Origin of the sequence: Streptomyces sp. NBC_00829, assembly GCF_045161795.1 — a bacterium.
In the GTDB taxonomy this organism is placed as follows: Bacteria; Actinomycetota; Actinomycetes; order Streptomycetales; family Streptomycetaceae; genus Streptomyces.
On the sequence record NZ_CP108867.1, the window covers coordinates 1,776,717 to 1,892,059 of the forward strand.

29 protein-coding genes and 2 pseudogenes (2 of these 31 cut by a window edge) are annotated in these 115,343 nt (G+C 70.6%); 6 read left to right on the forward strand and 25 right to left on the reverse strand.

The window, feature by feature from the left end; genetic code table 11:
- From OG293_RS07535 to OG293_RS07585, 11 genes and pseudogenes are all read right to left on the reverse strand, one after another.
- A protein-coding gene (locus OG293_RS07535) for a type I polyketide synthase (protein ID WP_405997991.1) crosses the window boundary here: on the reverse strand, nucleotides 1–4,004 show its start. It extends 12,256 nt beyond the left edge of the window; the window shows 4,004 of its 16,260 coding nt (coding positions 1–4,004); the start codon lies at nucleotides 4,002–4,004; the stop codon falls past the left edge of the window.
- A 133-nt stretch (nucleotides 4,005–4,137) separates the two neighbouring features.
- Nucleotides 4,138–19,794, reverse strand: a complete 15,657-nt coding sequence (locus OG293_RS07540) for a type I polyketide synthase (protein ID WP_405997992.1) — start codon at nucleotides 19,792–19,794, stop codon at nucleotides 4,138–4,140.
- A 358-nt stretch (nucleotides 19,795–20,152) separates the two neighbouring features.
- Nucleotides 20,153–25,084: pseudogene (locus OG293_RS07545) on the reverse strand (type I polyketide synthase); the annotation flags it as partial.
- A gap of 205 nt (nucleotides 25,085–25,289) precedes the next feature.
- Nucleotides 25,290–45,587, reverse strand: coding sequence for a type I polyketide synthase (locus tag OG293_RS07550; RefSeq protein WP_405997993.1), 20,298 nt, complete (start codon nucleotides 45,585–45,587; stop codon nucleotides 25,290–25,292).
- Between the two features lie 24 nt (nucleotides 45,588–45,611).
- Complete coding sequence (locus OG293_RS07555) at nucleotides 45,612–55,985, reverse strand: type I polyketide synthase (protein ID WP_405997994.1); 10,374 nt, start codon at nucleotides 55,983–55,985, stop codon at nucleotides 45,612–45,614.
- Between the two features lie 131 nt (nucleotides 55,986–56,116).
- Nucleotides 56,117–62,275, reverse strand: a complete 6,159-nt coding sequence (locus tag OG293_RS07560; RefSeq protein ID WP_405997995.1) for a type I polyketide synthase — start codon at nucleotides 62,273–62,275, stop codon at nucleotides 56,117–56,119.
- Between the two features lie 131 nt (nucleotides 62,276–62,406).
- Complete coding sequence (locus OG293_RS07565) at nucleotides 62,407–80,817, reverse strand: type I polyketide synthase (RefSeq protein WP_406003531.1); 18,411 nt, start codon at nucleotides 80,815–80,817, stop codon at nucleotides 62,407–62,409.
- A gap of 192 nt (nucleotides 80,818–81,009) precedes the next feature.
- Nucleotides 81,010–81,237 (reverse strand): hypothetical protein, encoded by a 228-nt coding sequence (locus OG293_RS07570; RefSeq protein ID WP_405997996.1) that lies wholly within the window; start codon nucleotides 81,235–81,237, stop codon nucleotides 81,010–81,012.
- Nucleotides 81,238–81,287: 50 nt separating this feature from the next.
- Nucleotides 81,288–82,841, reverse strand: a complete 1,554-nt coding sequence (locus tag OG293_RS07575) for a PH domain-containing protein (protein WP_405997997.1) — start codon at nucleotides 82,839–82,841, stop codon at nucleotides 81,288–81,290.
- Entirely contained in the window at nucleotides 82,838–83,338 is a 501-nt protein-coding gene (locus OG293_RS07580; RefSeq protein WP_405997998.1) for a PH domain-containing protein, read from the reverse strand. Before OG293_RS07580 ends, OG293_RS07575 begins: the two co-directional genes overlap by 4 nt.
- A gap of 58 nt (nucleotides 83,339–83,396) precedes the next feature.
- On the reverse strand, nucleotides 83,397–83,957 hold the full coding sequence (locus OG293_RS07585; RefSeq protein WP_405997999.1) for a hypothetical protein: 561 nt from the start codon (nucleotides 83,955–83,957) through the stop codon (nucleotides 83,397–83,399).
- Nucleotides 83,958–84,169: 212 nt separating this feature from the next.
- On the opposite strand from OG293_RS07585, the gene OG293_RS07590 reads away from it, so the two are divergent.
- Both OG293_RS07590 and OG293_RS07595 read left to right on the forward strand, forming a co-directional pair.
- A complete protein-coding gene (locus OG293_RS07590; RefSeq protein WP_405998000.1) occupies nucleotides 84,170–85,420 on the forward strand; it encodes a sensor histidine kinase in 1,251 nt (416 codons plus the stop codon).
- Entirely contained in the window at nucleotides 85,410–86,042 is a 633-nt protein-coding gene (locus OG293_RS07595) for a response regulator (RefSeq protein ID WP_405998001.1), read from the forward strand. The genes OG293_RS07590 and OG293_RS07595 overlap by 11 nt, the downstream gene beginning before the upstream one ends.
- Before the next feature lie 102 nt (nucleotides 86,043–86,144).
- On the opposite strand, the gene OG293_RS07600 is transcribed toward OG293_RS07595, so the two are convergent.
- From OG293_RS07600 to OG293_RS07650, 11 genes and pseudogenes are all read right to left on the reverse strand, one after another.
- Nucleotides 86,145–89,012 (reverse strand): AAA family ATPase, encoded by a 2,868-nt coding sequence (locus tag OG293_RS07600; RefSeq protein WP_405998002.1) that lies wholly within the window; start codon nucleotides 89,010–89,012, stop codon nucleotides 86,145–86,147.
- A gap of 261 nt (nucleotides 89,013–89,273) precedes the next feature.
- Nucleotides 89,274–90,038, reverse strand: a complete 765-nt coding sequence (locus OG293_RS07605) for a thioesterase II family protein (protein ID WP_405998003.1) — start codon at nucleotides 90,036–90,038, stop codon at nucleotides 89,274–89,276.
- Nucleotides 90,039–90,532: 494 nt separating this feature from the next.
- Entirely contained in the window at nucleotides 90,533–91,045 is a 513-nt protein-coding gene (locus OG293_RS07610; protein WP_405998004.1) for a hypothetical protein, read from the reverse strand.
- A 2-nt stretch (nucleotides 91,046–91,047) separates the two neighbouring features.
- Complete coding sequence (locus OG293_RS07615; RefSeq protein ID WP_406003532.1) at nucleotides 91,048–93,243, reverse strand: amidase domain-containing protein; 2,196 nt, start codon at nucleotides 93,241–93,243, stop codon at nucleotides 91,048–91,050.
- Between the two features lie 27 nt (nucleotides 93,244–93,270).
- Nucleotides 93,271–95,031 (reverse strand): annotated as a pseudogene (locus tag OG293_RS07620) (DNRLRE domain-containing protein); the annotation flags it as partial.
- A gap of 279 nt (nucleotides 95,032–95,310) precedes the next feature.
- Complete coding sequence (gene bla, locus OG293_RS07625) at nucleotides 95,311–96,216, reverse strand: class A beta-lactamase (RefSeq protein ID WP_405998005.1); 906 nt, start codon at nucleotides 96,214–96,216, stop codon at nucleotides 95,311–95,313.
- A 266-nt stretch (nucleotides 96,217–96,482) separates the two neighbouring features.
- Nucleotides 96,483–96,662, reverse strand: coding sequence for a hypothetical protein (locus OG293_RS07630; protein WP_405998006.1), 180 nt, complete (start codon nucleotides 96,660–96,662; stop codon nucleotides 96,483–96,485).
- Nucleotides 96,659–98,020, reverse strand: a complete 1,362-nt coding sequence (locus tag OG293_RS07635) for a TIGR02679 family protein (protein WP_405998007.1) — start codon at nucleotides 98,018–98,020, stop codon at nucleotides 96,659–96,661. Before OG293_RS07635 ends, OG293_RS07630 begins: the two co-directional genes overlap by 4 nt.
- Complete coding sequence (locus tag OG293_RS07640; protein ID WP_405998008.1) at nucleotides 98,011–102,231, reverse strand: TIGR02680 family protein; 4,221 nt, start codon at nucleotides 102,229–102,231, stop codon at nucleotides 98,011–98,013. The genes OG293_RS07635 and OG293_RS07640 overlap by 10 nt, the downstream gene beginning before the upstream one ends.
- On the reverse strand, nucleotides 102,228–103,556 hold the full coding sequence (locus OG293_RS07645) for a TIGR02678 family protein (protein WP_405998009.1): 1,329 nt from the start codon (nucleotides 103,554–103,556) through the stop codon (nucleotides 102,228–102,230). The genes OG293_RS07640 and OG293_RS07645 overlap by 4 nt, the downstream gene beginning before the upstream one ends.
- Nucleotides 103,553–105,259: a TIGR02677 family protein gene (locus OG293_RS07650; RefSeq protein ID WP_405998010.1), complete on the reverse strand. Its 1,707-nt coding sequence runs from the start codon at nucleotides 105,257–105,259 to the stop codon at nucleotides 103,553–103,555. Before OG293_RS07650 ends, OG293_RS07645 begins: the two co-directional genes overlap by 4 nt.
- A 220-nt stretch (nucleotides 105,260–105,479) precedes the next feature.
- On the opposite strand from OG293_RS07650, the gene OG293_RS07655 reads away from it, so the two are divergent.
- Nucleotides 105,480–106,196 (forward strand): class I SAM-dependent methyltransferase, encoded by a 717-nt coding sequence (locus OG293_RS07655; RefSeq protein WP_405998011.1) that lies wholly within the window; start codon nucleotides 105,480–105,482, stop codon nucleotides 106,194–106,196.
- A gap of 74 nt (nucleotides 106,197–106,270) precedes the next feature.
- Nucleotides 106,271–107,653: a DoxX family protein gene (locus tag OG293_RS07660; protein WP_406003850.1), complete on the forward strand. Its 1,383-nt coding sequence runs from the start codon at nucleotides 106,271–106,273 to the stop codon at nucleotides 107,651–107,653.
- Nucleotides 107,654–107,817: 164 nt separating this feature from the next.
- Here the strand turns inward: OG293_RS07660 and OG293_RS07665 are convergent, their stop codons facing one another.
- Both OG293_RS07665 and OG293_RS07670 read right to left on the reverse strand, forming a co-directional pair.
- Nucleotides 107,818–108,777 carry an NAD(P)/FAD-dependent oxidoreductase gene (locus tag OG293_RS07665; RefSeq protein ID WP_405998012.1) on the reverse strand — a complete coding sequence of 320 codons (960 nt, stop codon included), beginning with the start codon at nucleotides 108,775–108,777 and terminating at the stop codon, nucleotides 107,818–107,820.
- A gap of 504 nt (nucleotides 108,778–109,281) precedes the next feature.
- Nucleotides 109,282–111,660 (reverse strand): ATP-binding cassette domain-containing protein, encoded by a 2,379-nt coding sequence (locus OG293_RS07670; RefSeq protein ID WP_405998013.1) that lies wholly within the window; start codon nucleotides 111,658–111,660, stop codon nucleotides 109,282–109,284.
- Between the two features lie 158 nt (nucleotides 111,661–111,818).
- On the opposite strand from OG293_RS07670, the gene OG293_RS07675 reads away from it, so the two are divergent.
- The gene (locus tag OG293_RS07675) at nucleotides 111,819–112,580 is read left to right on the forward strand and encodes a TioE family transcriptional regulator (protein WP_405998014.1); all 762 of its coding nucleotides are present in this window, start codon (nucleotides 111,819–111,821) and stop codon (nucleotides 112,578–112,580) included.
- An 88-nt stretch (nucleotides 112,581–112,668) separates the two neighbouring features.
- A complete protein-coding gene (locus OG293_RS07680; protein WP_405998015.1) occupies nucleotides 112,669–114,417 on the forward strand; it encodes a non-ribosomal peptide synthetase in 1,749 nt (582 codons plus the stop codon).
- Nucleotides 114,418–114,519: 102 nt separating this feature from the next.
- Here the strand turns inward: OG293_RS07680 and OG293_RS07685 are convergent, their stop codons facing one another.
- Nucleotides 114,520–115,343, reverse strand: the 3' portion of a protein-coding gene (locus tag OG293_RS07685) for a cytochrome P450 (RefSeq protein ID WP_405998016.1). Its footprint extends 472 nt past the window's final position; the window shows 824 of its 1,296 coding nt (coding positions 473–1,296); the start codon falls outside the window, past its right edge; it ends in the stop codon at nucleotides 114,520–114,522.

Below are 115,343 nucleotides of genomic sequence, written 5' to 3' on the forward strand. Positions count from 1 at the left end.
TCGGTCACCTGGTCACCGGCTCCTGGGGCGACCGTCCCGTGGGTGAGCAGGACGAGACGGCTGTCGGCGAGCCGGTCGTCGGCGAGCCAGTGCCGCAGCAGGTGGAGGGTCCGGTGCGCTGCCTCGTGGACCGCCGCGGGGGTGAGGTCGGACGCGACGCAGTGGCGTACGAGTACGGCGTCCGGCACGGGAGCACCCGCGCCGAGGGCCGCGCTCAGAGCCTCCATGCCCCCGTAGCGGGCGACGGCGTCTCCCGACTCGTCGGCGGGGACCGGCTCTCCGAGCAAGGCCCAGCACTCGTCGGCCGCGCCGGGCAGGGCCATCGGTGTCCAGTCCACCTGGAACAGCGCGTCGTGGTGGGCACCCCGCCCGGAGTCGAGCTGCTCGGCCGGGACTGTGCGCAACGTGAGCGACGCGATGTCGGCGACGGGGCGTCCGGCGCCGTCGGCCAGGGCCAGGGACACCGCGTCCGGTCCGGCCTTCGTCAGCCGTACACGCAGTACCGAGGCGCCCACGGCGTAGAGGGACACCCCGGACCAGGCGAACGGCAGCCTGCCGCGGCCGGTGTTCTCGACGAGTCCGCAGACGCCGATGGTGTGCAGCGCCGAGTCGAGGAGTGCCGGGTGCAGCCCGAACAGGGAGGCATCGGACCGCAGTTCGTCGGAGGCCTCGATCTCGACGTAGGTCGCGTCGTCGCTCGCCCAGGCAGCGCGTACGCCCTGGAAGGCGGGGCCGTACTCGAGGCCGGCCTCGGCGAGCCCTGCGTACAACTCGTCGACAGGCAGGGGTGTGGCGTCGGCCGGAGGCCAGACCTCGGGGGCGAAGGACGGCTGCGGGGCACCCGTGGCGAGCACGCCGTCCGCGTGCCGGGTCCACGGCTCTCCCCCGTCGGGGTCCTGGCCGACGGTGTCCGAGTCGGGCTCGGGGCGGGAGTGCACACCGAGGGTGCGGCGGCCGGTGGCGTCCGGTGCTCCGACCCACAACTGGATCTGCACGCCTCCGCTTTGGGGCAGTACGAGCGGCGCGTGAAGGGTGAGTTCTTCGAGCATGTCGCAGCCGACCTGGTCGCCGGCGCGGATCGCGAGTTCGACGAAGGCGGTGCCGGGCAGCACGGCCGACCCCATGACGGTGTGGTCGGCGAGCCAGGGGTGGGTGTCGAGCGAGAGACGCCCGGTGTAGAGGAAGCCGTCGAGGTCGGCGAGTGCGACGGCGGCGCCGAGCAGCGGGTGACCGGCCGCTCCGAGACCGGCCGAGGAGACGTCTCCGACGGGCCGGCCGGCGTCGAGCCAGTACGCCTGGCGCTGGAAGGCGTAGGTGGGCAGATCGACGCGCCGGACGCCCGTACCGGAGTAGTACGCGTCCCAGTCGACGGCCACCCCGCGCACATGGAGCCGCGCGAGGGCGCCGGTCAGGGTCTCGGTCTCCGAACGGCCCTTGCGGAGTACGGGGACGAAGACCGCGTCCTCGCCCGTCACGCACTCCTGGGCGAGGGCGGAGAGGACACCGTCGGGGCCGAGTTCGACGAAGTGCGCGACATTGCGGTCGGTGAGGGCGCGGATGCCGTCGAGGAAACGCACGGTCTCGCGGACGTGCCGGACCCAGAAGTCGGCGGACGACATCTCGTCGGTGACGAGCGCGCCCGTCAGGTTCGACACCACCGGAATCCGCGGAGTCCCGTACGACAGCCCCTCCGCCACAGCACGGAAAGCGTCGAGCATGCCGTCCATGTGCGGCGAATGGAACGCATGACTGACGGTGAGGCGCTTGGACTTGCGGTCCGGGAACGCTTCCGCGACCGCGACCGCGTCGGCCTCGTCACCCGCGACGACAACCGACCGCGGGCCATTGACCGCCGCAATGCTCACCCGGTCCGTGAGCAGCGGCAGAACCTCAGCCTCCGACGCCTCAACGGCGATCATCACGCCAACGGACGGCAGCGCCTGCATCAGCCGGCCGCGGGCGGCGACCAGCGCGCACGCATCCTCCAGCGAGAACACCCCCGCCACATGCGCAGCCGCGATCTCACCAATGGAGTGACCGGCCAGGAAGTCCGGCCTCACACCCCACGACTCCACCAGCCGGAACAACGCCACCTCAACCGCGAACAACGCAGGCTGCGTGTACACGGTCTCGTTCAGCAGACCAGCATCAGCGCCGAACAGCACCTCTCTCAAGGGCAGTTCGAGGTCAAGCCGCTCACACACCGCATCCAACGCGTCCGCGAACACCGGATACGTCTCGTACAGCTCACGGCCCATCCCCGGCCGCTGACTCCCCTGCCCCGTGAACAGGAACGCCGTTTTTCCCGCCACCGGGCGGCCCTGTGTGATCCCCGTCGCCGTCTCCTCGCGCCCCAGGGCCGCGAGGGCTTCCAGCGCGCGGGTGAGTCCGGGTTCATCGGCGGCCGTGAGGACCGCACGGTGCTCGAAGTCGGTGCGTCCGGCGGCGAGTGAGTGGGCGACGTCCCCGGCACGCAGGCCGGGGTGCGCGGTCAGGTGCGCGTGCAGTTTCCCGGCCTGGGCGCGCAGCGCGGCCGGGGTCTTGGCGGAGAGGTTCCAGAGCGGCGGCACGGCCGGTGCGACGGCGGGCGGCTCGACCTCGACGGCGGCCTCGACGGGGTCCGGGGCCTGTTCGAGGATGGTGTGGGCGTTGGTGCCGCTGATACCGAACGACGAGACACCCGCGCGGCGGGGCGCGCCGGTCTCGGGCCAGGGCATCGGCTCGGTGAGCAGGGAGACCGCGCCTTCGGACCAGTCGACGTTCGGGGTCGGTTCGTCGACGTGCAGGGTCTGCGGGAGGACACCGTGGCGCATCGCCATGACCATTTTGATGATGCCCGCGACACCGGCGGCGGCCTGCGTGTGACCCATGTTCGACTTGATGGAGCCCAGCCACAGCGGCCGTCCGTCGGGGCGGTCCTGACCGTAGGTGGCGAGCAGGGCCAGCGCCTCGATCGGGTCGCCCAGCGTGGTACCGGTGCCGTGCGCCTCGACCGCGTCGATCTGGGTGGCCGACAGTCGCGCCCCGGCGAGCGCCTGGCGGATCACGCGCTGCTGGGACGGGCCGTTGGGGGCGGTCAGGCCGCTGCTGGCGCCGTCCTGGTTGACGGCGGAGCCCCGGATCAGCGCGAGGACGGGGTGGTTGTTCTTGCGGGCCTCGGAAAGCCGTTCCAGGACGAGCATGCCGGCGCCTTCGCCCCAGCCCGTACCGTCTGCCGCGGCGGCGAACGACTTGCAGCGGCCGTCGCCCGCCAGGCCGCGCTGGCGGCTGAACTCGGTGAAGGTACCGGGAGTCGACATGACGGTGACACCGCCGGCGAGGGCAAGCGCGCACTCGCCGTTGCGCAGTGCCTGGGCGGCGAGGTGTACGGCGACCAGCGAGGACGAGCACGCCGTGTCGACGGTGACGGCAGGGCCTTCGAGTCCGAGGGTGTAGGCGATACGGCCCGAAGCGATGCTGCCGGAGCTGCCGTTGCCGAGGAATCCTTCGATCTCCTCGGGCACGCTGAACAGCCGTGCGGCGTAGTCGTGGTACATCAGCCCGGCGAAGACGCCGGTACGGCTGCCGCGCAGCCTCGCCGGGTCGATGCCCGCCCGCTCGAAGGCTTCCCAGGACGTTTCGAGCAGCAGCCGCTGCTGGGGGTCCATGGCGAGCGCCTCGCGCGGCGAGATCCCGAAGAACGCGGGGTCGAAGTCGGCCGCGTCGTGCAGGAAGCCGCCGACCTGTTCGTACGCCTCGATCCCGGTCCCGGGGTCGGGGTCGAAGAGGACCTCGGCGTCCCACCCGCGGTCCGTGGGGTAGGCGGAGACGGCGTCCTGGCCGCGGGCCACGAGTTCCCACAGCCGCTCGGGGGTGTCGATGCCCCCGGGGTAGCGGCAGCTCATCGCCACGACGGCGATCGGCTCCTGCTCCCGCTCCTCCACCTCGCGCAGCCGTCGTCGGGCCTCGCGGAGGTCGGACGTCGCCCGCTTGAGGTAATCGAGGTACTTCTCCTCGTTCACCATTTACGCCATCCCCGTGGTCAGAGTCGGAAAGCTCGCGCGGAGCCGGTGGATCGGAAGGTGGGTGCCGGAGCGGAGAGCGATCGGAAGCCCGTGGGCAGCCGCCCGAACCGAGCGCCCGCCGGGCCGGAGCCGGTCAGGACAGCCCCAGTTCGTCGTCAAGGAGATCGAAGATCTCGTCGGCGGTCGCGGACTGGATTTCCCGCTCTTCGGCGGCGCTGTCCTGTGCACTGTGCGTTTCATTCCACTTCGCCAGAAGGTCTCGCAGCCGGGCGGTGATGCCCGCGCGTTCGACGTCGTCGGGGCCGACCGTCGAGAGGATCGATTCGAGCTTGTCGAGTTCCGCGTGGACGGGCCGGCGCGACGGGTCGCCCTGGCCGAGCCGCTCGCCGAGGTACGCGGCGAGCGCGGCGGGAGACGGGTAGTCGAAGATGAGCGTGACGGGCAGCCGGAGTCCGGAGCTCGACGTGAGCCGGTTGCGCAGATCGACCGCCGTCAGCGAGTCGAAGCCCAGGTCGAGGAAGCCCCGTCCGGCGTCGACGTCGTCGGGGCCCGCGTAGCCCAGCACCGCGGCCACCTGGGTGCGTACCAACTCCCTCAGCGCGTGGTCGCGTTCGGCGGCCGACAGGCCTGCGAGCCGCTCTTCGAGGGAGCCCGCCGGGTCGGTCCCGTGACGTGTGCCGGTTCGCGCTCCGGAGTCGGCGGCCCGGCGCGCCGGGGTGCGCACCAGTCCGCGCAGCAGAGGCGGCAGGGTGCCGTCCGCGGCCTGGGCGCGCAGCGCGCCGAGCTCGATCCGCATGGGTACGAGGACCGCGTCGTCCAGGGTGCGGGAGGTGTCGAACAGGGCCAGACCCTCCGCTGGGGCGAGCGCGGCCACGCCGGAGCGGGCCATCCGGGTCAGGTCGGCGTCGTCGAGGGCACCCGCCATGCCGTCCGTCGTCGCCCACAGGCCCCAGGCGAGTGAGCTGGCGGTGAGGCCACGGGCCCTGCGGTGCTGGGCGAGGGCGTCCAGGAAGGAGTTGGCCGCCGCGTAGTTGCCCTGGCCGGCGGCGCCGAAGCAGCCGGCGACCGAGGAGAAGAGCACGAACGCGGAGAGCTCGTGGCCCTCGGTCAGCTCGTGCAGGTTCCAGGCCGCGTCGACCTTGGGCCGCAGGACGGTGTCGAGGCGTTCGGGTGTGAGCGAGTCGATGATGCCGTCGTCGAGCACACCGGCCGTGTGGACGACCGCTGTCAGCGGCCGGCCCGCCGGGATTCCGGCGAGTACGGCGGCGAGGGCGTCCCGGTCGGCGGCGTCGCACGCCGCCCAGGTGACCTCCGCACCCGACCCGGTGAGTTCACGCGTCAGCTCCGCGGCGCCGGGGGCTTCGTCGCCTCGGCGGCTCAGGAGCAGCACGTGCCGTACGCCGTGTGCGGCAACCAGGTGGCGGGCGAAGAGTCCGCCGAGCGTGCCGCTCGCACCGGTGATCAGGACCGTGCCGCCGGTGTCGATCCTCGTGAGGTCGTCGTCCCGCGTGAGGTCGTCATCCTTCGTGAGGTCGTCACCGGCCGCTTGGGTCGCGGTACGGGTGATGCGGCGCAGGCGGAAGGCATGGGCCTCGCCCGACCGCAGGGCGAGCTGCGGCTCGTCGGTCGCGAGCGCGGCGGCCAGCGCCCCGAACGACGCGTCGGTGCCGTCGGTGTCGGCGAGCACGAACCGGCCCGGGTTCTCCGACTGCGCGGACCGCACCAGGCCCCACACGGGGGCATGGGCCAGATCGGTCACATGCTCGCCCGGCACGGCGGCCACCGCGCCCCGGGTCAGCAGCACCAGCCGAGAACCGTCGAGCCGCTCGTCGGCCAGCCACTCCTTGACCAGCGCGAGCGCGTGGTGCGCGGCGGCGCGGGCGGTCGACGCCCGTTCACTGCCAACGGCCGCGGAGGACAGGGGTACGACGACCGCGTCCGGCGCCGGGGTGCCCGCGGCGAGCTCCTCGCGCAGCGCGGTGAGGCCGGAGTACGTGTCGAGCCGTTCGCCGCCGATCCTGAGGTCCGGCTCGTCCTCGCCGAGCACGGCCCAGCGTTCGCCGGAGGGGATCGCGCCCGCGGGGACGGGCAGCTTGACCCACTCCACGCCGAACAGCGACTCGTGGTGGGCGGCCCGGTCCCCGCCCAACTGCCGCGCCGAGACCGGGCGCAGGATCAGGGAGTCGACCGAGGCCACCGGCGCGCCGGTGGAGTCGGCCACGTCCAGGGCGACGCCACCGGATGCGGCGGCGGTCAGCCGGACGCGGATACCCGCCGCGCCGGCCGCGTACAGCCGTACGCCGGTCCAGGCAAAGGGCAGCCGGGCTCCCTCGGCCGGGGCTTCGGTGGACGCGCCGGGCGCGCCGAGGCCGATCGCGTGCAGGGCCGCGTCGAGCAGGGCGGGGTGCACGCCATAGGCGGCGGCTTCGCCTTCGTACTCCTCGTCGAGTGTGACCTCGGCGAACAGTTCGTCGCCGCGCCGCCAGGCCGCCCGCAGTCCTTGGAAGGCCGGTCCGTAGCCGAGGCCGGCCGCGGCGGCGGCCGGGTAGAACCCGTCGGTGGGCACGGGCTCCGCGTCGGCCGGAGGCCACTGGGCCAGGTCGAAGGGGCGCGTGGGAGCGGCGGGCGCGAGAACTCCGGTGGCGTGGCGTGTCCACGGCTCCTCGGCCGGGGCATCCGCGCGGCGGGAGTGCAGGGTCAGTGTCCGCCGCCCGGCGTCGTCAGCGGCGTCCACGGCGAGCTGGAGCTGGACGGCTCCCTGCTCGGCGAGGGTGAGCGGGGCCTCGATGGCCAGCTCTTCGACGGTGTCGCAGCCGACCTGTTCACCGGCCCGCAGGGCGAGTTCGACGAATGCCGTGCCGGGCAGCAGGACGGTGTCCATGACCGTGTGGTCGCTCAGCCAGGGGTGTGTGGAGAGCGCGAGGCGTCCGGTGAGGACCAGCCCGTCGGACGCGGGCAGTTCCACGGTGGCGCCGAGCAGCGGGTGGTCGGCCGAGTCGAGACCCGCCGCCATGACGTCCTCGGCGGAGACGCCGACATCGAGCCAGTACCGCTTGCGCTGGAAGGCGTACGTGGGCAGTTCCACGCGCTGGGCGCCGGTGCCGGAGAAGTAGGCCCGCCAGTCCACGGGCACGCCCTGGACGTGGGCTCGGGCGAGGGCCTGGGTGACGGTCTCGGCCTCGGGGCGGCCGGCCCGCAGTGCGGGCACGAAGACCGCGTCCGCGCCGCTCACGCACTCCTGGGCCATCGCCGAGAGCACACCGTCGGGGCCGAGTTCGACATACGTCGTGACCCCGGCGGCCTCCAGGGCGCGGATGCCGTCGAGGAACCGTACGGCCTCGCGGACGTGCCGGACCCAGAAGTCCGCCGACCCCATCTCATCGGTGACGACGGCACCGGTGAGGTGGGAGACAACCGGGACGCGCGGGCTCTCGTAGACCAGGCCCTCGGCGACCTTGCGGAAGTCGGCGAGCATGCCGTCCATGTGCGGCGAATGGAACGCGTGGCTGACGGTGAGACGCTTGGACTTGCGGTCCGGGAACGCGTCCACGACCGCGACCGCAGCATCCTCGTCACCCGCGATGACCACCGACCGCGGGCCGTTGACCGCGGCAATACTCACCCGGTCGGTCAGCAGCGGCAGAACCTCAGCCTCCGACGCCTGAACGGCGATCATCACACCACCAGTGGGCAGTGCCTGCATCAACCGTCCGCGGGCGGCGACCAGTTCACTGGCGTCCTGGAGCGAGAGGACCCCGGCCACGTGAGCGGCGGCGATCTCACCGATCGAGTGCCCGGCGAGGAAGTCCGGCTGGAGACCCCGGCTCTCCACCAGACGGAACAACGCCACCTCGACGGCGAACAGCGCGGGCTGAGTGAAGACGGTCCGGTCCAGGGCCTCGCCGTCCGTTCCGAACAGCACCTCCTTCAGCGGTACTTCGAGGTGCCGGTCCAGCTCGGCGCAGATCTCGTCCAGCGCCTCAGCGAAGACGGGATACGTGGCGTACAGCTCGCGTCCCATGCCCAGGCGCTGGCTGCCCTGCCCGGTGAAGAGGAACGCCACCTGGCTCTCGCGGGCGGTGCCGCGCACGAGTCCTGCCGTGTCCTCGCCGCGAGCCAGGGCGTCCAGACCGCGCAGCAGTTCCGCGCGGTCTCCGGCCACGAGCGCGGCGCGCTGTTCCAGGGCCGAGCGGGTGGTCGCCAGGGAGAGGCCGAGGTCGACGGCGCGCAGATGGGGGTCGGCGTGGACGTGGGCGTGGAGCCGACGGGCCTGGGCGCGGAGCGCGTCCTCGCCACGGGCGGACACGACCAAGGGCACGGGCGACGGTTCGCGGGCGTCCGGCTCGGACTGCGGCTGCGCCTGCGACTGGGTGCCGTCCGGCTCCGGGGCCTGTTCGATGATGGCGTGCGCGTTGGTGCCGCTGATGCCGAACGAGGAGACACCCGCGCGGCGCGGACGGCCGGTCTCGGGCCACCGCGTCTGCTCGGTCAGGAGGGACACCGCGCCCGCCGACCAGTCCACGTGCGGGGTCGGCTCGTCGACGTGCAGGGTCTTCGGCAGCACACCGTGCCGCATCGACATGACCATCTTGATGACGCCGGCGACGCCCGAGGCGGCCTGCGTGTGACCGAGGTTGGACTTGACCGAGCCGAGCAGCAGCGGCCGGTCGTCGGTGTGCTCCTGGCCGTAGGTGGCAAGGAGCGCCTGGGCCTCGATGGGGTCGCCGAGAGTGGTGCCCGTGCCGTGGGCCTCGACCGCGTCGACGTGTCCGGCGGCGACGCCCGCGTTGGCCAGCGCCTGACGGATGACGCGCTGCTGCGAGGGGCCGTTGGGGGCGGTCAGGCCGTTGCTCGCACCGTCCTGGTTGACGGCCGAGCCGCGGACCACGGCCAGGACCTGGTGGCCGTTGCGACGGGCGTCGGAGAGCCGCTCCAGAAGGAGCATGCCCGCGCCCTCGCCCCAGCCCGTACCGTCCGCCGCGGCCGCGAAGGACTTGCAGCGTCCGTCGGCGGCCAGTCCGCGCTGGCGGCTGAACTCGATGAAGGTGCCGGGCGTGAACATCACGGTGACGCCGCCCGCGAGGGCGAGCGAGCACTCGCCGTTGCGCAGGGCCTGTGCCGCGAGGTGCAGGGCCACCAGCGACGAGGAGCAGGCCGTGTCGACGGTGACCGCCGGGCCCTCCAGTCCGAAGGTGTAGGCGACGCGGCCCGACACGATGCTGCTGGAGCTGCCGGTGCCGAGGTAGCCCTCGACGCCGTCGGGCACGGCGTGCAGTCGGGCGCCGTAGTCGTGGTACATGACGCCCGCGAAGACACCGGTGCGGCTGCCGCGCACCGAGGATGGCGCGATGCCGGCCCGTTCGAAGACCTCCCACGTCGTCTCCAGGAGCAGCCGCTGTTGCGGGTCCATGGCGAGCGCCTCGCGCGGCGAGATCCCGAAGAAGGAGGCGTCGAACTCGGCTGCGTCGTGCAGGAATCCGCCGTCCCGGGCGTAGGAGGTGCCCTGGCTCTCCGGATCGGGGTCGTACAGCCCCTCGGTGTCCCAGCCCCTGTTCTCGGGGAGCCGGGTGATGCCGTCGGCGCCCGCCGTCAGCAACTGCCACAGGTCCTCGGGGGTGCGTACGTCACCGGGGTAGCGGCAGCTCATGGCCACGATGGCGATGGGCTCGTCGTCGGCCATGGCTGTGACCGGCTCGGCCACGGCGGCGGCGGCGGTGTCGTCGCCGATCAGCTCGGCGCGCAGATGCCGGGCGAGGACGGTCGGGTCCGGGTAGTCGAAGATCAGGGTCGCGGGCAGGCGCAGAGCGGTGGCGGAGTTGAGGCGGTTGCGCAGCTCCACGGCGGTGAGCGAATCGAAGCCGAGCTCCTTGAAGGCCCGTCCCGACTCGACGGCCGCGGGCCCCGCGTGTCCGAGGACCGCGGCGACCTGCGTACGCACCAGGTCCAGCAGCGCACGGTCCTGCTCGGCGGTGGAGAGACCCGCCAGCCTGCCACGCAGCTCCGACTCGGCGGCTCCGGCGGCGGCCGACGCGTCGACGGACCGCCGGGCCACACCCCGTACGAGACCGCGCAGCAGCGGGGCGATCGTGCCTTCCGCGGCCTGGGCGCGCAGGGCTTCTGTGTCCACCCGCATAAGGGCCGGGGAGGCGTCGTCGAGGGAGACGGCGATGTCGAACAGCTCCAGGCCGTCGGCGGCCGTGAGCGGCGGCAGTCCGGCCCGGCGCATGCGGTTGACGTCGGCCGCGTCCAGGGCGCCTGCCATGCCGTCGGCCACGGACCACAGGCCCCAGGCCATCGAGACCGCCGGGAGTCCGTGAGCCCGGCGATGCTGGGCGAGGGCGTCCAGGAAGGAGTTGGCGGCGGCGTAGTTGCCCTGCCCCGGGCCGCCGAAGAGGCCGGAGGTGGAGGAGAACAGCACGAAGGCGGAGAGGTCCAGGCCCCGGGTCAGCTCGTGCAGGTTCCAGGCCGCGTCCACCTTGGGCCGCAGAACCGCGGAGATCCGGTCGGGGGTCAGCGAGGAGATGACGCCGTCGTCGAGTACTCCGGCCGTGTGGACGACGGCGGTGAGCGGGTGCTCGACGGGTAGGTCCGCGAGCAGGGCGGCGAGCGCGTCCCGGTCGGCCACGTCGCAGGCCGCCCAAGTCGCCCGGGTGCCCGATTCGGCGAGTTCGGCCGCGAGTTCGGCCGCGCCCGGGGCGTCGGACCCGCGCCTGCCGACGAGGAGCAGCCGCTCCACGCCGTGTTCGGCGGCGAGGTGCCGGGCGATCAGACCGCCCAGCGCGCCCGTGGCTCCGGTGATCAGCACCGTACCGCCGGGCTTGAAGGCCGGGGCTGGCCCGGGCTCGTCCTGCCGGGTCTCGACCCGGGCGAGCCGCGGAACGAGCACGGTTCCGGCGCGCAGCGCGAACCGCTCCTCGTCGGAGGTGAGCGCCGCCCGCAGGGCCTGGTCGGTCCGCTCGTGTCGGTCGGTGTCGGCGAGGGCGATCCTGCCGGGGTTCTCCGTCTGAGCGGACCGGAGCAGGCCCCACACGGCGGCGGCGGCGAGGTCGCTCACATCGTCGGCCGGGTCTGTGGCCACCGCGCCTCGGGTCACGAACACCAGGCGTGCGGCGGCGAACCGCTCGTCGGCCAGCCAGATCCGGGTGAGCGCCAGCGCGTCGTGGGCGGCGCTGTGCACGGCAGGCGCGGAGAGGGATCCGCGCACGGGTGCGAGCTCGACGAAGACCTCGTCCGGTACGGCCCCTCCGGCGTCGACGGCGGCGGCCAGCGCCGCCAGGTCCTGATACCGGGAAGTGTCCGGATAGCGGGCAGAAGCGTCGGTGTCTCCGCCGAGGAGTGCGTACCGGGCTGCGGGGGCCGCAGCCGGAGCGCCGAGGCCCGGCAGTTCCGTCCACTGCTGGCGGAAGACGGACTCGTGGTAGGTGGCACGGGCGGCACGGAGCTGATCGGCCGTCACCGGGCGCAGCCCGAGGGACTCGACGGCCGCCACCGGAGCGCCCGAGGCGTCCGCGATCTCCAGTCGGACCCCCTCGGCACCCGCAGGGGAGAGACGGACACGCAGGGCGGCGGCTCCGCCGGCGTGCAGGGACACCCCGGTCCAGGCGAAGGGCAGCCGCCCCTGGCCGTCGTCGGCACCGAGGCCGCCCAGCCCGATGGCGTGCAGGGCCGCGTCGAGCAGTGCCGGGTGCAGGCCGAAGCGGCCCGCCTCGTCCTCGGCGCCCTCGGGCAGCCTGACCTCGGCGTAGATGTCACCGTCGAGCTGCCAGGCCGTACGCATGCCCCGGAAGGTGGGACCGTAGGCGAATCCGATGCCGTCGAGCTCCTCGTACCGCCCGTCCAGCTCCACTTCGGTGGCACCGGCGGGGGGCCAGGCCGCCAGGTCGAAGGCGGCCGGGGGCCGCCCCCCTTCGGCGAGCACACCGCCGGCGTGCCGCGTCCACGGCTCTTCGGCCGCCAGCCCCTCGGCCCGGGAGTGCAGGGCGAGCGGGCGGCGCCCGGCCCCGTCGGCGGCACCGACCCACACCCGCAGCTGGACGCCGCCGTGCTCGGGCAGGACGAGCGGCGCTTCGAGGGTCAGTTCCTCGAGGTAGTCGCAGCCGAGCTGGTCACCGGCGCGGGTCGCGAGCTCCACAAAGGCCGTACCGGGCAGAAGGACACTGCCGAGGATGGAGTGGTCAGCGAGCCAGGGGTGGGTGGAGAGCGCGAGTCGCCCGGCAAACACCATGCCGTCGGACTCGGGCAGGGCGACACCGGCACTGAGCAGCGGGTGCGCGGTGTCGTCCAGCCCGATCGCCTCGACGTCGCCGAGGTAGACGGAGGAGACGGTCGGCCAGTAGCGCTTGCGCTGGAAGGGGTAGGTGGGCAGGTCGACGCGCTGGGCGCCGGTGCCGGAGAAGTACGCCTGCCAGTCCACGGCGATGCCGTGGGTGTGGGCCTGAGCGAGGGCGGTGGTGATGGTCTCGGGCTCGGGGCGACCGGAGCGCAGAACAGGCACGAAAGCCACGGTCTCGCTGCTCACACACTCCTGGGCGAGGGCCGAAAGGACACCGTCGGGGCCGAGTTCGATGTACTTGGTGACACCCGCGGCCTCCAGGGTGCGGATGCCGTCCAGGAAGCGGACCGCCTCACGGACATGCCGGACCCAGAAGTCGGCGGACGACATCTCGTCCGAGACCAGGGTCCCGGTGAGGTGGGAGACGACCGGGATGCGCGGAGCCTCGAACGACAAACCCTCCGCGACCTTACGGAAGTCGGCGAGCATGCCGTCCATGTGCGGCGAATGGAACGCATGACTGACGGTGAGACGCTTGGACTTGCGGTCCGGGAACGCGTCCACGACCGCGACCGCAGCATCCTCGTCACCCGCGATGACCACCGACTGGGGGCCGTTGACCGCGGCAATGCTCACCCGGTCGGTGAGCAGCGGCAGAACCTCATCCTCCGACGCCTCAACGGCGATCATCACACCACCGGACGGCAGCGCCTGCATCAGACGGCCGCGGGCGGCGACCAGCGCGCACGCATCATCAAGGCTCAGCACCCCGGCCACATGGGCTGCGGCGATCTCGCCGATCGAATGACCAGCGAGGAAGTCCGGCTTCAGACCCCAGCTCTCCACCAGCCGGAACAACGCCACCTCAACCGCGAACAACGCAGGCTGAGTGAAACCCGTCCGGTCCAGCACGTCCGCGTCCGACCCGAACAGCACATCCCTCAACGGCACTTCAAGATGCGCGTCCACATACGCGCACACCGCGTCCAACGCCTCCGCGAACACCGGATACGCCGCATACAGCTCACGGCCCATCCCCAGCCGCTGACTCCCCTGCCCCGTGAACAAGAACGCGAGCTTCCCGCCAACCGGCGAACCCTCCACCAGCCCTGCGGCCGAACCACCCTCCGCCAGCGCCGCAAGCCCCGCCAGCAGACCCTCACGGTCCCCGGCAACCACCGCCGCGCGCCGTTCGAATGCCGAGCGGCCGACCGCCAATGAGAATCCGAGGTCGGCGGGGCTCAGTTCCGGGTGCAGGTCCGCGTGGGTGTGCAGTCGGCTTGCCTGGTCGCGCAGAGCGTCCTGGCTCTTCGCCGAGAGGAGCCAGGGCAGCGGACTGTCGGCCCGCGCAGGCGGTGACGGGACGGGCGGGACGGAGGGTACGGCCTCCGGAGCCTGCTCGATGATCGTGTGCGCGTTGGTGCCGCTGATGCCGAACGACGAGACACCCGCCCGGCGAGGGCGACCGGTCTCGGGCCACTCCACGGCCTCGGCCAACAGCGCGACATCGCCTGCCGACCAGTCCACGTGCGGGGTCGGCTCGTCGACATGCAGGGTCCGGGGCAGCACGCCGTGCTGCATGGCCAGAACCATCTTCATCAGACCAGCGACACCGGCGGCGGCCTGTGTGTGCCCGAGGTTGGACTTGACCGAGCCGAGCAGCAGCGGGCGGTCCTCGGGGCGGCCCTGACCGTACGTGGCGAGGAGTGCCTGCGCCTCGATCGGGTCACCGAGCTTCGTACCCGTACCGTGGGCCTCAACCGCGTCCACGTCGGCGGCCGACAGACCGCCGCTTGCGAGGGCCTGGCGGATGACGCGCTGCTGCGAAGGTCCGTTCGGAGCGGTCAGACCGTTGCTCGCACCGTCCTGGTTGATCGCCGAGCCTCGCACGATCGCGAGGACCGGATGACCGTTGCGCTGGGCGTCCGACAGACGCTCGACCAGCAGCATGCCGGCGCCCTCGCCCCAGCCCGTACCGTCCGCAGCCGCCGCGAACGCCTTGATACGACCGTCCTCCGCCAGCCCACGCTGACGGCTGAAGTCGACGAAGGAGGCGGGCGTCGACATCACGGTCACACCGCCCGCAAGGGCCATGCTGCACTCGCCCTGACGCAGGGCCTGGATCGCCCAGTGGAGCGCGACCAGCGACGACGAGCAGGCGGTGTCGACGGTGACGGCCGGGCCCTCCAGGCCGAGAACGTAACTGACGCGGCCGGAGACGACACTCGCGGCGTTGCCGGTGCCGAGGAAGCCCTCGACACCGTCGGGGGCGGCCAGGATGACGTTGAGGTAGTCCTGGCCGTTGGTTCCGGTGAAGACGCCGATCTGCTCGCCGCGCACGGTGGCGGGGTCGATTCCGGCGCGTTCGAAGGCCTCCCACGAGGTTTCGAGCAGCAGTCGCTGCTGCGGATCCATGGCGAGGGCCTCGCGCGGCGAGATCCCGAAGAAGGCGGGGTCGAAGTCGGTGGCGTCGGAGAGGAAGCCGCCCTCGCGGACGTAACTGGTGTTCTCGGCGGCGGACTCGGGGTCGTACAGCCCGTCGAGGTCCCAGCCGCGGTCGGCGGGGAAGCCGGAGATCGCGTCGCGGCCGGTGACAAGCAGCTGCCAGAGGTCTTCCGGGGTCTGTACACCGCCGGGGAAACGGCAGCTCATCGAGACGATGGCGATGGGGTCGTCGTCGGTGGCGGGGCCGGAACCCGCGGGGGTACGGAATGCCGGGTCCGTCGCCTGCGAACCGAGCAGTTCGCCCTGTAGGAAGGAGGCCAGCGAGAGGGAGTTGGGGTAGTCGAAGATCAGCGTCGCGGGCAGACGCAGGCCGGTCCGGGACGTGAGGAGGTTGCGGATCTCCACAGCGGTGAGGGAGTCGAATCCGAGGTCCCGGAAGGCGCTGCCCGGGTCGACGGACTCGGGGCCGGCGTAGCCGAGTACGGCGGCGACCTGCGTGCGTACGAACTCCACCGCAAGCTGGTCGCGTTCGCCCGCCGGGGCGTCGGCCAGCTGCTGTGCGAAGGCACCGGCGGTGTCGCGGGCCGCGGTGGATCCCTCGGTGGTGGCGAGCGCGTGCGTGGCCTCGGGAAGGTCGGCGATCAGCGGGCAGGGGCGTACGGCGGTGAGGCCGGGCGCAAGCCGCTCCCAGTCGATGTCGGCGACGAGCGAGGCGGTCTCGTCCAGGGTGAGCGCCCTGTGCAGGGCCGACAGGGCCAGATCGGGCGCGAGGGCGGGCAGTCCGGCCAGCCGCAGGCGCTCGGCGACGAGTTCGTCCGTCGCCATGCCGCCTTCCGCCCAGGCACCCCAGGCGAGCACGGTGGCGGGCAGGCCGTCGGCACGGCGCTGCACGGCGAGGGCGTCCAAGGCGGCGTTCGCGGCAGCGTAGTTGGCCTGTCCCGCAGCGCCGAAGGAAGCGGCGACGGAGGAGAAGAGGACGAACGCGGAGAGGTCCAGGTCGCGGGTGACCTCGTGCAGGACGTGTGCCGCGTGGGCCTTGGGGCGTAGTACGGCCGCGAGGCGCTGCGGTGTCTGGGAATCCAGGACACCGTCGTCGAGCACCCCGGCGGCATGGACGACGGTGGTCAGCGGGTGCTCGGCCGGAATGGTCGCGAGGAGGGCCGAGACGGCGTCGCGGTCGGCGACGTCGCAGGCGGCGATGGTCACCTCGGCGCCCAGCTCACGCAGTTCGGCGGCGAGTTCGTCGGAACCCGCGGCGTCCGGGCCGCGCCGGCTGACCAGGAGCAGACGCTCGGCCCCGGTGCGGGCGAGCCAGCGGGCGACATGGCGGCCGAGTGCGCCGGTGCCGCCGGTGATCAGAGCCGTGCCCGTGGTGGTCCACTCGGTGGCGGGGCGCTCGTCCCGGGTGGCTCGGGTCAGCCTGCGGACGAAGACGCCGGTGGAGCGTACGGCGAGGTGGTCCTCGGTGCCGAGACCGCCGAGGACGTCCGCGAGCCTTCCCGCGGCACGCTCGTCGGGGGTCGGGGGCAGGTCGACGAGACCGCCCCAGCGGCCGGGCAGTTCAAGGGCGGCGGTGCGGCCGAGGCCCCAGACCTGGGCCTGGGCGACGCTGGTGAGGCGGTCGGAGCGGCCGGTGGAGACGGCGCCGCGGGTGGCCGCCCACAGCGGGGCGTCGACGCCCGCGTCACCGAGCGCCTGGACGAGGGCGACGGTGGCGGCCAGCCCGGCGGGCACCGCAGGGTCCTCGGAGTGCGGTCGCTCGTCCAGGGCAAGCAGGGACAGCACCCCGGCGGGCGTTTCGAGGGCCGCCGGGCCGGAGTCCGTAAGGGCGGAGTCCGTAAGGGGGGAGCTCGCGAGGGCTTCGCCGATCCGCTGGGCCGTGGCGGCACGGTCGTCGAGCGTCGCGTCGAGCGCGACGGTGCTCACGGTGACGCCTCGCGCGGTCAGGGCACGCTCGGCGGCGGCGGCCCATGGGGCGTCGGCGTGCCCGGTGGGTACGACCAGGAGCCAGTGCCCGGCGAGGGGGGCGGGCGTGGTGTCCGTGAGCGGCTTCCAGGTGACGCGGTAGCGCCAGCCGTCCACAGTGTCGCGGTCGCGGTGGCGGCGGTGCCATGCGGAGAGCGCGGGCAGGACGCTGCTGAGCGGCTCGTCGCCGTCCACCCCGAGGGTGTCGGCGAGCGCGGCCAGATCCTCGCTGTCGACGACTTCCCAGAACTTGGCGTCGGTGGCGCCGAGTTCGACGCCGTCGGCGGTCTCCGTGAGGTCGGTGAAGGGATCGCGGGGCCAGTACAGCTCGCGCTGGAAGGCGTAGGTGGGCAGCTCGACGCGGTGTGCTCCGGTCCCGGCGAAGCGGGCGGACCAGTCCGGGGAGATACCCCGCACGTGGGCACCGGCGACGGCGGCGGTCAGCGACCACACTTCGGGGCGGCCGGTGCGCAGCGTGGGCAGGAAGGCCGCCGCTCGGGGACCGGTCACGGTCTGGCAGTCCTGGCCGAGGGCGGACAGGACACCGCCGGGGCCGAGTTCGACATAGGTGGTGACCCCGCGGCTCTCCAGGGCGCGGATGCCGTCGAGGAAACGGACCGCCTCACGGACGTGCCGGACCCAGAAGTCGGCCGAGGCCATCTCGTGCGAGACCAGCGTCCCGGTGAGGTGGGAGACGACCGGGATGCGCGGGCTCTCGTACGAGAGTCCCTCGGCGATCTCGCGGAAGCCGGCGAGCATGCCGTCCATGTGGGGCGAGTGGAAGGCGTGGCTGACCGTCAGACTCTTGGCCTTGCGGCCCTGGGCTTCGAAACCTGCGGCGATCGTGACCGCATCGGCTTCGTCACCGGCGACGACGACCGACTGGGGGCCGTTGACGGCGGCGATGCTCACCCGGTCGGTGAGCAGCGGCAGGACCTCAGCCTCCGACGCCTCGACGGCGATCATCACACCGCCGGACGGCAGTGCCTGCATCAGACGCCCACGAGCCTCCACCAGCGTGCAGGCGTCCTCCAGCGAGAAGACACCGGCCACGTGGGCGGCGGCGATCTCACCGATCGAGTGCCCGGCGAGGAAGTCGGGCTTGAGACCCCAGCTCTCCACGAGCCGGAACAACGCCACCTCGACGGCGAACAGCGCGGGCTGCGTGTACGCGGTCTCGTTGAGGAGGGCGGTGTCGGATCCGAACAGCACATCCTTCAACGGCACTTCACGATGCGCGTCCATATGTGCGCACACCGCGTCCAGTGTGTGCGCGAAGACGGGATACGTCTCGTACAGCTCACGGCCCATCCCCAGCCGCTGGCTCCCCTGCCCGGTGAACAGGAACGCCAGCTTGCCTTCCGCGGCACTTCCCTCGACCACATCGGCGCAGGGTTGTCCTTCGGCGAGTGCCGCGAGTCCCGACAGCAGGCTGTCGCGGTCGTCGGTGACGACCGCCGCGCGACGGTCCAGGGCCGCGCGGGTGAGGGCCTGCGAGAAGGCGAGGTCGGCGATGCCGAGGCCCGGGTGGGCCGCGAGGTGGGCGTGCAGCGCGGCGGCCTGGGCGCGCAGGGCCGCCTCGGTCCTGCCGGACAGGACGACCGGCAGGACGCCGGGCTGGCTCGCGCCGTCGGCGGCCCGCTCGTTCCGCGGTGTGCCGGCGTCAGCCGGTCGGCCGTTGGGCGCCGGCTGGTCGGTGGGTGCCTGCTGGTCGGCCGGGGACTCCTGCGCGCTCTCCAGGATGATGTGGGCGTTGGTGCCGCTCATGCCGAACGACGAGACACCGATCCGGCGCGGCTGGTCGTTCCGCGGCCAGGGCCGCGCCTCGGTGAGCAGGGACACCTCGCCCGCCGACCAGTCGACATGCGGAGTCGGCTCGTCCACGTGCAGGGTGCGCGGCAGCACGCAGTGGCGCATGGCCATGACGCTCTTGATGACGCCCGCGACACCGGCAGCGGCCTGCGCGTGCCCGATGTTGGTCTTGAGGGAGCCCAGCCACAGTGGCCGTCCGGCGGGACGGTCCTGGCCGTACGTGGCGATGAGCGCCTGCGCCTCGATGGGGTCACCGAGGCCGGTGCCCGTGCCGTGGGCCTCGACGGCGTCGACCTGGTCGGGGGTGAGTCTGGCGTTGGACAGCGCCTGGAGGATGACGCGCTGCTGGGACGGGCCGTTGGGGGCGGTCAGGCCGTTGCTGGCGCCGTCCTGGTTGACGGCGGTGCCCCGGACGACGGCGAGGACGGGGTGGCCCTTGCGGCGCGCGTCGGAGAGCCGCTCGACGAGGAGGATGCCGACACCCTCGGCGAGGCTGAATCCGTCGGCGTCCGGCGAGAACGCCTTGCAGCGTCCGTCGGTGGCCAGTCCACGCTGCTTGCTGTAGTCGATGAACGTGCCGGGCGCTGACATCAGCGTGGCACCGCCCGCGAGGGCGAGCGAGCACTCGCCGTTGCGCAGGGCCTGCACGGCCAGGTGCAGGGCGACCGAGGAGGATGAACAGGCGGTGTCGACGGTGACGGCGGGGCCTTCGAGACCGAAGGTGTACGAGAGCCGGCCCGAGGCGACGCTCGCCGCGTTGCCGGTGCCGAGATAGCCCTCCACGTTCTCGGACGAGCTCAGCAGCGCCGTCAGATAGTCGTGGTTGCTGGTGCCGACGAAGACGCCGACCTGCTTGCCGCGCATCGACGTCGGGTCGATCCCGGCCCGCTCGAACGCCTCCCAGGAGGTTTCGAGCAGCAGCCGCTGCTGCGGGTCCATGGCGAGGGCCTCGCGCGGCGAGATCCCGAAGAGCGAGGGGTCGAAGCGGGCGAAGTCCCGGACGAAGCCGCCCTGGTCGGCGTAGCTGGTGCCGGGGTGCTCGGGGTCGGGGTGGTAGACCGTCTCCATGTCCCAGCCGCGGTCGGCGGGGAAGCCGGAGATGGCGTCGCCGCCGTCGGCGACGAGTTGCCACAGCTCCTCAGGCGAGGTCACTCCGCCGGGGTAGCGACAGCCCATGCCGACGATGGCGATGGGGTCCTGGTTCTTCGCCTCGACGTCGCGCAGCCGCTGACGCGTCTGATGCAGATCCGCTGTCACCAGCTTCAGGTAGTCCCGCAGCGTCTCTTCATTCGCCATTTAACGCAACCACCCATTTGCAGCAGACGGCATCGGAAAACTGTGTGCAAAAAGCCGAGAATTACATCGGGCATACAGCCGGTTCATTTCTTGACCGAATCGGCTGCTCAGCGGCAGGCTATTCGCCGCCCAATCTCCCCGACAACCCCTAACTGCCCCCTACGCACCCCTGGGTGGGAGAGTGCGTAGGGGGCAGTTGCCCTACCGGAATTACCAAGGGGGCTGACCATCCTGACCAATTACCGGCACGCCGTCAATAAGCGTATCCATTTGATTCCCGCTTACTCGGGTAACTGGATACTTGGTTGCTCGGAGGATGGTCCGCTGATCGCGCGACCTCCATGGGACCGGCTGTGGTTCAGGCGCGGCCGAGTCCCTTGTTGATGAAGGCGAACAGCTCTTCGTCGCTCGCCTCCTGGAACTGCTCGACGTCGTCCAGCACTCCGTCCGACGGTCCGGCACCGATGCCCGTCGCGGCGCCGTCGGCCGTTGCCGCGAGCGTCGCCGCGCCCGCCTGGTTCTCATTTTCGTTCCACTTCGCCAGGAGCGACTGGAGCCGCATGGTCACCCGGGCCCGTACGACGTTGTCGGCGGTGCCCCGCTCCAGTACGGTTTCGAGCTTGTCGAGCTCCTCCAGCAACGGTGCCCCGCCCGCTGCCGCGTCGGGCACGATCCCCGCGCGCAGGTAGGCGGCGACGGCAGCGGGGGTCGGGTGGTCGAAGACCAGGCTGGCGGGCAGCTTCAGGCCGCTCACCGCGCCGAGCCGGTTGCGCAGTTCGACCGAGGTGAGCGAATCGAAGCCGAGCTCCTTGAACGCCCGGCCGGCCTCGACAGCCGCCAGGTCGGCATGGCCGAGCACGGCGGCGACCGCCGTGCGGACCAGATCGAGGAGCAGCCGCTCCTGCTCGACGTCGGGCAGCCCGGCGAGCTGCTGCGTGAGCGGCACTCCCCCGGCCAGGTCGTCGGCGGACTCCCGCTCCGCGCTCTCGATGATGCGCCGGGCCTCGGGAATCTCATTGAGCAGCAGCCGGTCCCGGTCCGCGGTGAAGGCGAGGGTGAACCGCTTCCAGTCCATGTCGGCGACGGTCAGCGTCGTCTCGTCGCGGTCCAGGGCGTGCTGGAGCGCGGCGAGGGTCCGCTCGGGCGACATCGCGAGGATGCCGTGGCGGCGCATGCGGTCGCCCGCCGCGCTGGCGTCGCCGTCCGCACTGCCCCAGGGGCCCCAGGCGATGGAGGTGGCGGGCAGTCCGGCTGCCCGGCGGTACTCGGCGAAGGCGTCCAGGAAGGCGTTGCCCGGCGCGTAGTTGCCCTGACCGGGAGCGCCGAAGGTGGCAGCGAAGGAGGAGAAGAGGACGAACGCCGACAGGTCCAGATCGCGGGTCAGCTCGTGCAGATGCAGCGTCGCGTCGACCTTCACCCGTAGGACCCGCTCGATCTGGCCGGGGGTGAGCGTCTCGATGACCCCGTCGTCGAGGACGGCCGCCGTGTGCACCACGGCGGTGAGGGGCTGGTCGGCGGGGATGGCGGCGATGAGGGCGGCGACGGAGTCGCGGTCGGCCATGTCGCAGGCGGCGATGGTGACCTGTGCCCCGAGGGCGGTGAGTTCGTCGCGCAGTTCGGCCGCTCCGGGGGCGTCGGGGCCGCGGCGGCTGGTGAGGAGCAGGTGCTCGGCCCCGTTCCCGGCGAGCCAGCGGGCGACATGCGCGCCGAGCGCGCCCGTACCGCCGGTGACGAGAGTCGTGCCCCGCGGACGCCACTCCCGTACAGCGGTGGCGTCCGCGAGGGGCGCGTGGGCCAGGCGTCGGCCGAACAGACCCGAGGCGCGCACCGCCACCTGGTCCTCGGCCGCGTCACCCGCCAGCACACCCACCAGACGGGCGATCGCCCGGTCGTCGAGGTCGGCGGGAAGATCGAGCAGACCGCCCCAACGGCCGCCCTGCTCCATGGAGGCGACCCGTCCGAGACCCCAGATCAGTGCCTGCGCCGGGTCCGTCACGTGCTCGGAACGGCCGGTGGCGACAGCGCCGCGCGTGACGCACCACAGGGGCGCGGACACATCGGCGTCACCGAGTGCCTGGGACAGGGAGAGTTCGGCGGCGAAGGCGCCCTCACCGGCGAGGGCGAGGAGGGACAGAACACCGGTCGGTGCGGCCTCGCCCGCCTCGGCCTCCAGCCTCACGGCGAGACGTTCACGGTCAGCCGCGTCAGCGGAGACGATCACGGTACGGATGTCCGCGCCGCGCTCGGCGAGCATACGCAGAACAGCACCCGCCCACTCCCGGGCCGGGCCGGTCAGCACCTCGGGAACGACAACCAGCCACACGCCGGACAGACGATTCTGGACAGGCTCGGCAATCCGCCTCCAGACGACGCGGTAGCGCCAGCCATCCACCATGGACTGCTCACGACTCTGCCGCCGCCACGACGACAGCGCGGGCAGCAGCGCGGTCAGCGGCTGGTCGCCCTCAATGTCAAGTTCCGCGGTGAGCGCTTCAAGGTCTTCACGTTCGACGGCCTCCCAGAACCGGGCATCAATCGCACTCTCCGCAGACACCACCGCCGCCCCGACCCCAGCAGCCTCCGGCCAGAACCGCTGCGACTGGAAAGCGTAGGTGGGCAGATCCACCCGCCGCGCACCCGTGCCCGCGAAGACCGCGTCCCAGTCCACACCCACACCCCGGACATACGCCTCACCCAACGACAGCCAGAAACGCTCCAGCCCACCCTCATCACGGCGCAGCGAACCAACAACCGCGGCCTCACGGCCCGCATCCTCCACCGTCTCCTGCAACCCCACACTCAGCACCGGATGCGGACTCGACTCGATGAACACACCAAACCCCTGCTCCAGAAGCGTCCGGGCAGCCCCCTCCAACTCCACCGTCCGCCGCAGATTCCGGAACCAGTACCCACCATCCAGCTCCGGCCCCCGCACCCACTCCCCCGTCACCGTCGACAGGAACGGCACCTCCCCAACCCGAGGAACAATCGGAGCCAACAACTCCGCCAACTCCTCACGCAACAAATCCACCTGCGCCGAATGCGACGCATAATCCACCGCAATCCGCCTCGCCCGCACCCCATCCGCCTCACACAAAGCCAGGAACTCATCCAGAGCCCCCACCTCACCCGAAACCACCACCGACGACGGCCCATTCACCGCAGCAACCGAAATCCGCTCCTCACCCCACGGACCAATCAGCTCCCGCACATCCCCCGCAGGCAACGACACCGACACCATGCCACCCAGCCCCGCCAGCACCCGCCCAATCACCTGACTCCGCAACGCAACCACCCGCGCCGCATCCCCCAACGACAAAATCCCCGCCACACACGCAGCAGCAATCTCACCCTGCGAATGACCGATCACCGCACCCGGACACACACCCGCAGCCCGCCACACCTCCGCCAACGACACCATCACCGCAAACAACGCAGGCTGCACCACATCCACCCGCTCCAACGACGGCGCACCCTCCACACCCCGCAAAACATCCCGCAACGACCAACCAGTGAAAGGCTCCAACACCTCCGCACACTCATCCACCCGCGCAGCGAACACAGGCGAAGCATCCAACAGCGCCTCCGCCATACCCACCCACTGCGACCCCTGCCCCGGGAACACAAACACCGTCTTCCCACCCACAACCGACCCGGTCACCACACCCGCGGCAAGACCACCCGACGCCACCGCCGCCACACCCACCGCATGATCACCCAACACCACAGCCCGGTGATCCAAACCCGCACGCGACGACGCCAACGACCAGCCCACATCCACCGGATCCACAACCGACCCACCCGCAAGCCACCCCGACAACCGCCCCGCCTGCGCCCGCAACGCCCCCGCACTCCTGCCCGACAACACCCACGGCACCACCGGCAGACCCGAAACCCCACCAACCGCCACAGACTCCTCAACCACCGGAGCCTGCTCCACAATCACATGCGCATTCGTCCCACTGAACCCGAACGACGACACACCCGCACGACGCGGATGCGTCGTCTCGGGCCACGCCGTCTGCTCCGTGAGCAGCGAGACCGCGCCGGACTCCCAGTCCACATGCGGCGAGGGCTCGTCGATGTGGAGGCTCTGCGGCAGCACACCGTGCTGCATCGCCAGCACCATCTTGATCACGCCGGCTACACCGGCCGCGGCCTGCGTGTGACCGATGTTGGACTTGACGGACCCCAGCAGCAGCGGCTGATCGGCCGGCCGGTCCTGCCCGTACGTGGCGATCAGGGCCTGCGCCTCGATCGGGTCACCGAGGCTGGTACCGGTGCCGTGGGCCTCGACAACGTCGACCTGGTCCGTGGAGAGCCGGGCATTGGCAAGGGCCTGACGGATCACACGCTGCTGGGAAGGCCCGTTGGGGGCGGTCAGACCATTGCTCGCACCGTCCTGGTTGATCGCCGAACCACGGACCACCGCAAGCACCGGATGCCCATGACGCTGCGCGTCCGAGAGCCGCTCAAGCAGCAGGACGCCCACGCCCTCCGCCGGGCCGAATCCGTCGGCGTCGGCCGCGAACGCCTTGCAGCGGCCGTCCGTGGACAGACCGCGCTGCTTGCTGAACTCGACGAACAGTCCGGGCGTGGACATCACGTGCACACCACCCGCGACGGCGAGCGAGCACTCCCCCGCGCGCAACGCCTGAACGGCCAGGTGCAGGGCGACCAGCGACGCGGAGCAGGCGGTGTCGACCGTGACCGCCGGACCCTCCAGACCGAACGTGTAGGAGAGCCTGCCGGATATCACGCTGGAGGCGTTGCCGGTCCCGAGGTGTCCCGCGTAGTCCTCGGCAGCTTCCAGCAGCGGGGTGAGGTAGTCCGAGCCGTTGATCCCGACGAACACACCGGACTGGCTGCCGCGCAGGGTCTGCGGGTCGATACCGGCCCGTTCGAACGCCTCCCACGAGGTTTCCAGGAGCAGCCGCTGCTGCGGGTCCATCGCCATGGCCTCGCGCGGCGAGATCCCGAAGAACGCAGCGTCGAACGAGGACGCCTCACCGAGGAAACCGCCTTCGCGGGTGACCGACGTGCCCTGGTCGTCCGGATCGTCCGAGAACAGGTTGTCGAGGTCCCAGCCGCGGTCCGTGGGGAATTCGGTGAGCGCGTCCCCGCCGGTGCGCAGCAATTCCCACAGCTCTTCGGGAGACCGGACACCTCCTGGGAAGCGGCAGCTCATCGCCGTGATGGCAATGGGCTCATGGGCCTGGCTCTCGATTTCCCGCAGGCGTCCGTATGCCTCGTCGAGATCCGTCGTGACTTTCTTGAGGTACTCGCGGAGTTTTGCTTCGTTCGCCACTGGCGCTTCACCTATTCGCGTGGTCGAGATCGTGGAGGTATTCGCACGTACTCGGAATGTCTCGGGTCTCGGATCCGAGATGAGGTCTCAGGTCGGGTCTCAGGTCGGACTCAGGTCGGATCTCAGGGTTCATGGGGGTGGACGTACCGCCGGGGAGGCTCCCGGCAGTACGTCCGGTGGGCGTCGTTCAGCCCTGGCCGAACTTCTTGTCGATAAGAGCGAACAGCTCGTCGTCGCTCGCCTCTTCGATCGCGTTGGCTCCGGTCTCGTCCTCCGCCTGACGGGCGTCGTTCCACAGGGCAAGCAGAGTCTGGAGGCGTACCGCCACCCGCGCGTGGGCCGCTTCGTCACCGGCAGCCGCGGACAGCTCCGCCGGAGCCAGCGAGGAGAAGGTGCTCTCCAGCCGGTCGAGTTCCTCCAGTACGGAGAGCTTGCGCTCCGCCGCGTCCGGGGCCACCTCGCTCAGCAGGTGCTGGGCGAGGGCGGCCGGATTCGGATAGTCGTAGATCAGGGTGGCCGGAAGCAGCAGCCCGGTGGCCGCGCCGAGCCGGTTGCGCAGCTCGACCGCGGTCAGCGAGTCGAAGCCGAGCTCCTTGAACGCCTGCCCGCCACCGATGAGTTCGGCCGACTTGTACCCGAGTACCGCGGCCACCTGACCACGTACCAGGTCCAGTACGGTCCGCTCCCGCTCGGCGGCCGACAGCTCGGCCAGCCGCTGGGCGAGCGTCCGTTCCGCCGCGCCGTCCGTGGACCCGGCGTCCGCCGCGCGCCCGACGCTCCGCACCGACCTCCGCGCCGAAGTCCGTACCAGCCCGCGGAACATCGGCAGGATCCCCCCGTCCGCGGCTCGGGCCCGCAGGGTCGGGACGTCGATCCCGACCGGTACGAGTACGGCCTCGTCCGACGCGATGGCCGCGTCGAAGAGCGCCAGCCCCTCAGCCGCCGACAGCGGTGCGACACCGCCGCGCGCCGCCCTGCCCAGCTCCGCCTCGGTCAGGCGGCCCGCCATGCCCCGCTCCTCGGCCCACATGCCCCAGACCAGGGACAGCGCGGTGAGACCGCGGGCCGCGCGATGCCGGGCGAGGGCGTCGAGGAAGACGTTCGCGGCCGCGTAGTTGGCCTGCCCCGCGCCGCCGAGGGTGCCGGCCGCGGCGGAGAAGAGGATGAACGCCGACAGATCGAGATCGCGCGTCAATTCGTGCAGATGGAGCGCCGCCTCGGCCTTGGGCCGCAGTACCCGGTCCACCCGCTCGGGTGTGAGCAGATCCACGACTCCGTCGTCCAGGACTGCCGCCGTGTGCACGACGGCCGTCAGCGGACGCTCGGCCGGTACGGAGGCGAGAAGCGCGGCCAGCCCGTCCCGGTCGGCCACATCACACGCCGTCCAGGTGACCTGAGCGCCCAACTCGGCGATCTGCTCGGTGAGTTCGCCAGCGCCTTGGGCCTCGGCGCCACGCCGGCTGGTGAGCAGCAGGTGCCGCACACCGTGCTCCGCGACCAGATGACGGGCGAAGAGCCCGGCGAGCCCTCCGCTCGCCCCGGTGATCAGGACCGTGCCCTGCGGGTCGATACGGCGGACGGTGTCGCCCGTCGCCGCCTCCGTGCCCGCCCTGACCAGGCGGGGCACGTACAACGCACCACCGCGTACCGCCAGTTCGGGCTCCTCGGACGCCACGGCACCCGGCAGGGCGTGGTAGGAGGCGTCGGTCTCGTCGAGGTCGACGAGGACGAACCGGTCCGGGTGCTCGGTCTGTGCGGCGCGCAGCAGACCCCACACCGGGGCGTTGGCGAGGTCTTCGACCTCGGTGTCCACATCCGTGGCCACCGCTCCGCGGGTGACGACGACCAGACGAGCGCCGGCGAACCGGCCGTTGTCCAGCCAGCTCTGCACGGTCGCGAGCGCGTGGTGCGCCGCTCGGCGCACCTGCTGCGTGAGGTCCGCGCACTCCTCCGCCGAGTCGGCGGAAGCACCCGCATCCGTGGCCGCGACGAACGGCACCACCACCGTCTCGGGCATGGCCCGCCCGGCCGCGACGGTCGCGTCGATCGCCGCGAGATCGTCGTACGCCTCGGCGGAGAGGCCCACGCGCTTCAACGCGCCGAGAAGGGAGCCTTCGTCGCCGTCGGCGTCACTGCCCAAGGCACCAACGACGGCGAAGGATCCGGCCGTCGGCGGCCGTCCCTGAGCCGCGGTCCGCACCCAGTCGAGCCGGAAGAGGGACTGGTGGACCCCCTCCGGGACCACCGCGAACCGCTCGGCGTCGACCTCCTGCGTCACCAGTGCCTCGACCGTGGCGACCTGCGCGCCCTGCTCGTCGGCCAGTACGACGGCGACTGTGTCCTGAACGCCCGCAGTGATCCGCAGGCGCAGAGCGTCCGCTCCGACCGCGTGCAGCCGCACCCCGCGCCAGGCGAGGGGCGTCCTGCCCGTGCCGCCGATGCCGCGGTCAGCGGCCGAACCGGCCGCCAGGGCCTGCGAGGCGGCGTCGAGCAGCGCGGGATGCAAGGCGAACCGGCTCGCGGACGGGAGCAGTTCGTCGGAGAGCCGCGCCTCCGCGAACACCTCCTCGCCCCGTACCCACACCTGGGTCAGGGTCCGGAAGGTAGGCCCGTGGAAGAGCCCTGCGGCCGTGAGGCGTTCGCGTACAGCGTCCACGGAAACCTGCTCGGCCCCGGTGGGGGGCCACTCGCCGGTTCCCGTAACGGAGTCGACGCCGGTCCTGTCTCCGGTGGAGAGGAGCCCGCAGGCGTTGCGGGACCAGGCCCCGCCGGAGAGCGCGTCCCCACCGGCCGCCTCGACACGGCTGTGTACCTGCACAGGACGGCGCCCTCGGTCATCCGCCCCACCCACGGTGAGGCGGAGCTGCACAGCCCCCTTCTCAGGCAGGACGAGCGGCGCTTCGAGCGTCAGCTCCTCCACTTCCTCGCATCCGACCTCGTCCCCGGCCCGCACCGCCAGCTCGACGAAAGCCGCGCCGGGCACCACGACGTTGTCCCCAACCACGTGGTCGGCGAGCCAGGGGTGCGTACGGAGGGAGAGCCGACCGGTGAACAGGAACCCGTCCGAGTCCGGCAGCTCGACCGCCGCACCCAGCAACGGATGGCCGGCCGACCCGATGCCGACCGAGGCGACATCCTCGAACTCGGCGAAGGAATCGACCCAGTAGCGCTGCCGCTGGAAGGGGTAGGTGGGGAGGTCGACGCGCTGGGCGCCGGTGCCGGAGAAGTACGCCTGCCAGTCGACGGCGATGCCGTGGGTGTGGGCGGTCGCGAGGGCGGTGGTGATGCTCTCCGGCTCGGGGCGGCTCTTGCGGAGCACCGGGACGAAGACCGCGTCCTCGTTCGTCACACACTCCTGGGCGAGGGCCGAGAGAACGCCGTCGGGGCCGAGTTCGATGTACGTCGTGACACCCGCGGCCTCCAGGGCACGGATGCCGTCCAGGAAACGGACCGCCTCACGGACATGCCGGACCCAGAAGTCAGCGCACGACATCTCGTCCGAGACCAGGGTCCCGGTGAGCTGGGAGACAACCGGGATGCGCGGAGCCTCGAACGACAAACCCTCCGCGACCTTACGGAAGTCGGCGAGCATGCCGTCCATATGCGGCGAATGGAACGCATGACTGACGGTGAGACGCTTGAACTTGCGGTCCGGGAACGCGTCCACGACCGCGACCGCAGCATCCTCGTCACCCGCGACGACCACCGACTGGGGGCCGTTGACCGCGGCAATACTCACCCGGTCGGTCAGCAGCGGCAGAACCTCAGCCTCCGACGCCTGCACCGCGATCATCACACCACCGGACGGCAGCGCCTGCATCAGACGGCCACGGGCGGCGACCAGCGCACACGCATCATCAAGGCTCAGCACCCCGGCCACATGGGCTGCCGCGATCTCACCGATCGAATGACCGGCGAGGAAGTCCGGCCTGAGACCCCAGCTCTCCACCAGCCGGAACAACGCCACCTCAACCGCGAACAACGCAGGCTGCGTATAGGCGGTCCGGTCGAGGAGATCACCCTGGTCCGCAAACAGCACATCCTTCAGCGGCACTTCAAGATCCAGCCGGGCGCACACCGCGTCCAGCGTGTCCGCGAACACCGGATACGCCGCATACAGCTCACGGCCCATCCCCAGCCGCTGACTCCCCTGCCCCGTAAACAAGAACGCCACCTGCTGGTCCGGACGTGCCACGCCCCGCACCACCTGCGTGGCGGAGTCTCCCGCTGCCAGCGCAGTCAGCGCCTGTCGGAACTCCTCCCGTTCTCCCGCAACGATCACGGCACGGTGGTCCAGCGCCGCCCTGCCGGTCGCGAGCGAGTGCCCGACGTCCACCGGCCGGAGCTCGCCTCGCGTGTCGATGTGCACGAGCAGCCGTTCCGCCTGGTCACGCAGGGCGGCTTCGGTCCTGCCCGAGAGAGTCCACGCGGACGTGATGGGCCCGGTCTCCGGCCGCTCGGCGTCGGCTTCGACCGTCGCCGAGAGCGGCGGCGCCTGCTCCAGGATGGTGTGCGCGTTCGTACCACTCACACCGAACGACGAAATGCCGGCCCGTCGCGGACGGCCTGTCTCCGGCCACTCCCTCTGCTCGGTCAGCAGCGCGATGTCGCCTGCCGACCAGTCGACGTGCGGGGTCGGCTCGTCCACGTGCAGGGTCTGGGGCAGCACGCCGTGCTGCATGGCGAGAACCATCTTCATCAGACCAGCGACACCGGCGGCGGCCTGCGTGTGGCCGATGTTGGACTTGATGGAGCCCAGCCACAGCGGGCGATCTTCCTGGCGGTCCTGACCATACGTGGCGAGGAGAGCCTGCGCCTCGATCGGATCACCGAGTTTCGTCCCCGTGCCGTGGGCCTCGACCGCGTCCACGTCGGCGGCCGACAGACCCGCGCTCGCAAGAGCCGCCCGGATCACCCGCTGCTGGGACGGCCCGTTCGGAGCCGTCAGACCGTTGCTCGCACCGTCCTGATTGATCGCCGAGCCCCGGACCACGGCCAGGACCGGATGACCGTTGCGCTGAGCGTCCGACAGCCGCTCCACGAGAAGCATGCCGACGCCCTCGCCCCAGCCCGTACCGTCCGCAGCCGCCGCGAACGCCTTGATACGACCGTCCTCCGCCAGCCCACGCTGACGACTGAACTCGACGAAGGCGCCCGGCGTGGACATCACTGTCACACCGCCTGCCAGGGCCAGCGAGCACTCGCCGCCGCGCAGCGCCTGCACCGCGAGATGCAACGCCACCAGCGACGCCGAGCAGGCCGTGTCGACCGTGACCGCCGGGCCTTCGAGACCGAACACGTACGAGAGCCGGCCGGACACGACACTCGCCGAGTTTCCGGTGCTCATGAAGCCGTCGCCGCCGTCCGCGGAGTTCAGCACGAGAGAGAGGTAGTCCTGGCCGTTGGTGCCGACGAAGACACCGGCCTGGCTGCCACGCACCGATGACGGGTCGATACCGGCTCGCTCGAACGCCTCCCAGGACGTCTCCAGGAGGAGCCGCTGCTGCGGGTCCATGGCGAGGGCCTCGCGCGGCGAGATCCCGAAGAAGGCGGGGTCGAAGTCGGCCGCGTCGTAGAGGAACCCGCCCTCACGGGCGTACGAGGCATCCTGTTCGGACTGCGGCCCGAACAGCGACTCCGCGTCCCAGCCGCGGTCGGCCGGGAACTCACCGATGGCGTCGCCACCGGTCGACAGAAGCCGCCAGAGGTCCTCCGGATTCCGTACACCGCCGGGGAAACGGCAGCTCATCGCCACGATCGCAATCGGATCGTCGTCTGCGGCCTTGGACACTGGTTCACTGACCACGGCCCGCGTACCGAGCAGCTCGCCCCGCAGATAGTCCGCCAGGGCGGCAGACGTGGGGTAGTCGTAGATCAGTGTGGCCGGAAGCCGCAGTTCAGTGGCGGCGCCGAGGCGGTTGCGCAGCTCGACGGCCGTGAGCGAGTCGAACCCCAGCTCCTTGAACGCCCTCGCCGCACCGACACTTTCCACGCCGGCATGACCCAGTACCGCAGCCACGTCCTTGCGTACGAGATCGAGCAGCAGCCGGTCCCGCTCGACGGCGGGCAGCGCCGCCAGCTTCTGCGCAAGCGAGTGGCGGCCGTGTACGGCTGGACCGTTCTGGCCCTCGTTGCCCTCCTGCATGGCAAGAGCGCGCTGAGCCTCGGGCAGCTCCGCGAGGAGCTTGCTCGCCCGTGCGGCCGTGAAGCCAGGTGCGAACCGCTCCCAGTCCACGTCCACGACGGTGACGACCGTGTCGTTCGCGTCCATTGCCCGCTGGAGGGCGTTGACGGCCGCCTCGCCGTCCATGGGCGGTACTCCGTCCCGGCGCATGCGGGCTTCAAGTGCCTCGTCGGCGGCCATACCGTCCTCGGCCCACGGACCCCATGCAATGGACGTCGCCGCCAGACCATCGGCACGACGCTGCTCGGCCAGGGCATCCAGATAGGCATTGGCCGCCGCATAGTTGGCCTGACCAGCCGCACCCACCGTGCCACTCATCGAGGAGAAGAGGACGAAGGCGGAGAGCTCGATACCCAGCTCGGCCGTCAGCTCATGAAGGATGGCAGCGGACCTGGCCTTCGCGGACAGGACCCTGTCGATACGCTCCGGACTCAACCCCTCCAGAACACCATCGTCCAAAACCCCGGCCGTATGCACCACAGCCGTCAACGACCCAGCCTCCGCCGACAACAACGCCCGCACCGCATCACGGTCAGCGCCATCACACGCCACCACCGAAACCTCAACACCCAGCCCCGCCAGCTCACCAACAAGATCCACCGCACCCGGAGCATCCGGACCACGACGACTCATCAGCACAAGACGCTCAGCACCCGCCCCCGCCAGCCACCGAGCCACCCGGCCACCCAACGCACCCGTACCACCCGTGACCAGAACCGACCCACCCGGCAACCACGACACCGAGCCCCCACCACCAGAAACACCAGAAACACGAGGAGCACGAGGAGCACGGACCAGACGACGACCGAACACACCCGACGACCGAACCGCAACCTGATCCTCACCAGAACCCGCACCGGCACCCGCACCCGCACCCGCGAGGACACCCACCAGACGCGACACAGCACGCTCATCCAACACCCCAGGCAGATCAACCAGACCGCCCCAACGCTCCGGAACCTCCAGAGCAGCAACCCGCCCCAAACCCCACACCTGAGCCTGAACCGGCGACACCAACCGATCCGAACGACCCACCGACACCGCACCACGCGTCAGACACCACAACGGCGCCCCAACACCCACATCACCCAACGCCTGCACCAAAGCAGCCGAACCCAACAAACCCCCCGACTCATCCAAACCCAAGAACGACACCACACCCGCACACTCACCCACACCAGCCAACAACCCAGCCAGCACCCCCCGACCCGCACCCGCACCCGCACCCACCACAACCCGCCGAACCTCAGCACCACAACCCGACAACCCACCCACCACAGCCGCAACCCAGGCGTCATCCACACCCTCAGCCGGCACCACCACCAACCACAACCCCGACAACCGCGCCACCGAACCATCAACCAACGGCTTCCACAACACCCGATAACGCCAACCATCCACCTCCGACTCAGTACGACGCCGACGCCGCCACGCCGACAAGGCGGGCACGACCTCGCTGAGGGGTGTCTCGTCCACGTCCAGCTCGGCGACCAGCGACGTGAGATCCTCCCGCGCCACCGCATCCCAGAACCGGGCGTCCACCGCATCGACGCTCCCGTCGACCGAGGCACTTGTGGTCGACGACGCCTCCGGCCAGTACCGCTGGCGCTGGAAGGGGTACGTCGGCAGATCCACCCGCCGGACCCCGGTCCCATAGACCGCTTGCCAGTCGACGACCACGCCCCTGACGTGTGCCTGGGCAAGGGCTGCCAACGCCGTCTCGGCTTCAGGCCGACCGTTCCGCAGGACCGGAGCGAACGCTGCCCCGCCCTCGGTCACGCACTCCTGTGCCATCGCCGAGAGCACACCGTCCGGACCGAGCTCCACGAACATCGTGACACCCGCACCCTCCAACGCCCGGACACCATCCAGGAAACGGACAGCCTCCCGCACATGACGCACCCAGAAGTCCGCCGAACCCAACTCGTCCGAGACCAGCGCCCCGGTCACGTTCGACACCACCGGGATGCGCGGAGTCTCGTACGACAGACCCTCCGCGACCTTACGGAAGTCGGCGAGCATGCCGTCCATGTGCGGCGAATGGAACGCATGGCTCACCGTCAGTCGCTTGGACATGCGGCCTGTGAGGGACTCGACAAGCGCGACCGCGTCGGCCTCATCACCCGCGATGACCACCGACTGGGGGCCGTTGACCGCGGCAATGCTCACCCGGTCGGTCAGCAGCGGCAGAACCTCATCCTCCGACGCCTCAACGGCGATCATCACGCCACCGGACGGCAGCGCCTGCATCAGACGGCCGCGGGCGGCGACCAGCGCGCACGCATCCTCCAGCGAGAACACCCCCGCCACATGCGCAGCCGCGATCTCACCAATGGAGTGACCGGCCACGAAGTCCGGCCTCATACCCCACGACTCCACCAACCGGAACAACGCCACCTCAACCGCGAACAACGCAGGCTGAGTGAAACCCGTGCGGTCCAGCACGTCCGCGTCCGACCCGAACAGCACATCCTTCAACGGCACTTCAAGATGCGCGTCCACATACGCGCACACCGCGTCCAACGCCTCCGCGAACACCGGATACGCCGCATACAGCTCACGGCCCATCCCCAGCCGCTGACTCCCCTGCCCCGTAAACAAGAACGCCAGCTTCCCCCCAACCGGCGAACCCTCCACCAGCCCCGCACCCGAACCACCCTCCGCCAACGCCCCCAGCGCAGACAGCAGCCCATCCCTGTCCCCAGCAACCACCACCGCCCGGCGCTCGAAAGCCGAGCGCCCGGTCGTCAGCGTGCTGCCGACATCGGACAGGCGCAGTTCGGGGGCGGCGATCAGTCGCGCGCGCAGGCTCCCGGCCTGGGTACGGAGTGCGTTGTCGTCCTTCGCCGAGAGCACAAGAGGGAGGAAGGCCGGTTCCACCGAGCCGGTCTCGGCCTGGTCCGTCTCCGCCGGCACCGGGGCCTGCTCGATGATGGTGTGCGCGTTCGTGCCGCTGAAGCCGAACGACGAGACACCTGCGCGGCGGGGGCGCCCTGTCTCCGGCCACTGCCTCTGCTCGGTGAGAAGCGCGATGTCGCCTGCTTCCCAGTCGACCTGGGGGGACGGCGCGTCGATGTGGAGGCTCTGCGGGAGCACGCCGTGCTCCATCGCCAGCACCATCTTGATCAGACCAGCGACACCGGCGGCGGCCTGCGTGTGGCCGATGTTGGATTTGATGGAGCCCAGCAGCAGCGGGCGGTCTTCCTGGCGGCCCTGACCGTACGTGGCGAGGAGAGCCTGCGCCTCGATCGGATCACCGAGTTTCGTACCCGTGCCGTGGGCCTCGACCGCGTCCACGTCGGCGGCCGACAGACCCGCGCTCGCAAGGGCCGCCCGGATCACCCGCTGCTGGGACGGGCCGTTCGGAGCGGTCAGGCCGTTGCTCGCACCGTCCTGATTGACGGCCGAGCCCCGGACCAGCGCCAGGACCGGATGACCGTTGCGCTGAGCGTCCGACAGACGCTCGACCAGCAGCATGCCGACGCCCTCGCCCCAGCCCGTACCGTCCGCAGCCGCCGCGAACGCCTTGATACGACCGTCCTCCGCCAGCCCACGCTGACGACTGAACTCGATGAACGTGCCCGGCGTGGACATCACCGTCACACCGCCCGCGAGAGCGAGCGAGCACTCACCGTTGCGCAGCGCCTGCACCGCCCAGTGCAGGGCGACCAGCGACGACGAACAGGCTGTGTCGACCGTGACCGCCGGGCCTTCGAGACCGAACACGTACGAGAGCCGACCGGACACGACGCTCGCCGCGTTGCCCGTGCCCAAGTGGCCCTCAAGGCCACCGGGTTCTTCCAGAAGTACGGAGAGGTAGTCCTGGCCGTTGGTGCCGACGAAGACACCGGCCTGGCTGCCCCGGAGCGTCTCGGGGTCGATGCCCGCCCGCTCGAAGGCTTCCCAGGACGTTTCCAGCAGGAGCCGCTGCTGCGGGTCCATGGCGAGCGCCTCGCGCGGCGAGATCCCGAAGAAGGCGGGGTCGAAGTCGGCAGCGTCGTAGAGGAACCCGCCCTCGCGGGCGTAGAAGGTGCCCTGCGCACTGGGATCGGCGTCGTAGAGCGCATCGAGGTCCCAGCCACGGTCCAGAGGAAGGTCCGAGATGGCGTCGCCGCCGGTGGCCAAAAGCTCCCAGAGGTCTTCCGGAGTCCGTACACCGCCGGGGAAACGGCAGCTCATCGCCACGATCGCGATCGGATCGTCGTCGACGGTCTTGGACACCGGACCGGCCACCACGGGCTGCGCGCCGAGCAGTTCGACACGGAGGTGGGCGGCGAGTGCCATCGGGGTCGGGTAGTCGTAGACGAGCGTGGCCGGGAGCCGCAGCTCAGCGGCTGCCCCCAGACGGTTGCGCAGTTCGACGGCGGTCAGGGAGTCGAAGCCGATCTCCCGGAATGCCCGTCCCGCTTCGATCTCCTCGGCACCGGAGTGGCCCAGTACCTCGGCGACCTGGGCACACACGAGCTCCAGGAGGAACGGCTCGCGATCTGCCTCGGCCATTGCCTGAAGCCTCAGGGCGAGCGATGAACCGGTAAGTTCCGGGCGAGCGTCCGCACTCTCCGTACCGCGCATGACGGCTGCCGCCTCAGGCAGTTCGGCGAGGAGCTTGCTCGCCCGTGCGGCGGTGAAGCCCGGCGCGAACCGTGCCCAGTCGAAGTCCACGACGGTCAAAGCGGCATCGGCGGAACCGACGGCCTGCCGAAGCGCGGTGATGGCGAGTTCTGCGTCCATGGGCGGTACTCCGCCCCGGCGCATGCGGGCTTCAAGTGCCTCGTCGGCGGCCATGCCGCCCTCGGCCCAGGGACCCCACGCAATGGACGTCGCCGCCAGACCATCGGCACGACGCTGCTCGGCCAGGGCATCCAGATAAGCATTGGCCGCCGCGTAATTGGCCTGACCAGCCGCACCCACCGTGCCCGTGACCGAGGAGAAGAGGACGAAAGCGGAGAGCTCGATACCCAGCTCACCCGTCAGCTCATGAAGGATGGCAGCGGACCTGGCCTTCGCGGACAGGACCCTGTCGATACGCTCCGGACTCAGCCCCTCCAGAACACCATCGTCCAAAACCCCGGCCGTATGCACCACAGCCGTCAACGACCCGGCCTCCGCCGACAACAACGCCCGCACCGCATCACGGTCAGCGCCATCACACGCCACCACCGAAACCTCAACACCCAGCCCCGCCAGCTCACCAACAAGATCCACCGCACCCGGAGCATCCGGACCACGACGACTCATCAGCACAAGACGCTCAGCACCCGCCCCCGCCAGCCACCGAGCCACCCGGCCACCCAACGCACCCGTACCACCCGTGACCAGAACCGACCCACCCGGCAACCACGACACCGAGCCCCCACCACCAGAAACACCAGAAACACCAGAAACACGAGGAGCACGAGGAGCACGGACCAGACGACGACCGAACACACCCGACGACCGAACCGCAACCTGATCCTCACCAGAACCCGCACCCGCACCCGCACCCGCGAGGACACCCACCAGACGCGACACAGCACGCTCATCCAACACCCCAGGCAGATCAACCAGACCGCCCCAACGCTCCGGAACCTCCAGAGCAGCAACCCGCCCCAAACCCCACACCTGAGCCTGAACCGGCGACACCAACCGATCCGAACGACCCACCGACACCGCACCACGCGTCAGACACCACAACGGCGCCCCAACACCCACATCACCCAACGCCTGCACCAAAGCAGCCGAACCCAACAAACCCCCCGACTCATCCAAACCCAAGAACGACACCACACCCGCACACTCACCCACACCAGCCAACAACCCAGCCAGCACCCCCCGACCCGCACCCGCACCCACCACAACCCGCCGAACCTCAGCACCACAACCCGACAACCCACCCACCACAGCCGAAACCCAGGCGTCATCCACACCCTCAGCCGGCACCACCACCAACCACAACCCCGACAACCGCGCCACCGAACCATCAACCAACGGCTTCCACAACACCCGATAACGCCAACCATCCACCTCCGCCTGCTCCTGGCCCTGTCGGCGCCAGGCCAAGAGCGCAGGGGCCAGCTCGCTCAAAGGCGCGTCGTCGTCCACGTCCAGCTCGGCGACCAGCGACGTGAGATCCTCGCGCTCCACCGCATCCCAGAACCGGGCGTCCACCCCATCGACAGGCTCGACAACACGCGGGCCGCTCGTCGACAGGATGGTCTCGGGCCAGTAGCGCCGACGCTGGAAGGCGTACGTCGGCAGATCAACCCGCTGCGCGCCCGTACCGGAGAAGAACGCGGCCCAGTCGACCTCCACCCCTCGCACATGCGCCTGAGCGAGAGCGGTGACCAGGGTCTCGGCCTCGGGACGGCCGGAACGCAGGACCGGCACGAAAACCGCCGTCTCGTCCGTCAGACAGTCCTGGGCCATCGCTGAGAGGACACCGTCGGGGCCGAGTTCGACATACGTCGTGACACCTGCGGCCTCCAGGGCACGGACGCCGTCCAGGAAACGCACGGCCTCGCGGACGTGCCGAACCCAGAAGTCGGCGGACGACATCTCGTCCGAGACCAGCGCCCCGGTCACGTTCGACACCACCGGGATGCGCGGAGCCTCGAACATCAGACCCTCCGCCACAGCACGGAAGTCCTCCAACATGGCGTCCATGTGCGGCGAATGGAACGCATGACTCACCGTCAGTCGCTTGGACTTGCGGCCGGTGAGGGACTCGACAAGCGCGACCGCATCGGCCTCATCACCCGCGATCACCACCGACTGAGGACCATTGACCGCCGCAATACTCACCCGGTCGGTCAGCAGCGGCAGAACCTCAGCCTCCGACGCCTGCACCGCGATCATCACGCCACCGGACGGGAGCGCCTGCATCAGACGCCCACGAGCCTCCACCAGCGCGCACGCGTCATCGAGGGAGAGCACCCCGGCCACATGGGCTGCGGCGATCTCACCGATCGAATGACCCGCCACGAAGTCCGGCCTGAGACCCCACGACTCCACCAGCCGGAACAACGCCACCTCAACCGCGAACAACGCAGGCTGAGTGAAACCCGTCCGATCCAGCGCAGCGCCATCAGACCCGAACAGCACATCCTTCAACGGCACTTCAAGATCCAGCCGAGCGCACACCGCGTCCAACGCATCCGCAAACACCGGATACGCCTCATACAGCTCCCCGCCCATCCCCAGCCGCTGACTCCCCTGCCCCGTAAACAAGAACGCCAGACCGCCACCGGAAACCGTGCCCTGCACCAGCCCCGGAGCCTGCTCCCCCGCCGCCAAGGCGTCGAGCCGAGAGGTCAGCGACTCGCTGTCCGACGGCGCGCCGATCAGTACCGCTCGATGTTCCAGTGCCGCTCGGCTCGTGGCCAGGGAGTGGCCGAGGTCCAGTGCCCCGGGTGCTCCTGCGGCCATCACGATGCCGGTCGCGGCCGGACGCAGCCGTTCCGCCTGGGCCCGCAGGGCTGTCGCCGTACGGCCGGAGACGAGCCAGGGGAGCACCGGCAGGGTCCGTGCCGCAGGCGCGTGCTCCGCCGGGTTGTCGTCGTGCGGCGTCCGCTCGGTCGTGCTCTGGGGTGCTTGCTCGATGACAGCGTGCGCGTTGGTGCCGCTGTAGCCGAACGACGACACACCGGCACGGCGCGGACGGCCCGTCTCCGGCCACTCCTTCTGCTCGGTCAGCAGGGCGATGTCACCAGCCGACCAGTCCACGTACGGCGTCGGCTCGTCGATGTGCAGGGTCTTCGGCAGCACACCGTGCCGCATCGCCATGACCATTTTGATCACGCCGGCCGCTCCGGCCACGGCCTGGGTGTGGCCGATGTTCGACTTCACGGAGCCCAGCCACAGCGGGCGGGCCTCCGGGCGGCCCTGACCGTATGTCGCGAGGAGCGCCTGCGCCTCGATCGGGTCACCCAGGGTCGTACCGGTACCGTGCGCCTCCACCGCGTCCACCTCGGCGGCTGAGAGGCCGGCGTCGGCCAGGGCCTCGCGGATCACGCGCTGCTGGGACGGGCCGTTCGGAGCCGTCAGGCCGTTGCTCGCGCCGTCCTGGTTGACGGCGGTGCCCCGGACCACCGCGAGCACCGGGTGACCGTTGCGCTGTGCGTCGGAGAGCCGCTCGACGAGCAGCAGGCCGACGCCTTCTGACCAGCTCGTACCGTCGGCCGCGGCGGCGAACGCCTTGATGCGGCCGTCGGCGGCCAGTCCGCGCTGGCGGCTGAACTCGGTGAACGCGCCCGGTGTCGACATGATGGTCACCGCGCCCGCGAGCGCCATCGAGCACTCACCGCGTCGCAGGGCCTGGGCCGCCAGGTGCAGGGCGACCAGCGAAGACGAACAGGCTGTGTCGACCGTGACCGCCGGGCCTTCCAGGCCGAAGGTGTAGGAGAGGCGGCCGGAGACGACACTGGCCGCGTTGCCGGTACCGAGGTGTCCTTCGAGGCCGTCGGAGTCGTTCAGCCAGAGCTGGAGGTAGTCCTGGGCGTTGGAGCCGACGAACACGCCGGCGCGGCTGCCGCGCAGGCTGGTCGGGTCGATGCCGGCGCGCTCGAACGTCTCCCACGTGGTTTCGAGCAGCAGCCGCTGCTGCGGGTCCATCGCCAGCGCCTCACGCGGCGAGATCCCGAAGAAGGAGGCGTCGAACTCGGCGGCCTCGTGCAGGAATCCGCCTTCGCGGGCGTAGCTGGTGCCCTCGCGGTCGGGATCGTCGCTGTAGAGGGTGTCGAGGTCCCAGCCACGGTCCGCGGGGAAGCCGGTGATGCCGTCGCGGCCGGTGGCGAGGAGCTGCCACAGGTCCTCGGGCGATTCGATCCCGCCGGGGAGGCGGCAGCTCATCGCCACGATCGCAATCGGATCGTCGTCGGTCGCGTCCGCGGTGGCCGCGGATGGCGTGAGCGCCGGGACGGTGGTGTCGTCCGTCAGGTCGCCGATGATCTCCTCACGGAGGTATCCGGCGAGGGCGGTCGCCGTCGGGTAGTCGAAGACGAGGGTTGCGGGGAGGCGGCGGCCGGTGGCGTCGCCGAGCAGGTTGCGCAGTTCGACTGCGGTCAGCGAGTCGAAGCCGAGCTCCTTGAAGGACCGGCCGGGCTCGACGGCGGACGGTCCGGGGTAACCGAGGGCCGTGGCGACCTGCTTGCGGACGAGGTCGAGCAGCGTACGGTCCTGTTCGGCGGCCGAGAGCCCGGCGAGGCGCTGCCGCAGACCGGACTCGCCACCTGTTCCGGCGGCGCCGCTCACGGCGCGGCGCGCGGGGACCCGTACGAGTCCGCGCAGCAGCGGTGACATGGTGCCGGCCTGGGCCTGAGTGCGCAGGGCGGTCAGGTCGGCGCGCATCAGGACGGGCGCCGCTTCGTCGATGCGGTGGACGAGGTCGAAGAGTCCAAGGCCCTCCGCCGTGGTGAGCGGGGGCAGGCCGTTGCGCCGCATGCGGCTGATGTCGGCCTCGTCGAGGCTGCCTGCCATGCCCGTGCTGTCGGCCCACAGGGCCCAGGCCAGGGAGGTGGCGGCGAGCCCCTGGGACCGGCGGTGCTGGGCGAGCGCGTCGAGGAAGACGTTCGCCGCCGCGTAGTTGCCCTGTCCTGGGCCACCGAAGACGCCGCCGATGGAGGAGAAGAGCACAAAGGCTGAGAGGTCGAGGTCGCGGGTCAGCTCGTGGAGGTTGCAGGCCGCGTCGACCTTGGGACGCAGTACGGCCGAGAGCCGCTCGGGGGTGAGCGAGGCGATCACACCGTCGTCCAGCACACCGGCGGTGTGGACGACCGCGCCGAGCGGGTGTTCGGCGGATATGCCGTCCAGTACGGCCGCGAGGGAGTCCCGGTCGGCGACATCGCATGCCGCCCACGTCACCGAGGCGCCCGCCGCGGCCAGCTCGGCGCCGAGCCGCTCGGCCTCGGGGGTGGCGCCGCCGCGGCGTCCCACCAGCAGCAGATGCCGTACGCCGTGCTCGGCGACGAGGCGACGGGCGATCAGACCGCCGAGCATGCCGCCGGCGCCGGTGATCAGCACCGTCGAGCCGGGCGCGTACTGCGTCGGGGCCGCGTCGTCCTCGGTGACGGCCACTCGGGCGAGCCGGAGCGCATGTACGGAGCCTGCCCGCAGGGCGAGTTGCGGCTCACCGGCGGCGAGCGCGGCGGGCAGGGCGCGTACGGAGTCGTCGGCCCTGTCCGTGTCGATCAGCAGCAGCCGGTCGGGGTTCTCGGACTGCGCGGAGCGCAGCAGACCCCAGACGGCCGCGTGTACGGGATCGGTGACCGTGCCGTCGGCGCCCGCCGCGACCGCGCCCCAGGTGAGCACGACCAGGCGGGTGGCGGCGAACCGCTCACCGGCGAAGGGCTCGTCCCCGAACCATGTCTGGACGAGTGCGAGGGCGTGGTGAGTGGCTGAGTGCACGGCCTGGGCGCTCACGTCCGGCGCGTCGCACGAGTCGGTGTTCCGGGCGGAGGTCTGCCCGTATCCGGCGAACACGGCGTCGGGCGCGTCCGCTCCGGCCTCGACGGCCGCTGCCAGCTCGGCCAGGTCCGTGTAGACCGCGACCTCACCGGGCAGGGAGTTCCGCAGCTCGTCCACCAGTGTGTCGCGCAGGCAGTCGCCCGCGCCCGTGGCTGCCAGTACTGCCCAGCGGCCGTCTGTCGCGGCCGACTCGGTGGTCGTCGGCAGGGCCGTCCACTCCGCCCGGAACACCGACTCGTGGTAGGCGGTGCGTGCCGCCCGAACCTGCTCCGCCGATACGGTCCGCAGGACGAGCGAGTCGACGGTGGCGACGGGTGCGCCGGCCGAGTCGGCGATCTCCAGACGTACGCCGTTGGCACCCGCCGGGGCGAGGTGCACGCGCAGCGCGTCGGCTCCGGCCGCGTGCAGGGTCACACCGCTCCACGCGAACGGGAGCCGGCCCTCGCCCTCGGAGCCTCCCAGCACACCGAGACCGAGCGCGTGCAGTCCGGCGTCCAGCAGGGCGGGGTGCAGACCGAAGTCCCTTGCCGCGGAGGCGGATTCCTCGGGCAGTGCGACCTCGGCATAGACGCTGTCGCCGTGCCGCCACGCGGCCGTGAGGCCACGGAATGCCGGGCCGTATCCCATGCCGACCTCGGCGAGGTCCGCGTAGAGGGTCTCCGTCGGGATCGCCTCGGCACCCGCCGGGGGCCACTGGACCGGCGCGAAGTCCGGGCGCGCTGCGCCGTGGGCGAGTACGCCACCGGCGTGCCGCGTCCACGGCTCGTCGGCCGCGCCGTCCTGCGTACGGGAGGAGAGCGTGAACGTGCGCCGTCCCGTGCCGTCCGCGTCGGGTGCGCCCACGTGCATCTGCACCTGGACGCCACCGCGCTCGGGCAGTATCAGCGGCGCCTCCAGCGTCAGCTCCTCGACGACATCGCAGCCGACCTGGTCACCGGCGCGGACCGCGAGCTCGACGAACGCCGTGCCCGGAAGCAGGACGCTGCCCATGACGGCGTGGTCGGCCAGCCAGGGGTGCGAGTTGAGGCCGAGCCGCCCGGTGAAAAGAAAGCCCTCGGAGTCGGCGAGCGCCACGGCAGCGCCCAGCAGCGGATGCCCGGCCTCCTCCAGCCCGGCGGCGCTCACGTCTCCGGCGCGGGTGCCCGGCTCGATCCAGTAGCGCTGCCGCTGGAAAGCGTAGGTGGGCAGGTCGACGCGCTGGGCGCCGGTGCCGGAGAAGTACGCCTGCCAGTCGACGGCGATGCCGTGGGTGTGGGCGGTCGCGAGGGCGGTGGTGATGCTCTCCGGCTCGGGGCGGCGCTTGCGGAGTACGGGGACGAAGACCGCGTCCTCGTTCGTCACACAGTCCTGGGCGAGGGCCGAGAGGACACCGTCGGGGCCGAGTTCGATGTACGTCGTGACACCCGCGGCCTCCAGGGCACGGATGCCGTCCAGGAAACGGACCGCCTCGCGGACGTGCCGTACCCAGAAGTCGGCGGACGACATCTCGTCCGAGACCAGGGTCCCGGTGAGCTGGGAGACGACCGGGATGCGCGGAGCCTCGAACGACAGACCCTCCGCCACAGCACGGAAGTCCTCCAACATGCCGTCCATGTGCGGCGAATGGAACGCATGACTGACGGTGAGGCGCTTGGACTTGCGGTCTGCGAAAGACTCAACGATCGCGACGGCCACGTCCTCGTCACCCGCGATGACCACCGACTGGGGGCCGTTGACCGCGGCAATGCTCACCCGGTCGGTGAGCAGCGGCAGAACCTCATCCTCCGACGCCTCAACGGCGATCATCACGCCACCGGACGGCAGCGCCTGCATCAGACGGCCGCGGGCGGCGACCAGCGCGCACGCATCCTCCAGCGAGAACACCCCCGCCACATGCGCAGCCGCGATCTCACCAATGGAGTGACCGGCCACGAAGTCCGGCCTCACACCCCACGACTCCACCAGCCGGAACAACGCCACCTCAACCGCGAACAGCGCAGGCTGCGTATACACGGTCTGATCCAGCACGTCCGCGTCCGACCCGAACAGCACATCCTTCAACGGCACTTCAAGATGCGCGTCCACATACGCGCACACCGCATCCAGCGCCTCCGCGAACACCGGATACGCCGCATACAGCTCACGGCCCATCCCCAGCCGCTGACTCCCCTGCCCCGTAAACAAGAACGCGAGCTTCCCGCCAACCGGCGAACCCTTGACGATCCCCGCAGCCGGGCCTCCCTCCGCCAGCGCCGCAAGCCCCGCCAACAGCCCTTCACGGTCGGCCGCGACCACCGCGGCGCGATCGTCGAACGAGCCCCGGCCCACCGCCAGCGACCTGGCGATGTCGACCGGACGCAGTCCGGGGTGCTCTTCGGCGTAGGCGAGCAGGCGTGCGGCCTGGTCGCGCAGAGCGTCCCGGCCCTTCGCCGAGAGGAGCCACGGCAGCGCCTTCGGCGGCGCGGCGGCCTCCGGCTCCGGGGACTCCTCCGGCTCCGGGGCCTGCTCGATGATCGTGTGCACATTGGTGCCGCTGACGCCGAAGGCGGAGACGCCGACCCGGCGCGGGCGACCGGTCTGAGGCCATGCCACCGGCTCGGTCAGCAGGGTCACTCCGCCCGCCGACCAGTCCACGTGCGAGGTCGGCTCGTCGACATGCAGAGTCTGAGGCAGCACGCCGTGCCGCATCGCCATGACCATCTTGATGATGCCCGCGACACCGGCGGCGGCCTGCGTGTGGCCGATGTTCGACTTCAAGGAGCCAAGCCACAGGGGCTGGTCCGCCTCGCGCCCCTGGCCGTAGGTGGCGAGGAGCGCCTGCGCCTCGATCGGGTCGCCCAGGGTCGTACCGGTGCCGTGTGCCTCCACCGCGTCGATGTCCGCGGGGGTCAGCCGGGCGCTCTCCAGTGCCTGGCGGATGACCCGCTGCTGGGCGGGTCCGTTGGGGGCGGTCAGGCCGTTGCTCGCGCCGTCCTGGTTGACGGCGGAGCCGCGTACGACGGCGAGGATGCGGTGGCCGTTGCGGCGGGCGTCGGAGAGGCGCTCCACGAGCAGGACGCCGGCGCCCTCCGACCAGCCGGTGCCGTCCGCCGCCTCGGCGAAGGACTTGCAGCGGCCGTCGGGCGACAGGCCCCGCTGGCGGCTGAACTCGACGAAGACGTCCGGGCCGGCGAGCACGGTGACGCCCGCGGCCAGCGCGAGCGAGCACTCGCCCTGGCGCAGTGCCTGGACAGCCATGTGCAGGGCGACGGAGGAGGACGAGCAAGCCGTGTCGATAGTGGCGGCGGGGCCCTCCAAGCCGAAGACGTAAGCGAGTCGGCCGGACACCACGCTCGACGCGGTTCCGGTGAGGAGGTGGCCCTCCACGCCGTCGGGGAGGTCGTGCGAGCCGGCCCCGTAGGCGTTCGCGGACGCGCCGACGAAGACGCCGGCACGGCTGCCGCGCAGCGACGCGGGGTCGATTCCGGCGCGTTCGAAGACCTCCCAGGTGGTCTCCAGGAGCAGCCGCTGCTGGGGGTCCATGGCGAGGGCCTCGCGCGGGGAGATCCCGAAGAACGCGGGGTCGAAGTCGGCCGCGTCGTGCAGGAATCCGCCGTCGCGGGCGTAGGTGGTGCCTTCGTGGTCCGGGTCGGGGTCGTACAGCGACTCGATGTCCCAGCCGCGGTTGACGGGGAAGCCCGAAATGGCGTCGCCACCGCTCTCGACGAGTCTCCACAGTTCCTCGGGCGAGCGGACTCCGCCCGGGAAGCGGCAGCTCATGCCGACGATCGCGATCGGCTCGCGGGAGGCGTCGGTGAGCTCCTGGTTCCGGCGGCGCAGCCGCTCGGTTTCCTTGAGGGAGGCCCGCAGCGCTTCAACGACTTTTTCGTTGGGGGTTGTCATCACTTACTCCGCACTTCGGGCACGTCAGAATCGGTTGCTGTGGTTGTCGTCGCCGCCGGACCCGTCGAGTCGGTCGGGGCCGTCGGGATCACCGCCGCCGTCGAGCGCCAGGTCGAGGAGGTCCTGGAGATCCATCGTGTCGATGGACCCGGCTTCGTCGGCTGGGCTCGGGGCAGTGGCGGGGGTGTCGGGTCCGGCGAGCCGGAGCAGCGTGTCCAGCAGGCCTGCCTCGCGGATCCGGCCCAGCGGGATGGCGGCCAGCGTCCGGCGCAGCTCCGCCTCCTGCGGGTCGGTGTCCGGGGCCGGGCCGGCCGGACCGCCTGTCCCCTCGGGGAGGAGGGTGTGCAGCAGATGCCGGGTCAGCGCCTGCGGGTTGGGGTAGTCGAACACGAGGCTGGACGGCAGCCGCAGGCCACACGCAGCGCCAAGACGGTTGCGCAGGTCGACCGCGGTCAGTGAGTCGAAGCCGAGGTCCTTGAAAGCCCGTTCGGGTGCGACCGCGTCGGCGGACGCGTGACCGAGGGCGGTTGCCGCATGCTCGCGTACGAGGTCGAGGAGGGCCGCTTCCCTGTCCTCTCCGCTGAGTTGCGTCAGCCGCTGGAGTACGGCGGGAGGACTGCCGGCCGCCGGTCCTTCCCCGGCGGGGGTGTCGCCACGCAGCGCGTCCCGGACCTCGGGCAGGTCGCCGATGAGCGGACGGGGGCGTGCCGCGGCGAACACGGGCGCGAACCGGGCCCAGTCGATGTCGGCGACCGTCACCGCGGCCTCCCGGCCTGCGACGGCACGTTCCAGCGCCAGCAGATTCGTCGCCGGGGCCATGGGCGGCAGACCGCGTCGGCTCAGCTGCTCCTCCGCGTCGCCCTCGGTCGCCATGCCGCCGTCCGCCCAAGGCCCCCAAGCGATCGCCGTGGCAGCGAGACCGCGGGCCCTGCGCCGTTCGGCGAGCGCGTCGAGGAAGGCGTTGGCGGCCGCGTACGCACCCTGGCCCCCGCTGCCCCAGACACCGGCGATGGAGGAGAAGAGAATGAACGCGTCGAGGGAGTCCGGTTCGTCGAACAGCGCGTCGAGATGGACGGCCCCCGCTGTCTTCGCGGCCACGACATGGGCGAAGCCGGGGAGGTCCGTGCCCGTGCCGGGCGGCTGTGAGACACCCGCCGCGTGCACCACGGTGCGCACCGGGGTGCCATTGGCGGCCAGCCGCGCGACGAGTGCTCCGAGCGCCTCCCGGTCGGCGACGTCACAGGCGGCGAGGGTCACGTCCGCGCCGAGCGCGGAGAGTTCCGCCTCGATCTCGGCCGCGTCGGGCGCGTCCGCGCCCCGGCGGCTGACGAGGACGAGCCGTTCGGCGCCCCGCTCGGCGAGGCTGCGTGCCGTGTGACGGCCGAGTGCGCCCGTGCCGCCGGTGATGAGCACCGTGCCGCGCGGGCTCCACGCCGCGGAACGCGTGCCGTGCGAGGCGGCGCGCGCCAGGCGTCGTACGAGGGTGCCGGAGGTACGTAGTGCCAACTGGTCCTCGTCGCCCGCTCCTGCGAGCACGGCCATCAGCCGGGACAGGACGCGGTCGTCGCACACCGCCGGCAGGTCGACGAGTCCGCCCCAGTGTTCGGGGTGTTCCAGGGCGACGACCCGGCCGAGGCCCCAGATCTGCGCCTGGGCGGCGCCCCCGAGTTCGTCGGACCCGACGGCCGCTACGGCGTCCCGCGTGACGCACCACAGCGCTGCTTCGACGCCTCCGGCCGCTTCGTCGGCCGAGGTGAGCGCCGAGGTGAGCGCCGAGGTGAGCGCCAGCCCGACGGGCACGTCGGGGAATTCGGGGTGTGGCCGCTCGTCCAGCGCCAGCAGGGACAGGACACCGGCGACCGGGCCGCCGACGGCCGCCTCGTGCAGCCGCTCGTCCAGGCGGGCGCCCAGCGACACCGGATCGCTGTCGGTGACGTCGAGCTCCAACGGTACGACCCGGGCGCCGCCCTCGGCCATACGCTCGGTCAGCGAGCGGACCCACGGATCGTCCGCGTACGGCGCCGGGACGGCCACCAGCCAGGTACCGGCGGGTGTGCCCCGGTCCGCCCCGGACCACGGCTGCCATGTGATGCGGTAGAGCCGGGCGTCCGCCTGCGACTGCTCCTGCTGGTTGCGCCGCCAGACCGAGAGGGCGGGCAGCACGGCGCTGAGCGGCTTGTCCCCGTCGATCTCCGGCCCTCCGGCGAGGGAGCCCAGGTCCGCCCGCTCGACCGCGTCCCAGAACCGGGCGTCGATCTCATTGTCCGCGAGGCCGGCCGCCGAACCGCGCGCGGCGGCGGGTCCGGGCCAGTAGCGCTGGCGCTGGAAGGGGTAGGTGGGGAGGTCGACGCGCTGGGCGCCGGTGCCGGAGAAGTACGTGTCCCAGTCGACGGCGATGCCGTGGGTGTGGGCGGTCGCGAGGGCGGTGGTGATGGTCTCGGGCTCGGGGCGGCTCTTGCGGAGTACGGGGACGAAGACCGCGTCCTCGTTCGTCACACAGTCCTGGGCGAGGGCCGAGAGGACACCGTCGGGGCCGAGTTCGATGTACGTCGTGACACCCGCGGCCTCCAGGGCACGGATGCCGTCCAGGAAACGCACGGCTTCGCGAACGTGCCGTACCCAGAAGTCGGCCGAGGCCATCTCGCCCGAGACCAGGGTCCCGGTGAGGTGGGAGACGACCGGGATGCGCGGAGCCTCGAACGACAAACCCTCCGCCACAGCACGGAAGTCCTCCAACATGTCGTCCATATGCGGCGAATGGAACGCATGACTGACGGTGAGACGCTTGGACTTACGGTCCGGGAACGCGTCCACGACCGCGACCGCAGCATCCTCGTCACCCGCGACGACCACCGACCGCGGGCCGTTGACCGCGGCAATGCTCACCCGGTCGGTCAGCAGCGGCAGAACCTCATCCTCCGACGCCTCAACGGCGATCATCACGCCACCGGACGGCAGCGCCTGCATCAGACGGCCGCGGGCGGCAACCAGCGCGCACGCATCCTCCAGCGAGAACACCCCCGCCACATGCGCAGCCGCGATCTCACCAATCGAATGACCCGCCACGAAGTCCGGCCTCACACCCCACGACTCCACCAGCCGGAACAACGCCACCTCAACCGCGAACAACGCAGGCTGAGTGAAACCCGTCCGGTCCAGCACGTCCGCATCCGACCCGAACAGCACATCCCTCAACGGCACTTCAAGATCCAGCCGAGCGCACACCGCGTCCAACGCCTCCGCAAACACCGGATACGCCTCATACAGCTCCCCGCCCATCCCCAGCCGCTGACTCCCCTGCCCCGTAAACAAGAACGCCAGACCGCCACCGGAAACCGTGCCCTGCACCAGCCCCGGAGCCTGCTCCCCCACCGCCAGCGCCGCGAGTGCGCGCTTCAGGCCCTCCCGGTCGTCGGCGACGAGCGCCGCGCGGTGATCGAGATCCGCACGGCCGGTGGCCAACGAATAGGCCAGGTCGGCCACTCGGGGGCTGTCGGCGGCCTCGACCACGGACAGCAGTTGTCCGGCCTGGGCACGGAGGGCGTCCGAGCTCCTGGCCGAGAGAACGTAGGGCAGCGGCCCGGGCGTGGCGGTCACCGTCGGCGGCTGCGGCTCGGCCTCGGCTTCCGGCGCCTGCTCGATGATCGTGTGGGCGTTGGTGCCGCTGATGCCGAACGACGACACCCCCGCTCGCCAGGGCCGCTCGGTGGCGGGCCACTCGGCCGCCTGCGTCAGCAGGGCCACCTCGCCCGCCGACCAGTCCACGTGCGGCGACGGCTCATCGACATGCAGGGTTTTCGGCAGCACGCCGTGGCGCATCGCCTCAACCATTTTGATGATGCCCGCGACACCGGCGGCGGCCTGCGTGTGCCCGATGTTGGACTTGATGGAACCCAGTAGCAGCGGGCGGTCTTCCTGGCGGTCCTGGCCGTACGTGGCGAGGAGAGCCTGCGCCTCGATCGGGTCACCGAGCTTCGTGCCCGTGCCGTGGGCCTCGACCGCGTCCACGTCGGCGGCCGAGAGACCCGCGCTCGCAAGAGCCGCCCGGATCACCCGCTGCTGGGACGGGCCGTTCGGAGCCGTCAATCCGTTGCTCGCACCGTCCTGATTGACCGCCGAGCCCCGGACCAGCGCCAGGACCGGATGACCATTGCGCTGAGCGTCCGACAGACGCTCGACCAGCAGCATGCCGACGCCCTCGCCCCAGCCCGTACCGTCCGCAGCCGCCGCGAACGCCTTGCACCGGCCGTCGGGCGACAGGCCGCCCTGGTGGCTGAACTCGCTGAAGGTGCCGGGGGTCGACATCACCGTCACACCGCCGGCGAGCGCAAGCGAGCACTCGCCGTTGCGCAGTGCCTGCACCGCCCAGTGCAGGGCGACCAGCGACGACGAACAGGCCGTGTCGACCGTGACCGCCGGACCCTCCAGCCCCAGGGCGTAGGAGACACGGCCGGACATGACACTGCCCGCGTTGCCGGTCATCACATGGCCGAGGACGCCGTCCGCGCCGGACTGCTCCAGTTGTGCGTCGTAGCCGCTGTAGGCGGCGCCGACGAAGACACCGGACCGGCTGCCGCGCAGTGTGGTCGGGTCGATGCCCGCACGCTCGATCGCCTCCCAGGAGGTTTCGAGCAGCAGTCGCTGCTGGGGGTCCATGGCGAGCGCCTCGCGCGGCGAGATGCCGAAGAAGTCGGCGTCGAAGGAGTCGGCGTCGTAGAGGAAGCCGCCCTCGAAGGTTCTGCCGTCCTCGCCGGCGCACAGCTCGTCGGTGTTCCAGCCCCGGTTGCCCGGGAGCCCTGCTATCGCGTCGCCGCCGGTCTCGACGAGCCGCCACAGCTCCTCGGGGGTGCGGACACCGCCGGGGTAGCGGCAGCTCATGGCCACGATGGCGATGGGCTCGTCGTCGGCCACGGCCGTGACCGGCTCGGCCACGGCGGCGGCGGTGTCGTCGCCGATCAGCTCGGCGCGCAGCTGCCGCGCGAGCACGGTGGGCGACGGGTGGTCGAAGACGAGTGTCGTCGGCAGCCGAAGTCCGGTGGCCGCGTTGAGCCGGTTGCGCAGTTCGACAGCGGTCAGGGAGTCGAAGCCCAGATCCTTGAACGCCCGTGTGGGATCGATCTGTTCGGCCGAGGCGTGGCCGAGTACGGATGCGACCTGCGTCCGTACGAGATCGAGCAGCGCCCGGTCCTGTTCGGGACCGGTGAGGCGGGTCAGCCGGTCGGCGAGCGGGGTGCCTCCGTCGGTGCGGGTCTGCGCGGTCCGGCGGCCTGACGTGCCGAGGAGCGCCCGGAACACGGGGGCGACCGGGCCGGGGCCCGCGGCGTTGCGCAAGGCGGGGATGTTCAGGCGGGCCGGTACCAGGACCGGTCGGTCGGCAGTGAGAGCCGCGTCGAGCAGAGCCATGCCTTCGGTGGCGGAGAGCACGCCCATGCCGTGCTGCTCCATGCGCCGCAGGTGGGCCTCGTCGAGTCCGCCGGTCATCCCGCTGGCGTCGGCCCACAGGCCCCAGGCGAGTGAGGTGGCCGGGAGGCCCCGGTCGTGGCGGTGGTGTGCGAGCGCGTCCAGGAAGACGTTGGCGGCCGCGTAGTTGGCCTGTCCCGCACTGCCGAGTGTGCCGGCTATCGCCGAGAAGAGGACGAACGCGGACAGGGGCAGGTCCCGGGTCAGCTCGTGCAGGTGGAGCGCGGCGTCAGCCTTCGGGCCCAGGACCGTGTCCAGACGCTCCGGAGTGAGCGAGCCGATCACACCGTCATCGAGGACACCGGCGGTGTGGACAACCCCGGTGAGCGGATGCGCGGCCGGGATCGCGGACAGGACAGCGGCCAGGGCGTCCCGGTCGGCCGCATCGCACGCCGCCCAGGTCACGTCGGCACCCAACTCGGCGAGTTCCGCTGTGCGTTCCGCGGCGCCGGGGGCGTCGGCGCCCCGGCGGCTGAGGAGCAGCAGGTGGCGTACTCCGTGGGCGGCGACCAGGTGCCGGGCGACGATCCCGGCGAGGGTGCCGGAGCCGCCGGTGATCAGGACGGTTCCGTTCGGGTCGATGCCGGTGTCCTCGGAGCCGGAGGCCGTACGGCTCCGGTTCAACCGGGGGACGTGTACGGCTCCGTCCCGGAGCAGCAGCTCCGGCTCGCCGGAGGCGAGCGCGGCGGCGAGGAGGGTGGCTCGGACGGCGGCAGGCGCCCGGTCCCGGTCGGCCGCCACGAACTCGTCCCGGTCCCCGTCCCCGTCCCCGTCCCGGTCCAGGTCCCCGTCCAGGTCGGCTAAAACGAAACGGCCGGGGTTCTCCGTCTCTGCCGAGCGCACCAGACCCCACAGCGCGGCGTGCGCCAGGTCGTCGACGCCCTCGCCGGGCCCGGCGACCGCACTTCGGGTCATGACGACGAGACGCGAGGCCTCGAACCGCTCGTCGGCCAGCCACGACCGCACAAGTGCGAGCGCACGGTGAGTGGCCTCACGCAGGGCGTCCGAGCCGATGTCAGCGGTCTGCCGCGTGAAGGGGACGACGACGTACGACGGTACGGGAGTGCCCGCGTCGACAGCCGCGCCCAACGCGGTGAGGTCGGCGTACCCGGTGGCCGGGCCGCCGAACCCGGCGGAACCCAGTACCACCCACTCCTCGGCGGGCGCTGACGTGCCCTCGATGAGAGGAAGCCGCACCCAGTCGAGCTGGAACAGCGAGTCGTGCTGGACAACCGCTCCCCCTGGACTCCCTTGCAGGGCACCGAACTCACCCGCCACGAACGCCCGTGGGGTCAGCCCGCCCACGGTCGCCACTGGTTCACCCAGGTCGTCCGCCAGGTCCAGGGCGACAGCCCCGTCGGCGGCACGCCGTATGCGTACGCGCAGGGCACCGGCGCCCACCGCGTGCAGGGTCACGTCCGACCAGGTGCCCAGCCCGGCTCCGGTGCCCCGGTTCTCGTCCAGTGCGAAGGCCGCGTGCGCGGCGGCGTCCAGCAGCGCCGGGTGCAGGCCGAAGTCCTGCGCTTCCGGGCCGCCTTCAGGCAGGCGTACCTCGGCGAAGAGTTCGCCGTCGCGGTGCCAGACAGCCTCCACGGCGCGGAACAGTGTGCCGCGCTCGGGCCCGCGCGCTTCCTGGGCGTCGTCGGAGGCGGTGCCGTCGGACGCGGTGCCGTTGGACCCGGTGCCGTCGGATGCGTACAGGTCCGTGATGTCCACGGCCTCGGCTCCGGCGGGCGGCCACTGCGCCAGATCGAACGAAGGGGCGGGCGCCGTGGGCGCGAGGACGCCCCAGGCGTGGCGCATCCAGGGGGTGTCGGCCGGAGCGGTCTCCGGCCGGGAGGAGACGGTGAAGGGACGGCAGCCCTGCTCGTCGGGCTGCTCGACGAGCACCTGGACCCGTACGGCGCCTTCGGCGGGCAGGGCGAGCGGCACGTCGAGCATCAGCGCCTCGACGCGCTCACAGCCTGCCTGGTCACCGGCGCGCACGGCGAGCTCGACGAAGGCGGCGCCCGGCAGCACCGTGGTGCCGGACACGGTGTGGCCGGCGAGCCAGGGCTGCGTGCGGAGTGACAGCCGACCGGTGAACAGCACGCTGTCGGAGCCGGCCAGGGTGACGGCCGCCCCGAGCAACGGGTGCGCGGCCGGATCGAGGCCCGCACCGTTCACATCACCGGCTCCCGCGGCGGGCTCCAGCCAGTAGCGCTCATGCTGGAAGGGGTAGGTGGGCAGGTCGACGCGCTGGGCGCCGGTGCCGGAGAAGTACGCCTGCCAGTCGACGGCGATGCCGTGGGTGTGGGCCTGGGCGAGGGCGGTGGTGATGCTCTCCGGCTCGGGGCGGCCCTTGCGGTGTACGGGGACGAAGACCGCGTCCTCGTTCGTCACACAGTCCTGGGCGAGGGCCGAGAGGACACCGTCGGGGCCGAGTTCGATGTACGTCGTGACACCCGCGGCCTCCAGGGCACGGATGCCGTCCAGGAAACGCACGGCTTCGCGAACGTGCCGTACCCAGAAGTCGGCCGAGGCCATCTCGCCCGAGACCAGGGTCCCGGTGAGGTGGGAGACGACCGGGATGCGCGGAGCCTCGAACGACAAACCCTCCGCCACAGCACGGAAGTCGGCGAGCATGCCGTCCATATGCGGCGAATGGAACGCATGACTGACGGTGAGCTGCTTGGACTTACGGCCCTGCGCCTTGAAGCCTTCGGCGATCGCGACCGCGTCTGCCTCGTCACCGGCGATGACCACGGCCTGCGGGCCGTTGACCGCGGCAATACTCACCCGGTCGGTCAGCAGCGGAAGAACCTCATCCTCCGACGCCTGCACCGCGATCATCACGCCACCGGACGGGAGCGCCTGCATCAGACGCCCACGAGCCTCCACCAGCGCGCACGCGTCATCGAGGGAGAGCACCCCGGCCACATGGGCTGCGGCGATCTCACCGATCGAATGACCCGCCACGAAGTCCGGCCTGAGACCCCACGACTCCACCAGCCGGAACAACGCCACCTCAACCGCGAACAACGCAGGCTGAGTGAAACCCGTCCGATCCAGCGCAGCGCCATCAGACCCGAACAGCACATCCTTCAACGGCACTTCAAGATCCAGCCGAGCGCACACCGCATCCAACGCCTCCGCAAACACCGGATACGCCTCATACAGCTCACGACCCATCCCCAGCCGCTGACTCCCCTGCCCCGTAAACAAGAACGCCAGACCGCCACCGGAAACCGTGCCCTGCACCAGGCCTGCGCACTCCCCGCCTTCGGCAAGCGCGGTGAGGGCCGCGCCGAAGTCGTCCTCGGTACGGCCGAGGAGCACGGCGCGGTGCTCCAGGGCCGCCCGGGTGGTGGCAAGCGAGTAGCCGATGTCGAGGGGGCGTTCGGGGGAACTGCCCCCGCCGTGGGTGGTGAGCAGCCTGGCCGCCTGGGCGCGCAGGGCCGGGGCGCTCCTGCCCGACAGCGTCCAGGGCAGGACGGCAGGGACCAGGCCCGGTGCCGCGGGAGCCCCGGGAGCCGCTGCAGGCTCGGCATCGGGCTCGGCGTCGAACCTGGGGGCCTGCTCGATGATGGTGTGGGCGTTGGTGCCGCTCACTCCGAACGCGGAGACACCCGCGCGGCGGGGCGCGCCGGTCTCGGGCCAGGGCATCGGCTCGGTGAGCAGGGAGACCGCGCCTTCGGACCAGTCGACGTTCGGGGTCGGTTCGTCGACGTGCAGGGTCTGCGGGAGGACACCGTGGCGCATCGCCATGACCATTTTGATGATGCCAGCGACACCGGCGGCGGCCTGCGTGTGCCCGATGTTGGACTTGAGCGAGCCGAGCCACAGCGGCCGTTCGTCGGGGCGGTCCTGACCGTAGGTGGCGAGCAGGGCCTGCGCCTCGATCGGGTCACCCAGGGTCGTACCGGTACCGTGCGCCTCCACCGCGTCCACCTCGGCGGCCGACAGCCGGGCGTTCTCCAGTGCCTGGCGGATCACGCGCTGCTGGGCGGGTCCGTTGGGGGCTGTCAGGCCGTTGCTTGCACCGTCCTGGTTGACGGCGGAGCCGCGTACGACGGCGAGGACGGGGTGACCGTTGCGGCGGGCGTCGGAGAGGCGCTCCACCAGGAGGACGCCGACGCCTTCGGACCAGCCGGTGCCGTCGGCGGACGCGGCGAAGGACTTGCAGCGGCCGTCGGCGGCCAGACCGCGCTGGCGGCTGAACTCGACGAACACGTCGGGGCTGGGCATCACGCATACGCCGCCGACCAGCGCGAGCGAGCACTCGCGCTGGCGCAGCGCCTGAGTGGCGAGGTGCAGGGCGACGAGGGAGGAGGAGCAGGCCGTGTCGACGGTGGCCGCAGGTCCCTCAAGGCCGAAGACATAGCTGACCCGGCCGGACAGGACGCTGGTGGCGCCGCCGGTCAGCAGCAGACCCTCCAGTCCTTCCGGTGCCTCCTTGAGGTCAGCTCCGTAACCCATGGCGCCCGCGCCGACGTACACGCCGGTGCGGCTGCCGCGCACCGCCGAGGGGTCGATGCCCGCGCGCTCGAAGACTTCCCACGAGGTCTCCAGGAGCTGCCGCTGCTGCGGATCCATCGCGAGCGCTTCGCGCGGCGATATGCCGAAAAATCCGGGGTCGAATGCGGTGGCTTCGTCGAGGAATCCGCCGCCTGTGTTGTAGAAGGTGCCCTTGCGGTCGGGATCCGGGTCGGCGAGCGACTCGATGTCCCAGCCGCGGTCGGCGGGGAATCCGGTGATGGCGTCGCCGCCCTCGTCGACCAGGCGCCACAAATCCTCGGGGGACCGTACCCCGTTGGGGAACCGGCAACTCATCGCGACAATCGCGATCGGTTCCTGCGCGTCGGCCTCGACCTCCTGGAGGCGGCGGCGGGCCCGACGCAGCTCAGTGGTCATCCACTTCAGGTTTTCGAGAAGCTTTTCTTCGTTCGCGCTGGCCACTGGAACGTCACCCCCTGGGGAAATGCAGAATGCATGCGGACATCGGATCAGGCATCGGATCAGGCATCGGATCAGGCATCGGATCAGGCATCAGGTCGGGCATCGGAGCGGATATCGGAGCGGGCATCAGATCAGGATTTTCCGAATTCGTTGTTGATGATGTCGAAGAGGTCGTCGGCGGATGCCGATTCGATGGCGATTTCTTCGTCCTCTCCGATGACCGCTCGTTCTGCCCTGTTCCAATTCGACAGGAGCGATTCGAGCCGTGCGGTGACGCGGGCGCGTTCGGTGGTGTCCTCGGGAACCGACGAGAGGAGAAATTCCAGCTTGTCGATCTCCGCGAGTGCCGGGAGTTCGGGCGAGGTGTCCTCGCCGAGGAGTTCCGCCCGGATGTGTGCGGCCAGTGCGGCCGGGGTCGGGTAGTCGAAGACCAGGCTTGCGGGCAGCCTCAGTCCGGTGGCGGAGTTGAGGCGGTTGCGCAGTTCGACTGCGGTGAGCGAGTCGAAGCCGAGCTCCTTGAAGGCACGGGCCGCCTCGACCGTCGCCGCTTCCTCGTGTCCGAGGACGATGGCGACCTGCGCACGGACCAGGTCCAGCACGACACGCTCGGCCTCAGCCCCGCTCATCCCCCGCAACTCGGCTTCGAGACCTGCCGCTTCCTCGGCCGCGGTGACGGCCGCGTCCCGCTCGGCGGCTAGGGCATGGCGCACCTCGGGGAGATCGCTGATCAGCGGACGCGGCCGGGCTGCGGTAAAGGCCGGCACGAACAGATCCCAGTCGACATCGGCGACCGTCACCGTCGTCTCGTCCCGGTCGAGCGCCTGCTGGAGTGCGGCGAGCGACAACTCCGGTGCCATGACAGGCAGTCCGCGGCGCCGCAACTGCTCGGCGGCCTCGTCGTCGGCGACCAGGCCGCCCTCGCCCCACGGCCCCCAGGCCACGGACGTGGCCGTCAGCCCGCGGGCCCGGCGCTGCTGGGCCAGGGCGTCGAGGTGGGCGTTGGCTGCCGCGTAGGCGCCTTGGCCTCCGCTGCCCCAGACGCCTGCGATGGAGGAGAAGAGGACGAAGGCGTCCAAGTCCGTGCCGCCGAGCAACTCGTCGAGGTGCGCGGCACCCGAGACCTTGGCGGCGACGACGTCTGCGACATCGCCGGGGCCGGTCTCGGCGAGCGGCGCGAACTGCCCGGCACCCGCCGTGTGGAAGACGGCGGTGAGGCCTGGGCCGTATGTGCCGTCGGTGAGGGTGGCGAGCAGCGCGGACACGGCGGCCCGGTCGGTCACGTCGCACGCGACGGCCGTGGCCCGCGCTCCCAGCGCGGCGATCTCCGCGACCAGGGCATCGGCGCCGGATGCCTGCGGTCCTCTCCTGCTGGCCAGCACCAGGTGCTCCGCGCCGCGAGCCGCGAGCCAGCGCGCCACGTGCCCGCCGAGCGCGCCCGTGCCTCCGGTGACGAGGACGGTGCCGCGGGCCCGCCAGGCGGACACGTCCGGCGCGCGGTCGCCGCCTGCTGTGCCCTTGTCCGCGGCGGTTGTACGCGACGCGGCGTGCCCGATACGACGGGCGAGCAGCCCCGAGGAACGTACGGCGATCTGGTCCTCGTCCCCGGCACCCGCGAGCACGGCGAGCAGCCGGTCGAGAGCCCGCTCGTCCGCCGGATCGGGCAGGTCGACGAGCCCGCCCCAGCGCTCGGGGTGTTCCAGGGCGACAACCCTGCCGAGGCCCCAGACCTGCGCCTGCGCCAGGCTTCTGATCCGGTCGGATGGTGCGGTCGCCACGGCTCCCGAGGTGAGGCACCACAGCGGGGCGTCGACGCCCGCGTCACCGAGCGCCTGTACGAGGGTCCCCGTCAGGAGCAGCCCGGTGGGCACCGCCGGATGGGCCGGGTGCGGATGTTCGGCGAGAGCCAACAGGGACAGTACGCCGTCGGCCCGGTCGCCGGCGAGCGTCTCGCGCAGTCGGCCGGCCAGCGCTGCGCGGTCCAACTCGGTTGCTTCCAGGGACGCTTCGCGTACGTCGATGCCCTGTGCCGCCAGGGCGGCGGAGACCGGGGGAAGATCGGCGTGCCCGCCGGCGGGGGACACGACAAGCCAGGTCCCGGACGGCCGTGGGGCGGCGGGATCGGCCATCGGCTTCCAGGTGACCCCGTAGCGCCAGCCGTCGACGACCGACTGCTCCTTGTGCTGCCGCCGCCAGGCGGACAGCGCCGGCAGCAGGGCGCTCAGGGGCTGGTCGGCGTCGATGCCCAGGGTGGCGTTCAGCGCGGAAAGATCCGCGTTGTCGACGGCTGCCCAGAACTGTGCGTCCACGGCCCCGAGGGAGCCGGGCAGGGGCTCGGCGGCGGCTGTACCGGGGATCTCCTCCAGCCAGTAGCGCTTGCGCTGGAAGGGGTAGGTGGGGAGGTCGACGCGCTGGGCGCCGGTGCCGGAGAAGTACGCCTGCCAGTCGACGGCGATGCCGTGGGTGTGGGCGGTCGCGAGGGCGGTGGTGATGCTCTCCGGCTCGGGGCGGCCCTTGCGGAGTACGGGGACGAAGACCGCGTCCTCGTTCGTCACACAGTCCTGGGCGAGGGCCGAGAGGACACCGTCGGGGCCGAGTTCGATGTACGTCGTGACACCCGCGGCCTCCAGGGCACGGATGCCGTCCAGGAAACGGACCGCCTCACGGACATGCCGGACCCAGAAGTCGGCCGAGGCCATCTCGCCCGAGACCAGGGTCCCGGTGAGCTGGGAGACGACCGGGATGCGCGGAGCCTCGAACGACAAACCCTCCGCGACCTTACGGAAGTCGGCGAGCATGCCGTCCATATGCGGCGAATGGAACGCATGACTGACGGTGAGCTGCTTGGACTTACGGCCCTGCGCCTTGAAGCCTTCGGCGATCGCGACCGCGTCTGCCTCGTCACCGGCGATGACCACGGCCTGCGGGCCGTTGACCGCGGCAATACTCACCCGGTCGGTCAGCAGCGGAAGAACCTCATCCTCCGACGCCTCAACGGCGATCATCACCCCACCCGTCGGCAGCGCCTGAATCAACCGCCCACGAGCCCCCACCAGCGCGCACGCGTCATCGAGGGAGAGCACCCCGGCCACATGGGCTGCGGCGATCTCACCGATCGAATGACCCGCCACGAAGTCCGGCCTGAGACCCCACGACTCCACCAGCCGGAACAACGCCACCTCAACCGCGAACAACGCAGGCTGAGTGAAACCCGTCCGATCCAGCGCAGCGCCATCAGACCCGAACAGCACATCCTTCAACGGCACTTCAAGATCCAGCCGAGCGCACACCGCATCCAACGCCTCCGCAAACACCGGATACGCCTCATACAGCTCCCGCCCCATCCCCAGCCGCTGACTCCCCTGCCCCGTGAACAGGAACGCCAGCTTGCCCTCGGTCACCGTGCCCGTCACCAGACCCAGAGCCTGCTCCCCCGCCGCCAGCGCCTTGAGAGCGGCCAGGAACTCGTCCCGCTCGGTCGCCACGACGACGGCACGCTGCTCAAGAGCCGCCCTCGACGTCGCGAGGGAGTAGGCCACGTCGGCGGGCCGCAGCAGCACGTCGGAGGCCATGCGCGAACGCAGCCGCTCGGCATGGGCGCGCAGCGCCGCCTCGTTCTTCGCCGACAGCACCCACGGCATGACATCGGACTGATGTGGCGGCCCGGACGGGCTCGTTTCCTCAGCGCGCGGTGCCTGTTCCAGGACGGTGTGGGCGTTCGTACCGCTGAAGCCGAACGACGAGACGCCCGCCCGGCGCGGGCGACCGGTCTCCGGCCATTGCTGCTGCTCGGTGAGCAGGGCGATTTCCCCGGCAGACCAGTCGACATGCGGAGTCGGCTCGTCCACGTGCAGGGTCTTCGGCAGCACCCCGTGCCGCATCGCCAGCACCATCTTGATGACGCCCGCGACACCGGCCGCGGCCTGCGTGTGCCCGATGTTCGACTTGATCGAACCGAGCAGCAGCGGCTGATCCGCCGCGCGCTCACGGCCGTAGGTGGCAAGGAGCGCCTGCGCCTCGATCGGATCACCGAGCTTCGTACCGGTGCCGTGGGCCTCGACCGCGTCCACGTCGGCGGCCGACAGACCCGCGCTCGCAAGAGCCGCCCGGATCACCCGCTGCTGGGACGGCCCGTTGGGAGCGGTCAGACCGTTACTGGCACCGTCCTGGTTGATCGCAGAGCCTCGCACGATCGCGAGGACCGGGTGGCCGTTTCGCTGAGCGTCGGAAAGACGCTCGACGAGAAGCATGCCGACGCCCTCGCCCCAGCCCGTACCGTCGGCAGCCGCAGCGAACGCCTTGATACGGCCGTCCTCCGCCAGCCCACGCTGACGGCTGAAGTCGATATAGGCACCGGGCGACGACATGACGGTCACGCCACCTGCCAGGGCCAGCGAGCACTCGCCGCCGCGCAGGGCCTGTACCGCCCAGTGCAGGGCGACCAGTGAGGCGGAGCATGCGGTGTCGACCGTGACGGCCGGGCCTTCGAGCCCGAAGGCGTACGACAGTCGGCCGGAGACGACGCTCGCCGCATTGCCCGTACCGAGAAAAGCCTCGATGCCGTCCGGGACGGCCTGGAGCGTTGCTCCGTAGTCCTGGCCGTTGGTGCCGACGAAGACACCGGCCTGGCTGCCGCGCAGCGATGACGGGTCGATGCCCGCCCGCTCGAAGGCTTCCCAGGACGTTTCCAGCAGGAGCCGCTGCTGCGGGTCCATGGCGAGCGCCTCGCGCGGCGAAATACCGAAGAAGTCAGCGTCGAAGTCCGCCGCGTCGTAGAGGAACCCGCCCTCTCGGGCGTAGAAGGTGCCCTGCTTGTCGGGGTCGGGGCTGTAGAGCCGGTCCAGATCCCAGCCGCGGTCGGCCGGGAACTCACCGATGGCGTCGCCACCGGTCGACAGAAGCCGCCAGAGGTCCTCCGGATTCCGTACACCGCCGGGGAAACGGCAGCTCATCGCCACGATCGCAATCGGATCGTCGTCTACGGCCTTGGACACTGGTTCACTGACCACGGCCCGCGTACCGAGCAGCTCGCCCCGCAGATAGTCCGCCAGGGCGGCAGACGTGGGGTAGTCGAAGATCAGCGTGGCCGGCAGTCTCACACCCGTGGCGGCACCGAGCCTGTTGCGCAGCTCGACGGCCGTGAGGGAGTCGAACCCGAGCTCTTTGAAGGCCCGTTCGGCACCGACGGCGTCCGAGCCGTCGTGTCCGAGTACCGCGGCAACATGTGTACGGACCAGGCTCAGGAACTCCCGCTCCTGCTCGGTCCTGCCGAGCGCGGCCAGCCGTTCGACGAACGAACCGGCTCCCTCGGTGGGGGTTGCGTCGCCGGCACCGGAATCCGTTCCCGCGGGGCGGGCCTCGGGCACCTCGGCAAAGAGGTTGCTGGGTCGCACGACGGTCAGAGCAGGTGCGAACCGCTGCCAGTCCACGTCCACCACCATCAGCGCCGCGTCGGCGGACCCGACGCTCTGACTCAGAACGGTCAGTGCCGCGTCCGGCGACATCGGGGGCATGCCCTCGCGGCGCATCCGTGCGTCCACCGCGTCGTCGGCGGCCATACCGCCCTCGGCCCAGGGACCCCACGCAATGGACGTCGCCGCCAGACCATCGGCACAACGCTGCTCAGCCAGGGCATCCAGATAAGCATTGGCCGCCGCGTAATTGGCCTGACCAGCCGCACCCACCGTCCCGGTGACCGAGGAGAAGAGGACGAAAGCGGAGAGCTCGATACCCAACTCGGCCGTCAGCTCATGAAGGATGGCAGCGGACCTGGCCTTCGCGGACAGGACCCTGTCGATACGCTCCGGACTCAGCCCCTCCAGAACACCATCGTCCAAAACCCCGGCCGTATGCACCACAGCCGTCAACGACCCAGCCTCCGCCGACAACAACGCCCGCACCGCATCACGGTCAGCGCCATCACACGCCACCACCGAAACCTCAACACCCAGCCCCGCCAGCTCACCAACAAGATCCACCGCACCCGGAGCATCCGCACCACGACGACTCATCAGCACAAGACGCTCAGCACCCGCCCCCGCCAGCCACCGAGCCACCCGGCCACCCAACGCACCCGTACCACCCGTGACCAGAACCGACCCACCCGGCAACCACGAAACCGAGCCCCCACCACCAGAAACACCAGAAACACGAGGAGCACGAGGAGCACGGACCAGACGACGACCGAACACACCCGACGACCGAACCGCAACCTGATCCTCACCAGAACCCGCACCCGCACCCGCACCCGCGAGGACACCCACCAGACGCGACACAGCACGCTCATCCAACACCCCAGGCAGATCAACCAGACCGCCCCAACGCTCCGGAACCTCCAGAGCAGCAACCCGCCCCAAACCCCACACCTGAGCCTGAACCGGCGACACCAACCGATCCGAACGACCCACCGACACCGCACCACGCGTCAGACACCACAACGGCGCCCCAACACCCACATCACCCAACGCCTGCACCAAAGCAGCCGAACCCAACAAACCCCCCGACTCATCCAAACCCAAGAACGACACCACACCCGCACACTCACCCACACCAGCCAACAACCCAGCCAGCACCCCCGACCCGCACCCGCCCCCACCACAACCCGCCGAACCTCAGCACCACAACCCGACAACCCACCCACCACAGCCGAAACCCAGGCGTCATCCACACCCTCAGCCGGCACCACCACCAACCACAACCCCGACAACCGCGCCACCGAACCATCAACCAACGGCTTCCACAACACCCGATAACGCCAACCATCCACCTCCGACTCAGTACGACGCCGGCGCCGCCACGCCGACAAGGCGGGCAGCACACTCCCCCACGCGTTCTCGTCATCGACCTCCAGAGTGGCAGCCAGCGACTCCAGGTCTTCGCGCTCCACCGCATCCCAGAAGCGGGCGTCCATGTCGTCAGCCACGCCACTCTGCGCGACGCCGGAGATCTGCAGCCAGTAGCGCTGGCGCTGGAAGGCGTACGTCGGCAGATCAACCCGCTGCGCGCCCGTACGGGAGAAGTACGCCTGCCAGTCCACGTCGACACCGCGGACGTGCACCTGGGCGAGGGCAGTGGTGACCGTCTCGGCCTCAGAGCGACCGGAGCGCAGAACAGGCACGAAGGCCACGGCCTCGCTGCCCACACACTCCTGGGCCATCGCCGAGAGGACACCGTCAGGGCCGAGTTCGATGTATGTCGTGACCCCGGCGGCTTCCAGGGCACGGACGCCGTCCAGGAAACGCACGGCCTCACGGACGTGCCGAACCCAGAAGTCGGGAGACGACATCTCATCCGAGACCAGCGCGCCCGTCAGGTTCGACACCACCGCAATCCGCGGAGTCTCGTACGACAGCCCCTCCGCCACAGCACGGAAGTCCTCCAACATGCCGTCCATATGCGGCGAATGGAACGCATGACTGACGGTGAGACGCTTGGACTTACGGCCCTGAGCCTCGAAGCCGTCCGCGATCGCGACGGCCGCGTCCTCGTCACCCGCGACGACCACGGCCTGCGGGCCGTTGACCGCGGCAATGCTCACCCGGTCGGTCAGCAGCGGCAGAACCTCAGCCTCCGACGCCTCAACGGCGATCATCACGCCACCCGTCGGCAGCGCCTGCATCAACCGCCCACGAGCCAACACCAGGGTGCAGGCATCCTCAAGGGTCAGCACCCCCGCCACATGCGCAGCCGCGATCTCACCGATCGAATGCCCCGCCACGAAGTCCGGCCTCACACCCCACGACTCCACCAGCCGGAACAACGCCACCTCAACCGCGAACAACGCAGGCTGCGTAACCGCCGTCCGATCCAGCGCAGCGCCATCGGACCCGAACAGCACATCCTTCAACGGCAGTTCGAGGTCAAGACGCTCACACACCGCGTCCAGCGCCTCCGCGAACACCGGATACGCCTCATACAGCTCACGACCCATCCCCAGCCGCTGACTCCCCTGCCCCGTAAACAAGAACGCCAGCTTCCCCCCAACCGGCGAACCCTCCACCAGCCCCGCACCCGAACCACCCTCCGCCAACGCCCCCAGCGCAGACAGCAGCCCATCCCTGTCCCCAGCAACCACCACCGCCCGGTCCTCGAACGACGCCCGGCCCACCGCCAGCGACCCGGCGACATCGACCGCGCGCGGTTCCTGTGCGGAGAGCACGTAAGACAGGAGGTGACGCGCCTGCGCCCGCAGAGCGTCCCGGCCCTTCGCCGAGAGCACCCAAGGCATCACCGGCAACTCTGCGGTCTTCAGTGCGGGAACGGGCACGGACACAGGCACCAGCACCGCTTCGCCGGCCGGTGGCTGCTCGATGATCGTGTGGGCGTTCGTGCCGCTGATGCCGAACGACGACACGCCCGCCCGGCGCGGACGGCCCGTCTCCGGCCACTCCATCTCCTGCGTCAGCAGGGAGACTTCACCCGCCTTCCAGTCGACCTGCGGGGACGGCTCGTCCACGTGCAGGGTCTGCGGCAGCACCCCGTGCCGCATCGCCATGACCATCTTGATGATGCCCGCGACACCGGCCGCGGCCTGCGTGTGGCCGATGTTCGACTTGATCGAGCCCAGCCACAGCGGCCGGTCCGCCGCGCGCTCACGGCCATAGGTGGCAAGGAGCGCCTGGGCCTCGATGGGATCACCCAGCCGGGTGCCCGTGCCGTGCGCCTCGACCGCGTCCACGTCGGCGGCCGACAGACCGGCACTGGCCAGCGCTTCGCGGATCACGCGCTGCTGGGACGGGCCGTTCGGGGCCGTCAGCCCGTTGCTCGCGCCGTCCTGGTTGATCGCCGAGCCTCGCACGACCGCCAGGACCGGGTGACCGTTCCGTTCGGCGTCCGACAGCCGCTCCACCAGGAGCATGCCCGCGCCCTCGGCCCAGCCCGTACCGTCCGCAGCCGCCGCGAAGGACTTGCACCGGCCGTCCACGGAGAGGCCGCGCTGGCGGCTGAAGTCGACGAAGGTCTCGGGGGTGGCCATGACGGCGACGCCGCCGGCCAGTGCCATCGTGCACTCGCCGCTGCGCAGAGCCTGGATCGCCCAGTGCAGCGCGACCAGCGACGACGAACAGGCCGTGTCGACCGTGACCGCCGGGCCTTCGAGGCCGAAGGTGTAGGCGATCCGGCCGGAGGCGATGCTGCCGGCGTTGCCGGTGCCGAGGTACCCCTCGACGCCCTCGGGCAGCTCGACCCCACTGCTGCCGTCGCCGATGCCGGTGACGTAGTCGTGGTACATCACGCCGGCGAAGACGCCCGTCCGGCTGCCGCGCAGCGTCGCCGGGTCGATCCCGGCCCGCTCGAACGCTTCCCAGGACGTCTCGAGGAGCAGTCGCTGCTGCGGGTCCATCGCCAGCGCCTCACGCGGCGAGATGCCGAAGAAACCGGGGTCGAAGTCGGCCGCGTCGTGCAGGAATCCGCCTTCGCGGGTGTACGAGGTGCCCGGGTGGTCCGGGTCGGGGTGGTAGAGGGACTCGACGTTCCAGCCGCGGTCGGACGGGAAGGGGGTGATGCCGTCGCCGCCCGTGGCGACGAGCTGCCACAGGTCTTCGGGCGACCGTACGCCGCCGGGGAAACGGCAGCCCATGCCGACAATGACGATCGGGTCCACGTCGGTCGTGGTCGTGGCAGGCCGTGCGGGTGCCATCCGGGCGCGTACGGCGTCTTGGTGCTCGGCCGTTCCCGACAGTTCGGCGAGCAGATGCCGGGCCAGCGCCGACGGCGTCGGGTAGTCGAAGACGAGGGTAGGCGAGAGCCTGAGGCCGGTCTCGGTCTTCAGGACATTGCGCAGCTCGACCGCCGTGAGGGAGTCGAATCCGAGTTCCTTGAAGGCGCGGTCCCCGTCGACCGCGTGGGCGTCGGCGTGGCCGAGTACCACGGCGACCCTCCCGCACACGAGGTCCAGCAGCATGCCTTCGCGCTCGGCGGCCGGCCGGGCCAGCAGCCGGGCCGTCAGGGGCGATCCGCCGTCCGTCGCGGCGCGCTGCTCGGCCGCGCGCCGCGAGGGCACCCGTACGAGGGCGCGCAGCAGCGGCGGTGTCTCGCCGGTGGAGACGGCCTGCGCCCGCGCCACCGTGAGGTCGAGCCGCATGGGCAGCAGGACCGCCGTGTCGACCGTCATCGCGGTGTCGAAGAGGGCGAGGCCCTCGCCACCGGAGAGTCCGCCGACGCCGTCCCTGGCGATGCGCCGCAGGTCGATCTTGTCCAGCTGCTGGGCCATGCCGCCGGTCTGCGGAGCCCACAGGCCCCAGGCGAGCGAGGTGCCCGGCATGCCTTCGGCGCGGCGCTGCTCGGCCAGGGCTTCCAGGAAGGCGTTCGCGGCGGCGTAGTTCGCCTGCCCGGCGGCGCCGAATGCGGCGGCCGCGCCCGAGAAGAGGATGAACGCCGAGAGGCCGAGGTCCCGCGTCAGTTCGTGCAGGTTCCAGGCAGCGTCGACCTTGGGACGCAGTACGGCGGCGACCCGCTCGGGGGTGAGCGAGGAGAGTACGCCGTCGTCCAGTACTCCTGCCGTGTGCACCACGGCGGTCAGCGGGTGTTCGGCGGGCACGGTCGCCAGCAGCGCGGCGAGCGCGTCGCGGTCGGCGGCGTCGCAGGCGACGAGGTCGGCCCGGGCACCCAGCTGTGCCAGTTCGGCGATCAGTGCCTCCGAGCCGTCGGCCTCGGGTCCCCGGCGGCTGGTGAGCAGCAGCCGCTTGACCCCGTGGGCCGTCACCAGGTGGCGGGCGAACAGTCCGCCCAAGGTGCCGGTCGCCCCGGTCACCAGCACGGTGCCGGACGGATCGCCGAGTGTGCTGAGCGGCTCACCCGAAGCGTCCGCCGACGGCACGCGTGCCAGGCGCGGCGCGCTGAGTTCCCCGTTCCGGATCGCCAACTCCGGCTCACCCGCGCCCAGCGCGGCGGGCACCGCCGTGAGGGAGGCCGTGTCCTCGTCGAGGTCGAGCATCAGCAACTGGCCGGGGTGCTCGGACTGCGCCGAACGCAGCAGGCCGCGCACCGCGCTGCCCGCCAGGTCCGGCACTCCCGCGCCGGGCTCGGCCGCCACCGCACCGGACGTCAGCCAGACCAGGCGCGTACCGGCGAACCGCTCGTCCGCAAGCCATTCCTGCACGGCGGACAGCGTGCCCGTCACGGCCTCGTGCACAGAGGCTGCCGTGACGTCCTGCGCCGGAAGGGCGTTCGGGGGTACGAACACGGCGTCCGGCACCGGCTCGCCCGCTGCGAGCGCCGCACCGAGCGCGGCGGCGTCGGCGTACTCGGTCACCTCAGCGCCGGCGACCGCCAGGCCCAGCCCGTCGCGGCCGAGCACAGCCCATCGCCGGCCCGCGGCGTCGCCCTGCGGCGACGCGCCGGCCGCCATGGGCACCCACTCCACACGGAACAGCGACTCCAGATGACCGCCGTCGGCCGCGCGTACCTGGTCGGCCGAAGCGGTGCGCAGGGTCAGCGACTCCACGGCCGCCACCGGACGTCCGGTCTCGTCCGCGACCAGCAGCGCCAGAGTGTGGGCGTCGCCGGGTGCGTGCGGGGTCAGCCGCATCTTGAGCGAGGAGGCACCGGCCGCGTACAGCGAGACTCCACCCCAGGAGAAGGGCAACAGGGCGCCGGTCGCTGCCGGTCCCTGGCTGTCGTCGTGGCTGTCGTCGTGGCCGATGGCGTGGCTGCTGTCGTGGCCGATGGCGTGCAGACCGGCGTCCAGCAGGGCCGGGTGGAGCCCGAACCGGGCCGCCTCGCGCCGTGCCTCGCCCGGAAGCGTCACCTCGGTGAACAGCTCACCGTCACGGCGCCATGCCGCCGTCAGCCCCTGGAACAGCTTCCCGTACGCCACACCGCCCGCGGCAAGCTTCTCGTACAGCCCCCGTACGTCCACCGGTACCGCTCCGGCCGGCGGCCACACGGCCAGCTCCGCGAACTCCCCCAGTTCCTCGGACAGTTCCGGTCGCGAGACACCGGCAGTCAGTACGCCGGAGGCATGACGCGTCCAAGGCTCCTCCGCGAAGGCGTCCTGACGACGGGAGTGCACACTGAACCGCCGCTGCCCGGGCCCGGTCGGCGCCTCGACGGCAAGCTGGAGCTGTACACCGCCGCGCTCGGGGACGACGAGCGGCGCTTCGAGGGTCAGCTCCTCCACCACATCGCATCCGACCTGGTCACCGGCTCGGATCGCCAGGTCGACGAAGGCCGTGCCCGGCAGCAGGACGCTGCCGAAGATGGTGTGGTCGGCGAGCCAGGGGTGCGTGTCGAGTGACAGCCTGCCGGTGAGGAGCACGCCTTCGGAGTCGGCGAGCGGCACCGCCGCGCCCAGCAGCGGGTGCCCCGCTTCCCCGAGCCCGATCGCGGTCGGGTCGCCGATGGCGAACGCGGCAGCACTGGGCCAGTAGCGCTTGCGCTGGAAGGGGTAGGTGGGGAGGTCGACGCGGCGGGCGCCGGTGCCGGAGAAGTACGTGTCCCAGTCCACGGCGATGCCGTGGGTGTGGGCGGTCGCGAGGGCGGTGGTGATGCTCTCGGGCTCGGGGCGGCTCTTGCGGAGTACGGGGACGAAGACCGCGTCCTCGTTCGTCACACAGTCCTGGGCGAGGGCCGAGAGGACACCGTCGGGGCCGAGTTCGATGTACGTCGTGACACCCGCGGCCTCCAGGGCACGGATGCCGTCCAGGAAACGGACCGCCTCGCGGACGTGCCGGACCCAGAAGTCGGCGGACGACATCTCGTCCGAGACCAGGGTCCCGGTGAGGTGGGAGACGACCGGGATGCGCGGAGCCTCGAACGACAAACCCTCCGCCACAGCACGGAAAGCGTCGAGCATGTCGTCCATGTGCGGCGAATGGAACGCATGACTGACAGTGAGCTGCTTGGACTTACGGCCCTGAGCCTTGAAGCCTTCGGCGATCGCGACCGCCGCGTCCTCGTCACCCGCGATCACGACCGCCTGCGGGCCGTTGACCGCCGCAATACTCACCCGGTCGGTCAGCAGCGGCAGAACCTCAGCCTCCGACGCCTGCACCGCGATCATCACACCACCCGCCGGCAGCGCCTGCATCAGACGGCCACGGGCGGCGACCAGCGCACACGCATCCTCCAGCGAGAACACCCCCGCCACATGCGCAGCCGCGATCTCACCAATGGAGTGACCGGCCAGGAAGTCCGGCCTCACACCCCACGACTCCACCAGCCGGAACAACGCCACCTCGACGGCGAAGAGAGCGGGCTGAGTGAAACCCGTCCGGTCCAGCGCGTCCGCGTCCGACCCGAACAGCACATCCTTCAACGGCACTTCAAGATGCGCGTCCACATACGCGCACACCGCGTCCAGCGCATCCGCGAACACCGGATGCGCCGCATACAGCTCACGACCCATCCCCAGCCGCTGACTCCCCTGCCCGGTGAACAAGAACGCCGTACGGCCGTCACCCACAACCCCGGTGGTGATCCGAGGCGAGGGCTCGCCGCCTGCCAGCCGTGCCAGTACGTCCCGGAAATCCTGCGGGTCGTCGGCGGTCAGGACCGCGCGGTGTTCGAGGTGTGCGCGTGCCGTGGCGAGCGAGTAAGCCAGATCGGCGGAGCTGAGCCCGTTGTTGTCCGCGGCTTCCAGGTGCGTTCGCAGGACGGCTGCCTGGGCGCGCAGGGCCGCCGGGCTCTTCGCGGAGAGGAGGTACGGCAGCGGAAGCACGAGGGCCGGTGCGGTAGGCCTGGCGTCGCCGTCCGCCGAGGGCTCGACGGCAGGCGCCTGCTCGATGATGGTGTGGGCGTTCGTACCGCTGATGCCGAAGGACGACACCCCGGCCCGACGCGGCCGGTCGACCGTCGGCCAGACCGTCTGCTCGGTCAGCAGGGTGAGATCGCCTGCCGACCAGTCGACGTGAGGGGTCGGTTCGTCGACATGCAGTGTCTGGGGCAGCACGCCGTGCTGCATGGCGAGGACCATCTTGATGATGCCCGCGACACCGGCGGCGGCCTGCGTGTGGCCGATGTTGGATTTGATGGAGCCCAGCAGCAGCGGGCGGTCTTCCTGGCGGCCCTGACCGTACGTGGCGAGGAGAGCCTGCGCCTCGATCGGATCACCGAGTTTCGTACCCGTGCCGTGGGCCTCGACCGCGTCCACGTCGGCGGCCGACAGACCCGCGCTCGCAAGGGCCGCCCGGATCACCCGCTGCTGGGACGGGCCGTTCGGAGCGGTCAGGCCGTTGCTCGCACCGTCCTGATTGACGGCCGAGCCCCGGACCAGCGCCAGGACCGGATGACCGTTGCGCTGAGCGTCCGACAGACGCTCGACCAGCAGCATGCCGACGCCCTCGCCCCAGCCCGTACCGTCCGCAGCCGCCGCGAACGCCTTGATACGGCCGTCCTCCGCGAGCCCGCGCTGACGACTGAAGTCGACGAAGTTCTCGGGGGTCGACATGACGGTCACACCACCGGCCAGGGCCATGCTGCACTCGCCGTTGCGCAGAGCCTGGATCGCCCAGTGCAGGGCGACCAGCGACGACGAACAGGCCGTGTCAACCGTGACCGCCGGACCCTCCAGCCCCAGGGCGTAGGAGACACGGCCGGACATGACACTGCCCGCGTTGCCCGTGCCCAAGTGGCCTTCCAGACCTTCCGGTTCACGGGTGATGAGGGAGAGGTAGTCCTGGCCGTTGGTGCCGACGAAGACACCGGCCTGGCTGCCGCGCAGCGATGACGGGTCGATACCGGCTCGCTCGAAGGCTTCCCACGAAGTTTCGAGCAGCAGGCGCTGCTGGGGGTCCATCGCCAGCGCCTCGCGTGGCGAGATGCCGAAGAAGTCGGCATCGAAGTCCGCGGCTCCGTCGAAGAATCCGCCTTCGCGGGTGTACGAGGTGCCCGGCTGGTCCGGGTCGGGGCTGTAGAGCCTGTCCAGGTCCCAGCCGCGGTCCGACGGGAACGCGCCGACGGCGTCCGTGCCGTCCGTGAGGAGCTGCCAGAGGGCTTCGGGAGTCCGTACGCCACCCGGGAAACGGCAGCTCATCGCCACGATCGCGATCGGATCGTCGTCGGTGGCGACCGCGGCGGGCAGCACCGTGTCGGCGACGCGCACACTGCCGACCAGCTCGCCCCGCAGGTACTCCGCGAGAGCGGCGGACGTGGGGTGGTCGTAGATCAGCGTGGCCGGGAGCCGCAGCTCGGTGGCGGCGCCGAGGCGGTTGCGCAGCTCGACGGCCGTGAGCGAGTCGAACCCCAGCTCCTTGAACGCCCGCGCCGCGCCGACGTTTTCCACGCCGTCGTGGCCGAGTACGGCGCCCACCTGCCTACGGACCAGATCCAGCAGCTCTCGCTCCTGCTCGGCCGGCGCGAGGGCGGACAGGCGCCCGGAGAGGGAGTACGGACGATCGGCCTCGGTAACCGCCCGCGCGCGGGTCCCTGCCGCGCGGGCGTCGCGCACTTCGCGCAACTCGCTGAACAGCTGGCTGTGCCGTGCGGCGCTGAAGCCCGGGAGGAACCGGTCCCATTCGACATCGGCAATGGTGAGAACGGCGTCGTCGCCACCAACGGCGTCGCACAGGGCGTGGATCGCCTGATCCGCGCGCATCGGAGGCACGCCGTCCCGGCGCATGCGGGCTTCAAGTGCCTCGTCGGCGGCCATGCCGCCCTCGGCCCAGGGACCCCACGCAATGGACGTCGCCGCCAGACCGTCGGCACGACGCTGCTCGGCCAGGGCATCCAGATAGGCATTGGCCGCCGCATAGTTGGCCTGACCAGCCGCACCCACCGTCCCGGTGACGGAGGAGAAGAGGACGAAAGCGGAGAGCTCGATACCCAGCTCACCCGTCAGCTCATGAAGGATGGCAGCGGACCTGGCCTTCGCGGACAGGACCCTGTCGATACGCTCCGGACTCAGCCCCTCCAGAACACCATCGTCCAGAACCCCGGCCGTATGCACCACAGCCGTCAACGACCCAGCCTCCGCCGACAACAACGCCCGCACCGCATCACGGTCAGCGCCATCACACGCCACCACCGAAACCTCAACACCCAGCCCCGCCAGCTCACCAACAAGATCCACCGCACCCGGAGCATCCGGACCACGACGACTCATCAGCACAAGACGCTCAGCACCCGCCCCCGCCAGCCACCGAGCCACCCGGCCACCCAACGCACCCGTACCACCCGTGACCAGAACCGACCCACCCGGCAACCACGAAACCGAGCCCCCACCACCAGAAACACCAGAAACACCAGAAGCACGAGGAGCACGAGGAGCGCGAGGAGCACGGACCAGACGACGACCGAACACACCCGACGACCGAACCGCAACCTGATCCTCACCAGAACCCGCACCCGCACCCGCGAGGACACCCACCAGACGCGACACAGCACGCTCATCCAACACCCCAGGCAGATCAACCAGACCGCCCCAACGCTCCGGAACCTCCAGAGCAGCAACCCGCCCCAAACCCCACACCTGAGCCTGAACCGGCGACACCAACCGATCCGAACGACCCACCGACACCGCACCACGCGTCAGACACCACAACGGCGCCCCAACACCCACATCACCCAACGCCTGCACCAAAGCAGCCGAACCCAACAAACCCCCCGACTCATCCAAACCCAAGAACGACACCACACCCGCACACTCACCCACACCAGCCAGCAACCCAGCCAGCACCCCCCGACCCGCACCCACCCCCACCACAACCCGCCGAACCTCAGCACCACAACCCGACAACCCACCCACCACAGCCGAAACCCAGGCGTCATCCACGAGTCCGGCAGGAACGGCAACAAGCCATGTCCCGCTCACCACTCCCGAGGACACCGCAGCCGTCACCGGCTTCCAGCTCGTCCGGTAGCGCCAGCCGTCCACCTGGGCCTGCTGCCGGCCACGCCGACGCCAGGCCGACAGCGCGGGGACCACGCTCCCCCACGCGCTCGCGTCGTCGAGGCCGAGCAGAGCGGCGAGGGACTCGACGTCCTCCTGCTCGACGACATTCCAGAAACTGGCGTCGACCGCGTCGACGGTCCTGCTGACCGGCACATTCTCCGCCGTCGTCGTCTCCGGCCAGAACCGCTGCCGCTGGAACGCGTACGTCGGCAGCGCGACCCGCTGGACGCCGGACCCGGCGAAGTACCCGGTCCACTCGACGGCGGCGCCTCGGACGTGTGCGTGTGCGAGGGCCGCGACGGCGGTCTCTGCCTCGGGGCGGCCGGAACGCAGTACGGGAGCGAAGGCAGCGCCCTCACCGCCCACGCAGTCCTGCGCCAGAGCGGACAGCACACCGTCGGGACCGAGTTCTATGTAGGTCGTGACGCCCGCGGCTTCCAGGGCGCGGATGCCGTCCAGGAAACGGACCGCCTCGCGGACATGCCGTACCCAGAAGTCGGCGGACGACATCTCGTCCGAGACCGGCCCGCCCGTCAGGTTCGACACCACCGGGATGCGAGGGGCCTCGTAAGAAAGACCCTCCGCCACAGCACGGAAGTCCTCCAACATGGCGTCCATGTGCGGCGAATGGAACGCATGACTGACAGTGAGACGCTTGGACTTACGGCCCAGAGCCTCGAAGCCCTCCGCGATCGCGACCGCCGCGTCCTCGTCGCCCGCGATCACGACCGACTGGGGGCCATTGACCGCGGCAATGCTCACCCGGTCGGTCAACAGCGGTAGAACCTCAGCCTCCGACGCCTCAACGGCGATCATCACGCCACCGGACGGCAGCGCCTGCATCAACCGCCCACGAGCCTCCACCAGCGCGCAAGCGTCCTCCAGCGAGAACACCCCCGCCACATGTGCAGCCGCGATCTCACCGATCGAATGCCCCGCCACGAAGTCGGGCTTCAAACCCCACGACTCCACCAGCCGGAACAACGCCACCTCAACCGCGAAGAGAGCGGGCTGCGTAACCGCCGTCTGACCCAGCGCGTCCGCGTCCGACCCGAACAGCACATCCTTCAACGGCACTTCAAGATCCAGCCGGGCGCACACCGCGTCCAGCGCGTCCGCGAACACCCGGTACGCCTCGTACAGCTCACGGCCCATGCCCAGCCGCTGACTCCCCTGCCCCGTGAACAGGAACGCCAGCTTGCCCTCGGTCGCCGTGCCCATCACCAGACCCGGAGTCTGCTCACCGGCTGCGAGGTTCCGCAGTGCGGCTGCGAGTCCTGTGCGGTTCTTGGCGTCGCCTACCAGGACGGCGCGCGATTCCAGCGCGGAGCGGGCGGTCGTGAGGGAGTAGGCGATGTCGCCGGAGGGGACGGCCGGGTTCGCGGTCAGGAAGGACGCCAACTGCCCGGCCTGGGCGCGGAGACCGGCGGCATTCTTGGCTGAGAGGACCAGCGGCAGAACCGACGGGAGCGTCCCGCCGTCGCCGGCCGCCGGCTCGGCGTCGCCGGCCGGGGCCTCTTCGATGATGGTGTGGGCGTTCGTACCGCTCAGGCCGAACGACGAGATGCCTGCCCGCCGTGGGTGGCCGGCCGCAGGCCACTCCCTGTGTTCGGTCAGCAGGGCGATGTCACCCGCCGACCAGTCGACGTGCGGGGTCGGCTCGTCGACGTGCAGCGTGCGCGGGAGCACTCCGTGCTGTATGGCGAGAACCATCTTGATGACGCCTGCGACACCGGCGGCGGCCTGGGTGTGGCCGATGTTCGACTTCACGGAGCCCAGCCACAGCGGGCGGTCCTCCGGGCGGCCCTGACCGTAGGTCGCGAGGAGCGCCTGCGCCTCGATCGGATCACCGAGCTTCGTACCGGTGCCGTGGGCCTCGACCGCGTCCACGTCGGCGGCCGACAGACCCGCACCGGCCAGCGCCTGCCGGATCACACGCTGCTGCGAAGGTCCGTTGGGAGCCGTCAGACCGTTGCTCGCGCCGTCCTGGTTGATCGCCGAGCCTCGCACGACCGCCAGGACCGGGTGTCCCTTGGCGCGCGCGTCGGAGAGCCGCTCGACCAGCAGCATGCCGACTCCTTCGCCCCAGCCCGTACCGTCGGCGGCGGCAGCGAAGGCCTTGATACGGCCGTCCTCCGCGAGCCCGCGCTGCCGGCTGAAGTCGACGAAGGCGTCCGGAGTGGACATGACGGTCACACCACCGGCGAGCGCCATGGTGCACTCGCCCTGGCGCAGCGCCTGCACAGCCAGGTGCAGGGCGACGAGTGACGATGAGCAGGCCGTGTCGACCGTGATCGCAGGGCCTTCGAGGCCGAAGACGTAGGAGAGCCGGCCGGAGACGACGCTTGCGGCGTTGCCGGTGCCGACATGTCCTTCGAGGCCGTCCCCTTCGCGCGCGACCAGGGAGAGGTAGTCCTGACCGTTGGTGCCGGCGAAGACGCCCGTACGGCTGCCGCGCAGCGACGCCGGGTCGATGCCCGCCCGCTCGAAGGCTTCCCAGGACGTTTCCAGCAGGAGCCGCTGCTGCGGGTCCATGGCGAGGGCCTCGCGCGGCGAAATACCGAAGAAGTCGGCGTCGAAGTCCGCCGCGTCGTAGAGGAACCCGCCCTCACGCGCGTACGACGTCCCAGTCCTGTCGGGGTCGGCGCTGTAGAGGCCGTCCAGGTCCCAGCCGCGGTCGGACGGGAATGCGCCGACGGCGTCCGTGCCGTTCGTGAGGAGTTGCCACAGCTCTTCCGGGGTCCGTACGCCACCGGGGAAGCGGCAGCTCATCGCCACGATCGCGATCGGATCGTCGCCGGTGGCGACCGCTGTGGGAAGGAGGGGGGCGGCGGCCTGCGCGCTGCCCGCCAATTCGCCCCGCAGGTACTCCGCGAGAGCGGCCGAGGTGGGGTAGTCGTACACAAGCGTGGTGGGGAGCCGCAGCTCGGTGGCGGCGCCGAGGCGGTTGCGCAGCTCGACGGCCGTGAGGGAGTCGAACCCGAGCTCTTTGAAGGCCCGTTCGGCACCGACGGCGTCCGAGCCCTCGTGACCGAGTACCGCGGCTACGTGCATACGGACGAGGCTGAGCAGCTCCCGCTCCTGCTCGGCCTGGGTCAGGCCCGCCAACCGGCCGGAGAGGGTGCCTGCGACATCGGCTCCCGTGACCACGGACCCGTGGCCGGTGAGGGCTGCCACGCCCTCCGCGCCGACGGCGAAGTCGGCGATCAGCGGGCAGGGGCGGACGGCTGCGATGACGGCGGGGAAGCGGTCCCAGTCGATGTCCGCGACGGTCAGCGCTGCCACCCCCTCGCCAACGGCCTGCTCCAGCACGGCAATCGCAGAGGTGGGCGACATCGGAGGCATGCCCTCGCGGCGCATCCGTGCGTCCATCGCGTCGTCGGCGGCCATACCGCCCTCGGCCCAGGGACCCCACGCAATGGACGTCGCCGCCAGACCATCGGCACGACGCTGCTCGGCCAGGGCATCCAGATAAGCATTGGCCGCCGCGTAATTGGCCTGACCAGCCGCACCCACCGTGCCCGTGACCGAGGAGAAGAGGACGAAAGCGGAGAGCTCGATACCCAGCTCACCCGTCAGCTCATGAAGGATGGCAGCGGACCTGGCCTTCGCGGACAGGACCCTGTCGATACGCTCCGGACTCAGCCCCTCCAGAACACCATCGTCCAAAACCCCGGCCGTATGCACCACAGCCGTCAACGACCCAGCCTCCGCCGACAACAACGCCCGCACCGCATCACGGTCAGCGCCATCACACGCCACCACCGAAACCTCAACACCCAGCCCCGCCAGCTCACCAACAAGATCCGCCGCACCCGGAGCATCCGCACCACGACGACTCATCAGCACAAGACGCTCAGCACCCGCCCCCGCCAGCCACCGAGCCACCCGGCCACCCAACGCACCCGTACCACCCGTGACCAGAACCGACCCACCCGGCAACCACGACACCGAGCCCCCACCACCAGAAACACCAGAAACACCAGAAGCACGGGGAGCACGGACCAGACGACGACCGAACACACCCGACGACCGAACCGCAACCTGATCCTCACCAGAACCCGCACCGGCACCCGCGAGGACACCCACCAGACGCGACACAGCACGCTCATCCAACACCCCAGGCAGATCAACCAGACCGCCCCAACGCTCCGGAACCTCCAGAGCAGCAACCCGCCCCAAACCCCACACCTGAGCCTGAACCGGCGACACCAACCGATCCGAACGACCCACCGACACCGCACCACGCGTCAGACACCACAACGGCGCCCCAACACCCACATCACCCAACGCCTGCACCAAAGCAGCCGAACCCAACAAACCCCCCGACTCATCCAAACCCAAGAGCGACACCACACCCGCACACTCACCCACACCAGCCAGCAACCCAGCCAGCACCCCCCGACCCGCACCCGCACCCACCACAACCCGCCGAACCTCAGCACCACAACCCGACAACCCACCCACCACAGCCGAAACCCAGGCGTCATCCACACCCTCAGCCGGCACCACCACCAACCACAACCCCGACAACCGCGCCACCGAACCATCAACCAACGGCTTCCACAACACCCGATAACGCCAACCATCCACCTCCGACTCAGTACGACGCCGGCGCCGCCACGCCGACAAGGCGGGCACGACCTCGCTGAGGGGCTGTTCGCCGTCGAGGTCCAGTTCGAGGGCGGCGGCGAGTGTGGCCACGTCCTCCTGCTCAACGGCGTCCCAGAAGACGCTGTCGGCGGGGTCGGTTCCGCGCGCCGTCTGTGCGGCGGACTCCGCGACCGGGGTGCGCGAGTCCATCCAGTAGCGCTGCCGCTGGAAGGCGTAGGTCGGAAGCTCGACGCGTCGCGCACCGGTCCTGGCGAAGAACGCCGCCCAGTCCACGTCCGCACCCCGTACATGCGCCTGGGCGACGGCGTTGAGCAGGGTGTTCGTTTCGGGGCGGCCGGAGCGCAGGGCTGCGGCGAAGGCGGTGCCCTGCGGGTCGACGCAGTCGTGTGCCATGGCGGTGAGCACCGCGTCCGGTCCAAGTTCCAGGAAGGTACGGGCGCCCCGTTCCTGGAGGGTGCGTACGCCGTCGAGGAACCGTACGGCGTCCCGGACGTGCCGCACCCAGTACTCCGGGGTGGCCAGTTCGGCCGCGGTCGCGGTGGCGCCGGTGAGGAGGGAGACGACAGGGAGAGTGGGCGTGCCGTAGTCCAGCACTTGTGCGACACGGAGGAATTCCTCCAGCATGCCGTCCATGTGGGGCGAGTGGAACGCGTGGCTGACCGTCAGTCGCTTGGTCTTGCGGCCCCGGGCCTTGAAGCCGTCCGCGATCGCGACTGCCGCGTCCTCGTCGCCCGCGACGACCACGGCCTGCGGGCCGTTGACCGCGGCAATGCTCACCCGGTCCGTGAGCAGCGGCAGGACCTCGTCCTCCGACGCCTGCACCGCGATCATCGCGCCACCGATCGGCAGCGCCTGCATCAACCGCCCACGCGCGGCGACGAGCAGGCAGGCGTCCTCCAGCGAGAACACACCGGCCACATGCGCAGCCGCGATCTCACCGATCGAATGCCCCGCCACGAAGTCGGGCTTGAGACCCCAGCTCTCCACCAGGCGGAACAGCGCCACTTCGACGGCGAACAGCGCGGGCTGGGTGTAGGCGGTCTGGTGCAGAAGGGCTGCTTCCGGGCTGCCCGGGTCCGCGAACAGGACGTCGAGAAGGGGGAGTTCGATCTGGTCGTCCAGGTACCAGCAGGCGTCGTCGAGGGCGTCGGCGAACACCGGGTAGGTCTCGTACAGTTCGCGTCCCATGCCCAGCCGCTGGCTGCCCTGGCCGGTGAAGAGGAGGGCCAGTTTGCCCGTTGCGGGTGCCCCCTGGACCACGGAGGAGGTGCCGGCGCCCTCGGCGAGGGCGTGCAGTCCGCTCAGGAACGTGTCGCGGTCGTCGCCGAGCACGACAGCGCGCTGGTCGAAGCGGCCTCGGGTGGTTGCGAGGGAGTGGCCGATGTCGAGGGGGGTGATGTCCGGCTGCGCTGCGAACCGCGCGCTCAGCCTGCGCGCCTGGGCACGGAGAGCCTCGGGCGTCTTGGCGGAGAGTGCCCACGGAACAAGTGACCGCGCTGCGGAGTTGTCGGCCTCCCGGGCTGTCGTCTGCGGCACCTCGGAGGAGAGATACGGCATCTCGGAGGAGGAGTCCGGCACCTTTGAGGAGATGTCCGGCACGTTTGAAGAGATGTCCGGCGTCTGGCTCCGGCCGGACTTGGGACCTTCGGTCCCGGCCGTCTCGGTGCCGTCGCGGTCTTCGGCCGACGGCTCCTCGATGATGGCGTGCGCGTTGGTGCCGCTCATGCCGAACGATGAGACACCGGCACGGCGCGGGCGGTCCGCCTGCGGCCACTCCACGGTCTCCGTCAGCAGAGTGACCGCTCCGGCCTCCCAGTCCACGTGCGGCGTCGGCTCGTCGACGTTCAGCGTCCTGGGAAGGACGCCGTGCCGCATCGCCATGATCATCTTGATGATGCCGGCGACACCGGCGGCGGCCTGCGTGTGGCCGATGTTCGACTTCAGGGAGCCGAGCCACAGCGGCTGGTCGTCGGTGTGCTCCTGGCCGTAGGTGGCGAGGAGCGCCTGGGCCTCGATCGGGTCACCGAGCCTGGTGCCGGTGCCGTGCGCCTCGACGACATCGACCTCGGCGGCGGACAGGCCGGCGTTGGCCAGGGCCTGGCGGATGACGCGCTGTTGGGAGGGGCCGCTGGGCGCGGTGAGGCCGTTGCTGGCGCCGTCCTGGTTGATGGCGGATCCGCGGACGACCGCCAGGATCCGGTGGCCCTTGGCGCGCGCGTCGGAGAGCCGTTCGACCAGCAGCATGCCGGCTCCCTCGCCCCAGGCCGTACCGTCGGCTGCCGCCGCGAACGGCTTGCAGCGGCCGTCGGGGGCCAGGCCACGCTGGCGGCTGAAGGAGACGAACGAGCCGGGGCTCGCCATCACCGCGACGCCACCGGCGAGCGCGAGGGAGCATTCGCCGCCGCGCAGCGCCTGGACGGCGAGGTGGAGGGCGGCGAGGGAGGAGGAGCAGGCCGTGTCGACGGTGACCGTCGGGCCCTCGAATCCGAAGGTGTAGGCGATACGGCCGGAGGCGACGCTCGCCGCGTTTCCGGTGACGAGGTATCCCTCGAATCCGTCGGTGGCATCCTGGAGCCGCGGGCCGTATTCCTGGGTCTCGGCTCCTACGAATACGCCGACTTGGCCGCCGCGCAGTCCGGCGGGGTCGACTCCGGCCCGGTCGAATGCTTCCCAGGACGTTTCGAGGAGCAGTCGCTGCTGCGGGTCCATGGCAAGTGCTTCGCGCGGCGATATCCCGAAGAATGCGGCGTCGAATTCGTCGGCGTCGTGCAGGAATCCGCCCTCGCGGGCGTAGCTGGTTCCGGCCCGGTCGGGGTCGGGGTCGTACAGCGCGTCGAGGTCCCAGCCGCGCCCGGTGGGGAAGGCGGAAATGGCATCGGTGCCGGCCGCGACAAGGTCCCACAGCGCTTCGGGGGACTCAACGTCGCCGGGGAACCGGCAGCCGATGCCGACGATGGCGATGGGTTCGTCGCTGCTGACGGCGGCGGTGACGGGCGTCTCGGCGGGCCCGGTCAGGCCGAGGATCGCGGCACGCAGATGGCGGGCGAGGTGCGCCGGGGTGGGGTGGTCGAACGCCAGGGTGACCGGCAGTCGCAGGCCCGTTCCGGCGACGAGCCTGGCGTGCAGGTCGACGGCGGCGAGCGAGTCGAAGCCCAGGTCCAGGAAGGGGCGGTGGGGGTCGAGCGGGTCGGGGGCCGCCTCCCGCAGCGCGGCGGAGGCAAGCGCGGCAACCCATTCCAGCAGTGTGGCGTGCTGCTCGGTCTCGGTCAGGCCCGTCAGACGCTGCTGCCAGGACGAGGCCCCTTCGGGAGTTCCGCCGTGCGTTCCACCGGCTTCGGAGGCGGTGTCGGAGGCGACATTGATTTCGGGCGTGAAATCCTCGGACTCATTCAACATCGCGCGCTCCATTACCCCGAAAAGAATCCAAGACCAGGGTCACTCTTGCACGGGGGAGAGGCGGGAGAAACCCCTAACAAGCCCCTACGGACCCCTAACCCCGAGCCTCGTCCTTTTCCTTGACTTCGCATGCGCGACTTCATCAGGATGCGCCGAGAATGCTGGTAATTGCAAGAATAGCCACGCTATTCAATCGTCGATCCTCCGGCCTGGGGACGGCATCGTGCGGACCGCCGCGACCATGCCTTCGCCCGCGTCGCTGGTGCCGAGGCTGGAGGCGCTCGCCGGGCTGGCCCGGACCGGGAGCAGCGGCAGGGACCGTATCCGGAAGGTTCCGGGTACGGCCCCTGCCGTGCGCGGGGAGGGCGATGCGGGGGACGGTACGAGGCGGTCCTGTGCGAGGTGGAGGGGCGGCACGGGGGTCGCCGCCCCTCCACCTCTCGGGGGATCGCCAGTTGGTCTGAGGGTCAGCCGCGCGGAACGCGTTCGATGAACGGGGCGAGCAGCTTGGGTACGGCCTCTTCGGCGAAGGCGAGGCCGTCGCCGACAGACACGTCGCGGACCTTGTAGCAGCCGTCGCCGGCGGCGGTGGTGGCGCCGATGGTGAGCAGTCCGTTGCGGCGCTGGAAGTAGGAGCGGGTGATGTTCCAGCCGATGACGCCGTCGCGTTGGAGGGCCGCGGTGCGGCGGGCGAAGGTGCCGGCACGGACGACGAGGTAGCGGTCGCGGATTCCGTGGCCGAGCGTGCGGTAGGCGTCGTTGGCGAGGACGACGACGAGCGGCAGTCCGACGAGGGCCGTGATCCAGGCCGTGTGCACGAGGACGGGGGTGAGCCACAGGCCGAAGCCGAGCGGGGTCGCCACGACGGGTGCGAGGACCATCAGCCCGCGGTTGATGCGGCGGCGCAGGGCGACGCGGGGGTGCGGTGCGAGTTCGGTCAGTTCCGTCGGGGACTGTTCCTCGGCGAGGACGTCCGCGGCGACGCGCAGGGCTTCGTCCCGGGGTACGGGCGGGGTGAGGGAGCGGCGGCTGCGGTTCTCGTCGCTGTTGCCGAGGCCGCTGGCGATGGCGTTCAGGCGGGCGCCGCCCGCCCAGCGCAGCAGCATCGGCTCGGTGACCTCGACGCCGCGCATCCGGCGCTCCTCGATGGTGACCGAGCGGGAGATGAGCAGTCCGCGGCGGATGCGGAAGACGCCGTCCTGTTCGCGCTCCAGGCGGTAGTTGGTCCAGGCGTCCACGAAGGTCGCGGTGGAGACGGCGACACCGGCGAAGGCCACGACGACGACCGCGACGAGGATGCCGAACCACAGGGGTACGGAACCGAACCGGTCCTCCAGGTCCTTGACGATGCCGAGTTCGAGCGGGTCGATCTTCATCTCGTGCAGGATGCGGTAGGCGGTGCCGACGCCAGCGAACACGCTGCCGACGCCCCAGACGGTCAGCGGCGCGTAGCGCAGCCAGGCCCAGTCCATCTCGGCGATGGTGAGGTCCTCGACCTGGCCGGTGGCGGCGCCGTTGCCGCGGCGGTCGAGGAGCAGCCTGCGCAGCTCGCCCGCCTGCTGCTTGGTGATGCCGTCGAGTGAGAGCTTGCGGCTGGAGGACGAGCTCTGCTCGCCGGTGCCGATGCGCAGGGAGGTGAGGCCGAAGAGGCGGTGCATGGGCTTGGCGTCGAGGTCGACGCTGCGGATCCGGTCGACGGGGGCCGAGCGGCGGCTGCGGAAGAGCAGTCCGGAGCGGAGCTCGACGCGGTCGCCGGTGACGCGGAAGCGGGTGGTGAGCATCCGCATGGTGCTGATCCCGGTGATCACCAGGAAGGTGATCACGAGCGAGCCGAGCGAGATGAGTGCCTGGAGGTTGGCGCCGGTGAGTGCGACGGTGACGGCGAACAGGGCGATCGGCCCGGCCAGCATGCTCAGGTTGACCAGGAGCAGTCGGGGGCTGAGCCTGCTCCACTCGGCGTCCGTGGAGGCGGCGGCGCGGGAGGCGTCGATGGTCTCGCGTCGCTCCGTGTCCTGGCTCATGTCGCGTCTCCCGGCGTGGCCTGGGTGGTCTTGGTGAGGTGCTCGACCACTTCCTGTGCGGTCCGGTGGTCGATGCCCTTGATCTTCACTGCGCCCGAGGCGGAGGCGGTGGTGACGGTGACGCCGGAGAGTCCGAAGAGCTGCTGGAGGGGTCCGCGCAGGGTGTCCACGGTCTGGATGCGGGACAGCGGCACGACCCTCCAGCGCTGCCAGAGCCAGCCGGACGCCGCGTAGACGGCCTCGTCGGTGGTCTCCCAGCGGTGCACGCGGTAGCGCCAGAGGGGCATGACGGCCATGTAGGCCAGGCCCGGTACGAGCGAGACCAGGAAGGCCCAGCCGAAGAACGGCCGTGCCGGCGGGATGAAGAGATAAAGCACGCCGAAGACGATCGGCAGGGGCAGGGCGAACATCGCCGACTGGAGTGTCCACCAGCCGACGGCCCGGCGGTCGACACGATTGCGCGGGGGCCTGAGCCTGACATCATCCAAGCGTTCCACTGCTTTTTCCTAGCTCTGAGACGATCTTGCACCGAACCGGACCTGACGCACCGCCATGTCAGTGCATGCCGGCCGAACTCCCCTGGCGCTGCCCGGTGTTGTCAGCGGACAGAAGGGGCTGGGCGTGCAGCCGGCGACGCTTGTTCAACAGGGCGGCGGTCCGGGTCAGCACCATGGCCAGGGCCATGAAGACGAAAGCGTTGGAGTAGACGTCCTGGCCACTGAGCTTGTAGTCGATGCTGAAGCGGATGATGCCTTCGCTGAACCAGTGCTCTGAACCGTAGGCGAAGAGGACACGTGCGGCGGACAGCACGGCCCATACGAGCGCGTAGCCGATGCCGCCCTTGGTGTAGATCTCCCCGGAGGCGTCCCGGTGGGCGGGGAGCAGTGCCGCGGCGACCAGTCCGCAGATGACACCGGCGCCGATGCCCGCGAGCTGGAGTGAGGGGTCGTTGCCTTCGACCGGCAGCGTGTGCACGAAGAGGGCGAGGACGATGACGACCGCGAGGATCGAGCGCAGCATCCGCATGTTGGTGACCTGTCGGGTGCCGAGGTCGGTCGAGAGAATGATGATCAGGATCGTCCCGCTGGCGATCAGTGCGGTCAAGAACGGGCTCATGTCGTGTGCCTCTTCCTCTGCTTGGGCCGTGCCTGTCGTTCGGCACGCGGTGCTCCATGCCTCTTCACCTGCAACGCTAGAGTTCGGGCGGGGGACGCGGGGACAACTGACCAGTGGGTTCGGCTGTCAACCGACCGGTGGACACTGCGTGCGCCGCCGGGCCGGACGGCCGCGCGCGTGCCGCGCCCCGCGAGGGTGATAGGACTTGTCGGGTGAGCACTGAAACCCGGGCGGCTGAGGCGGCCGAAGGCCCGGAACACGCCTCCGAGGCCGGAACCCGGTGGTTCGGCCTGTGGGACGCCTTCTTCGCGGTCTCGTACGCCGTCACCACCGTGATGCTGTTCACCTCCGCCGGTGAGCAGGTCCACCGTGCCGTGGCGATGGCCGCTCTCACCCTGGCCGTGCCCTGGTACGCGGCACTGGGCCGCAGCGCGATGCTCCAGCAGGGCCAGGGGCACGGTCAGCGCAGCATCGTCTTCTCCATCGGCCTGTTCGTGCTGTTCGCGGTGGCCGTGGTCTTCGACCTGGCCGCCTCGTTCGCCCTGTTCGCCGTGGTCCCGATGCTGATGATGAGTCTGGCGACGTCACCGGCGATCGCCGTGGTGATGCTGGCGAATCTGATGCCGGTCATGGTGGTGTGGCTGCGCGGCGGCGCCCTGAACCGCGACATCCTGGCCGTCCTGCCGACCTCGCTCCTCGGTATCGCGCTGTCGGTCATGCTGGGGCTGTGGATCACCCGCGTGACCCGGCAGAGCCGGGAACGGGCCGGACTGATCGAGGAGTTGCACCGCAACCGCGAGCATGTCGCCCGGCTGTCGCGCGAGGCGGGGGTCGCCGCGGAGCGCGAGCGGCTGGCCCGGGAGATCCACGACACTCTCGCCCAGGGGCTCACCAGCATCATCGGCCTCGTGGAGGCAGCCGAGACCGACTTCACGGCCGACCCGGACCTGGCGAGGTCCCATCTGGGTCTTGCGGGGCGTGTGGCCCGTGAAAGCCTCGCGGAGGCCCGCGAGTTCGTCACCGAGCTCACTCCGCCCGCGCTGCGCGAGTCCTCGCTGGTGCAGGCGGCACGGCGGCAGGCCGAGGGCCTGACGGCACAGACCGGCATGCGGGCGGACGTCACCGTCGAGGGCGACGAGCGGGAACTGCCGATGGCGCTCAGCGTGGTGCTGCTGCGTTCCCTCCAGGAGGCCGTCGCGAACATCCGCAAGCATGCGGGCAAGGCGGGCGCGGCCGAGATCCGGCTGGTGTACGGGCGGGACACCGTGCGGCTGGTCGTACGGGACGACGGCCCCGGATTCGCCGTCACCGAGGACCAGCAGGGATTCGGGCTGCGCGGTATGCAGACCCGCGCACAGGACATCAGCGGGGCGGCGACCGTGGTCAGCAGCCCGGGGCGGGGCACCACCATCGAGGTGACGGTGCCCGTGCCCGCGGACGGAGAGGCAGCCGATGAGTGCTGACCAGACGATCGGCGTGATGCTGGTCGACGACCATCCGGTCGTACGGGAGGGCCTGAGCTCGATGCTCCGCTCCGCCGACGGCATCAGCGTGGTCGGACAGGCCGGCTCCGGCGAGGAGGCGATCACGACGGTCGCCGGGCTGGCGCCCGACATCGTCCTGCTCGACCTGCAGATGGGGGGCATGGACGGGGTGGAGACGACCGGCCACCTGCTGCGCGCCTGCCCGTCCGCCAAGGTGGTGATCGTGACGACGTACGAGAGCGACACCGACATCCTGCGGGCCGTGGAGGCGGGCGCCGCGGGCTATCTGCTCAAGGGCAGCTCCCGCGACGACCTGGTGCAGGCGGTGAAGGCGGCGGCCCGCGGCGAGACGGTCCTGACGCCGTCGCTGGCGCCCAAGCTGTTCCGTGCGCGGGCGGTGGAGCCGCCCGCGCTGTCGGACCGTGAGCGCGAGGTGCTCCAACTGGTCAGCCTGGGCCTGACCAACGCGGACATCGGCCGCCGACTGTTCATCAGTGAGGCGACGGTGAAGACGCATCTGCTGCGCTCGTTCAAGAAGCTGTCCGTCTCGGACCGGACGGCCGCCGTGATCACGGCTCTGGAGCGTGGCCTGCTGTCCTGAGCCGTCGGTGGCGGCACCGGACCGATGGAGGCGTACCGGAGCGTCCGATGGGGCGCGGCGCCTCCATCGGACGGCTCCGCTACGCCTGCGGGCTCAGGATTCTCAGGCGATGCCCGGCAGGCTCAGGTCCGACAGCCGCGCGGGCAGATCGCGTCGCCGCTTCACCTTCAACTTGCGGTATATGCGGGTCAGATGCTGCTCGACCGTTGAGACGGTGACATAGAGTTTGGTCGCTATCTCGCGGTTGGTGTGACCGCGGGCCGCCAGCAGCGCCACGCGCGCCTCGGCCTCCGACAGGACCTCGACCTCCTTGGGGGGCTCCGCCTCCCCGCTGGCCTGCCCGCCTGCCTCGCCGTCGCCCTGGCCGGGCATGAACTGCCGGCACAGCGGTTCCGCGCCGCAGGACTTGGCGAGGTGCCAGGCCTTGCGCACGAGCATCCGCGCCCGGTTGAAGTCGCCGAGAGCGCGGTAGCCGCGGCCCAGCTCCCCCAGGGCCACGGCCAGCTGGAGCCGGTCGTCGCCCTCCTCCAGGGTCTCCACGGCCTCGGTGAGCCGCTTGAGCCGGACCTTGAGGTCGCCGCTGGTGCGGGCAAGCACGAGGAGGAGTGAGCCGCGCGGCCTGCTGCCCGCGGGCCCCGGCTCGCGCTGCTTCTGCTCCTCGGCGTACTCGCGGGCGCGGGTCGGGTTCCCGAGGGCCAGCCACGCCTCGGCGGCGTCGAGCCGCCACGGCACGAGCTCCGCGGCGTCCATGTCCCAGGCCTGCATCAGCTCCCCGCAGTTCAGGAAGTCGCGCAGGGCTGCGTGGTAGCGGCCGGTCGCCAGGTGACAGCGGCCCCGGGCCCTCAGGTAGTGCAGGCCCGACAGGGTGTCGAACATGGCCTCCGGCACGGGCTGTTCGAGCAGGCTCAAGGCCTCCTCGTGATGGCCCATCTGGATCTCGGACTCCACGAGGACGGCCAGCGGTAGGGCGATGCCCACGCCCCAGCTCTGCAGGGAGATCCTGGACATCGCGTGGCGGGCCTGGGCCGCCGCGCCTGGCAGGTCGCCCTGGCGAAGCGAGATCTCGGCCCGCACCACACCGAGTGCGGCCTGCCAGGTGGGGGCGTTGCGGGCGGAGCACTCGCCGAGCAGTCGCTCGCACCAGGCGAGCGCGAGGTCGAGGCGCCCTGCGTAGACGACGGCCAGCAGCGCGAAGACGAGGGGCTGGAGGGTGCGGTCGCTGAGGTGGTAGCGCTGGAGCACCCGGGTGGCCTCGTTGACGGCAGCCTCGGCCTGCCCACCGCGCAGCGCCGTACGGACGGCGTCGGCGGCCTGGACGTAGGCGTTGTCGGGCAGGTCGTACGGGATGCTCGCGAGCCCTGCGACGGGCGGTTTCCCCGGCGCCTCTGACAGCGTCGTCCGCGGCGGCTCCACGGCGTCGAAGAGGTCGCGGACCGGTGGGCTGACCATCGAGAGCCAGCTCTGTGCGGCTGCCAGGGTGCCCGGGTCGTACGCCGGGGCCCGGTCGGCGTCCTGCGCGTCCCGGCCGGACCTGTCCAGCCGCAGTACCGCCTCGCCCGCTCCCCGGGCCTCCCCCATCCACACCAGGCACGAGACGGCCTGCACGAGGTCACGGTCGGCGAGCCGGCCGGCGGCGAGCTCGCGGGAGAGCTGCCGCAGATGCCCCTCGGCAGCGGCGGGGCTGCTGCGCCAGACGATGCTCACCAGCCGGGACTTGAGTGCGGCGTGGCGAGGCCCTTCGGGGCAGGAGGCGACGGCGAGTTCGCCGCACCGCAGGGCGAGTTCGTGGTCGTCGTCGACGAGGGCGTACTCGGCCGCCTCCTGGAGGACGGGGATCGCCCAGTCCTCGACGTTCTTGGGGGCGGCGAGGAGGTGGCGGGCCACGTCGAGCGCGGCGGCGCCTTCCTGGTGCAGCAGTCGCGCGGCGCGCAGGTGCAGGGCGGACAGCGCGCCGGGCGGGGCGGCTTCCAGGACGGCGGTGCGGGCCGCGGGGTCACGGAAGGCGCCGTTGTGCAGGACGGCGCACCGGCTGAGGTCCTGGAGGGCCTGCTCGGTGGCCTTGACGTGCAGGTCGACGATCCGGCTGAGCAGGACGGCCGAGCAGGAGTCACCGAGTACGGCGACGCCCCGGGCGACAGTGAGCAGTTCGGGCTCGCCGCGGTGCAGGCAGTCGAGCATGGCGCGCTCGAACATCTCCGCTGGGGCGAGCCGCTGGAAGGGCTCGCTGTCCCCCAGCGCCGTGAGGCCGTCGTCGATCAGCGCCTTGACGAGGAGCGGATTGCCGCCGGTGGTCTCCTGGCACTCGGCGGACAGGCGTTGCGCCGCCGAGGCCGAGAAGTGTTCCGCGAGGAGGCGTGTGGTGCCGCCGGAGGTGAGCAGGGGAAGCCTCAGGCTGGTGCAGTTGGGCTGGCGCTGGAGTTCGGCGTGGAAGGCGAGTTGCGTGGGCCGCAGCCGTACGGCTTCGGTGAGCACGATCAGGACGCCCGTCTGCCGCACCCGGCGGGCGAGGCACAGCAGGAAGGCGAGGGAGAGTTCGTCGCCGTGGTGGACGTCGTCGACGGCGATGACGACGGTGCGGTCCCGGGCGATCCGCAGTAACGCGGTGGAGACATGGGGCAGGAGGTGCATACCGGCTTCGACCGCGCCCTCGGAGTCCGTCGTCTCGGCAGAAACGCGGTCCAGCAGTTCGCCGGCGTAGGCGTGGACTTCGGGGGACAGCGCTGCGGCGCTGTCGAGGATCCTGCGCAGAATACCGAAAGGCAGATAGCGCTCGGCGCGGGATCCCGCGGCTTCCAGGACCAGCGCGCCCGCGGAGATGGCCTCTTCGGTGAAGGTTTCCAGCAGGCTCGTTTTCCCGCCGGCGACCGCCCCGCTGATCACGGCGACGCGTCCTCGGCCACGCATTGCGCTGCCGAGCATTTCGTTCAGCGTCTCCAGCTGCTTCTCGCGCTCGACGAGCCTTGCCGCCACTGACTTTCCTTCCCCCGAACTGTACGACTTGCGAAAACGTCACGACGGGACCGGCTGCGCCCGGCGAGGGCGCGGCGGTGCCGCGTGGTGTGCGGTGCACGGCGCGCGATGCATGGGGTGCACCGCCCGGCCGTCACCGCGGCCTGCCCCTTCCGGTCGCCATCGGACTGCCGTTGGTCATTCGGCTCCCCTGTTCCGCCGCTGCCGCGGACGTTGGCGCGGGGCGTGCCGGGATTCCCCGGCCCGGTCCACAACGCTTTTTCAGTCCTTTCCAGCGGCTGCGGAGAGTTCTTCAGAAACGATCTTCATGATCTGTTCCTGATGATTCGCCAAGAAGAAATGACCACCCGGGAAACGATGCATGTCGAATCCACCGGCGGTGTGCCCTTCCCAGGCATCCGCTTCTTCCCGGCTGGTTTTCGGGTCGGCATCTCCGGTCAGCACCGTGACAGGAGCGCGCACGATGTCATCGGCAGCGGCCCGGTAGTTCTCGATGGCGGTGTAGTCGCTGCGGATCGCAGGCAGCACCATACGGAGAATTTCCTCGTTTCCGAGAATCTTCGCATCGGTTCCACTGAGCTCGCGCATTTCGGCCACGATGCCGTCGTCGTTGCGCAGATGAACCGTCTCGTGGCGGAAACTCGAGGGTGAGCGACGGCCCGAGGCGAAGATCCGTACCGGGGCGGTGCCGTGGTCGCGCTCCAGCCTGCGCGTCACCTCGAAGGCGAGAACGGCACCCATGCTGTGGCCGAAGAACGCCAGTGGGCGATCGAGCCACGGCAGGAGTTGGCTGGTCAGCGCGTCTGCGTAGGCTCCGATGTCGGTGATCCCGGGCTCGTCCCTGCGGTCCTGCCGGCCGGGGTACTGCACCGAGAGGACGTCCACCGCCGGGGCCAGAGACTGCGACATGGGGAAGTAGAAGGAGGCCGAGCCGCCGGCATGCGGCAGACAGACCAGTTGGATCGGACTTTCGTCCGAAGCGTGGTAGCGGCGAACCCAGCGACTGGTGTTTTGCTTTTCAATCAACGGACTGAAACTCCCTGTTCAAGCCCCAGATGCCGCGCGCTTGTTCGACGGCTCGAACCTCTCCGCCACTTACGCACGCGCGTTTCGGTATGGCCATGTCTAGCAGAGCCGCGAAAGACGGGAGTACCCCTACTTCGCACCCCTACTTTGGCTGGAACCCCCCGGTCCACAGCCCTGACCTGGGCTTGGGGCTTCAGATGCAAGGACGCGGCCCCTTGGCCCGACGGGGAGCGATGCGAGCCCCGGTTCGACTCTTCTCCACCGATGGATCCGGTACCGAGATCCAGGGATGTGCAACTTCTGCACCATGGCTTGAAACGGGCTCATCGGCAACTTCACGAAATCGCTATATCTTTACCTTCGCTTTGCGGATACGGCGACGGCCGCGCATGCTGTCGTCCAACGTCGGCCCGTCCGCTCGGGCCCGGAACGCAACTGACCGCACGCCCAGTAGTGTGCGCTGGGCGTGCGGTCGGTGGGACGTTGCCGTTCGGCTACTTCTCGGAGGTACGGGAGCCGGATCCGCCGGGCTTGGCGGGCGCCCATGTGGGCTTGGCCCCGGCGTCGGACGGCTCGGGTTCGGCGAGTGTGAGGCCCCAGGTGTCGTCCTCGCCGATGCGCGCCTCGATCTCCTTGATCTGACCGCTCTTGGCGAAGTACAGGACCACGACCTGCCGTGTGGAGCCTTCGTCGTAGAAGTCGGCCGTCACCTCTCCCTGCGCCCCTGCGCCGAAGGCTTTGACCCAGTTGCGTGCCGTGGCGTCCGCGGACCCGTCGTCCACGGCCAGGCTCGCCAGCGCATCGGCATCACCGTCGGCCAGGCGCCATACGGCCTTCTGCACCACTTCGAGGCTCCCCCGGGAGGGATATCCGACGACATGCAGGGGCGGGTGATTGGCGTAGTCGCTCTGGTAGTCGAGGGACTCGTCCGCCGTGCAGGCCGTCAGGAGAACCCCAGCGGCCCCTGCGGCCACGACGAGGGCCGGCAGCTTCAACCTCAGTGCCATGATCAGTTCCTTGACCGCGGGTGAAGGATGATGACCCGCTCGATGTAGTTGGCCTTGTTGCGGTACCGGGCGATGGCGGCGCTGAGCGTCGTCTTGGACACGCCCCCGTGCTGGCGGAGCCGGAGCGAGTGCCCGGTGCCCACCACGACGGCCGCGTGGTTGTAGACCCGCTCCTTCTTCCACTTGAACATGACGATGTCGCCGGGCTTGGCAGCGTAGGCCTTGACCTGCTTGGCCCCCCGGTAGCCGATCATGTGCCTGCGGAAGTTCTCGGCACCGGACCAGGTGTAGCTCTTGTTCTTGATCGTGCCGAAGAGGTAGTACTGCTGCCACCAGGCGCGGTCGTGCTTGCGCCCGCCGCTGCGGGTCTTCATCCCACCGCCGTAGTAGAGGGCCTTCGACACGAAGTTCGTGCAGTCCTGGCCGTACTCCCACTTGGTGTTGATGTTGCGCGAGGCCCAGGTGGCCGTCCCCGAGCCGGAGACGTTCGCGGCCCGCACCAGGGCCGCCGGGGCCGCTCGCGGCGCCGCCTCCACCGGGAATCCGTCGGCGTCGAGGGCGATCGGCTCGTCGGGCACCTCGCTGACCGGACCCTCGGCCTCCTCGGCCACGTCCAGCCCGTTCTCGGCGGACGCCGACTCGGACAGGACCGTCTCCGCCGCCGGCGCGTCGGCCTCCAGATGCAGGATCGGCGCGCCGCTGTTGGTGCTGAAGGTGAACCGCTGCTCCTGTCGCCCCTCCTCGGTCTCGTTCGTGGAGCCCTCGGTCAGCACGGCCTTCTCGTCGACGGCGGCGCGCAGGAACACCGTGCCGTTCTCGTCGGCGCCCACCAGCACGTCGGACATTGTGGTGGAGGTGTCCGTGTACCGGCTTCCGTGCCGGGCCAACGCCTCCCGGGACTCGATGAGTTCGGTGGCCTGGGCGCCCAGCAGATCCTGGAACGAGGCACCGCGCGAACTCGCGGCGAGAGCGTCGGCGGCCGTCGGATACACGTTGCGGAGAATTCCACTGCGCGCGTCGACGTACTGCTGCACGATCTCGCGGTACACCGCACCCCCGGAGGGCACGGCCACGGCGGTCTTCGGCTCCGAGGTGACCGCCGGTCCCGTGCCGTGCGCGGTGCGCGCCGAGACGGCCACGCGGTAGGCGGCGCCGTTCTGCAGTCCGTTCACCACGACGCGGGGGTCACGGCCGGTCACCTTCGCGGCCTCGGTCCCGTCCGCCTTCGTGACGGCCACGGTGTACTCCGGGCCGTCGGTCGCCGAACCCAGGTCCTGCGGCGTGTTCCACGTCGCCAGCAGCCCGCCGTCACCCGCGGTCACCCGCAGGTCCTGCGGTGCGCCCGGCGCCGTGGGAACCACATAGTCGATCACCAGCCGCGGCCGCTTCGCCGTGTCGGGGGTGCGGCCCGAGTGGTACGCGACGGTGGAGTCACGGTCCGCGGTCGGCAGCCGCAGGGCCACACCCTCGCTCGTCCCCTGCTCCAGCCAGGACTGCACGACCGGAGCCAGGTCCTGTGTGTCGGGCAGCGCGGCGTCCGCGAACGGCTCGTCGTCCAGCAGGCCCAGCAGGCCCGTACCGGTCTGCGGGGACGCCCAGGGCTCGAAGAGCTGGTACGTCTCGACGGGCCGCTGCTTGCAGGTTCCCGTGCCGCACTCGGCCGGGGAGAGCGCCAGACGGGCTCGGACGATCCGGGCTCCCGCGGGCACCTTGCTCAGGTCCGGCTTGAGCCACGCGACCCGCTCGGAGGCGGCACCTTGGCCGAGTGTCAGCCGGGTGTCCCGCACGGCCGGGCAGCCGCCCGGGGCGCAGGTCTGTCCGGCCACGGCCACGGTGGCATCGTCGAGCGAGGCGCCGCTGAGGACGACGGTCACGGTCTGCGGAGCCTTGGGTTGCGACCCCGCGTCGGCGGTGAACTCCTGCTCGTACGACCAGGCGGAGCAGCCCGCCTCGGTGCAGGCGCGCATCGCCCACAGGTAGGTGGTTCCGTCGCGCAGCACGCCGTCGGGTATGCGCGCCGCCGCGCGGTGGCCGCTGTCCACCCATGCCTCGGGGACGCTCGCCCCGGACAGTGGCTTTCCGTCGGCGTCCCGCAGTACGAACTCCGCCCGCACTCGGCCCTGTTCGGGGCTGGACACCAGACCGGAGAGCAGCGGGGTGAGCGTCCGCGTGGCTCCCGACTCCAGCGCCTGCGGCATGTCCGGCAGACCGCCGGGCCTGCGGCCGGTGTTGACGGTGAAGGTGGCCCAGTCCGACCAGGCGAGGTTGAAGTGCGTGCCGTCGTAGGGGCTGGTGCGGAAGTGGTAGGTGGCGCCGTCCTTCAGCAGCCCGTCGGGCAGGGTCACCGCCGCGGCGCGCCCTGACTCCACATAGGGCGAGACGAGGTAGTCGCCCACCCGCTTGCCCGTTGCCGCGTCGACGACCTCGAAGGTGCCGTTGATCCGGTCACAGTCCTTGTCGGAGAAGGTGTCGCGCAGCGTCGGCGTGGTCGTGCTGACCTGCCAGGTGCCCGAGGCGTCCTTGACGAACGGAAGACCGGCCTGCCGGTTGTTGCCGGAGCGGGGACGGAAGTTGTACGTGACCGTCAGCTTGGGCGGGTTGCTGGTCGCGTTGGCCGAGTTGACCCGCTTCCACTGGGCAACCGCCGATTCGTCGGCGGCGCGCAGACCCATGCTCGACTGCGGCGCCTTCGCCGACGCCCAGGACTGTACGAGCGAGGTCACATCGGCGTTGATCCAGCCGTCGGCGCCACAGGCGGTGTTGCCCTTGGTCTCGGAGGATGTCGCGGACTTGTCCTGCATCGCGGGCCGGTTGGTCCAGCGGCTCGCCGTCGAGGCGCTCTCGGACGACCAGACCTCCCATGGCTGCGGCTTGCAGTCGGTGTTGGCCGAGTGGAAGTTCCACAGGCTCAGCTCGGCCTTGCTCACCAGGGCGTCCGCGAGCGGTGCCGTACCCCAGGTGATGTACGACTGCGCGGTGCGCGGAGTGCCGTTGGCGTTCTTGGTTCCGGGGTTGCCGAAGTCCAGTTCGGTGTCGGTGGACCAGTCGCGGGTCTCTCCCTGCTGGACATAGGTGTCGAAGACGTTGCCGAGCGCGGAGGTCGAAGGGTCGACGGTGACCGGGTACCGGGTCCTGGAGTCGGCGAGGAACCGGGCGTCCGGGGTCACCACCAGGTCGACGGACGAACCTTTCTGCTGGACCTTCATGGCGACCGGGACACGACGGGTGTGCTCACCGGAGCGTTCGTCGACGGTGGCGTCCCACATCACCGGCGCGGGCATCACGGCCCGCTGCTGTCCGGTCCTGCGGTCCGTGAACAGCACGCTGCCGTCGGCCTGTTGGCGTGCCCGGAGGCCCCTGGCCCGAAGGGGGAGGGTGTAGCTGTAATCGCCTGCGGCCGGGCGCCGCTTGATCTCGACGTACTGCTCGAAACCGGTGCGAGTCGCCTCGACGACGACGTCCGCTCCGGGTACCGCGTCGGCGTACGTGGCACGGTTGCCCTCCAGCGAGGGTTTCGGCAGTCCTCCCTTCCACTGGAGGGTGACCTGCCGCTCCCCCTCCCCGAGGGTGACGAGATCGCGGGCTCCGGCTTTCCGGGTCGCGCTGAGAGAGTTGGCGGGGGTGCCGCCCTTGCCGCCGAGTGTGAGCGCGGCGGGGTGGGCCTTGGCGGCGATCGTCCCGTCGCTGCGCTCGGTGAGGTCGGTGTCCACGCCGACCCAGTCGCCGTCACGCTCGAACCGGATGGGCCCGGCGGTGAGCTCGGTGGTCAGCGACCCGTCCTGGTTGACCCAGGTGGTGGTGGTCTCGGTGCGCTCGGAGAGGGCTTCCACCCGATGGCCGTCACGCTTGGCCACGACGAGGGCTGATGCCACATCAGGGGCGCTGTGTACGACGGGGGTTGCCCGGCCGGCGAGCCGGCCCACGGACTGGACGGGCGATGCGACGGCGGAGGCGGATCCGGCCAACAGGACGGTGGTCAGGGCCAGAACTGTCGCGTTACGCGGGAGTCTGCTTGCTATGACTGTCGACTGCCGCTCTCCGGGAGCAGACAGAGTTCTGCGCATTACTGTGTTTGACCTTTGGTCAGGAGATCGTTAAGGAAGATGTAAAGGTAATGCGCGGACTCGGCGCCCATGACGACAGGAGAGTCATTTGACCTGTTTTCAGGCAGCCGAGGGGGAAGTGACCTTGCTCACCTGAACGACGTGATCCAGCCACATCGGGATCCGGCTGCCTGCTCCCAGCCCTCGCCGCCCAGCCTCCCGTCAGCTCAGGGCCTCGGCCAGAGTGCGTGCGATCCTCTCGACCAGAAGGTTGTCGGCAGGGGCGTCCCGGTCGGGCTTGGTGGTCATGACGGCCAGGACGACGGGCGGGCGGCCCGGGGGCCACGCGATTCCGGCGTCGTTGTTGCCTCCGTAACCGCCTCCGCCGGTCTTGTCGGCGACGGTCCAGTCGGCAGGCAGCCCGGCCCGGAACCGTTCACCGCTGGTGGTGTTGGCCAGCAGCGGGCCGGTGAGGAGCCCGCGGTCACGGGGAACGAGCGCGTCGCCCAGGACGAGACGGGCATAGGTCCACGCGATGGCGCGAGGTGTGCTGGTGTCCGTGTCACGCCATGGCTCGGCGGAGTTCAACTCGGGCTCCCAGCGGTCGAGCCGGGTGACGCGGTCGCCGATGGAGCGGCAGAAGCGGGTGACGGCGGTGGGGCCGCCCAGTTCACGCAGAAGAAGGTTGGCCGCTGTGTTGTCGCTGTGCGTGATGGCGTAGGTGCACAGCTCGTCGACCGTCATCCCTCGGGCGATGTTCTCGGGCGTGCCGGTGATCGGTGAGAAGCCGGAGCGTGTGACGTACTCGGCGGTGTACGTGATGCGGCGGGCCAGGAACTCACCGTCGCGGTCCAGGTCCCTGAGCACCGCCGCGACCCCGATGGTCTTGAACAGGGAGCACAGGGGAAAACGCTCGTCGGCGCGGTACAGCACGGTGCGCCCCGTGGCGGTGTCGTAGGCGCAGGCGCCCAGGCGAGCGGAGTGCTTGTGCTCCAGGGCGCGCAGTCGAGCGGTGATGTGGGCCGTCGCGCGGTGAGCGGTCGGGGCGGCGGCCTGTGCGGAGGCCGAGGAGGACACGGCGGCCAGCGCCGCCCCCGCCCCGGTGGCCAGGATCCTCCGGCGGGTCACGCGCGCTCCGAGAGGGTGCGCGGCGGCGCCCGTTCCCGCATGTCGGGTGGATCCACGGCTGGAGGCTGTGTCTGAACGGTCAGTGCCCTGTGCGTCGCGAGTCATGGCGACAGCAGATCAGGGCACGGGAGCACCCGTCCATGACCACAATGCCGTCGTCCCGTGCGCGAACGCGTATGAGGCCTGCTCAGTGGCTTCCGCGGAAGACGTCGGGGCACGTGCCGCGGCTGCTCCCGATCGCGACGTCCATGAGCGTCGAACAAGCGTCAGGGCAACGGCAACGGCAACGGCGCACCGGCCGTCGGCCACGCCTCGTCCGTGAGCACCGGGCAGCCGCCGGTGCCCCGGTGACATTCCGCCATGCCGACGGCGAGCGCGGAGCCAGCCAGGCCGTACTGCGCGGCGAGGGCGTCGGGCGCGCCCTGGTCACGGTGGACGCGCCTCAACGAGCCTGCGTCTCCAGGTCCGCAAGCAAGTCGTCGAGAACCACCTCTTCCTCGACACGGACACCGTGTTCGACGAGAGCGTCCGCCAGGGCCGGGTCCCACGGTGTCGCGGCGGGTGAGCCCGTCAGGTCCGGGGCCTCTGCCGCCCCGGCCACTGCTGCTCGATAGTGGGCGGCCGTGTAGCGCCACGGCAGCCACGGGACGCTACGCCGCAGCACCGTGGCGATGCGCACACCACCCCAGTCGAAGTCGCCGTGGTAGAGAAGGCCGGCTCCCTGGGCGGACAGACCGCGCAGCAGGGTGAGCGCGGCTGCCGAGGGCTGTCCCTGGAGGCACACCATGGGCGGGCATGCCGGGCCCAACGCGTCGGCGGCGGCGGACAGCACGGCCGGGTTCTCACATACGTGGACGGTTCCCGTCGTCGGGACGGTGGGAGCCGGTGTGTGCCGGGTGAGACAGCGGAGCGTCAGGACCGCGGGCTCGCCCGCGTCGGCCATCCAGTCGAGGGCCGGAGTGCCTCGCAGGTTGAGGAAGAGGACGGTCGACGACACGTCGTCCTTGAGCAGACCCGCCGAAGCCCACGCTTCCCTTCGCCACTCGGCACCGGCGCCGTCGGGGAAGCCCGTGAGGGCGCGGAGTCCTGACAGGACGAGAGCGGCGAGCGGCTGTCCCTCGTCCAGGGCGTGGGCGCCCGAGAGATGTCGTGCCGCGAACGTCGCGCGTGACGTCGGGGGTACGGCGGGCAGGGAGCGCAGCGCCCGGACAGCGGCGTCCACCAAGGATCCGGCGGCTTCCGGTGTGCGCGCGAGTCGCCGTACGAGACCGTCCTTGCGTATCCGCTCGGCCCAGTCGGCGAGCTCGGCGTCCAGGGTGCCGAACGGCGCGTACGCCTCCTCCCATGCCCGCTCCTCGCTGCCCCGCGCCTCCGCGTGCAGGGTGACGGGGCCGGTGAGTGCCACCACGGCGGGAGCCAGTCCCCCAGGGCTGACACCGGACCGGCGCAGGATCGCGTCCACCACGTCGAGGCGTACGGTCAGGGAGCGGCCGGCGCACGGTGTGCGTCCCAACAGACCCTCGACTGCTCGCCGTTGGTGTTCATCGGGGTGTGCCAGGGTGACGGTGCCGGTGAGCGGCCGGGCGCGTGCCATCCGCTGCCGGGCGCGCTCCACGAGCCAGGCGAGCGCGGGGACGCCGAGCAACCGGCCGAGGCGTTCGGCGTCGAATCCGGCGCCGCCCTGCGGTGCACCGGTCTGCTCCGCTTCCACGACGTCCGTCCCTCTCTCCCGGTCCACCGGTTCCCAGGATCCGGGCACCCGTCCGGTGGGTGGGGACGCGGTCACCGAAGGATTCACCTCCACAGGGACTCCTGTTCTCCGGTGCTGTCCGCGACGGCGTTCCGCCCCGGCCCGGCGAACCGTCCCTCCGCCCCGCCGGCCCTCTCGTCAAGGCTGTGGGCCTGGGAGGGCACCGTCATCGCGGCCACCGGTCCGCCGGGCTCCCTGCCGCGTCGTCGGTCGCTGCCGTCCCACTCCCACCGGGTCACCAGGACGGCGGCGATGTCGTCGACGCGGGCGAGCTGTGCGATGGAGATTCCGGGGACCTGCGGGTAGCAGGCCCATTCCCGTTCGCTGGTCATGACGACATCGAGGTCGAAGGCGCGCAGCAGGCCGAGACACTTGGCGCGGGAATCGTCGTCGACTCCGGCGAAGGCCTCGTCCAGGGTGACCAGACGTGGGGCGTACGCGCCACCCGCACTCGCGTAGTGGGAGGACGCCGCGGCGAACAGGGGCACGGACGCCGCCAGTACCCGTTCGCCGCCCGAGGCGGGCCCGGTGGCCGGTACCCACTTGCCGTGCTGGTGGCGTTCGACACCGAACTCGTGCCATGCCCGGTAGTCGAGGGCCGCCGTGAGATCTTCCAGCCAGCTGCCGGTGCTGTCGTCGGCCTGTCGGCGCGCGATCTGCTCCTGGAGGAACGCACCGACCGCGGCCCTGTCCTGCGGTGACCAGGCGTCGGCGGACTGGCGCAGCCGCTCACGGGCCTGCGCCAGTCCCTGCGGAGCCCGGCGGGATGCCCGCCACACCAGCCGCAGCTTCATTCCGGTCGAGGTCGGGCGCTCCTCCAGTTCCTTGTTCATGGCACGCACCTGTCGTTCGGCGGCGCCGATGAGCTCCTGGAGCGTCCCGGCGACCTCGGTGATCAGATGGGTCTCCAGGATCTCGCGCTCGTGCGCGGACAGGATGCGGGTCAGTTCGGCGACCTCGGCGGCAAGGGCTCCGGCGAGTTCGGGAACGGCCCGCTCACGGCCCTGGTAGATGATGTCGACCCGCATGCCGTCCTCGCCAGGGCGGGCTGTGGCGGTGTGGCCGTGCCGGGAGAGCGCGTCCTGCAGCCTGCTGAACTCCTCGCTCAGGCGCTTCTGTACGCGTTCCCAGGCCGCGTCCGAGTCGTCGACGGAGGAGAGCTGCGACTCGATGGCGCGGGCGAGGTTGACGGCCGGGGTCGCCGCCCACGCGCCGCCGTCACCGTCCGGTACGACGGCATCGGGAAGGGCGACCGCGAGCAGTCCTGTGGAGGCGAACCGCTGGAGGGCCGCGATGGCGCGTTCACGGGTGGCGGTCGCGTCGGTGACGTCCTCGTCGAGCCGCTCGATGCGTCCCTCGGCGTGGCTGGCGCGCCGGTCCGCGTCGCCGAAGTCCGTCCGGGCCCGCTGCTGTTCGTCCTCGCAGCCGCGTACCGCCGCCGCCGTCTCCTCCAAGCGCCGCTGGAGTTCGGCGACGGCTGCTCCGACGGTGGAGCGCAGAGTGGTGAGGCGTTCGTCCGCGGCGGCGGCGAGACGGGCCGCTTCGGCGGTGCGCTCCGCGAGTTCGGAAACCCGCAGTTCGGCCCGGCCGGTCTCCGTCTGTTCGCCGGTGACCGCGTGCTCGGCCTCCACACGTTCACGCAGTGCCGGCCAGAGCGCCGCCAGAAGGGCGGTGTGGTCGGCGAGTGCCTGGCGCACGGAGCCCAGTCCGGCCCTGTCCGCGGGAAGGTTCACATCGGCTGCGGTCTCGGTGAGTTCGGCCGCCGCACGGTGGGCGTCCCCGGCCGCCCGGACCAGGTCCGCGGCCCGCTCACCGTGCCGGTTACGGGCCCGGTGGGCCGCGTCGGCCGCGGCGGTGACGCGGGCGTGGGCATGACGCAGCTCGTCGTCGCCCGGTACGGCGGCGAGTTCGGTGTCGAGCACGCCACGGCGCCCGGCCACCGCGCGCAGTTCCTCGGCCAGCTGCTCCCGCTCCGCCTCCAACGTCACAAGGGCGATGCGCAGTTCGCGCATCCGAGCGCGGCGTGCTTGCTCCCGCGCTCCTTCCCCCACGTACTGGGCACTGTCCTTGGCCCAGCTTCCGGTCAGCGCACCGACTCGGAAACCCCCGCCCGTGGAAACCCAGGTGTCGTTGCGTCCGGCGTCCGATGGTGCCCCTTCGGCGCTGCCGCCGTTCTTTCCGGCCAGCCCGATCGCGGCGAGCAGCCGCTCGACCGTCCGCTCCCCCACGGCGGCGGCCCCCGCGTCCGCGTGGTCGACCGCCGGGCACAGCACGCGGTCGAGGCCGTCTCCGCCGAGCGGGCCCACGGGGTCGAGCAGCACGTCGTGGCCGTCCGCCGCCACCGTGGAACCGTCCGGCCGCACCCAGGCGTCGAGGAGCCCCGCCGCCTCCAGCGCGGCTTCCAGTCCCGCGCGTTCGGCCTCGGTGACCTGGGGGCGGAAGTCGACGAGCCGCCACAGCGGGGCGCCGAGACCCCGTTCCCGCGCATCGGGCGTGCGGGTGTACGGAGCCGACGGGCCGCGCTGTCCGCCCGCCTCGAGAGCGGTGAGCTCCTCGGCCGCGAGCCGCTGGCGTTGCGCCCTCCCCGCCTCACGGTGGGCCAGGTCGGCCGCCCGGTCGGCCAGGTGGGACGCCAGGGCGCGATGGGTCTCGGCCGCTGCCCCGCGTGCCGGGTGCGGGCCGTCCAGGGTGCTCACCCAGTCCTGGACCGCGTCGAGGACCCCAGGCAGCCCGGGAAGCCGCAACTCCGCGCAGCCGGCCAGGTGTGCCTTCACGGCCGCGACCAGTGCGCGGCCCGCCTCGGCGACACTCTCCTCGGCCTCGGCCAGCCGCTCCGCACTGTGCACGACCTCCTCGTCGGCCTCGTCGGCACGCAGCTGGGCGGCCCTGCGCGTCTCCTCGGTCCGCTCGGCCCGCGTGGCGAGTCCCTCGACATGCTCGACGGCCCGCCGCCTGCGTGCTGTCGCCTCGTCCGCCTCCCGGCGCAGGGCGGCTTCGGGGGCTCCGTCCGTCCGCGGGGAGTCGAGCCGGACCGCTGCGGCGCTCAGCCACACCCGGCCTTGGATGTCGTCCAGTGCCTCCTGCGCGCCGGTGAGCCGGTTGCTCGCGGTGGCGAGCCGGCCGAGCGCCCGGGTGTGTGCTTCGGCCGCCGTCCGGCGGTCCGCCTCGGCGCGCGTCAGTTCCCCTGCCGTACGGGAGGCGTCGGCCGCCGCCTGTTCGAGCTCGCGGGCGTCGCGCATCTCGGGCCCGGTCCGCAGTGCGGCGTTCTGGGCGCTCAGCCGCGCGGCGCGCTCGTCGAGCGCGGCTGCCCTTTCCTGAGCCTCCTCGCGGTCCGCCGCGGCCTGTTCGCGGTCGCCCTGTGCTTTGAGGAGCTCGCGCTGGAGGTGTTCGTAGCGGGCGTGTTCGCTGCGGGGCAGGCGGGCCCGGCGGCGGGAGGCGATACGGGCGTAGCGGCGGTAATGGTCGAGGAATCCCGACGACGCCTGCTCCGCCTCGCGCGCCGCCCGCAGTTCCTCCTTCTCCTCGTCCAGCGACCTGAACGCCTCTGCGGCGTCGGCGATGACCGCCTGGTCCATCGGCGGCAGCGCCTCCGTCAGTGCCCGGGAAAGGGCGGCTTCGTTGGGACGCTTGGACAACTGAGGCTGGCGCAGCTGGATCAGGAGGTCGACCAGCGCGCCGTAGCGCCGCTCCCCGAGGCCGAAGAGGGCTTCGTCGACCGCTCTGCGGTATGTCTTCGCGGTGTCGTACACCATGCCGCGGGCACCGACGGCCTCCGCGAGACGGTCCCTGGACAGGGCCGTACCGGTGGCGTCGAGCAGGTCGAGACCGGCGCCGATCCGCTGGTCCGTCACCGCGAACCAGTGGCGGGCGATGCCGCGTCCGGCGACTGCCTTCAGCCCGCAGAGCAGCGTACGGAAATGCGCGTCGCCGGTGGTTTCGTCGAGCCGTCCGAACTCGATCCAGGTGTAGCCGAGCCGTTCCGGATACGGGTGTTCACCGCCCAGGAGCAGGTTCCACTCCATGCGCTTGCCCGGGTCGCCGTCGGGCTCCACGCGGCGGGCGGAGAGGTCGCCGTCCAGCAGGAACGGCAGGGTGAGGGCGAGCACCTTCGACTTGCCGGTGCCGTTGTTTCCGCGCAGCAGCAGTCGGCCGTCGCGGAACCAGAACTCCTCGACGTCGTAGTGGAACAGGTCGACGAGCCCGATGCGCAGGGGCCGCCACCGGCCGGGTGCGGGGGTGGGGAGCGCGGTCAAGGCGCGGTTCACCTTTCGTCCTTCACGGTCACGTCCGGGGTCACGGTCACGTCCGGCCGTACGGTCTTCTTCGTCGATGGCGTCGTCTCCGGCAGCCCGCCCGGGTGGCGGGCGGGTACCGCCTCCCCGACGACGGGCGCACCAACGGCGTAACGCGCCAGGGCCGGTCGCGGCAGGATGCCCCGGTCCGTGCGGACGACGAGGCCCAGCGCCACCAGCTTCACCAGGGCCTGCTCCACCAGTTCGGGCTCCGCGCCCGGTTCTCTCGCCGACTTGGACCAGAAACTGCCGTGCTGCACCGCCAGTTCGCGCACTCGGGCCGCCAGCTCCGCCGGCTCGACCGGCCCGTCGGACTGCGCCAGGTGTCCTGCGAGCAGCAGGGTGATGTGCCCGTGCGTGCCCTGCTCCGGCATGCGTACGTCCGTGAGGTCGTTGGGGGCACCTCCCGGCCCCCAGGCCGGGGGAGGGTCGACCATGGCGATCCCCTCGGCGCGCACCTCGGCGACCAGTCCCGTCAGTTCGCTGATCCGCGCGGTGATGAAGCCGCGCTGCCGGGTGAGGTAGGCCAGTTCGTCGTCGGTCAGATCGTCGTAGTACAGCACCGGGTCGTCGAGGAGGCGGCGCGTCAGCTTCCAGCGGATCGCGCGGAATCTCAGCTCGTCGCTGTCGAGCGCGGTCTGCGCTGTCATCTCCACCAGCCGTTCCTCGAAGCCCTGCGCTTCGATCATGGAGGGGCCGCGCCGGGCCGCCGGCATCCCTGCGAGCACGCGCCGCCGTACGTCGTACAGCACATCTCCCGATCCGCTGACGTACGCCTCCTCGTCACCGGCCACCCGCCGCAGCACCCCGAGCCGCAGCAGCAGTCGTACGACGGCTGCGAGGTCGAGGCGCTCGTCCCGCCGTTCCAAGGTGAACGCGATCCCGGCGGCGACGAGTTCGGGGTCCGCCGCGGCCAGGACGACCTGTTCGGCGAGCCGTCCGAGGGCCACCTGCGACTCGCCCCGTTCCAGCGCGGCCAGTGTCAGGCAGAGCAGGACGTAGCGGCGCCGGGTGAAGGGCAGCGCGGCCCGGCTGGTCTCGCGGGCCGCGTGGGTGGCGTCGGTGAGGGTGCCCGGCGTCTTGCGCAGCCGTGCGGCGTCGGCGTCGGTGCGCAAGCTCCAGCCGACGTTGCGCTCGAACCACTCCCGCAGTTCGGCGGCGTGCCGGCGCACCAGCCGGAATGCGTCGGAGTGCGGCCCGTCGGAGGTGAGCAGAGGCTCTTTCAGCAGGGCGCGCGCGGCCCTTTGAAGGTCGGCCTCGCGCTGGCCGTCCAGGACTTCGGCCAGGGGCCCGGTCATCGGTCCTCCTTCGTGTGCCCGGAGCTCTGAGAGACGGAAGGGCGCGGCGATGCGGGCAACGGCCTGAGGAGGACTCCTTGCCGCGGGACTGCTCCAGGCGCGGTCTTCGGAACGGACTCAGCCGGCAGGAGTGCCGGACCGGCAGGCGCGGCAGCCCCGTCCCGCGGTGAGAGGTCGATGATCTCGATCAGATGGTCCGGTCCGCTGAACACCCCGTTCGGCGTGTGCACGTCGGCCGTCGAACCGTCGTCCAGCGCGGTCAGCCTGATCTCCATCGAGCCGTCGCCGCTGGTGGCCGCAGTGGTCGTCATGCCCGGCCGCCAGGTGGCGAGGGCATCGCCGAGCAGGCGCAGGAACAACTCGAAGGCGAGCGGATCCAGTTCTTCCATCCGGGACAGCCGGATCGGGCCACCCGTCGCGAGACGGGCCCGTGCCGCGCCCGCCTGCTCCGCCTGCCGGGCGGCGATCTCGGCGAGTCTGCGCTTCGCCTCGCCCCTGTCCGCCACCCTGCGGGGCTTGCCGCGCCGTTCATAGCTGCCGGTGCGGCGCAGCTGAGGGCTGATCCGCAGGGGTCGCGCCTCGGCCCACGGGGTCGAGGCCGGCTCCGGCTCGGCCGACCGTTCGGCGAGGGTATCGGCGTCGACGGTGAGGTGCCGGGAGGAGTACAGCCCGAACGCCACCCGCCACAGCCGGTGCCTCGACTCGTCGTCCGGTGCCCCCGCGAACCAGCGTGCCAGCGCCCGGAAGTCGGCCGACCGGTCGGAGCGCCCGGCCCGCCGCTCGTTCAACTGCCGTACGACTGAGAGCAGTTGCGGAATCGAACCGAGGGCCCGCCCCCGCAGCAGCCTGGCCTGCGACTCGCGCCCCTCCGCCGACACGAACCACTGAGCGAGGCCGGACCATCGAGCGGCCCACTTCTCGTACGCCGACGCCTGCGCGTGCTCGGCGTCCTCGGGAGCGGCGTCGGCGGCCTCCCGGGCGGCGGCGAGGCGCAGCAGCGGCTCGGCCCGCCCCTGCGCCTCCAACTCCCCGATCAGCAGGGCGATCCGGCCGCCGAGCGTGATGAGGTCCTGGATGAACCGCTCCAGGTACTGGATCAGCCGGTCCTTGTAGGCGAGGAACGCCTCGACCTCGATGTCGTGCAGGTCGATGGTGCGCTGGAGCGACCCCATGAAGGCACGGGCGTTGTCCGCGAGGTCGGTGAAGCGTGCCGTCAACACGGACAGGGCGAGATGGGCCTTGGCCGGGTCGGGCTCGTCCTCCGCCGCGATCACCAGCAGTGCCCTCAGCTGCGTGACGATGTCGTGCAGTGCGACCGCCTGGAGTTCGCCGCGTCGGCCCAGCACCTGGTCGTACGTCCCCAAGGCCGCCTCGGCGGCCTCACCGGCCCGCGTGAGCTGGTAGATGAACCGCTTGCGGTAGAAGTCCTCGACCGCCGTCACCCGTGCGGTGTCCGGATCGGCTCGCAGATTGCCCCATTCGACAAGACTGTCCAGTGCCTTCACCACCGACTCCACGTCGGCCGGCCGGCTCCCCGCCTCCATGGCGGCGTGCACGTCCTCCGGCCGCAGATGCACCGCGAAGCGCTCCTTGGCGACCAGGAAGGTGCGCATCACCTGCCGGTACAGGGCGGTGCTCGGAACGGTCAGGTGAGCGAAGGGGCGGTAGTCGACGGCGTGCGGGCCGGAGTTCTGGGATGTCATCGTCGATCCATTCTTCCGGACCGTTGCCCGCACCTGTGCACGATGTCCGATTCTCGTCTGCCTGGAACGACCCGTACGCTCACGATGTGCTGTGCCGGGGCAGGCTCATCCTCCTTCCGTCGTGCCCAATTGGTCGCGCGGCCCAGCCGGTTGGCCGACCGGGCGACAGAAGTTGGCAAGAGATCGAAAACAGAGCCGAAGTCGGCGCAATCATGGAAGCATGACTGAACCTGCTTCCCATTCCGGCGGAATGGACGCGCTGACGGATGTCTTCGACGCCGTGTACCGCGGCGAGAGCCCGTTCGGTAAGCGTCCCCCCTGGGACATCGGTGCGCCGCAGCCCGCCTACGTCGCGGTCGAGGAAGCGGGACTCATCTGCGGCACGGTGCTCGATCCGGGCTGCGGCACCGGCGAGGACGCGCTCTACCTGGCCGGCAAGGGCTATGCGGTGACGGGGCTCGACCTGTCGCCGACGGCGATCTCCATCGCGCGGCACAAGGCCGAGGAGCGTGGACTCGCCGCCACCTTCGAGGTCGCCAACGCCCTCGAACTCGCGGGCTACGACGGATGTTTCGACACCGTGATCGACTCCGGCCTTGCGCACACGTTCGACGCCGACAATCTACGGACCTACGCGGCGGCGCTGCACCGCGTCTGCCGCCCGGGGGCACTCGTGCATGTGCTCGCGATCAGCAACCGCGGGGCCGAGGAGATGCAGACGCGGCTCGCCGAAGTGATCGAGCAGATACCGGCGCCGCTTCCCGACAGTGACTCGGCACCGCGCGGCCCGAAACGGTGCGCCGACGACCTGCGCATCGGCTTCGCCGACGGCTGGACAGTCGAGTCCATCACCGACACCCATATGCACGGAATACTCCCGTCCGCATCGGAACCCCTCGACCTGCACGCCTGGCTCGGCCGATTCCGCCGCACCTGACCCAGGATCCACCGACCGGATTCTGAGTGGTTGTTGAGGACATGAGCGCCGCCGCCCCATGAAGGTGATGAATCATGAAGGTACGAGCAGGCACATTGCTACGGATCCTGGCGCCCTCACAGCCCAACCGGGCGACCAGGCGGAACAGGCTGCGAACCGGCAACGCGCTGAACTCGCCGCATTGGAGTGAGATCACCCGGGTCGCCTTCCGATTCGGCTTCACCTACTCCGGGCTCTACTGCCTGACGACGCCCCAGATCTTCCTGGCACTGCGAGGTGGCGGATTAGGTCATCTGCAGGCGGCGGCCGACTCCTGGGCGAAACTCTGGTCGATACGTCCGGTGCGGAACTGGGTGGCCGTCCACGTATTCGACAAGGAAGTGGGCGAGCGCTTCGACGGCGGCGACGACCTGTTCACATGGGTGGGTCAGTTCTGCTGGCTTATGGGCGCCGCTGCGGTCACCCCGATCTGGTCCGTGCTGGACCGGCGCCGGACGAACTACGTGACGCTGGACACGTGGTTCCGTTTGGCGGTCCGGATGTGCCTTGCGGGGCAGATGTTCTCCTACGGTGCCGCCAAGGCCATCCCGCTGCAGTTTCAACTGCCGCTGGCCAAGCTCATCGAGCCGTTCGGTAATTTCAGCCCGATGGGTGTGCTGTGGTCGCAGACGGGCTCCTCCAAGACGTACCAAATCCTGCTGGGCTGTGCGGAAATCGCCGGCGGACTGCTGCTGATCCTTCCGAGGACAGCGACACTGGGTGCGCTGCTGTGCGCGGTGGAACTGACTCAGGTGTTCATCCTGAACATGACCTTCGACGTCCCGGTGAAGATCCATTCATTCCATCTGCTCTTGCTGAGTCTTGTGCTGCTGGCACCGGAGTCGGCGCGCCTCGCTGAAGTCTTCCTGTCGAACCGGACGGTCCACCGGTCGCCCCGACCGGAACTGTTCCGCACGCGCCGCGCGAACCGGATTGCCGCGGCCGGGCAGGTCGCCGTGGGGCTGTGGCTGCTGGGTTCGCAGATCCGCAACGACTGGGCGTTCTGGAAGGAGTACGGCGGCGGCCGGGAAAAGCCCGCGCTGTACGGCATCTGGAACGTGGACGAATTCTCGATCGACGGTGTGCGGAACCCGCCGCTGACGACTGACAAGCAACGATGGCGGCGGGTCGTCATCGACTCGGCCGACATCGTGACCATCCAGCGCATGGACGATTCGCTCGACGGTCATATCGCGGCGATCGACATGAACGGCCATTCGATCACCCTGCTCAAGATGGCCGACCCGACGTGGAAGGCAACCTTGACGCTGCAGCGTCCCGCAGACGATCTGCTGACCCTGGACGGCGAAGTCGACGGCAACCTGCTGCATCTGCGGCTGCACCGACTGGATCTCGACACGTTCCCCCTCGTCCGCCGTGGCTTCCACTGGGTGCAGGAAAACGCCTACATGCGGTAGCGGATTCGGGCGGGTCCCCCGATGCCGCCAAACCCGGTGACACCATCCCCGGAACGTCCCCGGAACCAAGCGGGGGCACACCCCCAAGAGCCCCGGCGTGAGTCGTCGTCGGTGTGGTTGCCCGCGTCCGACGCTGACGCGGCGGGGTGGCGCCGTAGTCCGGTTCAGGTCCGGACGGCGCGCTGAATCGCGGACACGTGGATGGCATCGGCGGCTGTGGCACCCGCCGCAGCCGACGCGGTGATCGACTGCTTCCATCGGCTGGCCAGGTCCCCGGCTGCGTACAGGCCCGGGACGTTTGTGCATCGAGTGTCATCGACGCTCACAAAGCCCCCGTCGTCGACAGTCAGATTCAGCTCGTCGATCGTTCGCGCGACGACAGGTTGTTGCCGCTGCGGCGGCGTCCACACCAGCGTTTCCCGCTCCAGGGTGCGGCCGTCGTCGAATTCGACCGCGTACAGCGAACCTTGACGGTGATGCAGGCGGCGGATCGTGCCCGCGATGACGTCACCTCCCCTACTGTGCGCGGCTGTACGAGCCCCGTCGATGCCGGGCATCGACTCGGGACAGATGGCGACGGTATCGGTGCTCCACGCACGCAAAGCCACAGCCGACAGCGCGGCAAGTTCCGCGTTGTCGACGACGATGGCCCAGCGCCGGTCGGCATTCTCCTCGCCGAGGCAGAACGGGCAGTGGATCACGGTGTGGCCCCAGCAGGCCGAAAACCCATCCACTTGTGTCGGGTGGATGTCGATGACACCGGTGGCAAGCAGGACGGTCGACGCCTCGATGATGTCGCCGTTGTCGAGACCGACACCGAATCGGCCGCTGCCCGCGGTCCGCACGCTTTCGACATCGGCTTCCAGAAGCTCAACGGTCGCGTACCGGGAGAGTTCCTTCCAACCGCGCGATCGCATTTCGGCGGGAGCGGCGCCGTCCAATCCGATATGCCCGTGGACGCCTCCCGACGCGCTGTTCCGCGGTGCGTGGGGACTGTCCACGACGACCACTCGGTGGCGGTACCTGGCCAGGACGAGCGCCGCCGTGAGCCCGGCCGGGCCGGCCCCTACGATGACGGTTTCGTTGTCGGTATTCGAAGACATGGGTCGGTACCTTCCGTTCATCGGGTCCGGTCATCGCCGCGATCGAACGAGCGTGCAGCGCCCGCGCAGCTGCAGGAGCACCACCCAACGGTCATGCTCTCCCTGAGGTAGGCGCCGCCGACCCGATACCGCCGCCGCTGGGGAACCGACGCGGGCTTGTCCCGGGAACAACGGCATTCCGAGCATCGGTCACGTGTCCGTGTTTGATTGTGGTCGCGGCCCCGGTGCGGAACCAATCAGAGTGAAAGAACTTGGCCAGACATCCCGCGCGGAGACGGCATCCTGTTTGGCCCAGCAGGGGGGCGAGGGCCGCCTGGCGACCTGACGCTCCGTCTCCAGCCCGCGTTGCCTGGGGCCGTTCGTCCCGGGTCTCCCTCGTCCTGCGACAACGCGGCTGGTCACCCGCGCGGTCGTGCCGCTCGCTACTCGCTCGGCCCTCTTTGAAGCCGCCCCGCCCTGATCGTGCCGGGGCGGGGCGGCGACAGGTGTGAGGACTTCTCTCACGTATCCGGGAGATGCCTCGCCTCAGCTGCCGACGTAGTCCGCGAGGTGCTCGCCGGTGAGGGTGGAGCGGGCGGCGACGAGGTCCGCGGGTGTGCCCTCGAAGACGATCTTGCCGCCGTCATGGCCGGCACCGGGGCCGAGGTCGATGATCCAGTCGGCGTGCGCCATGACCGCCTGGTGGTGCTCGACGACGACGACCGACTTGCCGGAGTCGACGAGCCGGTCGAGCAGGCCGAGCAACTGCTCGACATCGGCGAGGTGCAGGCCGCTGGTCGGCTCGTCGAGGATGTAGACACTGCCCGTCCCGGCCATCTGGGTGGCCAGCTTGAGGCGTTGCCGCTCGCCGCCGGACAGCGTGGTGAGCGGCTGGCCGAGGCTGAGGTAGCCGAGCCCGACATCGGCGAGCCGGTCGAGGACGGCATGCGCGGCCGGCGTACGCGCCTCACCGCTGCGGAAGAACTCCACCGCCTCGGTCACCGGCATCGCGAACACCTCGCTGATGTCCCGGCCGCCGAGGCGGTACTGAAGCACCGATGCCTGGAACCGCTTCCCCTCGCACTCCTCGCAGGGGGTCGCCACGCCGGCCATGATCGCCAGGTCGGTGTAGATGACGCCGGCGCCCTTGCAGGTGGGGCAGGCGCCCTCGGAGTTGGCGCTGAACAGGGCCGGCTTCACGCCGTTGGCCTTCGCGAACGCCTTGCGGATCGGGTCGAGCATTCCGGTGTAGGTCGCCGGGTTGCTGCGCCGGGAACCCCTGATGGCTCCCTGGTCCACCGTCACCACGCCCGCGCGTCCGGCCACCGAGCCGTGGATCATTGAACTCTTGCCGGAGCCGGCGACCCCGGTGACCACGGTGAGCACACCGAGCGGGATGTCCACGTCGACGTTGCGGAGGTTGTGGGTGTCCGCGCCGCGCACCTCCAGCACGCCGGACGGCTTACGCACCGAGGGCTTCACCGAGGCCCGGTCGTCCAGGTGCCGTCCGGTGATCGTGTCGCTGGCCCGCAGCGCCTCGACTGTGCCCTCGAAGACCACCTCGCCGCCGGCCGTACCGGCGCCGGGTCCGAGGTCGACCACATGGTCGGCGATCAGGATCGTCTCCGGCTTGTGCTCCACCACCAGCACGGTGTTGCCCTTGTCGCGCAGCTGCAGCAGCAGGTCGTTCATGCGCTGGATGTCGTGCGGATGCAGGCCGACGGTGGGCTCGTCGAAGACGTAGGTGACGTCGGTGAGCGCGGAGCCGAGGTGACGGATCATCTTGGTGCGCTGGGCCTCACCGCCGGACAGCGTGCCCGACGACCGGTCGAGCGAGAGATAGCCCAGTCCGATCTCCACGAACGAGTCGAGGGTCCCGCCCAGCGCCGTCAGCAGCGTGGCGACCGACGGCTCGTCGAGGCCGCGGATCCATGCGGCCAGGTCGCTGATCTGCATCGCGCAGGCGTCGGCGATGCTGATCCCGTCGATCTTCGATGACCGGGTCAGCGCGGTGAGCCGGGTGCCGTCGCACTCAGGGCAGGTGGTGAAGGTGACCGCCCGGTCCACGAAGGCACGGATGTGCGGCTGCAGCGTCTCCTTGTCCTTGGTCAGGAACGACTTCTGGACCCGCGCGATCAGGCCCTCGTAGGTGGTGTTGATCCCCTTCACCTTGACCTTGACCGGGTCCCGGTGCAGGAAGTCGTGCAGCTCTTCGCTGGTGTAGTCGCGGATCGACTTGTCCGGGTCGAGGAAGCCGGACTCGGTGAACGACTGCACCACCCAGCCCTCGGGCTTCCAGCCGGGGATGGTGATCGCGCCGTCGGCGAGCGACTTGGAATCGTCGTAGAGCTGAGCGGGATCGATGTCGGAGACGCTGCCCATGCCTTCGCAGCGCAGACACATACCGCCGACGACGCTGAAGCCCTTCTCGGTCTTCTTCCCCCCGACCACCAATGTGCCCGACGCGTCAGCCGAGGCGACGTTGAAGGCGAACGCCTTTTGCGAGCCGATGTGCGGCTTGGCGAGCCGGCTGAAGAGGATGCGCAGCAGCGCGCCCGCGTCGGTGGCGGTGCCGACCGTGGAGCGGGGACTGGTGCCCATCGGCTGCTGGTCGACGAGGATCGCGGTCGTCAGCCCGTCGAGCACATCGACTTCGGGCCGCCCCAGGGTCTGCATGAAACCCTGCACGAAGGCGCTGTAGGTCTCGTTGATCAGCCGCTGCGACTCCGCGGCGATCGTGTCGAACACCAGCGAGCTCTTGCCCGAGCCGGAGACCCCGGTGAACACCGTCAGCCGGCGCTTCGGGATCTCGACGTCGACGTTCTTGAGGTTGTTCTCACGCGCACCGTGCACGCGGATCATCTCGTGGCTGTCGGCCATGCGCAACGCAGGCGGCTGTGTGTCCGTCCTCGTGCCGACGGTCATTGTGTCTCTCCCATGTGTTGGACGCGGCACGTCTTCGTCATAAGAGGTAGTGACGAATTCCTGAACTTCGCTGCTCATGACACTTAAGCGTATACCTGCAATACCAGTTGAGACTTTGCCGAAAAATGCCCAGGACAAGTGAGCTAAAGTCTCAAACCATGGACTACCTACGTCCCTTCGATCTCGCCCGCGAGCACGGCATCTCGACCCAGGCGGTCCGCAACTACGAGCGGGACGGATTCATTCCGCTCGCCGAACGCACCCCGGCCGGCTACCGGACCTACACCGACGCGCATGCGGCGGCCCTGCGCGCGTATCTTGCGCTCATCCCGGCGCACGGTTACTCATTGAGCGGGCAGATCATGAGGGCACTCAACACGGGCGAACCCGACGCCGCGCTGACGGCCATCGATCGCGGCCATGCGCAGCTACTGCGCGACCGGGAAACACTGGCTGCGGTCGGACGGGCCGTCGAGCACCTGAAAACCGGCTCGGACACCGCCTCGCACGCACTCGCAAGCACCGAGCCCCTCAGCGTCGGAGAACTCTCCCGCCGCCTCGGCGTTACCGCGGCGACCCTCCGCAACTGGGAAGAGGCGGGCATCCTCGCCCCCGACCGCGAGCCGGCCACCGGACACCGCACGTACGGCGCCCACGACATCCGCGACGCCGAACTCGCCCATCTCCTCAGACGCGGCGGCTACCCGCTGGACCACATCTCCACCGTGGTCAAGCAGATCCGCACAGCCGGCGGCACACAGGCGCTGTCCGCCGCCCTTGACGACTGGCGGCAAAGACTCACCACCCGGGGGGTCTCGATGCTCACCGCAGCCGCCCAACTCGCCCAGTACGTGACCCTCCTCGGCATCGCCCCGACCGAGCCGCTCACCCACCCCACCGTCACAGCGATGTCGCCATGACAGAGATGGGAAGGATTCACCGGGCGCCTCCGGGACGGACACTAGATTCGCCGTTGACCACGGACTCTCGCGAAGGAGCTGACTGCGGTTGTACACGGTTCCCGCACTGTTCGAGTCAACCGTCGCCCGGCGAGGAGGAGAGCCCGCCCTCATCGACGATGAGAGCACGCTCGGATACACGGAACTGAACACCCGGGCCAATCGGCTCGCGCGCAACCTGATCGCGCACGGTGTCGGCCCGGACTCGCTCGTCGCGGTCGCGGTGCCGAAGTCGAACGACCTGATCGTGGCGATCACGGCGGTGCTCAAGGCCGGTGGCGCCTACCTCCCGCTCGACCCGGGCTATCCGGCGGAACGCTTGTCGTTCATGCTGTCCGACGCACGGCCGGCGCTGCTCCTGAGGTCGTCCTCGGTGGCATCTCTTGACTCGGGGGTGCCGGCGATCGTGCTCGACGACCCGGCTTTCAAGAAGACGTGCGCGGAGTTGCCGGGACATGACGTCGCTCAGCACGAACGCCGCGCGGAGCTCCACCCGGAGCACCTGATGTACGTGATCTACACATCGGGGTCGACCGGCACACCGAAGGGCGTCGCTGTGCCGCACAGCGGCGTGCGTGACATGGTGGACACCCAGGCAGCCGTTCTCCGTGTGGGGCCCGGCGACCGAGTACTCCAGTGGGCGTCGATCAGTTTCGATGCCGCGTTCTGGGACGTGACGTTGGCGTTGCTGTCCGGTGCGACGCTCGTCATGGCACCCGCGGAGGACTTGCTGCCGGGCCTGCCGCTGAGGGACACCCTGCTCAAATACGACATCACCCACGCCGTGCTGCCACCGGTCGCATTGAGCGTGACCGACGCCGAGGACATCCTGATCGGCGGAACCGTCATGTCCACAGGAGACAGCTGCACGCCGACGCTGGTACGCAAGTGGTCGCGCGCGAGGCGGATGTTCAACGGCTATGGCCCGACCGAAGTGACAGTCGGCGCGACGATCAGCGGACCGATTCGCGACGCCGACAACGTCGGAATCGGAACACCGTGGATCGGCAACGAGGTACATGTGCTCGACGAGCGCATGCGCCAGGTGCCGCCGGGTTCCGAAGGTGAGCTGTACATCGCGGGCAGCGGACTGGCACGGGGGTATCTGAACCGGTCGCCGGCGACCGCGGCGAAGTTCGTGGCGAACCCATTCGGGCCTCCCGGCAGCCGGATGTACCGCACGGGTGACCGGGGCCGCATGGGGCCAGATGGCGAGTTGTCCTTCACCGGTCGCGTGGACGGTCAGGTGAAGCTGCGCGGGTTCCGTGTCGAACTCGGTGAGATCGAGACCCGGCTGGCCGCTCATCCTGCGGTGGGCGTCGCCGTCGCCGTGGTGAGGGGCGAACTGGCCGATGCGCACGTCGTTGGTTACGTCACCACCACCGCCCCGGTCGTGCCCGCCGAGCTCCGCGCGCACGTCGCCAAGTCGCTGCCCGCGCACATGGTGCCGGCGAAAGTCACGGTGCTGGACCGGTTTCCCACGCTGGCGAACGGAAAGATCGACCGGGACGCCCTGCCGGTGCCGGAAGTGCGGGCGGGCGAACCGCGGGGACAGGACGACAGCGAAGCGGACGGTTGTGCGGCTGTCGTCTGCGCCATGGTGCGGGACATCCTTGCGATCCCGGAGGCGGGGACCGCCGACAACTTCTTCGATCTCGGCGGACATTCCGTGCAGGCGACCATGCTGGCCGGACGGATTCGTGAGGAGTTGGAGGTCAGGGTGCCGATCCGAACCGTGCTGCAGTCGTCGACGCTCGGTGAGCTCGTCGCGGCTGTCGAAAGTCGCCTGCGCCGCTGAAGCCTGAGTACCCGGCTACCCGGGTCAAGGCCGTCCCGTCATGGTGGGTGCGTTGGGCGGGGCCGGCGCCACGGCGAGGCTTGAGCCCTTACCCGACCGACTTCAGCGGAAGGCAACCGGCAGGCTGCTGTAGCCGTGCAGGAAGTTCGAGTAGATCGGAGTGGGCGTGCCGCACACCCGGATCTCGGTGACCGACTGTGTGAGCGCGCTCAACAACGCGCGCAGCTCCATCCGGCCGAGAAACGCGCCGACGCAAAAGTGCGGGCCGTGACCGAACGACACGTGCTTGTTGGGGGAGCGGGTCAGGTCGAACCGGCGAGGTGCGGCGAACACCTCCTCGTCGTTGTTGGCGGAAGTGTTCCACAGCGTCACGATGTCGCCCGCGCGAACCCGGTGCCCGCCGATCTCCGTGTCCCCGGTCGCGGTGCGCGCGAAGTGCATCGCGGGCGTCGCCCACCGGAGCACCTCTTCGACGGCAGAGTCGGGATCGGCCGAGCCGTCGCGCAGCGCGCGCCATTGGTCGGGGTGCTCGGCCAGCGTCTTCACCGCGCAGATCGCCGACACTCGAGACGACTCGTCGCCGCCGAGAATGAGGCTGTAGCAGTTGAGTGCGACCTCCTCCAGCGTGAGCCGGCGGTCCCCGGCCTCCGCGGTTGCGATCAGGCTGATGACGTCGTCGTCGGGGGCGCGCCGGCGTTGCCGGGCGAGATCCATGAAGTAGCCGACGATCTCGTTCCGTGCCTCCAGCGAATCGAGTTCGTCGGCTTCGGCATCGTCCGAGGAGAGCGCCAGCTTGTTCCACTGGAGCAGTTGCTTGCGGTCCTCTTGTGGAATGGAGAGCAGATCGCAGATGGTGTTCATCGGTATGTGCTCCGCGACCTCCGTCGCGAAGTCGAACTCATCCAGCTGGGTGACCGTCCTGATGA

Bases quoted from the DNA above. Each gene is read 5' to 3' on its own strand.
- OG293_RS07575 (WP_405997997.1), bottom strand. From the start codon at position 82,841: ATGAGCCAGGACACGGAGCGACGCGAGACCATCGACGCCTCCCGCGCC.
- OG293_RS07585 (WP_405997999.1), bottom strand. From the start codon at position 83,957: ATGAGCCCGTTCTTGACCGCACTGATCGCCAGCGGGACGATCCTGATC.
- OG293_RS07675 (WP_405998014.1), top strand. From the start codon at position 111,819: ATGGACTACCTACGTCCCTTCGATCTCGCCCGCGAGCACGGCATCTCG.
- OG293_RS07665 (WP_405998012.1), bottom strand. From the start codon at position 108,777: ATGAACGGAAGGTACCGACCCATGTCTTCGAATACCGACAACGAAACC.
- OG293_RS07650 (WP_405998010.1), bottom strand. From the start codon at position 105,259: ATGACATCCCAGAACTCCGGCCCGCACGCCGTCGACTACCGCCCCTTC.
- OG293_RS07550 (WP_405997993.1), bottom strand. From the start codon at position 45,587: ATGACAACCCCCAACGAAAAAGTCGTTGAAGCGCTGCGGGCCTCCCTC.
- OG293_RS07595 (WP_405998001.1), top strand. From the start codon at position 85,410: ATGAGTGCTGACCAGACGATCGGCGTGATGCTGGTCGACGACCATCCG.
- OG293_RS07645 (WP_405998009.1), bottom strand. From the start codon at position 103,556: ATGACCGGGCCCCTGGCCGAAGTCCTGGACGGCCAGCGCGAGGCCGAC.
- OG293_RS07660 (WP_406003850.1), top strand. From the start codon at position 106,271: ATGAAGGTACGAGCAGGCACATTGCTACGGATCCTGGCGCCCTCACAG.
- OG293_RS07610 (WP_405998004.1), bottom strand. From the start codon at position 91,045: ATGGCACTGAGGTTGAAGCTGCCGGCCCTCGTCGTGGCCGCAGGGGCC.
- OG293_RS07615 (WP_406003532.1), bottom strand. From the start codon at position 93,243: ATGCCGCAGGCGCTGGAGTCGGGAGCCACGCGGACGCTCACCCCGCTG.
- OG293_RS07540 (WP_405997992.1), bottom strand. From the start codon at position 19,794: ATGGCGAATGAAGAGACGCTGCGGGACTACCTGAAGCTGGTGACAGCG.
- OG293_RS07655 (WP_405998011.1), top strand. From the start codon at position 105,480: ATGACTGAACCTGCTTCCCATTCCGGCGGAATGGACGCGCTGACGGAT.
- OG293_RS07670 (WP_405998013.1), bottom strand. From the start codon at position 111,660: ATGACCGTCGGCACGAGGACGGACACACAGCCGCCTGCGTTGCGCATG.